Source organism: Streptosporangium sp. OZ121, from assembly GCF_051918885.1.
Taxonomy (GTDB): Bacteria; Actinomycetota; Actinomycetes; order Streptosporangiales; family Streptosporangiaceae; genus Streptosporangium.
Genome location: NZ_JBPXMC010000029.1, coordinates 1 through 113178, shown reverse-complemented (window position 1 = coordinate 113178; position 113178 = coordinate 1). Strand labels below are relative to the sequence as shown.

The 113178-nt window shown below is 68.3% G+C and carries 95 protein-coding genes and 3 pseudogenes; 57 read left to right on the top strand and 41 right to left on the bottom strand.

What is annotated here, in order from left to right:
- A partial coding sequence (locus tag ACTOQ1_RS35195) for a golvesin C-terminal-like domain-containing protein (RefSeq protein ID WP_440072298.1) occupies positions 1-1151 on the top strand: 1151 nt, incomplete at its 5' end.
- Positions 1152-1309: 158 nt separating this feature from the next.
- Positions 1310-2527, top strand: coding sequence for a GNAT family N-acetyltransferase (locus ACTOQ1_RS35190; RefSeq protein ID WP_440072297.1), 1218 nt, complete (start codon positions 1310-1312; stop codon positions 2525-2527).
- Between the two features lie 332 nt (positions 2528-2859).
- On the opposite strand, the gene ACTOQ1_RS35185 is transcribed toward ACTOQ1_RS35190, so the two are convergent.
- Positions 2860-3357 (bottom strand): hypothetical protein, encoded by a 498-nt coding sequence (locus tag ACTOQ1_RS35185; protein WP_440072296.1) that lies wholly within the window; start codon positions 3355-3357, stop codon positions 2860-2862.
- Positions 3358-3697: 340 nt separating this feature from the next.
- Between ACTOQ1_RS35185 and ACTOQ1_RS35180 the strand changes: the two are divergent.
- Positions 3698-3817 (top strand): annotated as a pseudogene (locus tag ACTOQ1_RS35180) (transposase); the annotation flags it as partial.
- A gap of 256 nt (positions 3818-4073) precedes the next feature.
- Here ACTOQ1_RS35180 and ACTOQ1_RS35175 read toward each other — a convergent pair.
- From ACTOQ1_RS35175 to ACTOQ1_RS35165, 3 genes are all read right to left on the bottom strand, one after another.
- Positions 4074-4514 (bottom strand): SRPBCC family protein, encoded by a 441-nt coding sequence (locus ACTOQ1_RS35175; RefSeq protein ID WP_440072295.1) that lies wholly within the window; start codon positions 4512-4514, stop codon positions 4074-4076.
- 68 nt (positions 4515-4582) lie between these two features.
- Entirely contained in the window at positions 4583-5170 is a 588-nt protein-coding gene (locus tag ACTOQ1_RS35170; RefSeq protein ID WP_440072294.1) for a TetR/AcrR family transcriptional regulator, read from the bottom strand.
- Positions 5163-5999, bottom strand: a complete 837-nt coding sequence (locus ACTOQ1_RS35165; RefSeq protein ID WP_440072293.1) for an alpha/beta fold hydrolase — start codon at positions 5997-5999, stop codon at positions 5163-5165. The genes ACTOQ1_RS35170 and ACTOQ1_RS35165 overlap by 8 nt, the downstream gene beginning before the upstream one ends.
- Positions 6000-6094: 95 nt before the next feature.
- Here ACTOQ1_RS35165 and ACTOQ1_RS35160 point away from each other — a divergent pair, with 95 nt between their 5' ends.
- The 4 genes from ACTOQ1_RS35160 (at position 6095) to ACTOQ1_RS35145 (ending at position 11077) form a co-directional block, all read left to right on the top strand.
- Positions 6095-6439 carry a RapZ C-terminal domain-containing protein gene (locus ACTOQ1_RS35160; protein WP_440072292.1) on the top strand — a complete coding sequence of 115 codons (345 nt, stop codon included), beginning with the start codon at positions 6095-6097 and terminating at the stop codon, positions 6437-6439.
- 30 nt (positions 6440-6469) lie between these two features.
- Positions 6470-7372 (top strand): HIT domain-containing protein, encoded by a 903-nt coding sequence (locus ACTOQ1_RS35155; RefSeq protein ID WP_440072291.1) that lies wholly within the window; start codon positions 6470-6472, stop codon positions 7370-7372.
- Positions 7373-7751: 379 nt separating this feature from the next.
- A complete protein-coding gene (locus ACTOQ1_RS35150) occupies positions 7752-10595 on the top strand; it encodes an NACHT domain-containing protein (RefSeq protein WP_440072290.1) in 2844 nt (947 codons plus the stop codon).
- Between the two features lie 152 nt (positions 10596-10747).
- Positions 10748-11077, top strand: coding sequence for a hypothetical protein (locus tag ACTOQ1_RS35145; protein WP_440072289.1), 330 nt, complete (start codon positions 10748-10750; stop codon positions 11075-11077).
- 119 nt (positions 11078-11196) lie between these two features.
- On the opposite strand, the pseudogene ACTOQ1_RS35140 reads toward ACTOQ1_RS35145, so the two are convergent.
- Both ACTOQ1_RS35140 and ACTOQ1_RS35135 read right to left on the bottom strand, forming a co-directional pair.
- Positions 11197-11487: pseudogene (locus ACTOQ1_RS35140) on the bottom strand (transposase); the annotation flags it as partial.
- 1 nt (position 11488) lies between these two features.
- Positions 11489-11901, bottom strand: a pseudogene (locus ACTOQ1_RS35135) (IS30 family transposase); the annotation flags it as partial.
- Positions 11902-12239: 338 nt separating this feature from the next.
- Between ACTOQ1_RS35135 and ACTOQ1_RS35130 the strand changes: the two are divergent.
- Both ACTOQ1_RS35130 and ACTOQ1_RS35125 read left to right on the top strand, forming a co-directional pair.
- Entirely contained in the window at positions 12240-12863 is a 624-nt protein-coding gene (locus ACTOQ1_RS35130; RefSeq protein WP_440072288.1) for an RICIN domain-containing protein, read from the top strand.
- A gap of 408 nt (positions 12864-13271) precedes the next feature.
- Entirely contained in the window at positions 13272-13439 is a 168-nt protein-coding gene (locus ACTOQ1_RS35125; RefSeq protein ID WP_440072287.1) for a hypothetical protein, read from the top strand.
- 50 nt (positions 13440-13489) lie between these two features.
- On the opposite strand, the gene ACTOQ1_RS35120 is transcribed toward ACTOQ1_RS35125, so the two are convergent.
- From ACTOQ1_RS35120 to ACTOQ1_RS35110, 3 genes are all read right to left on the bottom strand, one after another.
- Positions 13490-14311, bottom strand: coding sequence for an alpha/beta fold hydrolase (locus ACTOQ1_RS35120; protein ID WP_440072286.1), 822 nt, complete (start codon positions 14309-14311; stop codon positions 13490-13492).
- A gap of 19 nt (positions 14312-14330) precedes the next feature.
- Entirely contained in the window at positions 14331-14900 is a 570-nt protein-coding gene (locus ACTOQ1_RS35115) for a DJ-1/PfpI family protein (protein WP_440072285.1), read from the bottom strand.
- Positions 14901-14992: 92 nt separating this feature from the next.
- The gene (locus tag ACTOQ1_RS35110) at positions 14993-15736 is read right to left on the bottom strand and encodes a GntR family transcriptional regulator (protein ID WP_440072284.1); all 744 of its coding nucleotides are present in this window, start codon (positions 15734-15736) and stop codon (positions 14993-14995) included.
- A 441-nt stretch (positions 15737-16177) separates the two neighbouring features.
- On the opposite strand from ACTOQ1_RS35110, the gene ACTOQ1_RS35105 reads away from it, so the two are divergent.
- From ACTOQ1_RS35105 to ACTOQ1_RS35065, 9 genes are all read left to right on the top strand, one after another.
- On the top strand, positions 16178-17551 hold the full coding sequence (locus ACTOQ1_RS35105) for an extracellular solute-binding protein (RefSeq protein WP_440072283.1): 1374 nt from the start codon (positions 16178-16180) through the stop codon (positions 17549-17551).
- Entirely contained in the window at positions 17548-18498 is a 951-nt protein-coding gene (locus ACTOQ1_RS35100; RefSeq protein ID WP_440072282.1) for a carbohydrate ABC transporter permease, read from the top strand. Before ACTOQ1_RS35105 ends, ACTOQ1_RS35100 begins: the two co-directional genes overlap by 4 nt.
- A complete protein-coding gene (locus tag ACTOQ1_RS35095; RefSeq protein ID WP_440072281.1) occupies positions 18498-19409 on the top strand; it encodes a carbohydrate ABC transporter permease in 912 nt (303 codons plus the stop codon). The genes ACTOQ1_RS35100 and ACTOQ1_RS35095 overlap by 1 nt, the downstream gene beginning before the upstream one ends.
- The gene (locus tag ACTOQ1_RS35090; protein ID WP_440072280.1) at positions 19409-20476 is read left to right on the top strand and encodes an ABC transporter ATP-binding protein; all 1068 of its coding nucleotides are present in this window, start codon (positions 19409-19411) and stop codon (positions 20474-20476) included. The genes ACTOQ1_RS35095 and ACTOQ1_RS35090 overlap by 1 nt, the downstream gene beginning before the upstream one ends.
- A complete protein-coding gene (locus ACTOQ1_RS35085; protein WP_440072279.1) occupies positions 20476-21552 on the top strand; it encodes an ABC transporter ATP-binding protein in 1077 nt (358 codons plus the stop codon). The genes ACTOQ1_RS35090 and ACTOQ1_RS35085 overlap by 1 nt, the downstream gene beginning before the upstream one ends.
- 35 nt (positions 21553-21587) lie before the next feature.
- Complete coding sequence (locus ACTOQ1_RS35080) at positions 21588-21746, top strand: hypothetical protein (RefSeq protein ID WP_440072278.1); 159 nt, start codon at positions 21588-21590, stop codon at positions 21744-21746.
- A gap of 76 nt (positions 21747-21822) precedes the next feature.
- Positions 21823-23283 carry an NAD-dependent succinate-semialdehyde dehydrogenase gene (locus tag ACTOQ1_RS35075; RefSeq protein WP_440072277.1) on the top strand — a complete coding sequence of 487 codons (1461 nt, stop codon included), beginning with the start codon at positions 21823-21825 and terminating at the stop codon, positions 23281-23283.
- A complete protein-coding gene (locus ACTOQ1_RS35070) occupies positions 23280-23786 on the top strand; it encodes an Ldh family oxidoreductase (protein ID WP_440072276.1) in 507 nt (168 codons plus the stop codon). The genes ACTOQ1_RS35075 and ACTOQ1_RS35070 overlap by 4 nt, the downstream gene beginning before the upstream one ends.
- A complete protein-coding gene (locus ACTOQ1_RS35065) occupies positions 23779-25014 on the top strand; it encodes an iron-containing alcohol dehydrogenase (protein ID WP_440072275.1) in 1236 nt (411 codons plus the stop codon). Before ACTOQ1_RS35070 ends, ACTOQ1_RS35065 begins: the two co-directional genes overlap by 8 nt.
- A 423-nt stretch (positions 25015-25437) precedes the next feature.
- Here the strand turns inward: ACTOQ1_RS35065 and ACTOQ1_RS35060 are convergent, their stop codons facing one another.
- Positions 25438-27420 (bottom strand): hypothetical protein, encoded by a 1983-nt coding sequence (locus ACTOQ1_RS35060; protein ID WP_440072274.1) that lies wholly within the window; start codon positions 27418-27420, stop codon positions 25438-25440.
- 239 nt (positions 27421-27659) lie between these two features.
- Between ACTOQ1_RS35060 and ACTOQ1_RS35055 the strand changes: the two genes are divergently transcribed.
- Positions 27660-27860: a zinc finger domain-containing protein gene (locus ACTOQ1_RS35055; RefSeq protein WP_440072273.1), complete on the top strand. Its 201-nt coding sequence runs from the start codon at positions 27660-27662 to the stop codon at positions 27858-27860.
- Positions 27861-27950: 90 nt separating this feature from the next.
- A complete protein-coding gene (locus ACTOQ1_RS35050) occupies positions 27951-30872 on the top strand; it encodes a Tn3 family transposase (RefSeq protein WP_440072272.1) in 2922 nt (973 codons plus the stop codon).
- A gap of 19 nt (positions 30873-30891) precedes the next feature.
- Here the strand turns inward: ACTOQ1_RS35050 and ACTOQ1_RS35045 are convergent, their stop codons facing one another.
- Entirely contained in the window at positions 30892-31548 is a 657-nt protein-coding gene (locus ACTOQ1_RS35045) for a recombinase family protein (protein WP_440072271.1), read from the bottom strand.
- A 368-nt stretch (positions 31549-31916) separates the two neighbouring features.
- Here ACTOQ1_RS35045 and ACTOQ1_RS35040 point away from each other — a divergent pair, with 368 nt between their 5' ends.
- The 4 genes from ACTOQ1_RS35040 to ACTOQ1_RS35025 all read left to right on the top strand — a co-directional run bounded on the left by ACTOQ1_RS35040 (position 31917) and on the right by ACTOQ1_RS35025 (position 36122).
- On the top strand, positions 31917-32762 hold the full coding sequence (locus tag ACTOQ1_RS35040) for a phosphotransferase (RefSeq protein WP_440072270.1): 846 nt from the start codon (positions 31917-31919) through the stop codon (positions 32760-32762).
- Positions 32763-33819: 1057 nt separating this feature from the next.
- Entirely contained in the window at positions 33820-34629 is an 810-nt protein-coding gene (locus ACTOQ1_RS35035) for a hypothetical protein (RefSeq protein WP_440072269.1), read from the top strand.
- Positions 34630-34853: 224 nt separating this feature from the next.
- Positions 34854-35147 (top strand): hypothetical protein, encoded by a 294-nt coding sequence (locus ACTOQ1_RS35030; protein ID WP_440072268.1) that lies wholly within the window; start codon positions 34854-34856, stop codon positions 35145-35147.
- A gap of 702 nt (positions 35148-35849) precedes the next feature.
- The gene (locus tag ACTOQ1_RS35025) at positions 35850-36122 is read left to right on the top strand and encodes a hypothetical protein (RefSeq protein WP_440072267.1); all 273 of its coding nucleotides are present in this window, start codon (positions 35850-35852) and stop codon (positions 36120-36122) included.
- Positions 36123-36198: 76 nt separating this feature from the next.
- Here ACTOQ1_RS35025 and ACTOQ1_RS35020 read toward each other — a convergent pair whose 3' ends face one another.
- The gene (locus ACTOQ1_RS35020; protein WP_440072266.1) at positions 36199-36978 is read right to left on the bottom strand and encodes an NAD(P)H-dependent oxidoreductase; all 780 of its coding nucleotides are present in this window, start codon (positions 36976-36978) and stop codon (positions 36199-36201) included.
- 144 nt (positions 36979-37122) lie between these two features.
- Between ACTOQ1_RS35020 and ACTOQ1_RS35015 the strand changes: the two genes are divergently transcribed.
- Positions 37123-37965: a helix-turn-helix transcriptional regulator gene (locus ACTOQ1_RS35015; RefSeq protein ID WP_440072265.1), complete on the top strand. Its 843-nt coding sequence runs from the start codon at positions 37123-37125 to the stop codon at positions 37963-37965.
- Positions 37966-38328: 363 nt separating this feature from the next.
- On the opposite strand, the gene ACTOQ1_RS35010 is transcribed toward ACTOQ1_RS35015, so the two are convergent.
- Positions 38329-39063 carry a putative dsRNA-binding protein gene (locus ACTOQ1_RS35010; protein ID WP_440072264.1) on the bottom strand — a complete coding sequence of 245 codons (735 nt, stop codon included), beginning with the start codon at positions 39061-39063 and terminating at the stop codon, positions 38329-38331.
- Between the two features lie 896 nt (positions 39064-39959).
- Here ACTOQ1_RS35010 and ACTOQ1_RS35005 point away from each other — a divergent pair.
- The 11 genes from ACTOQ1_RS35005 to ACTOQ1_RS34955 all read left to right on the top strand — a co-directional run bounded on the left by ACTOQ1_RS35005 (position 39960) and on the right by ACTOQ1_RS34955 (position 51934).
- Positions 39960-40862 (top strand): hypothetical protein, encoded by a 903-nt coding sequence (locus ACTOQ1_RS35005; RefSeq protein WP_440072263.1) that lies wholly within the window; start codon positions 39960-39962, stop codon positions 40860-40862.
- Positions 40863-40988: 126 nt separating this feature from the next.
- Entirely contained in the window at positions 40989-41918 is a 930-nt protein-coding gene (locus ACTOQ1_RS35000) for a hypothetical protein (RefSeq protein WP_440072262.1), read from the top strand.
- Between the two features lie 818 nt (positions 41919-42736).
- A complete protein-coding gene (locus ACTOQ1_RS34995) occupies positions 42737-43495 on the top strand; it encodes an MBL fold metallo-hydrolase (protein ID WP_440072261.1) in 759 nt (252 codons plus the stop codon).
- Between the two features lie 142 nt (positions 43496-43637).
- Positions 43638-43790 (top strand): hypothetical protein, encoded by a 153-nt coding sequence (locus ACTOQ1_RS34990; RefSeq protein ID WP_440072260.1) that lies wholly within the window; start codon positions 43638-43640, stop codon positions 43788-43790.
- Positions 43791-44143: 353 nt separating this feature from the next.
- Positions 44144-44629, top strand: a complete 486-nt coding sequence (locus ACTOQ1_RS34985; protein ID WP_440072259.1) for a plasmid mobilization protein — start codon at positions 44144-44146, stop codon at positions 44627-44629.
- Entirely contained in the window at positions 44626-46527 is a 1902-nt protein-coding gene (locus tag ACTOQ1_RS34980; protein WP_440072258.1) for a relaxase/mobilization nuclease domain-containing protein, read from the top strand. Before ACTOQ1_RS34985 ends, ACTOQ1_RS34980 begins: the two co-directional genes overlap by 4 nt.
- 210 nt (positions 46528-46737) lie before the next feature.
- A complete protein-coding gene (locus ACTOQ1_RS34975) occupies positions 46738-47247 on the top strand; it encodes a hypothetical protein (RefSeq protein WP_440072257.1) in 510 nt (169 codons plus the stop codon).
- 107 nt (positions 47248-47354) lie between these two features.
- Positions 47355-47618 (top strand): DUF1883 domain-containing protein, encoded by a 264-nt coding sequence (locus ACTOQ1_RS34970; RefSeq protein WP_440072256.1) that lies wholly within the window; start codon positions 47355-47357, stop codon positions 47616-47618.
- A gap of 681 nt (positions 47619-48299) precedes the next feature.
- Entirely contained in the window at positions 48300-51002 is a 2703-nt protein-coding gene (locus ACTOQ1_RS34965; protein WP_440072255.1) for a hypothetical protein, read from the top strand.
- A 95-nt stretch (positions 51003-51097) separates the two neighbouring features.
- Positions 51098-51346 (top strand): recombinase family protein, encoded by a 249-nt coding sequence (locus ACTOQ1_RS34960; RefSeq protein WP_440072254.1) that lies wholly within the window; start codon positions 51098-51100, stop codon positions 51344-51346.
- 210 nt (positions 51347-51556) lie between these two features.
- The gene (locus tag ACTOQ1_RS34955; protein ID WP_440072253.1) at positions 51557-51934 is read left to right on the top strand and encodes a hypothetical protein; all 378 of its coding nucleotides are present in this window, start codon (positions 51557-51559) and stop codon (positions 51932-51934) included.
- Positions 51935-51938: 4 nt separating this feature from the next.
- On the opposite strand, the gene ACTOQ1_RS34950 is transcribed toward ACTOQ1_RS34955, so the two are convergent.
- On the bottom strand, positions 51939-53378 hold the full coding sequence (locus ACTOQ1_RS34950; protein WP_440072252.1) for a pentapeptide repeat-containing protein: 1440 nt from the start codon (positions 53376-53378) through the stop codon (positions 51939-51941).
- A 352-nt stretch (positions 53379-53730) separates the two neighbouring features.
- Between ACTOQ1_RS34950 and ACTOQ1_RS34945 the strand changes: the two genes are divergently transcribed.
- Positions 53731-54900 carry a recombinase family protein gene (locus tag ACTOQ1_RS34945; protein WP_440072251.1) on the top strand — a complete coding sequence of 390 codons (1170 nt, stop codon included), beginning with the start codon at positions 53731-53733 and terminating at the stop codon, positions 54898-54900.
- A 345-nt stretch (positions 54901-55245) separates the two neighbouring features.
- On the opposite strand, the gene ACTOQ1_RS34940 is transcribed toward ACTOQ1_RS34945, so the two are convergent.
- The 3 genes from ACTOQ1_RS34940 to ACTOQ1_RS34930 all read right to left on the bottom strand — a co-directional run bounded on the left by ACTOQ1_RS34940 (position 55246) and on the right by ACTOQ1_RS34930 (position 63622).
- Positions 55246-55533 carry a hypothetical protein gene (locus ACTOQ1_RS34940; RefSeq protein WP_440072250.1) on the bottom strand — a complete coding sequence of 96 codons (288 nt, stop codon included), beginning with the start codon at positions 55531-55533 and terminating at the stop codon, positions 55246-55248.
- Positions 55534-55689: 156 nt separating this feature from the next.
- Positions 55690-56052 carry a hypothetical protein gene (locus tag ACTOQ1_RS34935; protein ID WP_440072249.1) on the bottom strand — a complete coding sequence of 121 codons (363 nt, stop codon included), beginning with the start codon at positions 56050-56052 and terminating at the stop codon, positions 55690-55692.
- Between the two features lie 37 nt (positions 56053-56089).
- Positions 56090-63622, bottom strand: coding sequence for an RHS repeat-associated core domain-containing protein (locus ACTOQ1_RS34930; RefSeq protein ID WP_440072248.1), 7533 nt, complete (start codon positions 63620-63622; stop codon positions 56090-56092).
- Positions 63623-64215: 593 nt separating this feature from the next.
- Between ACTOQ1_RS34930 and ACTOQ1_RS34925 the strand changes: the two genes are divergently transcribed.
- On the top strand, positions 64216-65289 hold the full coding sequence (locus ACTOQ1_RS34925; RefSeq protein WP_440072247.1) for a tyrosine-type recombinase/integrase: 1074 nt from the start codon (positions 64216-64218) through the stop codon (positions 65287-65289).
- A 432-nt stretch (positions 65290-65721) separates the two neighbouring features.
- On the opposite strand, the gene ACTOQ1_RS34920 is transcribed toward ACTOQ1_RS34925, so the two are convergent.
- On the bottom strand, positions 65722-66696 hold the full coding sequence (locus tag ACTOQ1_RS34920) for a lysostaphin resistance A-like protein (protein WP_440072246.1): 975 nt from the start codon (positions 66694-66696) through the stop codon (positions 65722-65724).
- A 57-nt stretch (positions 66697-66753) separates the two neighbouring features.
- On the opposite strand from ACTOQ1_RS34920, the gene ACTOQ1_RS34915 reads away from it, so the two are divergent.
- The 3 genes from ACTOQ1_RS34915 to ACTOQ1_RS34905 are packed head-to-tail and all read left to right on the top strand — an operon-like array spanning position 66754 to position 68352.
- On the top strand, positions 66754-67155 hold the full coding sequence (locus ACTOQ1_RS34915; RefSeq protein WP_440072245.1) for a GntR family transcriptional regulator: 402 nt from the start codon (positions 66754-66756) through the stop codon (positions 67153-67155).
- On the top strand, positions 67152-68216 hold the full coding sequence (locus ACTOQ1_RS34910) for a DUF1648 domain-containing protein (protein ID WP_440072244.1): 1065 nt from the start codon (positions 67152-67154) through the stop codon (positions 68214-68216). The genes ACTOQ1_RS34915 and ACTOQ1_RS34910 overlap by 4 nt, the downstream gene beginning before the upstream one ends.
- 16 nt (positions 68217-68232) lie before the next feature.
- Positions 68233-68352, top strand: coding sequence for a Tn3 family transposase (locus ACTOQ1_RS34905; protein WP_440072299.1), 120 nt, complete (start codon positions 68233-68235; stop codon positions 68350-68352).
- A gap of 204 nt (positions 68353-68556) precedes the next feature.
- On the opposite strand, the gene ACTOQ1_RS34900 is transcribed toward ACTOQ1_RS34905, so the two are convergent.
- On the bottom strand, positions 68557-69195 hold the full coding sequence (locus tag ACTOQ1_RS34900; RefSeq protein ID WP_440072243.1) for a hypothetical protein: 639 nt from the start codon (positions 69193-69195) through the stop codon (positions 68557-68559).
- 25 nt (positions 69196-69220) lie between these two features.
- Between ACTOQ1_RS34900 and ACTOQ1_RS34895 the strand changes: the two genes are divergently transcribed.
- Together ACTOQ1_RS34895 and ACTOQ1_RS34890 are read left to right on the top strand one after the other, a co-directional pair.
- A complete protein-coding gene (locus ACTOQ1_RS34895; protein ID WP_440072242.1) occupies positions 69221-70144 on the top strand; it encodes an NAD(P)H-binding protein in 924 nt (307 codons plus the stop codon).
- Positions 70141-70989 carry an NAD(P)H-binding protein gene (locus tag ACTOQ1_RS34890; RefSeq protein WP_440072240.1) on the top strand — a complete coding sequence of 283 codons (849 nt, stop codon included), beginning with the start codon at positions 70141-70143 and terminating at the stop codon, positions 70987-70989. The genes ACTOQ1_RS34895 and ACTOQ1_RS34890 overlap by 4 nt, the downstream gene beginning before the upstream one ends.
- Here the strand turns inward: ACTOQ1_RS34890 and ACTOQ1_RS34885 are convergent.
- Positions 70970-71293, bottom strand: a complete 324-nt coding sequence (locus ACTOQ1_RS34885) for a hypothetical protein (protein WP_440072239.1) — start codon at positions 71291-71293, stop codon at positions 70970-70972. The genes ACTOQ1_RS34890 and ACTOQ1_RS34885 overlap by 20 nt on opposite strands.
- Before the next feature lie 278 nt (positions 71294-71571).
- On the opposite strand from ACTOQ1_RS34885, the gene ACTOQ1_RS34880 reads away from it, so the two are divergent.
- Together ACTOQ1_RS34880 and ACTOQ1_RS34875 are read left to right on the top strand one after the other, a co-directional pair.
- The gene (locus tag ACTOQ1_RS34880) at positions 71572-71805 is read left to right on the top strand and encodes a hypothetical protein (RefSeq protein WP_440072238.1); all 234 of its coding nucleotides are present in this window, start codon (positions 71572-71574) and stop codon (positions 71803-71805) included.
- A 70-nt stretch (positions 71806-71875) separates the two neighbouring features.
- Positions 71876-72799 carry a serine hydrolase domain-containing protein gene (locus ACTOQ1_RS34875; RefSeq protein ID WP_440072237.1) on the top strand — a complete coding sequence of 308 codons (924 nt, stop codon included), beginning with the start codon at positions 71876-71878 and terminating at the stop codon, positions 72797-72799.
- Between the two features lie 122 nt (positions 72800-72921).
- Here the strand turns inward: ACTOQ1_RS34875 and ACTOQ1_RS34870 are convergent, their stop codons facing one another.
- From ACTOQ1_RS34870 to ACTOQ1_RS34850, 5 genes are all read right to left on the bottom strand, one after another.
- Positions 72922-73584, bottom strand: coding sequence for a class I SAM-dependent methyltransferase (locus ACTOQ1_RS34870; protein WP_440072236.1), 663 nt, complete (start codon positions 73582-73584; stop codon positions 72922-72924).
- Positions 73585-73772: 188 nt separating this feature from the next.
- Positions 73773-74696, bottom strand: a complete 924-nt coding sequence (locus ACTOQ1_RS34865) for a recombinase family protein (RefSeq protein ID WP_440072235.1) — start codon at positions 74694-74696, stop codon at positions 73773-73775.
- 39 nt (positions 74697-74735) lie between these two features.
- A complete protein-coding gene (locus ACTOQ1_RS34860) occupies positions 74736-75113 on the bottom strand; it encodes a DUF6193 family natural product biosynthesis protein (RefSeq protein ID WP_440072234.1) in 378 nt (125 codons plus the stop codon).
- Positions 75082-78132 carry a Tn3 family transposase gene (locus ACTOQ1_RS34855; RefSeq protein ID WP_440072233.1) on the bottom strand — a complete coding sequence of 1017 codons (3051 nt, stop codon included), beginning with the start codon at positions 78130-78132 and terminating at the stop codon, positions 75082-75084. Before ACTOQ1_RS34855 ends, ACTOQ1_RS34860 begins: the two co-directional genes overlap by 32 nt.
- A 164-nt stretch (positions 78133-78296) precedes the next feature.
- Entirely contained in the window at positions 78297-79391 is a 1095-nt protein-coding gene (locus tag ACTOQ1_RS34850; protein ID WP_440072232.1) for a hypothetical protein, read from the bottom strand.
- Between the two features lie 99 nt (positions 79392-79490).
- On the opposite strand from ACTOQ1_RS34850, the gene ACTOQ1_RS34845 reads away from it, so the two are divergent.
- Positions 79491-80579, top strand: a complete 1089-nt coding sequence (locus ACTOQ1_RS34845; RefSeq protein WP_440072231.1) for a tyrosine-type recombinase/integrase — start codon at positions 79491-79493, stop codon at positions 80577-80579.
- 356 nt (positions 80580-80935) lie between these two features.
- On the opposite strand, the gene ACTOQ1_RS34840 is transcribed toward ACTOQ1_RS34845, so the two are convergent.
- From ACTOQ1_RS34840 to ACTOQ1_RS34825, 4 genes are all read right to left on the bottom strand, one after another.
- Positions 80936-82033: a helix-turn-helix domain-containing protein gene (locus ACTOQ1_RS34840; protein ID WP_440072230.1), complete on the bottom strand. Its 1098-nt coding sequence runs from the start codon at positions 82031-82033 to the stop codon at positions 80936-80938.
- A 1212-nt stretch (positions 82034-83245) separates the two neighbouring features.
- The gene (locus tag ACTOQ1_RS34835) at positions 83246-83608 is read right to left on the bottom strand and encodes a hypothetical protein (RefSeq protein ID WP_440072229.1); all 363 of its coding nucleotides are present in this window, start codon (positions 83606-83608) and stop codon (positions 83246-83248) included.
- A 936-nt stretch (positions 83609-84544) separates the two neighbouring features.
- Entirely contained in the window at positions 84545-85429 is an 885-nt protein-coding gene (locus tag ACTOQ1_RS34830; RefSeq protein WP_440072228.1) for a hypothetical protein, read from the bottom strand.
- A 245-nt stretch (positions 85430-85674) separates the two neighbouring features.
- Positions 85675-85815 (bottom strand): hypothetical protein, encoded by a 141-nt coding sequence (locus ACTOQ1_RS34825; protein ID WP_440072227.1) that lies wholly within the window; start codon positions 85813-85815, stop codon positions 85675-85677.
- Between the two features lie 758 nt (positions 85816-86573).
- Between ACTOQ1_RS34825 and ACTOQ1_RS34820 the strand changes: the two genes are divergently transcribed.
- On the top strand, positions 86574-86972 hold the full coding sequence (locus ACTOQ1_RS34820; protein WP_440072226.1) for a hypothetical protein: 399 nt from the start codon (positions 86574-86576) through the stop codon (positions 86970-86972).
- A gap of 269 nt (positions 86973-87241) precedes the next feature.
- On the top strand, positions 87242-87379 hold the full coding sequence (locus ACTOQ1_RS34815) for a hypothetical protein (protein ID WP_440072225.1): 138 nt from the start codon (positions 87242-87244) through the stop codon (positions 87377-87379).
- A 278-nt stretch (positions 87380-87657) separates the two neighbouring features.
- Here the strand turns inward: ACTOQ1_RS34815 and ACTOQ1_RS34810 are convergent, their stop codons facing one another.
- Both ACTOQ1_RS34810 and ACTOQ1_RS34805 read right to left on the bottom strand, forming a co-directional pair.
- Positions 87658-87912, bottom strand: coding sequence for a hypothetical protein (locus ACTOQ1_RS34810; protein ID WP_440072224.1), 255 nt, complete (start codon positions 87910-87912; stop codon positions 87658-87660).
- A gap of 1218 nt (positions 87913-89130) precedes the next feature.
- Entirely contained in the window at positions 89131-89667 is a 537-nt protein-coding gene (locus tag ACTOQ1_RS34805; RefSeq protein WP_440072223.1) for a hypothetical protein, read from the bottom strand.
- A 752-nt stretch (positions 89668-90419) separates the two neighbouring features.
- On the opposite strand from ACTOQ1_RS34805, the gene ACTOQ1_RS34800 reads away from it, so the two are divergent.
- Together ACTOQ1_RS34800 and ACTOQ1_RS34795 are read left to right on the top strand one after the other, a co-directional pair.
- Positions 90420-90842, top strand: coding sequence for a hypothetical protein (locus tag ACTOQ1_RS34800; RefSeq protein WP_440072222.1), 423 nt, complete (start codon positions 90420-90422; stop codon positions 90840-90842).
- A 126-nt stretch (positions 90843-90968) separates the two neighbouring features.
- On the top strand, positions 90969-91406 hold the full coding sequence (locus ACTOQ1_RS34795) for a hypothetical protein (protein WP_440072221.1): 438 nt from the start codon (positions 90969-90971) through the stop codon (positions 91404-91406).
- A gap of 151 nt (positions 91407-91557) precedes the next feature.
- Here the strand turns inward: ACTOQ1_RS34795 and ACTOQ1_RS34790 are convergent, their stop codons facing one another.
- The 7 genes from ACTOQ1_RS34790 to ACTOQ1_RS34760 form a co-directional block, all read right to left on the bottom strand.
- The gene (locus ACTOQ1_RS34790; protein WP_440072220.1) at positions 91558-94401 is read right to left on the bottom strand and encodes a type 2 lanthipeptide synthetase LanM family protein; all 2844 of its coding nucleotides are present in this window, start codon (positions 94399-94401) and stop codon (positions 91558-91560) included.
- 92 nt (positions 94402-94493) lie between these two features.
- On the bottom strand, positions 94494-94715 hold the full coding sequence (locus ACTOQ1_RS34785; RefSeq protein WP_440072219.1) for a hypothetical protein: 222 nt from the start codon (positions 94713-94715) through the stop codon (positions 94494-94496).
- Positions 94716-95086: 371 nt separating this feature from the next.
- Entirely contained in the window at positions 95087-95905 is an 819-nt protein-coding gene (locus ACTOQ1_RS34780; RefSeq protein ID WP_440072218.1) for a hypothetical protein, read from the bottom strand.
- A gap of 432 nt (positions 95906-96337) precedes the next feature.
- Positions 96338-97390 carry a class I SAM-dependent methyltransferase gene (locus ACTOQ1_RS34775; protein WP_440072217.1) on the bottom strand — a complete coding sequence of 351 codons (1053 nt, stop codon included), beginning with the start codon at positions 97388-97390 and terminating at the stop codon, positions 96338-96340.
- 140 nt (positions 97391-97530) lie between these two features.
- A complete protein-coding gene (locus ACTOQ1_RS34770) occupies positions 97531-98091 on the bottom strand; it encodes a hypothetical protein (protein WP_440072216.1) in 561 nt (186 codons plus the stop codon).
- A gap of 315 nt (positions 98092-98406) precedes the next feature.
- Positions 98407-99348, bottom strand: coding sequence for a tyrosine-type recombinase/integrase (locus ACTOQ1_RS34765; protein WP_440072215.1), 942 nt, complete (start codon positions 99346-99348; stop codon positions 98407-98409).
- 427 nt (positions 99349-99775) lie between these two features.
- Positions 99776-100669 carry a LysR family transcriptional regulator gene (locus tag ACTOQ1_RS34760; protein WP_440072214.1) on the bottom strand — a complete coding sequence of 298 codons (894 nt, stop codon included), beginning with the start codon at positions 100667-100669 and terminating at the stop codon, positions 99776-99778.
- A gap of 119 nt (positions 100670-100788) precedes the next feature.
- Between ACTOQ1_RS34760 and ACTOQ1_RS34755 the strand changes: the two genes are divergently transcribed.
- The 3 genes from ACTOQ1_RS34755 (at position 100789) to ACTOQ1_RS34745 (ending at position 105047) form a co-directional block, all read left to right on the top strand.
- Positions 100789-101925 (top strand): FAD-dependent monooxygenase, encoded by a 1137-nt coding sequence (locus ACTOQ1_RS34755; protein WP_440072213.1) that lies wholly within the window; start codon positions 100789-100791, stop codon positions 101923-101925.
- Between the two features lie 209 nt (positions 101926-102134).
- Complete coding sequence (locus tag ACTOQ1_RS34750; protein WP_440072212.1) at positions 102135-103652, top strand: serine hydrolase domain-containing protein; 1518 nt, start codon at positions 102135-102137, stop codon at positions 103650-103652.
- Positions 103653-103856: 204 nt separating this feature from the next.
- The gene (locus tag ACTOQ1_RS34745; protein ID WP_440072211.1) at positions 103857-105047 is read left to right on the top strand and encodes a serine hydrolase domain-containing protein; all 1191 of its coding nucleotides are present in this window, start codon (positions 103857-103859) and stop codon (positions 105045-105047) included.
- On the opposite strand, the gene ACTOQ1_RS34740 is transcribed toward ACTOQ1_RS34745, so the two are convergent.
- Positions 105041-105280: a hypothetical protein gene (locus ACTOQ1_RS34740; protein ID WP_440072210.1), complete on the bottom strand. Its 240-nt coding sequence runs from the start codon at positions 105278-105280 to the stop codon at positions 105041-105043. The two genes, ACTOQ1_RS34745 and ACTOQ1_RS34740, sit on opposite strands and share 7 nt — an antisense overlap.
- A 190-nt stretch (positions 105281-105470) precedes the next feature.
- Here ACTOQ1_RS34740 and ACTOQ1_RS34735 point away from each other — a divergent pair, with 190 nt between their 5' ends.
- The gene (locus ACTOQ1_RS34735) at positions 105471-105725 is read left to right on the top strand and encodes a hypothetical protein (RefSeq protein ID WP_440072209.1); all 255 of its coding nucleotides are present in this window, start codon (positions 105471-105473) and stop codon (positions 105723-105725) included.
- Here ACTOQ1_RS34735 and ACTOQ1_RS34730 read toward each other — a convergent pair.
- The gene (locus ACTOQ1_RS34730; RefSeq protein ID WP_440072208.1) at positions 105671-108595 is read right to left on the bottom strand and encodes a Tn3 family transposase; all 2925 of its coding nucleotides are present in this window, start codon (positions 108593-108595) and stop codon (positions 105671-105673) included. The genes ACTOQ1_RS34735 and ACTOQ1_RS34730 overlap by 55 nt on opposite strands.
- A 324-nt stretch (positions 108596-108919) precedes the next feature.
- On the opposite strand from ACTOQ1_RS34730, the gene ACTOQ1_RS34725 reads away from it, so the two are divergent.
- Positions 108920-109126: a hypothetical protein gene (locus ACTOQ1_RS34725; protein ID WP_440072207.1), complete on the top strand. Its 207-nt coding sequence runs from the start codon at positions 108920-108922 to the stop codon at positions 109124-109126.
- 5 nt (positions 109127-109131) lie between these two features.
- Here the strand turns inward: ACTOQ1_RS34725 and ACTOQ1_RS34720 are convergent, their stop codons facing one another.
- Positions 109132-111519: a BTAD domain-containing putative transcriptional regulator gene (locus tag ACTOQ1_RS34720; protein WP_440072206.1), complete on the bottom strand. Its 2388-nt coding sequence runs from the start codon at positions 111517-111519 to the stop codon at positions 109132-109134.
- Between the two features lie 729 nt (positions 111520-112248).
- On the opposite strand from ACTOQ1_RS34720, the gene ACTOQ1_RS34715 reads away from it, so the two are divergent.
- Both ACTOQ1_RS34715 and ACTOQ1_RS34710 read left to right on the top strand, forming a co-directional pair.
- On the top strand, positions 112249-112812 hold the full coding sequence (locus ACTOQ1_RS34715) for an RNA polymerase sigma factor (protein WP_440072205.1): 564 nt from the start codon (positions 112249-112251) through the stop codon (positions 112810-112812).
- A 153-nt stretch (positions 112813-112965) separates the two neighbouring features.
- The coding region (locus ACTOQ1_RS34710) for a hypothetical protein (protein ID WP_440072204.1) at positions 112966-113178 on the top strand (213 nt) is incomplete at its 3' end.

Below are 113178 nucleotides of genomic sequence, written 5' to 3'. Positions count from 1 at the left end.
CCGGCGCCCCCACCACCCACCCGGCCACCACCCCCGCCGCCCTGGCCTACCGCGCCGCCTACAACGTCAAAGACCTGACCCTCGGCCTCGGCCTCGGTGACCTGGACATCGACCTGGTCGCCGACGGCGTGGTCAGCAACTACAACCCGATAACTCGAACCATCAGTCTGGAATTCGCGGAGGCCGGCACCAGTACCGCCGAGCATGAGATCGGCCATGCCTTCATGCACGACGTCTACGGCGCCGATTTCATCAAGTTCGCCGATCCGAGCTGCCTGAATTCGCATTTCTTCGGGAGGCCTTCAGCGCCGAAGTGCGCCCTGCTGGAAGGTTTCGCGCACTGGATATCGGTGACCGCCGAGAACGGCCACGGCTCCAGCGCGCGTCCCTACCGGTACGGGTTGGAGGTATGGCAGAACATCGAGAACTGCACCTTCTCGGGGACGGAGGATATTCTCCGCTGCGATGACGGCCCACAGGTCGAAGGTCGAGTGGCGGGGGTGCTGTGGGACATGTACGACCTGTCACCCTCCGAGGCGCACGATGGGTTCGCCGACCGCTCGGTGTACTCCTTCGCCACCATCATCGACACCTTCCGCCGGAAAACTCCGGCCACTTTCGCTCAGTTCTGGACGGCGTGGTTGCAAAGACTCGGCGACCAGGACAAGAAACGTGACCAGGAGAGCGCCTTCCTCAACACCCTGGCTTACACGGCGGTCATCGACGCCAAGCACGCCGACGTCATCACCGGAAACTGGAGCGGCGTCCTCTGTGGAGACTGCGTCGGATCCAACCTTCTCAGGTCCTGGCACCTGACGGGAGAAAACGCTCCCGAGCTGGCGTGGAAGCTTGATGGAGCAGCTGTTCCCCAGCGAGGCATGTACGACATCTGGGTGCGTCTCCCCTCCGGTAAGCCCTCTTTCGATCGGCGTGCCACGTATAAGATCAACACGGCCTTCGGTGACGAGACGGCGATCGTCGACCAAGTCGCCGCCACCGACGGCTGGACCAACCTGGGCAAGTACGGGTTCGACCTCGATCCGACCCATCCGATACGGGTGCGCCTGACCAACGCGATCGCCACCCCCGATGATCCCACCCTGGAAAACCTCGTCGCCGACGCCATCGTCATCGCCCCCCACCAGGACTGATCCTCTCCACGGGGCCTCTCCGGGACGGGCCGTGTCCGGAGAGGCCCCCTACGTTTTACGATCCGCCGATCGGGTTGCTCGCGTACTGGAGAACACGAAGCTCGATCGAACCGAATCCGTCGTGGCCGCTCGAGAGGCTATGCGGACGCTCGTACGGAATGGATGTCAAGATGCACCGACCGACACTGGGGATACTGGCCGGGATGGGCCCCGCGTCAACCGGACCGTTCATCGAGCTGGTCGTAGCCGAGTGCCGCACTCAGTACGGAGCTCACGACGATGTCGATTTCCCGAAGATGGTGATCGTCTCCCAGCCCGCGCCGTTCTTCCACGACCGAGACGTCGACCACGATGCCGTCGAAGCCGCCACGATCGAGGGTCTGCGGCACCTGGAGAAGGCCGGAGCCGACGTGATCGCCATCGCCTGCAACTCGGTGCACATGTATTTTCCCCGCCTGACCAGATCGGTCAGTGTGCCGCTGCTCAACATCGTCGCTGAGGCCTTCGACGCGTTGCCTGCCGAAACCCGCACCGTGGCGATCGCCGCGTCGCGCCCCCTGGCCGAATCCGGCCTGTACCAGGACGCGGCGGCGCGACGCGGATTGAACGTCGTCGAGCCGAACTGGCAACCGCAGATCGACGCCCTCCAGGAGATGGTCAAAGCAGAGACCGATCCCGCCGCCTTCGCCGCCACGTGGACCCGGCTGTTCCGGTGCCTTGATGAGGTCGGTGAGGTGGACGCGGTCATCGTCGCCTGTCTGGACGTGTCAGGCGTCCTCCGTCACGCCGACCCTCACCTGCCCGTCGTGGACGCGGCTCGTGCGCTGGCGGCACGGCTGGTCAAGGACTGGCTCGATGGCCGTAAGGCGAGACAGACGTCGATCATGATTGACACCGGGCAGGGAAGGTTCGAGATATCGTCTGACGTTTCGCGTCTGGACATCGACGCCGTGCACGCGTTCCTCACCCGCTCCTACTGGGCGGAAGGCATTCCGCGTCACCTGGTGGCAGAATCGATCAGCCGCTCTCTGTGCTTCGGGCTGTATGACGAGGCCGGCGCGCAAGCCGGGTTCGCTCGGCTCATCACGGACCATGCCACTTTCGCCTATCTGGCCGATGTCTATGTTCTGGACGAGTACCGAGGCCAGGGCCTGGGGAAGGCACTCGTCGAGGCTGTCACCGCACATCCGGCGTTCACCACGGTTCGCCGGGCTTTGCTCGCCACTCGCGATGCGCACGGCCTCTATCTCTCACGGGGCTTCACGCCGTTGCGAGCACCGGAAACCTTCATGGAGATCAGCCGGCCCGGCATCTACCGAATCGGCCCCAGCCGGTCCGTATCAAGCAGCCCGAAGAGAAATAAATCTACAATGTAAAGACGGGCGGTTCGCAGAACTTCTCCATCACTGAACGAGCAAGGACACCGAACCGGCCGGGAGGGCCTCGTCAAGGCCCTCCCGGTCATGTGGCGTCGAGGCGTGGGAGGTCGCGTGGCTCAAGACGTGCGTGTGCCCGGTGGCCTGCCCGGTCCACAACTGACTCTTGAGCTACGGCCCGTCCCCGCGCGTGCCGGGACGGGCCGTAGCCGTTTCACCTGGAGGTGAACATCCGGGGCAGGCGGATGTGATGGTGGTCGACGCCGGCCGCGCGGACGCGATGGGCCAAGAGTTCCGCGCGAGCCGGACCCCTGAAGGGGGCCGGAAGGGGATCAGCGCTCGCAGCTCACCTTCGTGTCGGCCGCGTCGCCGACGCAGGTGTCGATGCCGCCGTTGCCATTGAGGACGTCGGATCCCTGCTGGCCGATGAGGGTGTCGGAGGCGGTGCCGCCGATGAGGGTGTCGGATCCGGTGCCGCCCCGCACGATGGTGTTCACGGCTTTCAGGGCGATGTGGTTGGTGAACTTGTCGTCGCCACCGCCCAGGTTGATCTGGACGGTGGTGACACCCGAGCAGATGACCTCGTTTTTCTTTTCCCCCACCTTCAGGCAGCCCCTGGTCGCCGCGACGACGTCGCCGGTGTCCTTGAGGATGATGTCGCCGTTGGCGTTGGAGTTGAGGGTGATGACGTTCGCGTTGGCGGAGGCGGAGACGATCAGGTTGCCGCCGGTCACGCCCGCCCGGGTGTCCGCGCTGGCGGGCACGGCCAGCGCCGCCTGCAGGCCGCCGGCGACCAGGGCCAAGGTGAGAATCGACCAGATCTTACGCATTGTGTACTCCTATGGTGAAGCTCTCCGACAGGCTCACCCCATCGGCTTTCACACATCGGTACGCCCCCCTGCCGACCTGGGGTTCCTCAACGGTCAAACGACACACAACACGAAGGCGGGCGACGTCGGCGAGGGGCCAGGGCGTCAGGGACGCGGTTTCAGCGGTGCCGGGGATGCTCGTCGAGCCGGTCGAGGATGCCCGTTCGCCCCCGTGACGACATCCGACAGCTGCCGGCGGACCTGAGAGGTCCACGTCGTCACGTCCGTCCAGGGGCCCTCACCCCGATGCGTGGACACCTTGAGTGCCGGATGATGGAAATCCGGAGACAAGGAGTTCCGCGTGGCGATGAAGTCGTATCCGCCGGAGTTCAAGGCGGACGCCGTCGCGTTGTACCTGTCCGATCCGGGACGGACGCTGGCCTCGGTGGCCGAGGACCTGGGAATCAGCCCGGCGACCGTCGCGGCCGAAGCCGTCATCGCGGGGGCGGCGGCCTGCTTGGCCGCTTCGGCGGACGTGCCGACCGCGGTGATCGCGGCGACGCTGGAAAAGGCCAGCAGTGCGGAGACGAATGCGGTCTTCTTCATCGGATTCTCCCTGAGGTCAGACTCGATCGGGCTGATCGTCCTGAGGTCAACGTTAGGAACCCGAGCACCCTGCGGTCGTCCCCGACGAGTACCCCCTCCAGGTCCCCCGTGAGAGGGATGGGAGGGGTACTTCAGGTGCGGTTCTGCCGCGTGGCGCGGTCTTCGACCTGTCGCTTGAGGCCGGCGTTGAAGGCGGTGTACCCGTTGTCTCCGCCCTGCTTCATGAAGCGCTGCATCAGGGTCGTCAGGCCGCCGGAGAATTCTTCGTGGTTGGTGAGGTGGGTGGTGCCGTCCGGATTGGCCAGGAGGATGAACGAATGCCGGCCGAGGAACAGCCGCTCGGAGATGAGCGTGCCGGACCACTGCAACCGCTCACCCGGTTCGGCGACCGTGACGGTGGGCCTGAAGGAGAAGCCGGGCATCTTCATCGAGAGCCTGTTTCCCACCTGGGCCGTTCCTTCGACACGGGAGAAGTTGCTCCACTCGCCGTAGCGGGGGAAGTCGACCAGGACGTCCCAGACCGCTTCCTTGCCGGCGTTGATGTCGACCTCGGTCTTGATGACGTAGCTCATGACTACCCTCCACAACGGTTCGACGGAACTCAACGGTGACGATGACTGAATGAGGACGAGTGAGCAGGTCAGTGGGCTGGAATCAGGTCGGGCCATTTCGCTTTGAGGCCCTGGTCGATGAAGCCGAGCATCCAGGTGAAGCTGTCGTCGACGTCGGTGTTGATCTGGAAACTGCCGATCGCTTCGAGGGATGAGAATCCGTGCAGGATGCTGCGTAGCATCCGCAGCGCGTGGATCTCCTGGTCGGGGTCCAGCCGGTACCCGTGCAGCATGGCCGTCCAGGAGGCGATGACGCGACCGATGGCCGGGACCAGGGGGTCATCGGGCCCGGTGACGATGGCGGCGTTGCCGGCGGCATACCGGCCGGGGTGCTCCAGCACGTACCTCCGCATCGCGTGCGCCCCGGCGACGAGGGCCTCTTTGCCGGAACGTCCCTGGGTGGCGTCGCGGATGGCGTCGGCGAGCTCGGTCATGGCCAGGACGGCGATCCGGTGGGCGAGGTCGGCCTGGCTCGCGACGTGCCTGTAGAGCGAGGGGGTCTTGACCCCGAGACGCTCGGCCAGCAGGCCCATACTGAGGTTCTCGAACCCGATCTCGTCGACCAGGGCGGCCCCGGCCTCGGTGACCGACGCCGGGCTCAGCCCGGCCCTAGGCATTGGCCAGGGTCTTGGCCAGGAACGGCAGGGCCAGTGCGAGGACCTCGTCGGGGGTCTGGGCGTGCGGGTAGTGACCGGCGCCCTCGATGACGGCCAGTTCCCCGAGGCCGGCGGGCAGATCAGCGATGATCTTCTCGCCCTCGGCGCGCGGGTCGGCCCAGTCGGGGTCGAGGCCGCCCTCGATGATCAGGACCGGGCAGGTGACGTTGGGCAACTGGGCGCCGGCGTCGGTCGGTGCGTTCTTGCACATGGCCTGCAGGACCTTCATCCGGCCGGGCTCGCTCATTTTGGCGTCGATTCGGCCCAGCTCGCCGGCCCAGTCGGCGGGCTTGGTGGGGTAGGCCAGGTCGAGATACTTCTTCCAGGCCGACAGGCTTCCCAGGAGCATGGTCATCCCGAGCTGGGTGGAGCCGGCCCGGTAGCGCTTGACCCGAAGCAGCCCGCCCAGAGGGACCGACTGCTTGCGGGTGAAGGGGGCCAGCTCGATGATCCCGGTGATCACGTCGGGCGCCGTGGCGGCCGCGATGGTCGCCGCACCGCCGCTGATCGATTGCCCGATGATCACTGCCGGCCCTCCGAGGTGGCGCACGACGGCGACCAGGTCACCGGCGATGTCGGTGCGGCTGTAGCCGTCCCAGTCGAGGCCGGAGTCACCACAGCCGCGGATGTCGACGTTCGCCACCCGGTACCCGGCCGCCACCAGGGCCGGAACGATGAAACGGTAGGAGTGCCGGCTGTCGCCCATGCCGTGCGCGAGGACGACCAGGGGCCCTTCTCCGGTCACGTCGTAGGCGATGGTATTGCCGGCGATGCTCAGGTACTCGGTCACGATGTCCTCCATGGATTTGCTAACTTCAGTAGCTAAAAGCTAGCGGCATTAGTTAAACGAGTCAATGTGATGGCCGTCACCTCTCAGGTGATGGGGTGCAGGGGACAACGCGAACGAGCGTTTCTGCCAATAACCCGCCGGAGGACCCCGAGGTACGCGAGCGGATGGTGCAGCTCACCGGACTGGACCCGGAAGTCCGCGCCTACGTGCTCGACACCCCCGGCGCCCTGGAGATCGTCAGCCGCACCGCCGACCAGCTGCGCACCCTCGTCGAGCACTGGGGCAACCCCACCAGGCGGATCGTGCACGCGCACGTCTACTGCAGGGAGGGCCGACACCGGTCGGTCGCCGTGGCCGAGGAGGTCGCCGTCTGGTTGCGCGAGGCCGGCTACGGCGTCGAGGTCGACCACCTCGACATCACCAACCCCGTCGTCGCGTAACCACGCCCTCAGGACCGAAGGAGCCTGACCATGACTGCCGAGTGCACCTTCTGCGAGATCGCCACAGGCCGAGCCCCCGCCCGCATCGTCGCCGACTGGGACGACGCGATCGCCTTCACCCCCCGCTCCGGTGGCGCCACCGCCGGGCACGTCGTCGTCATCCCGCGCACCCATGTCGCCGACGTCGGCGTGGACCCGGCCGTCACCGGCGCGGTGATGACGCGGGCCGCCGAGCTCGCCGCGGGGATGGACGACGTGAACGTGATCACGTCCAAGGGGGCGGCGGCGACGCAGACCGTGTTCCATCTGCACGTCCACGTCGTCCCCCGCCGCCAGGGCGACGAGCTGCCGCTGCCCTGGACGCCGCAGCACGAGGCGGCGGCACGCAAGGCCGCCGCCGAGGCCGCCGCGGCTCAACCGCATTGGACCCTCGGGGAGGTCCCGGCCAACATCCGGCTGGTGTGCGCCAGGGAACCCATCCCAGCCGGGCCCTCGGTGTTTCTCGCCGGGCCGACCCCCGACAAGGCCACCCCGGTCCCGTCCTGGCGACCGGACGCGATCACCGAGCTGGCCGCGCAGTGGGACGGAGACCAGCCGCTCACCGTCTTGTGCCCCGAGTCCCGAGGGCGTCGACGCGCCGAGCGCTACGAGCACCAGGTCGACTGGGAGTCAGCGGCCCGGGGCGCCGCCGACGCCATCTTGTTCTGGGTCCCCAGGGACATGAAGACCCTCCCGGGCATGACCACGAACGTCGAATGGGGCCTGGACGCCCCCACCGGCCGGGCCGTGCTCGGCGCGCCGAGCCAGTGCCCCTCCCCTGAGCGCAACCGATACCTGATCTACGTCGCCTACCGGTACGGCGCCCCGGTCGAGACGACCCTCGCGGCCACCGTCACCGCAGCCCTCGCGATCACGAAAAGACGACACCCGTGATCACGTATGTGAGCGTGTCCGGGGCCGTTCCTACTGGCCCCGGACACGCCTGGATCCTCTCACCCGCACCCCGGCACGAGACATAGGAGAACACCGGGTGAGGAACAGCGAGAAGAAGGACCCGGCCGCGTTACGGCGCCGGGCCGAGCAGTCCCGGACCACCGCCGACTGCCAGCGCGCTGGCCGCACCATGAAGTTCCTCGGTGAGGTAGGCCAGCGCAGTTTCGAACCAGTCGGTTTTCGCTTTTGCACGTTGTCGGTCATCGCACCCCGGTGGCCGTCTCCAGCGGCGGCGACGGCACGGTCCGCGTCTGGCGACTCTGATCACGATTGGTGTGCATCGGCTGACGGACAGCACCGGATTCGCGACGATATCGGAGTGAAAAGACCCAGGCCCGTCTGGCGGATCTCGATCGCCGTGCTGACCGTCCTCGCCATCGGCGCGTTGACGGTCGCGGTGGGGCGGGCCTGGGCGCTGATCCCCACCGCCGAGGTCAACCTCGCCGACGTCGTCACGGTCGTCTTCGCGGGCGCGACCGCGATCTGTGCGGTGGCGATCTGGGCCCGGCGCCGAGCGGTCCCGGGCACCACCGACCTCCCCGCCGCCGCCGGAGTGCTGGCCGGTCTGGTGGAGCGGCAGTGGCGGCTGGAAGCCCGGCACCGCCTGCTGGACGACCCCCAGCCGATCCCGGTGCACTGGCGGCTGACCACCGACGCGACGGTGATGAGCCTCCCCAGCCTCATCACCGACGACGGTGAACCGGCCCTAACCGGCCGAGGTGACGACATGGCCTGCCTGGGCGCCGCCTTTCGGGCGCTGAAGCGGCGGCGCCTGGTCATCACCGGTGGCGCGGGGATGGGCAAGACAACCCTGGCGATCCAACTGCTCCTGCAACTGCTGGCGAGCCGCGCGGCCGATAAGGAGAGAGCGGGAGAGGTCGTGCCGGTGCCGGTGCTGTTCCCGGTCTCCGGCTGGGACACCGACGCGCACCCCCGGGTGCACGACTGGATCGCGGTACGGCTGGTCCAGGACTACCCGGCCCTGGCCGCCGCCGACCTCGGCCCCGACGCCGCCGCTGCGCTCGCCGAGGGCGGTCACATCCTCCTCATCCTGGACGGCCTCGACGAGATCCCGGAAGCGGCCCGGGCTCGGGTCATCGAGGCGCTCAACGCCTCACTGACTGCCCGCGACCAGCTCATCCTCACCAGCCGCACCGCGGAGTTCGCGGCTGCGGTCCATGCGGCCGGACGGCCGTTGAACGCCGCCGCTGTCATCACCCCCACTCTCCTCACCCCTCAGGTCGCCGCCGGATACCTGGCCACCTGCTTTCCGGCCGCCCCTTCGGCCGCCTGGCAGGACGTCCTGACCGCCCTGCGCGGCCACGCCCTGCCCGGTCTGACCGAACTCGCCGCGACTCCGATGGGCGTGTGGCTGATCCGTACGGTCTACATCGCCCCCGGCGCCGACCCCGCCCCACTGACCGGCCCGCTCGGCCACGACCCTGACCGGCTGCGCGCCCATCTCCTGGACAGGCTGATCGGTACGGTGATCGCCGCCCGGCCACCCACGACCGACCCGGCCGAACCCTTCCGCCCCCGCCGCGCTTGGCATCCCGACCGCGCCCGCGACCACTTGGCTTTCCTGGCCCGGGTGCTGCACGCTCACGGCACCCGCGACCTGGCCTGGTGGATGCTGGCCCAGCAGGCGCAGACCCCGGCGGAGCGCTGGCGGACGGCCTTGCGGACCGGATTCGCCGGCGGCTTCGCGTTCGCCCTGCTGTCCGCGCTCGCGGCGGGCCTGGCACTCACCCTTCCGCCATTCCAGGATCCATTCACGGAGCCCACATCGCTCCTTTTCGGTGGGCTCGCGGGCTGGCTGGTGGCCACCTGCACGGCCGGGATGGCCGCCGGTCTCGCGGCCCGCCGATTCGTCCTTCGCGCCCTCACCGGTCGCATCGGAGCCGACCTCGTGTTCGGCCTGGTGTTCGGGCTGATTGCAGGAACGGGGTTCGGGGTCGCTTTCGCCTTCGCTGTCACACCGGTGAGCTCGGCGGACTCGTACCTGCTCATCTCGATGAGCGGGCTCGCGGGCTGGCTCGGGATCATGGCGGGAATCGCGATGAGACGATGGGCCACCTTCAGCGGGCAAACCGCCCGTCTCACCGTGCGTATCGGAACCGACCTGGCGTTCGGGCTCGTCCTCGGGTGCCTCATCGCCGTCGCGATCCAGCTGGGCCCCGCGCTGCCGCCTGAGGCATCCCTCGCCTCCCGGCTGGGAATCATGGTCGTGGCCGGGCTGGTGGCGCGGGTGAGCCTGGCCCGGATCCTCACCTTCGCCCTCGCCATCGGGATCGCCGACCCTTTGGTGGCGGCATTGGCCGGATCCCTCCCCAGAAGCTGGGCCATCTGGGATGTCGCGGAATATCTGGTGGTCTGGGCCGGGCTCTCCGGCTGGTTCGGCCTCGCGGCCGGGCTCGTCATCATGCTCGCGACCCGGCAGTGGTTCACCCAGGCACCCGGGTACGCGGATCTCAACGTGCGCGGACGCGTCGCGGGCCTCATCCGTGGCCTGGGCGGCAATCTGGGGTCGGGGCTCCTGGCGGGCCTTGTGATCGGCCCCGTGGCCGGCCTCGGCACGGCATACGTCTCCCCGCTGATGACCGACATATTGGTGAACGACCTCGTCGAACACCTGGCGTTCGGCCTCAGGTTCGGCCTCGTGTTCGGCCCGGCCGTCCTTCTCGTCTCCGGGCTGGTGACCTGGGCAGAACAGCCCGCGTCCGGCGCGGCGGCGGCGACGCCCCTGTCGAGCTGGCGGGCCGACAGGCGCCTTACCCTGCTGCGGGTCCTCTCCACCACCGTGGCGGTCGCGCTCGCGGGGTGGCTCGCGTTCGGCGTCGAGTTTGCCTTCGCGAGCATCATCCTCGGGCCGGTCGCCGGGCTTCTCGTCGGCCTCACGGCCGGGGACCACCACGCCTGGCTGGCGGAGAAAATCACCATCCGTCACCTGAAGCGGACGGGCAAGGTCCCCGCCGACCTGATCACGTTCCTCGACGACGCCCACCGGCTGGGACTCCTGCGCACCGTCGGCCCGGTCTACCAGTTCCGCCACGCAGCTCTGCACGATCACCTCGTACGGTTAGCTATGCCATTGGGAAGCGGCACCGTTTGTAGACGGGTTCGGGCACCAGTTGGTGATCGAGGGGCCCGGAAATGTCCATGAGTTCGGGCACCATGTCAGTCTGGTTCGGCGGGCGGGTGGGAACCGGTTACTGCGTCTCGCCGTACCTGACACAATCCCAGCGACCTGACGCGTCCAAAGATCGTCCCGCCGCCTCGTCGACGATCCCGTTGATCTTTAGGCACGATGAGAACATGGCCACCACCGTTGTCGAGATCCACGTCCCGCTGCGCGAAGCGCCGGGCCTTGCCAAAACCGAGTATCAGTTCCCGTGGATCGACGAGATCGAGGAGTTCTTGTTCGCGTTGGAGCAGCAAGGTGAGGTCGAGGTCTTCGACGATGGCGAATCGTTCGAAGACGTTTACGTCTTCTTCGTCACCGGGGCCGACGAAAGTGCCCTTTTGGCTGCTGCGTCTCGCGTGGCGACTCTTGATGGAGTTCCCGCAGGTGCCTTCGCCATGATCACTGACGATGAGGCGGAAGAGTTCGGGCTTGGACGCCGGGTCGACCTGCCGATGCCCTGATCAGTAGGTGGAGCGAGACGAAACGGAACAGGTGGGTTCAGCTCGCGTTGCGTTGGGCTCGTGCGCGGGTCTGGGCGAGGCGATAGGGGGGGCTCGCCCCGAAGTGTGGACACCGGTTGTCATGCGGCGAGCAGCACCCTATCGATGGTCTGCTGCTCGTAGTCGATGGGGCTGAGGTAGCCGATGGTGGAATGTCTCCTGCGGGTGTTGTAGCGAGTGATCCACTTGAAGACCGCCAGGCGTGCCTCACGCGCCGAGGACCAGCCTTTGGCGCCTTGCAGCGTCTCGCGTTTCAGGGTGGCGTTGAACGCCTCCGCTGCGGCGTTGTCGGCGCTCGAGCCGACCGCTCCCATGCACTGGCGCACGCCGAACTCGGCGCAGACTCTGGCGAACTCGGCCGAGGTGTACTGCTTAGGTCCAAGGGGTCGTCGCAACACTGCTGCTCAGCAGCGAGTTTAGATGATCGTTGAAGGCCTCGGCGGGGGTCCTCCAGCCGAGGCTCTTGCGGGGGCGGGCGTTGAGCGCCGCTGCGACAGCAGCGATGTCGTCGGCGCTCCAGCGGGACAAGTCGGTACCCTTCGGGAAGTACTGGCGCAGTAGGCCGTTCGTGTTCTCGTTCGTAGCGCGCTGCCAAGGGCTGTGAGGGTCGGCGAAGAAGACCGGGACGCCCGTCTCGATCGTGAACTGAGCATGTGCTGACAGCTCCTTCCTCGGTCCCAGGTCAGTGACCGGCGCAATTGCTCGGGCAGGGCGCCGATGGCGGCGGCGAGGGCGGTCTTCATCGTCTCGGCGCCATACCCGGCCAGCGGCGGCCCGTTCTTGGTCGGCCCTCCGCTCCCGAAGATGTCCCCAGCCCCAAAGTAGGACTGCTGGTAAGAATCGAGCCCCACGGCCCAAGGCGACGGTGCGTAACCGGGCGGCTTGACATAAAGCCGTTAGCGAGTAACGCGACCTGCGGAATCGCCCGATCCAGTGTTGTCGAGCGGTAGCGCGCCTGACTCGTCCCCGGACGCCCGGACCGAAAACCGGCCCTCACTGGGTGGCACAGTCGCACACCGTGACCTGCGGCGACGCCACTCGTTTGGGCCGTGTGGCGCGATTCTTACCGGCGGGCCAAATCCGAGTATGGGGTTACTCATGACCGATCGTGCCTGGGCCGGTGATGGTAAGGGAGTTCGGCCCGTGTCATCGAGGAAGCGCAGGAGAGGCCATGAGTGGTAGACGACTCGCCGTAGCCGTTGCGTCAGCCGGTCTGCTGGCGGGCACGCTCTGCGTGCCCGCCTCGGCGGTGACGTCAGCGTCGTCGGCCGGTCCGGTGTACTGGTACCAGGTCGTGGCTCAGCACAGCGGAAGGTGTCTGGACGTGGCGTACGCCAAAACTGGGCACGCCGCCAACGTCATCCAGGGCACCTGCGCTCCCCGCGGCAGCGGCTACAACCAGCAGTGGCGCATCACCGACCGCGACGCCTCCGGCAATCACATCCGCCTCATCGCCCGGCACAGCGGCCTGTGCCTCGATGTCGCCTATGCCAGCACCAAACACGGCGCGAACGTCATTCAAGGCGTCTGCGGCGGGCCGGCCGCCTACAACCAGCAATGGCGCATCGAGTACGTGAAGACCGACGGCACCGCCCGCATCCGCGCCCGTCACAGTGGAAAGTGTCTGGACGTGGCCAACGCTCGCCTTGAGCACGGCGCCAACGTCATTCAGGGCACCTGCGGCGGGCCCGGATCCGGCAATAACCAGCTGTGGCGCTTGCAGCAGGTCGGCGTTAGCTGGGAATAGCGACTCCGGGACTCTGCTGGCCGGTAGCTGCGCTAAGCACTGGACGTAGTGGTCTGGACGTGGTCGGGGTCATGGATCCCCGACCACGTCCAGACCACCAGGCTTTGACCAGGGTGGCGGGTGCGGGCATAGGCCGGATAGAGGCGAACGTCCCTATCCATCCTCCGGCCTAACACCGGCTTACGCGGCAGGCGGAACGGCGGAGCCTTTGATGTTCAGTGCAGGGCTTCCTGCCTGAGGCGCCCGCGGGGGTGTCGGGATTGGACGATTTCCCGACACCCCGCCGACCCGGCTCCCTGCGGCCCGGAAAATCAGACTTCGCGGCATAAGACACCGCTGCCAGCAGGTGTTTTCGAGCCCGAATCAACGACAGGATTTCCCGACGGACAGAAGGGGCTCCCGTCCCTCATGTCCAAGGAGCCGCCGGTGCGGATCGTCTACTCCCGCTCCTGCACCGCCACCCAGTCCCTGCTGCGGCAGCGGCACATCCTCACCGAGGCCGGACTGCCGGTGCGGACCGAAGGCGTCACCGAGGGGTTTCGCCCGGCCGAGGGCCCTGCCGAAGCGTCCAGCTAAGTTACTCGCGGGTACCGCCAACGGCTGTCCGCAGGTTCCTCAACCCCGAATCAGTGACCTCGTTCCCGGCCGAGGAAGCACGACAGGAGTCGCCTGAAGTCGTGCGGGTGCTCGAGCGCCGGCACGTGCCCGCATCGGCCGAGCACGTGCAGACGGACATCGGCCAGGTGTTCGAGCAGGGGCAGGGCTGCCGTCCCGAGCGGGGTGACCCGGTCCTCGGCGCCGTGGACGAGCAGCACGGGCGCGCGGACCCCTGCCAGCGTTCGCGCCGAGAGGGTGAGCTCGTCGGCCCAACGTGCCCTGGGTGGAGGGAACAACGACGCGAATGCGGCCGCCCCCGCTCGCATCGCAGCTGCACGGGCGGCGACGGCCGTCTCGGTCACCAGCGCCTGGTCGAGGACGAGGCGACTCAACATGTCTCGTGCCCCGAGCGGGCCGGCGGGGGCGGCCCAGACCGCGTCGAGCTCGGCGGACAGCGGCGCCCCGGGGGCGCCCATCGTCGAGACCGCCACGACACGGGTGACCTGCTGGGGACGCGCGGCCGCCAACGCCAGCGCCACGGCACCGCCCATGGAGTGGCCCACCACGGCGTAGTGCTCGACACCGAGAGCGTCCATCAGGCCCGCGGCCTGCTCCGTCCACAGCCGGAGCCCGCCCCTGGAGCCCGCCGGGATCGGTGTACGGCCGAACCCCGCCTGGTCGGGAGCCACCAGGTGCCAGGACGTGCCCAGCGCCTGTGCCGTCGCCGCCCAGGCGCCGGATCCGGTCGTACCGGGTCCGGAGCCGTGCAGCATCAGCACCGCTGGCCCGGTGCCGCTCTCCAGGACGTGGACGGGGGAGCCGTCGACTGTGACGGTCCGAAGTGCCGTCACCGAGACAGGTCCGGTGTGCTCATGCCGATGCGGAGTTGACGGACTTCGAGAAGAGCTCCATCATCGCCCTGCCGAATTGCGGCATGTCGGGCCACCCCCGGCAGGAGACGAGGTTGCCGTCCACGACGTCGGGAGCGTCGATGACCGTCGCGCCCGCGTTCTCCATGTCACCGGTGATGGGAGGGAAGCACGCCGTCTTCCGGCCCTTCAGCAGCCCGTACACGGCCGGCACCTGCGCGCCGTGGCACACCAGCGCGATCGGGAGGTCGCGTGCGAAGAAGTGCTCGGTGATGCGCCTGACGTCGGGGTCGACCCGGATCCACTCGGGGGCACGTCCCCCAGGGATGATGAGGGCGTCATAGCGCTCGACGTCGACCTCGGCCCAGGGCACGTCGACCGGCAGCTTTCGGCCGTTCTTCTCCACGTAGGCGTCGGAGTTGGGGTCGAACTCGTGGATGACCAGCTGAACGTCACGCATCGTCCGTGACGAGACGTCGACGTCCCAGCCGCCCTCCTGCACGCGATAGTAGGGATACATGGTGTCGAGCTCCTCGGCGGCGTCGCCGGTCAGGAGCAGCGCTCTGGGCACCTGCTTCTCCTCGCATCTGGGGCGGATGAAGTGGATCCAATCCGATCCGATCCGATCCGATTGAGTTAGCATTCCTCGGCCCAGCCCGCCCGTCAAGCCTCTACCGCCATTCCCTCCGCGCCCTGGGCCTCGTCGAACAATCGCCGGAACCGCTCGCCGGACAGCAGGATGTGCCGACGCATGGCGTAGGCGGCGGCGTCGGGGTCACGCGCGGCGATCGCGGCCAGAACTTCCTCGTGCTCGGCCATGGCCAGGTGAGTGACCTGGGTGTCGTGGAGAAGCCGGAACAGGTGCACGTGCGTGTGCAGGCGGGCGAGCGCTTCGCGGATGACCTGGTTCTCCGCGCTCAGGGCGACGAGATCGTGAAAAGCGGCGTCGCGCAGCCCGAAGGCGCCATAGGCCATGGGCCCGTCGCCCCCCTCCAGCTCCGCCATCTCCTCCAGCATTCGTCGCAGACCGGCCACCTGCTTCGAGGATGCGCGTTCGGCGGATCTGCGCGCCGCCGCCGGCTCGAGGAGCAGGCGGATCTCAAGCATGTCCTCGAATCGGTCACGGGTGATCTGGGGGGGGATGCGATAGCCGGCATGGGGCACACGCACGACCAGGCCCTCGGCCTCCATGCGGTTCAGAGCGTCTCGGATCGGCGTCTGCGAGACCCCCAGCTCTCGCGCCAGGACGTCGATCGTGACGCGGGAGCCAGGCTCGATCCGTAGCGACATCAGCTGTCCGAGCAGCGTGTCGTACACCTCGTCGGCAAGCCGGCCGCGAGATCTTCCCGGCGGCCTTCCGCCCGTCGTGGCCCCACGGCGCCGCGCGATCACCGCTTCGTCGTCCATCGTGACGTGAGGTCCTTTCTTGCGTCTTCGGGAACCTGTTGACATCGGTCGCAACGCTGCGGGATGTTGACGCCCCCACTCGGATCGTATAGGAAAGGTGGCGGATGCCAGCCATCCTTCATCCATCGGGGAACCGCCCGCCATCGCTCCGCTTCGATCAGTTGGAGCTCCCATGAGCATGCTCGACGTCCTACCCGGTTCGCCACCGGGCCCCACAAGGACCGAAGGACCTCTCGACTGCTTTAAGCCCCATCACGTCGCGGCGTACTCGTGACGCCGGTCTGCGGGTCAGCCCCTGCGACAGCCGGCAACACGCCTGAACAACCCGGCAACTGCTCGGCGAAGCACGCAGCAGGGCTCCAGAGGTCCACCCCCCAGAAAGCAGGCAAGAAGATGCGGTATCCACAGCGAGTAGGACGACTGTCCGTTCCCGGTCGAAAGGTGCGGCTGGCGACGGCGGCCATGTTGGTGGCCACGACCGTGGCGGCTTGCGGCGGCGGCCAGGACGAGGCGAGCGCCCCCAAGGCGCCGGCGGACATCCCGGAGCTCACCAAGGACCCGCTGACCCTCAGCTTCATCTGGTTCGAGTGGCCCCCCGCCAAAGCTCTGGAGGACTTCGCGAACGCGGAGTACACCAAGGAGCGGTCGAACGTGACCATCAAGGTCAACACCGTGCCGAACGCGAACTGGCACGACGCGATGTTCACCCAGTTCGCGGCACGCAAGACCGACTTCGACATCCCGATCCTGGACTCGCAGCACATCGGCGAGGCCGTGACGAACGGCAACATCCTCGACATCACCGACTTCGTCAAGAAGAACATCGACGTCAGCGCCTACAACCCGTACCTCCTGGCGGCCTACGGCCAGTACCCCCAGGCGGAGACCGGGCAGCGCGACGAGAACGCCAGCCTGTACGGACTGCCGCTGCTCGGCGACACCTGGACGATGATCTACCGCAAGGACCTGATCGGCGACAAGCCGCCGCAGACCTGGGACGAGATGATCGCAGCCGCCGAGAAGTGCCAGGCGGACAACCCCGGCGTCAGCGGGCTGGCCTTCCACCAGGCCAACGGCTCCGACGCCGCGGCCGTGACCTACAACACGGTCAACGGCGTCTACGGCGGCAAACTCTGGGACTCCAAGACGCGCAAGATCGAGGGCGTCATCAACGACGCCGCGGGCCAGGAGGCGATGGACGTCCTGGTCAACAAGATGAAGCCGCTGACCGCCGCGGGCTCCGGCAACTGGTTCATCGACGAGGTGAACGCGGCGGTCGCCCAGGGCAAGGCGTGCATCGCGTTCAACTGGATCGCCGCGAGCGGCGGCCTGCTCGACCCGAAGGAGTCGACGCTCGGCACCACGCGGGAGGAGATCCTCGAGAAGCTGGGCTTTGCCACCCTGCCGAAGCAGAAGACGGACCTGGTGCCGCTCGGCGGCATGGGGATGCACGTGTCGGCCTACTCCTCCGCGGAGAAGCAGGCGGAGGCCCTGAACTTCATGAAGTGGTTCGAGCAGGCTGACATCCAGAAGAAGTGGGCGGCCGCCGGTGGTGTGCCCGCGCGTACGGACGCCCTGGCGTCGCCCGAGTTCCTCAATGCCGGGCCGTTCAACCAGGTGTACGCCGACTCGGTTACCCGGATGCGGGACATGTGGAACGTGCCCGAGTACGCGCGCCTCATCGACATCGAGAACACCAACGTGAACGCGGCTCTCAACGGCGCGAAGAACCCGAAGGAGGCGCTCGACGACATCGCCAAGGAACAGCAGGGCGTGCTCGACTCCGCCGGCCGCAAGGGCGGCGGCGGACTGTGAGTGACCCCGTCTCTCTGACGACGGACCACCCGGTGCAGGAGGCGTCCGCGACGCCTCCTGCACCGGGGCGGTCCCGCCACCTGAGCGACCGCTGGCTCACGGTGGCCTTCATCTCCCCCGCGTTGCTGCTGTTGCTCGCGATGTCGGTGTTCCCGCTGCTGTGGGCGTTGTACCTGTCGTTCACCGACTACTCGGCCACCCGCGGGGGGCCCGCCACTTTCGTCTGGTTCGAGAACTTCACCGCCATCCTGACGTCGGCGCAGGTCCACCTGAGGGCCTTCACGACGTTGATCTACGTGGTCGGCGCGGTCACCCTGCAGACCGTGCTCGGTTTCTCCATCGCCTACCTGATCTCACGGCGCACGCACGGGCGAGGACTGCTGACCACGCTGTTCCTGGTTCCGATGATGCTGTCGCCGGTCGTGGTCGGGCTGTTCTGGCGATTCATGCTCGACGCGCAGTTCGGCGTGATCAACAGCATGCTCGGCTCGCTCGGCCTGGGGCAGGTGGAGTGGCTCACCCGGCAGAACACGGCGTTGATCTCCCTGATCGTGGTCGACACCTGGCAGTGGACGCCGTTCATCATGCTCATCGCACTCGCGGGCCTTACCGCGGTCCCCAAGTACCTGTACGAGGCCGCCTCGATCGACCGGGCGTCCGAGTGGTTCCGGTTCCGCACCATCACTCTTCCGCTGGTGTGGCCGCTGCTCCTCATCGCCGTGCTGTTCAGGGCCATCGAGGCCTTCCGGCTGTTCGACCTCGTCTACATCCTCACCAGCGGAGGTCCGGGGGTCTCCACCGAGACGTTGTCGTTCCACGTCTACAAGGTCGCGTTCCTGGGCTTCAACACCGGAACCGCCTCGGCGTACGGGATCCTCATGGTCCTCGTCGTCATCGTCCTCGCGCAGCTCTACATGCGCTACCTGAACAAGCTCAAGGAGGACTGATGGCCGTCTCCGTCGACGAGGCCGTGTCCCCAGGCCCTGTCCGGGATCACCGGCCCCCAGGGCGCCGCTTCGGCGGCCGGGGACGCGCCGTGCTGGAGGTCGCGCTGCTGGCCGTGCTGGCCGCCGTGATGCTCTTCCCGGTGCTGTGGATGATCGAGACGTCCATCAAGGAGAACCGGGACGTCTACGCCATCCCGGCCAAGTTCTTCGACTTCACGGTCACATTGGACCATTTCAAGGACGTGTTCGTCGCCTCCGGTGGCGGTCCCTCGACCTTGTCCGGCGCGTTCCTCAACTCCGTCGTGGTCGCCGGGGTCTCCACGGCGCTGGCCACCGTGCTGGGGGTCCCGGCGGCCTGGGCCTACTCACGCTTCGCCGTGAAGGCCAAGAAGGACCAGCTGTTCTTCATCCTGTCCACCCGGTTCATGCCGCCCGTGGTGGTCGTGATCCCGATCTTCCTCATGTACCGCCAGGTCGGACTCTTCGACACCAAGCTCGGCCTGATCCTCATCTACACCGCGTTCAACGTCCCGTTCACGATCTGGATGATGAAGGGGTTCGTCGACGAGGTGCCCGCGGAGTACGAGGACGCCGCCATGCTCGACGGCTACACCCGCCTGCAGGCGTTCTGGAAATTCACCCTTCCCCTGCTCCTGCCCGGCATCGCCGCGACGGCGGTCTTCGCCCTCATCTTCTCGTGGAACGAGTTCGTGTTCGCCATCTTCCTCACCTCCAGCGACGCCGTGCGGACGGCTCCACCCGCCATCGCCGGCCTCATCGGCGGAACCACTGTGGACTGGGGTCTCGTGGCCGCCGCCTCCATAGTGTTCGCCCTACCGGTGCTCGTCTTCGCCTACCTGGTGCGCAAGCACCTCGTCGCCGGTGTGACGCTCGGGGCGGTGCGACGCTGATGGCGGGCATCGAGGTGACCGCGCTGCACAAGCGCTACCCGGACGGGACGGTCGCGGTCGAGCACGTGGACCTGTCCATCGCCGACGGCGAGCTGTTCGTGATGCTCGGCCCTTCGGGCTGCGGCAAGACGACCACGCTGCGGGCCGTCGCCGGCCTGGAGAGGCAGACGACGGGCGACATCCGCATCGGCGACACGCTGGTCAACGACCTGCCGCCCGCCGAGCGCGACATCGCCATGGTGTTCCAGTTCTACGCTCTCTATCCCCATCTGAGAACCCGCGACAACCTGGCGTTTCCCCTGCGGGCCGAAGGACTGCCCAAGCAGGAGGTGCAGGAGCGGGTCGACGAGGCCGCCCGGCTGATGCGGCTCGGTCCGCTCCTGGACCGGCGACCGCACCGGCTGTCCGGCGGGGAGCAGCAGCGCGTCGCGCTCGCTCGCGCCCTGGTGCGACGACCGCGCGCGTTCCTCATGGACGAACCCCTCACCAACCTGGACGCGGAGCTGAGGGCGGACATGCGCACGGAGATCAAGCACCTGCAGGGGGAGCTGGGGACGACGATGGTCTACGTCACCCACGACCAGGTCGAGGCGATGTCGCTCGGTCACAGGATCGCCATCCTCAACAAGGGCCGCGTCGAGCAGATCGGCACGCCGCTGGAAGTCTACGACCGTCCGGCGAGTCTCTTCTGCGCCGCGTTCATCGGCTCCCCGCCGATGAACCTGATCGAGGTGGAGCTGGCCGACGGGCAACTGCGCAGTAAGAGCGGACTGGCCCTCACGCCACCGCCAGGCCTGCCGCGCGACCGTTCCCTGGTCGCAGGCGTCCGGCCGGAGGCGCTGGAAGTCACGGAACCGGGGGCGGAACGTTCGGTCCCGGCCCGCGTGGTCTCGGCGGAGTGGCTGGGCGACGAGATCATCTACGTGGTCGACCACGGCGACCGGCGCGACGTACGGGTTCGGATGCCACTGACTGTCCGTTTCGCTGCCGACGCGCCGGTCGGGCTGCGGCACACCGGCGGGCCCCCGCCCGTCTACGACGCGAGCACGGAAGAGCTGGTGGCCTGATGGGAACCGTGGCAGTGCACGGGCTGTCCAAGTCCTTCGGTAAAGTCCAGGCCCTCGACGGGGTGACGCTGGACGTGCCGGACGGCTCGTTCTTCGTCGTGCTCGGGCCCTCCGGGGCAGGCAAGACGACGACGCTGCGAGCGATCGCCGGCCTTGAGAAGCTCGACGCCGGGTCGGTGCACCTGGACGGGAGGGACGCGACCGGCGACACCCCGGCCGCACGCGACCTGGCCATGGTCTTCCAGAGCTACGCCCTCTACCCGCGACTCACGGCGTACGAGAACATCGCCTCGCCGCTGCGGGCACGCCGCTGGTCTTCCAGCGAGATCGCCGCCGCCGTCGAGAAGATGTCGAACCTGCTGCACATCGAACGCCTGCTGCAGCGTCGTCCCGCGCAGATGTCGGGCGGTGAGATGCAGCGTGTCGCCCTGGCCCGGGCACTGGTCCGTCGCCCGCGCGCGTTCCTCATGGACGAGCCGCTGACCAACCTCGACCTCAAGCTCCGCGTCGAGATGCGCACCGAGCTCACCCGCATCCACCGGAGCCTCGGAGGAACCTTCGTCTACGTGACCAACGACCAGGTCGAGGCCCTGTCCATGGCCGACCAGGTCGCGGTCCTCAAGGAGGGGAAGGTGCAACAGGTCGGAACGCCGGCCGAGGTGTACGAGCGGCCGGCCAACCAGTGGGTCGCGGGATTCGTCGGGAGCCCGCCGATCAGCCTGCTCGCCTGCCACGCCGAGGGGGATCTTCTGGTCGGTGCGGAAGGCTGGACGCTGCCGCGGCCCCGCTGGACCACGGCTGAGGACGGTCGTCCGCTGCTGCTGGGCCTGCGCGCGGAGGACCTGTCCGTCGAGCAGCGTGGGAACGCGTCGTTGCCGGGTGAGCTCTACGGCCTTGAGCCGCTCGGTGACCGAACGGTGGTCGACGTCCAAGTGGGGACGAAGATCCTCAAGGTCAAGGCACGACCCACCGTCACCGGTACGCCGGGCGAGCGGCTGCATGTCACGGTCGACCTGGACCGTGCGCACCTGTTCGACGCGGGCACCGGGCTGGCGCTGTCCGAGGCCGGGAGGTAACCGCGCAGGGCGGCGACGTCACCATGCGCCCGCACGTGGCGATCGAGCCTCGGCGGACCGTCACCGGTGAGCACGGCCTGACGACGCTGAAGCAGCCACGGCCCGAGAAGGCGATCGGTGGCGCGGGGCGTCACCCTGCAGCCAGGGCCACGTTCGACCCGCTCGGCAACCTCGACCCCGACGAGGTCGTGTGACCCGTTCGTCAACGCGCGTGGCGCGATCGCCGAGGTCACGCCGGACATCACCAAGAACATCACAGGAGGCGACGCGATGAGTGACCCGATGAACGTCCTGGCCCCCGAGCACCGGCGGCTCCGGATCGGCGACGCCTGGCGCGACGCCGCCGGCGGAGCCACCTTCGTCGTCGAGGACCCGGCCACCGGCAAGACCATCGCCGAGGTGGCGGACGCCGGCGTCGTTGACGGGCTCGCCGCTCTGGACGTGGCGAGCAAGGCGATGGCGGAGTGGGCGGCGACCCCGCCGCGAAAACGGTCGGAGTTGTTGACCGCGACGTACCGGGCACTGACCGAGCGATCCGAGGAGGTCGCCCGGCTGATAACGCTCGAGATGGGCAAGCCGCTCGCCGAGGCTCGGGGAGAGGTGGCCTACGGCGCCGAGTTCTTCCGCTGGTTCGCCGAGGAGGCGGTGCGCGTCGAGGGGCGCTACAACACCGCTCCCGCCGGTGGATATCGCATCCTCACGGTGCCGAAGCCGGTCGGACCGTGCGTCTTCGTGACGCCCTGGAACTTTCCGTTGGCCATGGGTGCCCGCAAGATCGCTCCTGCGCTGGCGGCGGGCTGCACGACGATCACCAAGCCGGCGGCCCAGACGCCACTCACCATGCTGTTCCTGGCCCGCATCATGGAGGAGGTCGGCGTTCCCCCGGGCGTCGTCAACGTCGTGACGACCAAGCGCGCCGGCGAGGTGGTCTCAGCACTGCTGGCCGACCGCCGGACCCGCAAGCTTTCGTTCACCGGGTCGACCGAGGTCGGGCGCGTGCTGCTACGACAGGCGGCGGACAACGTGCTGCGCACCTCCATGGAACTGGGCGGCAACGCGGCCTTGATCGTGTGTGCCGACGCGGACCTGGACGTCGCGCTCGACGGTGCCATGGTGGCCAAGATGCGCAACATCGGGGAGTCCTGCATCGCGGCCAACCGAATCTACGTCGAGGAGCCGGTGCGCGAGGAGTTCACGGCGCGCTTCGCCGAGCGGATGGGCGCGCTCTCGGTGGGCCATGGTCTCGACGACGGCGTGGACGTCGGGGCGTTGATCGACGAGGCCTCGGTCACCAAGATCGACGAGCTCGTCGCCGACGCGGTCAATCGCGGCGCCCGTGTCTTGGTGGGCGGCGAGCGCCCGGATGGGCCTGGCCACTTCTACCCGCCCACGGTCCTCGTCGACGTGCCCGAGGACGCGCGGATGCTGGAGGCGGAGATCTTCGGCCCGGTGGCGCCGATCATCTCGTTCACGTCCGACGACGAGGTGATGGCGAAGGCCAACGACACCGAGCACGGCCTGGCCGGATACGTCTTCACCCGTGACCTCCAGCGGGCGCTCCGGTTCACCGAGGGGCTGGAGACGGGGATGGTCGGCATCAACCGTGGCCTGATCTCGGACCCGTCGGCTCCGTTCGGAGGCGTGAAGCAGTCCGGGATCGGCAAGGAGGGGTCGCACGAGGGCATCCTTGAGTACCTCGACGTCACCTACGCGGCGATCGACCTACCGTGACCGGCCCGCTGCTCCGGGTGCCCGCCGAGGATCACCGCGCCCTGCGCACACATGACCTGACCGGCCTCCACCCGTGGGGCGGGACCCGGGCCGTGGCCGGCACGAATCCGCCGGCACCCGGGGACGCCGTCGACTCCGCCGGTGTGCGCGCCACAGACGCGGCCGCGGCGGTGGACGGGGCGATCGGCCCTTTCGGCGGTCCCGAAGGCCACGCCCTCGGGCTCATGATCGAGGTGCCGGTCGCGATTTTGACCCGACTGACTCGTACCGCCTTCGGCGACGATGTCCGCGGGACCCTCGACCCGACCGACCCGCCCACCAAGGGCGAGGTCTTCATCGCGATGGACCCGAGGGCGCCCGGGCACGACCGAGTCCGGGAGCCCGGCGCGCGCCTGCGCCACCCGGCAGCCAACCTTGCCGACGCCGTCCCGGTCTCGCAGGTGACCTGGACGTCCGCCCGGCAAATCACCGCCGACGTTCCAGAGGGGCACCGACATGCTTGAGACCGTCCGCGGACCACGCCAGCTGATAGTGGGCGAAGGGGTCGCGCAGAACATCCCACGAGTGGTGGCCGAGTGCGGCTCGCGAGTCCTCATCGTGACCGACCGGGTTCTTCTGGGGCAGCCGGGCGTGGCCGAGATCGTGGCCGCCGTGCGGGAGAAGGTCGAAGTCGTCGGGGTGTTCGCCGACGCGACTCCGGACGTGCCGCTCGCCGATGTCGCCCTGGCCGTCTCGGTCGCCGCAGAGGTGGACGCCGACGTGATCCTCGCCATCGGGGGTGGCACGGTGATCGACCTCGCCAAAATCGTCGGCGTCATCCGGTGCCACGGTGGGACGCCGCGCGACTTCTACGGCGAGTCGAAGGTGCCGGGGCCGACGATTCCTCTCGTCGCGGTCCCGACGACGTCAGGCACCGGCTCCGAGCTCACGCCCGTCTCGGTGTTGACCGACCCGGACCGCGAGCTGAAGGTGGGGGTCTCCAGCGTCCACATCGTGCCCGACTTCGCCATCGTCGACCCCGAGCTCACCTACACCTGCCCTGCGACCGTCACCGCCCACTCCGGCATCGACGCGTTTTGTCACGCGGTGGAGAGCTACACCGCGCGACCCCGGGCCCACGGACCGCGCGACCCGGTGGAGCAGGTCTTCCTCGGCCGCAACCCGATCACCGATCACTACGCGCTCCTGGCCGCGGAGCGGATCGCCCGCAGCTTGCCCCGTGTCGTCAGGGACGGAGGCGACAAGGACGCGCGCGCGGACATGTCCTACGGGTCCATGCTGGCCGGGCTCGCGTTCTCCCACGCGGGCAACGCGGCTCCGCACGCCCTCCAGTACCCCATCGGCGCAGCCACCCACACACCGCACGGCCTGGGCGTCGGGCTGCTGCTGCCCTACGCGCTGGACGCGGCCAGGGATGCCATCGGCGACCGGTTGGCCATCCTCGCCGGAGTGTGCGGGCTCGACGTGACCGACGCCTCGGACGCCGAGGCCGCAGATACGTTCCTCACCTGGCTCGACGGGCTCCTTGCCGACATCGGCATCCCCGCCACCTTGGCGGACATCGGCGTGGCACGCGCCGACCTCCCGCGCTTCGCGGAGATGGCCGGTGGCGTCACCCGCTTGATCCAGAACCATCCAGGCCCGACCGACACCGCCAGCCTGACCGCGATCCTCGAAGCGGCCTGGATCGGGGACCGGACCCGACACGTCCTGACTCCGGAGCAGAGATAGTGACGGGCCTTTCACATGACGACGAGGTCCCTGCCCCACCCTGGGCATCGGGATTGTCGGCTCCGCCTCAACACGCGCAACGGCCGGTACCCCGTGGGTCCGAGCTGGGCCGGCTCGCCTTCGATGTCGACCTCGATGGAACCGAAGAAGGTGATGTTCGGCCTCCGTGGAGGATCGGACCGGACTTTGGCGCTAAAGAGTCGATCTTGACGACGATTCGGTGACGACGGCTGTTTGCCATGGTTGAGGGCCATGACGTGCCTGCTCATGCGGCCTCCCACTCGGGTCCGCGTCACCCGGGGCGAAGTGACTCTGGGTGACGACGGAGACGAGGGTGCTGCGCTGACCGTGGCCCCAGCTCCTAGGTAGATCACCCTGTCAGTGGCTGCTGAGAGGGCGTCAAGGTGGCCGCTTCTGGTCGCGTTATTGGCGCGAGAGTGCGCGAGTGAGGCCTGCCAGGACGGTCGTTGCGAGGATCCACCCTGCAGTGATCATCGCCGCGGCGAGCCACTGTTGTGCGCCGCGCGGGCCGAAGGAGCTCTCCTGTCCGAAGCTGATGATCGGGAGGAGCAGGTCCAGGGTGTAGAGGAAGGCGTTGAAGGGGGGAGCCTCGCCTGGCTTGAAGGCCGGTGGCTGGTGGGCGGTGAAAACGACCGTGCCGATGAGGAGAAGGGCTGCGAGCCAGAGCGCAGCGCGGAAGGGCCGGTAGCCGTACCCGACGGTCCAGTCCTGCACATATCCCCACAGCCGCGCCCCGAGCCGCTGCCCCGAGCGGCGGCGACGCTGTTTGGCCAGCAGCACGTCGCGAGCAGCCTCATCGTGACCCTGCCGGCGGTAGACGGCGGCCAACTGCTCATAGGGTTGAGGCTGGTAGGCCTCCCTGGCCAGCCAGTCAAGTCGCTCCCGGACAGGCAGGGGCGCCTCCAGGCTGTCATAGGTGAAGCCGTTCATCAGGACGTGAGCAGGCCACCGGCTGGGAGCGTCATCGAGCACGCCGACCCGGCTGTGGCGAAGGTCGACGGCCCGCAGCAGTTTCGTCTGGGGCCCGATCTTCAGCGAAGCCGCATCTACACCACGAAGGTGAAGGTCACCGTCGATGGTGGTCTCCGCAAGGCACAGTGTGGCGGCGATCTGGGAGTTCCTGATCGAGACGTCTCCCGTGGCCGCGAAGCCTTCGCAGCAGTCGATGCCCCCGCCCGCGATCACCTCCCACAGGGACAGAACCCGCCCGCCGGGATTACCGAGGGCGGCACCGTGAAACTCCATGCTGCCCTCGATCCGGGCGTTGGTGAGCACGATCTCCCCGTCGGCACGGAAGCCTTCGCTGCAGCTGAGCCTGCCCGTGACCCCCAGCCGACGCAGGGAAAGCGCCGTCGCACCCGGGTTGGACAACATCCCGCCGTCGAGGTTGACCGATCCGCGGACCTGGGTGGAGTCCAGAAAGACCTCTCCGTTCGCCACAAAACCTGGTGTGAGCCGCAGTCCGCTGCCGATCTCCATCAGCGGCGCGTTCAGCGCGCGTCTTCCCGGATTGGCGAGGCGCGCCTGCGCGAAACGGAGCGAACCGGCCACACGGGCTCCGCGCAGAAGGACTTCACCTTCGGCCGAGAAGCCGTCATCGATGCGCAGTCCGCCCTCGACACCGAGCCTCTCCGCGTTCAGGGCGATGCCGTCCGGGTTGGACAGCTGGGCGCCGCTGAGGACGCACCGGCGCCCTATCCGGGCGTCCTGCACGCTCAGCTCCCCCCAGGAGCGGAAACCGCGGGCACACGACAACCCGCCGTCGATGACGACCCCCTCGGCGGTGAGGCTGAAGCCGCCTGACCGCCCGACCCGTGCGCCATCGAGGGTCATCGTCCCGCCTATCCTGGCGCCGACAACGCGTAACTCTCCGTCGATGACGGCGTTCGCGCACAGAAGATCACGGTCGACGATCAGGCCGTCGGCATGGACCGCCTGAAGTGCGTGGATCGCTGCGCCGCTGAGATTCAGTGTCCCGGACACATGGGCCCCGGCGAGCTGGATCGGGCCGGCCATCTCGCAGCCTTCCAGGCGCAGCGCCCCGCCGATCACAGCGTCTACGGCCTGCAGTCCGGGCGCCTGGGAGGCCGCGAGGTCCACCAGGCCGGTGCGGGCTCCGGTGAAGACCGGCGCTTCCTCGAACTCGCACTTGGTCAAGATCAGAGGGTGCTGTACCTCGGCGTACGACAGGTCCAATCGGCCCGCGATCCGGGCGCCGGACAGGTGCATGCCGGGCGTCTGCCCTGCAAGGCGTTCCCGGGCGCCGAGCAACATCCTTGCGATGATCGCAGCCCGAACGGGGGTGCCAGGAAGATCCACAGGACGCGCTGTGGGAAACGCCTCCCAGAGGGCGAGTTCCGGCTCGGACAGATCCTCGATGATCACAGGGCACTCCTGGAAGGTCGCACGCGTCGGTAAGGAGAGCCTCCAAGGTCACCACCTGTCTTGGCAACCTTCATGCCCGGCCCATCCCTTGGATCGCACAGCGCGCGATTCGCAGAAATGGAGGAGTTCTGACAGGCCGCGCCGACCCGCCGGATGGTGTCCGGTTTATCCCTGGTCGTCGTTCTCATAACCTCTCGCAAAACCGTGTTCTCACAACAGCGCGCGGCAGGTTTCGCGACATGAGCGATCTTGCCGATCCGGCGGCCGCGGTCGAGGGCTCCGACTGTCCGACGTGTAAGGCGCCGGCTGGGAGCGCCTGCCGTACGCGGGGCGGGAAGGTCACGCCGAAGTACCACACCCCGCGCTTCATGGCCCTCCGCTCCCGAACATGTCCCCAGCCGCCAGGTAGCGGAGTGAGGGGTCACGATTGCGGTTCGTGATCGTTGCGGAGCGGTGAATGTGGCTGGTTGGGTGGATTTTCCGCTTGATCGTGTTGGTGTCGGAGACGGTCGGGTGGAGGGCGGGTTCGGGTGCGACGGGAGTGGGAGCCGGAGGAGCTGATCGCGTCGTGGACGCTGCTGGACGGCGACTGGGAGCTAGTGGGGAACAAGACGGGGGCGACCCGTCTAGGGTTCGGCCTGATGCTGAAGTTCTTCGAGCAGGAGGGCCGGTTCCCACGGCACGTGGGTGAGCTGCCCAAGGCTGCGGTGGACTATGTGGCCGGCCAGGTGAAGGTCGAGTCGGCGTTGCTGGCGGAGTACGACTGGTCGGGCCGGTCGATCGAGCGACACCGGGCCCAGGTGCGGGACGCGCTGGGGTTCCGGGAGTCAACCCGAGCGGATGAGGATGTGCTGGCCGAGTGGCTGGCGGACAAGATCTGTCCGATGGTGTTCACGGACGAGGGGTTGCGGGCGGCACTACTGGCGCGCTGCCGGACGTTAAAGATCGAGCCGCCTGGCCGGGTGGAGCGGATCGTGGGTGCAGGCAGGGCGCGGTTCGAGCGGGAGTTCTGCCTGCATGTGCTGAACGGGTTATCGGCGGACTCGGCGCGGTCGCTGTGGGAGCTGGCCACGAGTGAGGATGGGTTCCTGTTGGAGCTGAAGTCCGACCCCGGGCGGCTGGGGCTGGAGACGCTGCTGGAGGAGATCGTCAAGCTGCGGCGGGCGAAGGCGCTGGGGCTGGCGGTGGATCTGTTCGGCGGGTATTCGGATCGACTGGTGGCCTCCTGGCGGGCACGGGCGATGGCCTCGCACCCGTCGGACTTCGCGGCGAACCAGCCGCCGGTTCGGTTGACGTTGGTGGCCGCGTTGGCGTGGTCGCGGACGACGGAGATCACGGACGCGCTGGTCGATCTGTTCATCGGCTTGGTGTCGAAGATCAACACTCGAGCGGAGCGAAAGGTCGAGCGGGCGATCGAGGCCGAGGCCAGGAAGGTGCACCGCAAGACCGAAAAGCTGTTCTCGATCGCCGAGGCGTCGCTGCGGGCACCGGAGGGTACGGTCCGGCAGGTGGTGTTCCCGGCGGTGCCGGGCGGGGAGAACACGCTGCGGGCGCTGGTGGCGGAGGCGAAGGCGGACGCCAGGGCCTACAAGGCCCGGGTCCGGACGGTGCTGACCAGTTCCTATACCTCCTACTACCGGCGGATGCTGCCCAAGCTGCTGGCCGCGATCGAGTTCAAGTGCAACAACACCGCCTACCGGCCGGTGATGGACGCCCTGGATCTGCTGCAGCGCTACGCCGACATCCGGAACACCACCCGCCACTACGACGCCTCGGAGAACGTCCCCATCCAAGGGGTAGTGCCGGACGGCTGGCTGGAAGCGGTCGTCGACAGCGACGGCATCATCGAGCGGGCCTCCTACGAGCTGTGCGTGATCGTGTCGTTGAAGGACGCGCTGCGCCGCCGCGAGATCTACGTCGCTGGCGCCCGCCGCTGGCGCAACCCCGAGGAGGACTTGCCGACCGATTTCGAGGACAACCGCGACGTCCATTACGAGACCCTGCGTCAACCGCTGGACAGCAGCGTGTTCATCGAAACGTTGAAGGAGGCGATGCGCGCCTCGATGGTGGCCTGCGGCCAGGCGGTGGCCAGGAACAAGTCCGGCGGCACGAAGGTGAAGACGCACCGCGGCGAGCCGCGCTGGCACATCCCCGACCTGGGAAAGCTGAAGGTCCCGGAGAACCTACGGGCGCTGCACACCGAGGTCGCCGCCCGTTGGGGGATCATCGACCTGCTGGACTTTTTGAAGGAGTCGGACTTCGTCACCGACTTCACCGACGCGTTCACCACGGTCGCCACCAGGGAGGCGACCCCGCGGGAAGTGATCCGCAAACGGCTGCTGCTGGTCCTGTACGCGCTCGGCACGAACGTGGGGATCAAACGGGTCGCCGACGGCGGCCGCCACGGCGAGACCGAGGCAGCGCTGCGCGCCACCAGGCACCTGTTCGTCAACCGCGACAACCTGCGAGCGGCGATCGCGACCCTGGTCAACGCCACCCTAAGGACGCGGGACCCGCTGTGGTGGGGCAACGGGACCGCGTGCGCGTCGGATTCGAAGAAGTTCGGGTCATGGTCGTCGAACATGATGACCGAGTACCACACCCGCTACGGCGGCCCCGGCGTCATGATCTATTGGCACGTGGACCGTAAATCGGTGTGCGTCTACTCCCAGCTTCGATCCTGCAACGCCTCCGAGGTCGCCGCGATGATGGAGGGCGTACTGCGGCACTGCACCGACGCCACCATCGACCGCCAGTACACCGACAGTCACGGCCAGTCCCTGGTGGGGTTCGCGTTCTCCTACTTGCTGGGGTTCAAGCTGCTGCCGCGAATGAAGAGGATCGCCCACCAGAAGCTGGTGAGGGCCGACGCCGATGACCAGGTCCCGTCCTGCCTGACCGGCATGGTGGCCGACAAGCCGGTTGACTGGGAGATCATCGCCCAGCAGTACGACCAGATGGTCAAGTACGCCACCGCGCTCAGGTTGGGCACGGCCGAGGCTGAGCAGGTGCTGCGCCGCTTCACCCGCGGCGGCCCCAAGCACCCCACCTACAAGGCCATCGAGGAACTCGGCAAGGCGGTCAAGAGCGTGTTCGTCGCCGAGTACGTCGCCGCCCAAGAGCTGCGCCGCGAGATCCACGAGGGTCTGCAGGTCGTGGAGAATTGGAACTCCGCCAACATCGACCTGTTCTACGGCAGCGCCGGCACCATCCCCGGCAGCGACAAGGAGCACCAGGAGGTCTCCATGCTCAGCCTGCACCTGCTGCAGTCCGCGCTGGTATTCATCAACACCCTGCTCGTCCAGTCCGTCCTCAAGGACCCCATCTGGCAGCAGCGGCTGACGGACGCCGACAAGCGCGGCCTATCGCCCCTGTTCTGGTCCAACGCCAACCTGTACGGCACGATCGACATCGACATGGGCCGCCGCCTCGACCTCGGCCTCGCTGCCTGACCGATCCCCGCTCCCGCGATCAGGGCGATCGCGGGAGCATCTGGTCAGGCAGCAGATCGGCCAGCGCGGTCCGGACGGCAGCGCGGCTCACCCCCTGCGCGCGTGCGAGTGCCGCGATCGAGGCGCCTTGGTCCTGGAACATTGACCGCACCTCCTCGAGCCGGACGCCGGTCAGCGCGGGCGGCCGACCGCGATAGCGGCCTTCGGCTTCCGCCGCGGCGACCCCCTCGGCCGTCAGCTCGTTCTGCAGGTCGCGCTGGAACTGCCCAACAGCAGTGATCACGTTGATGATCAGGGCAGTGGTCGCGTCATTGGCGGCCAGGTCGTGGAAGTTCGACAACGGCCCGGACAACACCCGCAGCACCACGCCGCGAGCCTGGCACCAGTCACGGACAGCGTGGATGTCGACCAGGTCGCGGCACAGCCGGAACAGCTCCGACACCGTGAGGATGTCGCCGGGATGCGCGGCGGCGGCGACCCTGGCGAACGCGGGCCGCTCCAGCGCGGGAATCTTGGAGGTCATCGCCGGGTCCTCGAACAGCCGCACCCCCGGAGCCGGGTGGAACCCCTCGGCGACCCCCTCGGTCCGGACCAGCAGCCCGGCCTCGGTGAGGATGTGCCGCTGCCGCAACAGGGACTGGGCCGCGGTGGACGAGCGGGAGTAGACGATCCGCACCGGCGCTCCTCAGTAAGGACGAAGCCTCGTTCTACCTGTCGGAAAATCTTGTCGTCAATCGGAACCCGAAAAGCCCCGCCAACCGTGGTGTTTTGTCCTTCTGTGCCCGTTTCTCGGGGCCAGGTGAGCGCCCTGTCGAGAAACCTTCTAACCCCGACACCTCTACGCAGGCACCGCAGCGCGATCGTGGTGCGTCGGAGTCTCGATGCCTTCATTAGGTTGTGGGGATGCGGAGGTTCGCGGAAATAGAAGACCTATCCGGGCTTGTGCGTGAGGTGTTGGGTTCGGGATGCCGTGTTGTCGGAGTGGACCGGTTGCGCGGGGGGAGCAAGAAGGGGGTGTACCGGGTCCGCGTTGATGGAGCTCCCGTGGCGAGTGTGGTCGTGTACAGCTGGGCCGAGTTGGAGAACTTCTGGCCTGCCGCGGAAGAGGCCAGTAGCGCCGATCTGCTCGCGCCAGCATCCGGGCTGGTACCTTTCCTGGCCGCGCAGCGGAGCCTGGACAGGCTGGGAGTGCGGGTTCCACGACTCCTCCTGGCCGACGACAGCCGACACCGCTATCGGGCCGATGTCGCCGTGGTCGAGGACGTCTGTGGCGGCCCGCTCGAGGGACTCTTCGAAGCTGATCCCGCGCGCGCGGCGGCTGCCCTGGGCGACCTCGCCGGGATGCTCAAGGCGATGCACCGCCACCACTTTCCCCGGTATGGCCGGGTAGACCTGCTGGAGCAGGGCGTCACAGCGGACGGCGCCTCGTGCGAGGCTCTGGTGCTCGAACGTGCGTTGCGGGATCTGGAGGAGGCAGCGGACCGGGACGGCAGGATCGCAGGAGCAGCCGGCGCGTTGGGCGACCGGTTGCGGGATCTGGCTGCGCGGGTGGCCCCGCGCGCGGAGTACGGGCTGATCCACGGAGAGCTGGGTCCTGACCACGTCCTGGTCGACGGTGACGGGCACGCCGTATTGATCGACATCGAGGGGCTGATGTACTTCGACGTGGAGTGGGAACATGTCTTCCTCCAGCTCCGCTTCGGCGAGCGATACGCGGCACTGTCCCAGCCCGGTCTTGATCCGCAACGCCTCGATCTGTTCATGCTCGCGATGCGCCTGTCTTTGGTGGCCGGTCCGCTGCGACTCCTCGACGGAGACTTCCCCGACCGGTCGTTCATGCAGTCGATCGCCGAGCACAACACCGAGGAGGCGCTGGCGCTCCTACCGTGAAACCGCCATGAGGCCTGCGAGGCACCACGGCGCAATCAAAGACCTGCTTTGGGGCTGGGGACGCCTTCGGGAGGAGGACGCCGTTTTGGATGGCGCCACTCCTGTTCGTCTTCGTCAATGCGAGCGTGCAGGAATGTGATCAAAGTGTCCATGATGTCCAAAGCGTTCACGGCGCCATCATCTCCGAGATGCCCCATCCTGCGCGCCGACCGCGCCGACCGCGCCGACCGCGCCGCGGGTACTTGTCGTCGGTGGGGCCAGAAGTCGCCGGTGCAACCAGTGGGGGTTTTCGTCGGGAGTTTCGGATTTCCCGTATTTGAGACAGACGGGATTTAACGGCACCCCCACCGATAGCATGGCGAGGGGACACGCCAGGTTATATGGCCTGATCAGCCACTTCGCGCGGCAAGGTCGTTTCAACTTGCGTTCATGGTCACGCACTTCTACCGTTATCCACAACATCTGGTAATCACTCCACAATGATATTCCACATGTTGTGTCTCCGTTGCTTTGGGCGCGAGCGACCGCTAGCCGAAAGCAGGCAGACGAAAGAGGGGCCCGAAACCACTGAAGATGGTTTCGGGCCCCTCAAGAGGTACCACCGGACCCGTGTCACCGAGTCCAAGCACTAAGTACCTGTTGCTTCACCTCAGCAGAGTATTCCAGTGCGTGTACACGGTGCAATCCAGTCCGGTGGGCGTGAACCATGTCCATCGAAGGCTAGGAGAGCAACATGAACGGCAACTCGCAGTAGTGCGTCGCGTCCCTCGCGATCCCCGAGAGCTGGGGGGCTCACCTCCGCAACGGGGTGATTGCGATCCTGGTGATCATCCTCATCATGTCCGGTGTCGACGCGACGAACCTGCCGCTCTTCGGCCGCCTCTAATCACCGTGACAAGCCGCCCTTGGTAGATCCAACGGCCCTCTGGGGCTAGAGGTTGACCCCTCTAGCCCCAGAGGGTGGCCTAGACCCTGAGGGGCCGGTTCACCCGTGGGACCGGCCCTGTGAGCACGGTGCTGCGGCCTACCTCATCCTTCGACTCGCAGGAGCATCAGCGTGGACGTGCAGCAGATACGGGACAAGGCCGCAAAAGCACTCGCGCACGTCGGGTTCACTGTCCGGGAGACCGATGATGAGCCCGCAGCCAAAGATCCCCAGCCTGGTGCATGTCTGTTCGTCCAGCAGGGCAAGGCTCGTCTATATCTGACGCCCGCCGAGCCGAGCTGGGAAGCGGCAGACGTTGCGGCGCGAACTCTTGCTGGCGCGAACCTGTGCGTCGTTCCGGTTGGCGCAGATCCCGCCGAGTCGGAGGTGAGGTCCGCGTACGTGCTGCTCGCAGGCACCGGGGAGATCGTCGAAGGTCACGAGCCTCGCCTTGGGCCGCTTGGTGAGGGCTGGCGGGATCAGCATCAGCGGATGCTGCGCAGCCACGTCCGCCTCATGGAGGCCGCCTCGGGAGCCATGAGCGGAGGATCTAACGAAGCCCGTGACCGTCTGCTCCACTTCTTCCAGGACGCCTACCACCTCAAGGACTGGCTGAAGAACGACGACGATCCGCGCATCCCGCCCAACAGCGACGTTGAGGCGCTCTTCACCAACCCGCAGCGGAGTGTCCCGGTTCTTCGCCTGGCCGCCGACCTCTGTAATGGCGTCAAGCACCGCAGGCTGAAGGCCGGAACCAGCAAGACCGGCGATGACAGCACCAGGATCAGCAACCAGAGCGTCTCGATCTTTCTCGGCTCCCCCGTTATCGCGGAACACCAGTGGCATGTGACCTCCGGGGGGCAAAAGTACGACGTCATCGAGTTGGCCGACGACATCGTGGAGGCATGGAACGCCTGGTTGACGGCACGGAATCTGCTGTGAGCGGGTACCCAGTGAATCGGCGGAAGAGCGGTTTCCGACTCCGGCCGATCAACTCGCTGGCGCACGTGATGAACAACTGACTCGCACGAGCGTCAGGCGGCTGGGAATCTGAAGAGATGACGTTGAAGGCATGGCGCTGGGTCCTGTTCCCCCGCCTCCACTGGCGTACATACAGACTGCTATCGGCCTGCGGGACGACCATGGACTATCGCACAGCGTGGGGCTTGATCCTGCTCAGCACAGGGAAGCATCCGGCGGGCCGCTTCGCCTGGGTCAGCGACGAACAGGCCGCAGCCGCCGGCGTCGTCACCGACGACTGGAACGCGATCTCGCACTCCGAGAAGTGGTGGCGGGTGGCGTGGCTCGCGCGCGAAGGCGGCAAGACCCCAATTCGGCTCCTTGGCGTCAGCGAGCAGGACATCAAAACTGCTGGCTTGCGAGTTATCGACTGGGACGTACCGACGCCGCTGCCAACGCTTCCCGGACCCCGGCCGCGGCGTCGCCGACGGCCGTCGTAGCCAAGAAGGGGTGTCGGTAAGACTGATGCAACCAGGTACATGCGTTGGCGTTATGCCTGCTCAGTGCCTCGTCAGTGAAGGGCGCCGACCTACAGAAGGCACGTTCTGTTCTATGAACTCAGCCCGGCTGAGCTGAACGAACGTGCTCGTTTGGGCCTGGTGACACGATTCTTACCGACACCCCGTCACCCGGCGGGAATGGCTGACCGGCATCACCGACGACGAACGCGAACAGCTACGCCGCCAGCTCGACGACGAAGAGTTCTGACCATGGCGCGTCCCCGGTCACAGGCCCCACAGTCCTTTGCCCAGTGTGGTGCGGGTCCAGCCGAGATACGGGTGAAACCGGCCATCAGTCGATCATGTTCGTAATCTCGGAAGTGAACCGGAGCGTCTCCGTGACTCTGGGGTGCGGAATCTCGGAAGCGCGGCATGGAGTCGACTTCCGAGATTGGCTCATCTCGGAAGTGGAAGTGGAGCTCAGCCGTACTGGCGATTCGCACTTTGCTCAGGTCCGGGGCTTCAAGATCAACCCATGGCCGGTTCTGGCCGTACCTCGGCTGGACCCGGACTGGGGCCCGCCGTAAGGAGCTCGCCGGGACGATGCTGTCGAACTACGACGCTGGCGCTTGCTCGCTGCGGATCCGCGGGAAGGGCAACAAGGAGAGGATCGTCTAACTGACGGTGGAGGCCAATCGGCGGATGCTGGCGTGGCTGGAGGTACGCGGCCGGGCGCCGGGTGGGTTGTTCGCGCCGTTCCGGAGGGGCGGGCATATCTGGATGAACGGCGGCCGGGTCCGGCACCTGACCGGCCAGGCCATCCGTAAGGCCCTGAACCGGCGGCTGCAGGAGGCGGAAGTGAAAGCGGCGCCGACGCCGCACGACTTCCGGCGCACGTTCATCGGGGAGCTGCTCGACGCCGGGGTGGACCTGGCCACGGGGGTTGAGCAGCAACCGAACGGCCAGTGGCGTTAGCGAGCCGTCGGAGCTCGGGTTATCGTCACTGACCGTTCTGATGCGGGTGGTCGCTCGTCCTGTCTCTCGCCGGCGGCTAACCCCGCACGTGCAGGCTGAAACCCTTGCGGCCCGGCACTTCCAGGCCCTCCTTCAACCGCAGTGACGGGATCTCGTAGTCACCGAAGTTCTGGCGCCGGAACGCGATCGGCTCGGTCGACTCCAGGGTGAGCAGGCGCTGCTTCCATGCCTTGGCGACGTCCGGGTAGTCCTGGTCGCTTATCCGGTCGGTGCCGTACAGCACGAACGGCGGCAGCACCTCCACGCCCGGGTAGTACAGGATCCCGTGGTGGATCGGGAACAGCAGGTCCTCGATCGGGCCGTTGATCCCGCGATCGGTGTAGTGGGACTCCGGGCCCCCGACGGTCACCGACAGGATCGCCCGCCGTCCCTGCAGCGTCCCCTCACCGAAACGCTCGCCGTACCGGGTCTCGTCGTGCACTCCGACGCCGTACGCGAAGTGGAAGGAGAACACCCGGTCCACCCAGCCTTTGAGGATCGCCGGCATCGTGTACCACCACATCGGGAACTGGAAGACCACCGTGTCGGCCCACAGGAGCTTCTCCTGCTCGGCCGCCACGTCGGGCGTGAGCGCGCCGGCGTCGTAGGCCCCGGCCGAACTCGGTATCACCTGCAGCGGGCTCGTGGCGTGCTCGCCGAAGTCCGCCGCGTCCACCACGGCCTTCCAGTTCATCGCGTACAGGTCGCTCACCCGCACCTCGTGCCCGGCGGCTTCGAGAGTGGACACGGCGAGGTCCTTCAAAGAGCCGTTCAGCGAACGCGGCTCGGGGTGGGCGTAGACAATGAGCGTCTTCATGGCTGTTCCCTTCAAAGAGGTGTGTCGCCATAGATGCTCGGGCCGCCGAGGCCTCGTCATTCAGGGGCGCCTCTTCCATCGGACGGGACTTCCTGGTAACAGCAGGACCACCTTCACGTGCGTTACCGGAGCCATACTGGGGGCATGGACGATCTCGCGGGCTTCCTGCGCACCCGGCGCTCCCGGGTCGACCCAGCGGCCGTCGGCATCCCCACCGACAGCCGCCGCCGCGTCGAAGGGCTGCGCCGCGAAGAGGTCGCGCACCTGTCCGGAGTCAGCGTCGACTACTACGTACGCCTGGAGCAGGGCCGCGCCACCCAGCCCTCCGAACAGGTCCTCGACGCGCTCGCCCGCGTCCTCGGCCTCGACGAGACCGAACGCGGGCACCTGTACCGGCTCGCCCGGCAGCGCCGTCGCCGCGCCAAGTCGCCCAGCGGGCGCCTGCGGCCGGAGCTGCTTCGCGTACTCGACCTGGTCACCGACGCGCCCGCCCTGATCATGGACCACCGGCTGGACGTGGCCGCCGGGAACCGCCTCGCCGGGCTCCTCTACGGTCGGGAGATGCCGGGCTTGAACACCGCCCGGCACATCTTCCTCGATGAGGACGAGCGCGGCCTGTATGCCGACTGGGAGAAATGCACCCTAGACGTGGTCGGGCACCTGCGCCTGGCGGCCGGGAAGTACCCCGACGACCCGGGCCTGGCCTCGCTTATCGGCGAGCTGGCGATGGGCAGCAAGCGCTTCCGCCGCCTCTGGGCCCGCGCGGACGTGCGCTCCCGCACATATGGACGCAAGGCGTACCGGCACCCGCTGGTCGGACTGCTGGAACTGCACCAGGAGAACTTCGCGCTGCCGGATGAATCGGGCATGGAGCTGCTGGTGCTGTCCGCGGCACCCGGGAGCCCCACCGAGGACGGGCTGCGCCTGCTGGGCGCGCTCAGTGGTGATGGACATCCCACAGTGAAAGGCCTGCCGGTAACGAAATAAGTCCGTTGCGGTCAGCAGAGGCGGTTGGCGGGTCGTCTTCGCGAGTGATGCGTTCGGCTGTGTCTGCGCCGAGGCGTAGTGGCCGAGGGTGGCGAGGTAGGCGTGCCCGGGATTTCGCCTGGGGTTCGGACGCGGAGTGACGTCCGGGCATCGGGAAGGGGAGCCCTCCCGCTCCTTGTCAGTCAGCTCCTCCCAGGTCGGGGCGAGCGCCCGTCGTGGGGCGAGCTGCTGGTGAGCCTTGGCCAGGCCCAGGATACGCGGGTCGTCGAGCGGGATCTGGGGCAGCGGCAGGGCGCTCTCCTCAAGGGGTCGGGGCAGCTGACCGCCTGCCTCCCGTGCCGGTCCGTGCTGGCCTCTGGAGGCTTATAGAGCATTGAGGCGGGTCAGCAGCACGGCGGCGGCTGCCGACCGGGCGGCCGCCTTACTCGCCCCGCTCCCCTCACCGCGGACCGGCGTGTTCGTGGCGAGCAAGCGGGTGGCGGCGGCCGCGGTGAAAGCCGGGGCGTGCGACGGGCCGGTTGACTCCACCGTCCAGGTGACCGTCTCGATGCGGCCCTGCTGGGTCAGCTCGTTCAACACGCTCACCGGATGACGCTCCCCCGACCCCACCCCGCCCGACGACTCTGCTGACCTCGCCGTTACGGGCGCGGCCGGGCTGATCTGGATGCCGGCTTCCTTCAGCCACGTCTTCAGGGTGAAGGTCTCCACGTTCAAGCTCTCGGCGGCCTGGCGGATCGTCAGCCCGCCCGACAGCAGTGTCTGGGCGATGTCGGTGACGCGGGCGCGTTCGCGGCGCCGGTCTTCTTCGGTGGGCAGGTCCATCCGGGCGGCGTGTTCGGCCGCCCCGGCCTCCAGCATCTCCCCGGCGCGCACCAGGCAGGCGACGCTGCAGTACAAGCCCAGACGGATGTGGCGGCCCTTGCCGCCCGGTGCGCGCTCGAGGAGATACCACCCCGCCGGCACCCACACCCCGCGCTCGGCGCGCTGGCAGATCCGGCAGAAGAACGACCGCTCATTCTCCTGGTGGCCACCGCGGGTGGCCACCAGGCCGCCGCGGCGACGCGAGGCCGGAACCAGATGCTGCTCATCGGTACTCACGACAGCCCACCCTGCCAGAGCAGCCTCACCGCCGAGAGCTGCAGAGCCAGCGAGCGGCACAGCGGAGGCGGCCCTTCCGACATACGCGAGAGGGGCTTACCCCTCCCATCCGCCTCGCTCCTCATAGCCGTCTCGGCGGCCGCACGGGTTGCCGTTCCGGGGCAAAGATCGCATCGAGGAGAGGGCCCAGGCCGTCGATTTCGTGTTGTCGCTGCAGCCGCGGTGAGCCCGGCAGCGAGACGGCCAGGTCCTCAGCGACCGGGAGGTGGCCGAGGTGTCGCATCTGGTGGCGTTGCTGCTGCGGCACATGCCCGAGTCCGAGGCCACCGAGCTGTTGTGCGAGCAGGTAGCCAGCGCTTCTGACCTGGCCGGGGTGTTGCGCTGGCGGATCGGCAAGGCGTTGCCGGGCCCGGCGCGCTGCCCGCCGCCTGGCCACCCTGGCCGTCGACGACGACGGCGCGGCGCACGCCGCGTGGCTGGCCGCCAACGCCGAGCGCAACGCCGCGCGCCGGGCCGCGCTGGTCGACCAAGCCCGCCGCTACGCCCAGGAACTGCGCGGCCGGGGTCACCACGACGCGCCGCCCCGCCCGCACTCCTCGGATCCGGCCCGCTCAGAACGTCGTGGGGCACTTGTAGCGACGGGTGGGGCAGCTGAATTCCGGGCGCCCAGATCGCCGCTCAACGGCCCGCTCAGGCGCCGTCGCCCGTGCTGGTCGAGCCGGAGGAGATCTTCCGGCGCGAGGTCCTGGACCGCCACGCCCTGCTTGTCCCGGCTTGGCCGCGCTGGGTCAGCGAGCCCGAGCCCGAGCACCTGCCCGACATCGACTACGCCGCCGAGCGCGCCCGGCTGGTCGAGCTGATGGCCGCCCGACACCGCCACGAGGAGACCCCGACCCATGACCACCCCCATCCCCGGTGCGGGCCGGGCCGCGCGTTTCGTCGCCCACCGCGGTGCAGGCCTTCGCGCGACGCAACCTCAGCGTCCCCGGCGGTGCGCGGTGAGCGCGGCCGAGCCGGGGCCGGCCTGCCCGGTGTGTGGGAGTCCGATTGCTGCGGCGCGGGCCGGTCGACCGGCCCGCTACTGCGGGACGTCGTGTCGTCAGGCCGCGCATTGGGCCAAGCGCCGCGCTGAGGCCGCCCTGCCGCAGGCCATCTGGCAGCGCCGGCAGCTGACGCGCACCGTCGAGCGCCTGGTAGTGGTGGCCGCCGAGCTGGTGGAGGCCGAGCACCGCCTCCTTGGCGTCGACCAGGGCGACGGCGAGGACGTCGGCCAGGCGGCCGCAGATCCGGTGACCGGGTGGGAGGCGCACCTGGCCGAGCTGGCCACCACCCTCGCGCGCCTGGCTTCCAGCGCGGCCGGCACCGCCCGGGGCCACGCCGCCACCGCCGCGGACTACCGCCAGGCCGCAGCGCTGGCCGGTCGGGTTCAGCAGCACGACCAGGACGTCCCGGACGTCCGGCAAGACGTCCCCGCAGATGGCCAAGACGTCCTGGACGTCCGTGAGGACGTCCCCGCTGGGGAAGACGTCCCGGTCGGGCGGGAGGGGAGCGAGACCGACGTCTGCCTGGTGCGCGTCGAGGGCCGCTGGCACCTGTACGGGCCCGACGGCGACTTGGACGTCCTGGAGTTCGGCCTGTTCGGCAACGGCATCGCGACCCGCGACCAGGCCGGGGCCCAGGAAGCGGCGGTCGCCGTCGTCACCGCACTGACCGGCCGGACGGTGACCGGCTGGGACCGCGACGCCTGGAGCCGCTCGATCTACGGCGGGTCGACCTGGTATGCCTGCCTGACCGACTGATCAGGTTCCCTGACTGACGCTTCACCTTCCAACGATTGTGACGCTACGTAAAAAGATCACCACGAATTGTCAGTGTCGTTCGCTACCTTCCTCCGATGTGACACATCCGCTGGATAGGAGGGGCATGTGGAGTTGAAGACCGCCACGGACGAGCTGTCGCTGCTCGCCGAGCGCGCCGTCGACCTGGCAGGCGACCGGGGGGTGAGGGTGGTGCCGGTCGCGCCGATCACACGGCAGAGCGCCTACCTCTGCCTGGATCCCGAGGACATGAACCTGGAGGACTTCCTCGATCTGGTCGTGGCCGCGCAGCAAAAGCTCGCCTACATCGAACCCGCACCGTTCGACGTTGACGACCTCGTCGAGCTCGCCGAGGACGACGTCCTGGGCGAAGAGCTCGATCCGGTGCTGCGTGCTCAAAGGGCCAAGCTGCGCCAGAGCGCGGCCCGGTTCAACGGCTGGACGACCAGCCTGGAGGTGGCGTTCGTGTACCAGGGCGTCGTGCACCGCTGGGTCGCCGACGCCTCCTGGTACGAGCGGCTGCGCACCGAGGTGGACGCCCTCGTGCCGCCGGAGGACGAAGACGACGACGAGCCGCAGTTGTCCGAGGCCGACCGGGTGGCCCTCGTCGAGCGGCTGACCCAGGAGTTGCTGGCCAAAGCGGAGTTTCGCGCCAGCACCGAGACCGGCCGCCGGCGGGTGGCGCGGATCTATCTCGCCTCCCCCGAGTGTGATGCGGGTCCCTTCGATGAGCTCCCCACCTTCGTTACCTCTGCCGCGATCCGCCAGGCCACGGACCGGGCGGTGATCGCCGAACAGCGCCACTACGCCGAGGTCGAACCGCGGATCCCTGAAGTTGCACAACAGATCGCCGCCGATCCGGCTTACCGGGCCGCGCGCACCGCCGCGGCTCGCAAGCACCGGGCCCGCGACCACCTCATCGCCCAGGCCGGTGGCTACCCGCCGCCTACCCGTGTTCTTGACCTGCTGCTCGACGCTCTGGCTACCGGCCGCGCGAGTGGGTCGGTGGGGTCGATGCTCCCCTTCGCCTCCGACTAAGCGCGGCCTCTACCAGCCCGTTTCCCATAAATCTACGTAGTAAAGGGTCCCGGGTCGCACACCTTACCGCCCGGGGCTCGCCGCGCGGATACCGCGAGCGTTCTTGTTGAGGGGTTTCAAGAGGTGTCACCAGAGTACGGCTGGTACGGGCCATCGAGCGGTGCGGGAGGTTCGGGTGCACTGATGCTGGTTTCATACAGTGCATGCCTCTTTGCGAGGTAAATCCGAGAATGTCAATTCTCAGAAGTAATCCGCCCCGGCTGTCGAGGGCCGCCTCGCCCCCGGCCGACAGTGTGGCCGACGCTTGCCGCCAGTCAAGTCCTCTCCCCTCGCTGCGCTCGGTCGGGACTGGACAGTCGGCCGCGCGCCGGCCGGAAGGGCCGTGGGGGACGGGCCGGGGAGCGGGGTGTTGTGCGCGGAGAAACTGTCATAGGCGTCTACCTTGAGCTCGGCGAAGTCGGCCCGTGCTTGGGACGCCTCGCGGCCCCGGAACCCACCGCCGGGAGGTACGGCGGTCATCGCGCCTGCCCACAGCACTGCCAAGATCGTGCGGAGCGCTCCTCGACCGTCCTCACGCTGCCGCCCGTCCCGTGCCGAGCGCTCCCCGCAGAGTTCTCATCCACCTCTGCCGCGGCCGGGTGCGAACTCCACGGTTTCGCCACAGCCGAGCCAGGTGTAGTCATTTGACTGATGACGTCTCACCGGTGATCCGCGCATGCTGATGCCCGTTGACGAACGTTCTGACCGCTCTCCGCCGGGCGGCATGTCCGGTGCTCCAGTCCCGGTATTCGGCCGGCCACCCCTTCCAGGGAGAACCCATGAAGACGACCCTCACCTACATCGGAACCGCGACCGTCCTCCTCCAAGCGGGCGGCCTGAACCTGCTGACCGACCCCGCCTTCGACCCCGCCCCCACCGAGTACCCCACAGGGCCCGTCACCCTGCGCAGCCTTCTCGGCCCCGCGGTCGAGCCCGGTGATCTGCCCGTCCTTGACGCGATCCTCCTCAGCCACGACGAGCACCCCGACAACCTCGACGCCGCCGGCCGGGCGCTGCTGGAGGGCCGGACCGTGCTGACGACCGTCAGCGGCGCCAGGCGGCTCGGCGACGGCGCGGTCGGCCTCGCCCCCTGGGAGAGCCACGAACTCACCGGCGAGCACGGGACGCTGCTCGTCACCGCCACCCCAGGACGCCACGCCGGCGACGTCATCGGCTTCCTGCTCCGCGTCCCCGGCGAAGACGAGGCCCTCTACATCTCCGGCGACACCGTCTACTACGACGAGCTCGACGAGATCGGCCGCCGCTATACCGTCGGCGCCGCCGTCCTCCACTTCGGAGCCGCGGTCGTGCCGTACTTCGGCAACGACTACATCACCATGGACGGCGAGCAAGGGGCGCGCCTCACACAGTCACTGGGCGCGGGAACGGTCGTGCCCGTGCACTACGACGCCTGGGAGCACTTCACCCAGGGACGCGACGGCATCACCGACGCCTTCGCGCGGGCCGGCCTGGACGACCGCCTGCACTGGGCGGAACGCGGCCTCGCCACCGTCATCGACACCACGCCCTCGTCCTAGATCCTCCTCACGCACCGTCCGGGACCGCGACGCGGGCCCGGACGCCGACGGACTCGGCGCAAGGCCAGCCTGGAAGACGATCCCCTCCCGGTACCTCACCCCGAACCAGGACAAGCCCATCCCGCCCGCCACCCAGCGGTTCATGGCCAAAACACGCCCGCAGCCGCGTCACCGAGATCCACTCCCCGCACATCGTCTTGACGCCCTCACCGGCCGGTCCCACCTCATGCCCGCCCAGCAGAGCTGGGAGGAGATCGCCGGCCACGCCCTGAACCAGGCCCTCGACCACTCCTGATCGGCGCCGGCCTTCCCGGGCCACCCAGTCCTGCGCATGCTCGGGCTGCGTCCGGCGCCCCGCCCCACCAGGCACCGCGAGAGCTTGGATTTTCGGCCAGGACCCCAGGGACCCCGGAAGGGCCGTGGGGGACGAGCCGGGGAGCGGGGAGGGAAGGGAGAAGACCTCCCCGTCGACGCGCGGGCCCAGCGGAGTCGGTGCCGGTTTCCTGCGTGAGCAAGATGAAGAACAGACGCCTGTTCGCCGCTGGCCCGTTCGGGGCTTTCGCCCGCGTTGGTCCCCCGCCTACCGTCGTAGGTGATCTGTCCCCGCCCGGGGGGGCGGGGTCGCTTCGCTGGGAAAGGTGGAGGCCGGTGGTCGACGTCGAGGACGCCTCACCGCCCGAGCCTCGCCCCGGAGGCGGGCCGGGCGGGCGCCGGCGGCGGGTGGCCGGTGGGCGCCCCAACCGCAACACGGTGCGCTTCACCGACGCCGAACAGCGCCTGGTCGACCAGGCGGCCGCGGCCGCCGGGATGAGCGTGCCGAACCTGCTCGCCGAGACGATGCTCACCTCCCTGTCCGGAGGGGAGCGGTTGATGGCGGTGGCCGAGCGCCGGGCGCTGGCCCGGGAGGTGGCGGCCGCGCGGCGGGTGCTGAGCGCGATCGGCGGCAACGTCAACCAGCTGGCGGCCAGGGCCAACAGCGGCCAGGCCCCGGCGGCCGCCGAGACGGAGGCGACGATGCGCGTGGTGGGCCAGGCCGCCCACCGCCTCGAACTCGCCCTGACCCAGCTGGCCCCCGAACCGCCCGTCGATGAGGACCAGGACGAGGGCCAGGAACAGGGCGGGGACGAGCGGTGATCAACAAGATCGCCGCCCAGCACGGCCGCGACGTCGGCGGCCTGCTGCGTTACCTGTTCGGGCCGGGCCGGGCCAACGAGCACCGCGACCAGCGGGTGATCGCAGCCGATCACGTCCTGGAGGTCGTCGACGGCGCCCGCCTGGACGCACCCCAGCACTGGGATCAGGTCCTGGAGCTGGGGCACGCGCTGGATGACCACCGCGTCATTGCCGGGATCGCCCCGGAGCAGGGCTGGGTGTGGCACTGCGCCATTTCCCTGCCCGCCGGCGAGGTCCTGGCCGATGAGCAGTGGGCGGTCGTGGCCCGCGCGGCCGTGGAGCGGCTGGGCTTCGACGACTCCACCGGGAAGGCGCCGTGCCGGTGGATCGCCGTCCATCACGGTCCCTCGGCCGGAGGCAACGATCACATTCACCTGGCGGTCAACCTGGTGCGCGAGGACGGCACCTTGGCCGCGCCGGGCCGTGACCGGCGGGTCATGTCGGCGCTGTGCGCGGACATGGAGCGCCGCTTCGGCCTGTACGTGGTCGAGGGACGTCCCGGGCGAGGCCTGCCCGGCTACAGCCGCGCCGAGGCCGAACGCGCCCAGCGCCTCCAGCGTGCCCAGCCTGCCCGGGTGCGCGGTGCCGGCACCGGTCCGCCCTCGAGGAGCCCGGCCGCCGAGCCAGGCCCAGGAGGCGGGGACCCGGACCGCCAGCGCCTGGCCCGCCTGATCCGGTCGGCGGCCGCGAGCTCGGCCAGTGAAGCCGAGTTCGTCCGCCAGGCCAAGGACTGCGGGGTGTGGGTGCGGCCCCGGTTCGCCACCGGCGGCCAAGAGCGCGTGGTCGGCTACTCGGCCGCGCTGCGCCCCGTCGACGGGCGAACAGCGGTCTGGTTCGGCGGCGGCAAACTCGCCGCGGACCTGACCCTGCCCCGGCTGCGCGAGCACTGGGACGTCGACGGCGGCGAGCACCAGGCGCTCGCCGAGTGGCGACGCTCCCCGGCGGCGGCCGCGAGCCCGCCCGGTCCCGGCGAGCAGGCCGCCGTCGACGTCGCGCAGTGGAAGCGCGCCGCGCAGCTGGTCGACGCCGTCCACGAGCGGCTGCGCCACACCCCGCCCGGCGACGTGGTGGCCTGGCGGATCGGGTGCCGGGGCGCGGCCGCGATGCTGGCCGCGCTCGCCGAGCGCGTCGAAGGACGCGGGGGCGGGCCGGGACCGATCGCGGCGCTGGCCGATCGCCTGGCCTGGTCGGCCCAGGCCCCCCGCAGCGAAGCGCGCAGCCGTACGCCGGTCGGGGGCGAGGTGCGGGCTGTTGCCCGGATCATCCGTCAGGCCGTCCGCGAGGGTCCGGCGACCGCGACGTGGATGGTGGTGGCGGCCGCGCTGGTGGTGCTGGTGGCCACCATCGCCGCCTGGCACACCCAGCACCGGCAGCTGCGCCAGGCCGCCTCCCTCACCACGCACGCCGAGGCCTTGGCCCGCGATCTGCACCGGCGCCGCGCCGAGCATGCCCCGGCCTGGACGCAGCGCCGCTACGGCGCCATCTCCGACGCCCGCCTGGCGCAGCTGGCCGTCGTGGCAGCCGACGATCTGGCCCGGCTCAGCAACCCACCGCCCGCCGCTCCGCCTCCCCCGGCCCGGCCCGTTGACCAGGAGGCGCACGGCGCGGCGGCGGCCGCGCTGGCCTTCCCCGGCCGACGTCGCCCGGCCACCGTCGCCGAGGCTCGCCGGCAGTTGGCCGCCATCACCGAGGAGATCGGCCTGCGCGCCGCGATGCCCGCCGAGCGCGTCGCCCAGGAGCGCACCGAACGCGCCCAGGCCGCCCAGGCCCAGCAGGCCCAGCGCGCCCAGGCCCAGCGGACCACCCGGCCGACGCCACGGCGCGGCCCCTCACCGGGACGAGGCGGACGAGGCAGATAGCCACCACAGCCGCCAGAGCCAAGACAAGACGAAGCACGGACAGGCCAGCACCACACAGCAGAGATCACGAAGACCAGACAGCCACAGAGCCAGAGACAGCCAGACAAGCCACACCAAGCAGCAGCACAGAGAACCAGATCACCACACAGTGCTAAGGTATGGCCATTTTTCGTGCCGATACGTCCGGGATGAAAAGAGGAGGGAGGGCGGATGTCTGCCGAGCCCGACCCGTTACCGAGTCCCTCGCTGCGCAGGCGCCTGCATATGCGCGTCGAGGAGCGCCTGGAGGGCCGTTCGTGCGGCTGGTGCAGCGTGTTCGTGGCCTACTCCGGGCGCGGCCGCCCGCCGTCCTACTGCTCGAAGTCGTGCCGCAACCGCGCCTGGGAAGTGCGTACGGCCGAGGCCCGGCTGCAGCGCGACATCGTCGCCGGCACCGCGCGCAGCGAGCCGGTACGCGAGGTGATCCGCCAGACCGTCGTGCAGACCCGCCCGGCTCCCCCGCCTGCCGAACAGAGCGCACCGGCCGTCTCGACTGCGGCCGGGTGGATGACGCTGCTGCAGGAGCTCACCGAGCAGCTGCGCGAAGGCGAACTGGGCCGCCAGCACTGGCACCACGAGAAGCTGTACCGGCGCCTGACCGAGGTCGCGGCCACGCTCGGCGAGGCCTACCCCGGCGGCATGGGGCACCTGCAGCGCAACGCTGGCCGCCGCTCGCGATGACCGCGCCGCTCCCCGGTGCCCCGTGCGGTCGACGAGGCCCCAGCTGGACAGAGAGCCATCCCCGGGGACGGCTTCCCGCTCCTCGCGCGAGCGGCTACTAATGGCGTGTGGACCATCTCTACTGGGACATCGGATCGTGCGCGGGCGGCGCCTGCTTCGAGGTGGAACTGCGCGGCTCGGCCGCCCGGGTGTGCCTCATGGACGCCGACGAGTACCAGGCGTATCTCGACGGGGATGAGTACGAGTTCCATGGCGGCTTCTTCAACGTCAGCCCCGTCGTCCTGGAAGTCCCCTACGACGACAGCTGGTACCTCGTCGTCGACAGTAACGCCCACCGGATCAAGGTCCAGGTCACCGAGATCTTCGACTGACGGCGTGATCCCGGCCGGGCGAACTAGGGGTGCCGTTAACGAAGCTGTCACCAGCCGCCATTTAGGTGCTCACCTGCGGAATCTCAGACGCGGAGTCTGTCTCTGCCGGCCGGTACGCGGCGGGAAGAACCATTCCCGTGAGCCGGGAACCTGCTCGTGACGTGTGCTTATCCCGGAAGATCAACTTTTGGGCACTCGGGGACACGTTCGTTAACGGCATCCCAAGTGGCCCCGCCCTGTGGCTTGGGCTCTGAAGGTGGTCGCAACACCTGACCCTGAGGGATGTTTCCTGACCGAGGCGCGTCGGACATGTAAGAAGCCTGGACCGCTGCACTGGTGGCCGGATGAGGCCACGGGATGGCGATGTTTACGGCGGTCTTCTTCCGAGGCTGACGGGGCGGGTGTGGCAGAGCCGATGTGATCTACCCCTTGCGGCCAGGTCCAGGCCTGGGCGCTTTCGACCCGGGACCTGCGGTTTCGCGCCGAGGCAGAGAGGCGGCGCGGGCGCTGCTGGTCGTGGCCGAGTGAGAAATCGAGGAGTAAGGGGCGATCCGCAATGAAATGAGGTACCTGTTCACTTTGTTTCGGTCCAACCTGACATGTTGTGATCATTGTGGGTATCGGTGCGCTCTCTTAGCGTCAGCGGCGTGGGCCCGCAGGGTCCGGCCAGGAGGCGTAACGATGGGGTTCGTACGGGTGAAGACGACCGGATTCAACGCGGTCCTTCCGACGCGGGACGATCCGTGGAGAGCGCTGGTCCTGCGGGAGGACCGAGCCGCCTTCATCAACCAGGACAACCTGCTGTCGGAGGGACCGCTGTCACAGGCCTTTTTCGGGGAACTGGCCGGGATGCCCGAGCCGTTCGCCAGTTGCAGTGACGCGGCGTTCGAGGTCATGGTGACCGAGTACCCCCGCCGGTCGATCTTCATCGTCGGCGACGAGTGCCTGGACTGGGTCTGGAACCAACACGGCGCCAAGTATCAGGGGCCGATCATCGGCCATCCGAGCTTCGGCAAGTTCATCCCGCCCGGCTACCGCAGCGACATCGACACCGTCATGCAACTGCCGAACCACCGCACCATGCTGTTCAAGGGGAACCGGTGCGCGATCATCGAGTGGAGCCCCCAGGGCAGCCGGGGCTGCTACCACGAAGGGCCGTTGACCGACGTCAGCGAGGGGTGGAAGAGGCTGCCCGCGGACATGAGCGGCGACTTCGACCACGCCGCGTTCCTCCCAGGAGGAGGCGCCTTCTACCGGACCCTGCTGATCAAGGGCGACCGGGCGATGTACCTCGATTGGAACACAGGCCCCGTGGTCGTCGGCAGCTACGCCCAGGTGTCGGCCGGGCTCGGCGCCGTGCCCGCCGAGTACCACAAACCCCGGCTGCCGGCCGCCGGGCGTTTCTCCGGCACGGCCGACGGCGAGCGGATCGATCTCCGCGTCGATCTGACGGGCCCGCTGCCGGTGATCTCCGGGGACACCTTCACCGACCCCGGCGACAAGTACCTCAACTCCTTCGTCCTGGAGGGCAGCCAGCCCGTCACGCTGCCGGCCACCATCACCGGCACCGCGAAGTTCGCCCACGACACCCAGATGCCGAAGATTTCGGTGGTCGTGGACAAGCTCGCTCCCGGCGGCACCTTCACCCTCACCCGCAGCGAGGCCGACGGAAACTCGCCCATCGAGTTCACCTGCGCCTACGTCTCCCGGTTCCTGCGCACCATCGACTGGGAGATCGACGCCATGGCGGGCACCACACCGGCCCCCCAGTACGCCACCACCGCCGATCCCCGCCCATCTGGCCTGGGCAAAAAGCTGATCACCGTCCAGTCGGTCTACGCCGAGGCCGGGATCGAGCTGCGCACGGCCGGCACCGTCGTCAACGAGATCGGCGTCGCCCAGGCGGGCGCGGACCTGAGGTGGTCCAACGCCGAGCTGCATGCCGCGATGGTCAGCAACTTCAGCAGCCATCGCGACGCCCGGCAGTGGAAGCTGTGGAGCTTCATCGCCACTCACCACGCCGAGGACGACGGCAAGGTGTCCGACACCCTGGGCATCATGTTCGACCGCCAAGGATCTCCACGCCAAGGGATGGCTGTGTTCCACAACGCGCTGGCCGAGGCGCAGATGCTCGGAGGACGCGGGGATATCCACACCTGGGTGCACGAGATCGGCCACGCCCTCAACCTGGTGCACAGCTGGCAGAAGAACCTCGCCGATCCCCCGCAGCCGCTCGGGCCGCGTCAAGGGTACGGCGATCTGTCGTGGATGAACTACGAGGCCAAGTACCAGGGTCCGAACGGGGAGAAGGGCGAGGACGCCTTCTGGGCGGCCTTCACCTATCAGTTCACCCCCAACGAAGTGCGGCACCTGCGCCACGGCTTCTACGACAACGTCGTCATGGGCGGCTTGGGTTTGGAGGCCGGTGTCGGTGCCGCCTATCGTCGCGATCTGAAGGAGTTCGTCCTGCCACCGGCCGGCCGGTCAGGGTTGCGGCTGGAGTTGTACGGGCGCGCCGCCTTCTCCCACGGGGAACCCGTCGTCACCGAGATCAAGCTGTCCCTGGACGGCAGCACCCCCCGCGCCGAGGCATTCCCCAGCCTCAGCCCCCGCCACGACAACCTGACGATCCTGGTCACCGACCCGGCCGGCGCCATCCGTCCCTTCCTGCCCATGGCCCGCCACTGCGGCAGCGGCCACCGCCGCGTCACCCTCGACGCCGAAACCCCCGCCCTCTACGACAGCGCCTACCTCGGCTACGGCGCCGACGGCCTCACCTTCGCCCAGCCCGGCAGCTACCGGCTGCGCGCCCTCTACAGAGCCCCCGACGGCTCCACCGTCACCTCACCCGAGCACGTCGTAGAGGTCAGCCCGCCACAGAACGAACAGGACAAGCAGGCGGGCGACCTGTTGATGGGCTCACAGCAGGGCACGTTGCTGGCCCTGCTGGGCTCCGACGCCCCGCAACTGGCCGAAGGCAACGCCGCGCTGGACCAGCTCATCGCCAACCACCCCGACCACCCGCTCGCGGTCTACGCGCACATGGTCAAAGGCACCAACGCCGGACGTCACTTCCTGACCGTCGGCGACGACGGCATCGGCGTCCGGCCCGCCGACACCACCACCAGCATCGAGGAACTCGGCGCGGTCGTGGAGACCACCCTGGACACCGGCACCGACGCCGGGGTCGACAACATCACCCTCAACGAAACCATGCGCCGCCTGGCCCGCTCGCACGCCCGCGCCCACGACCTTAAACAGGCCGACGCCGTCCTCGACCAGATGGTGGAGACCTTCCGCGACAAGCACGTGCCGCCGCCGGTCCTGGCCACCATCGCCGACCAGGCCGAAGCCACTCGCACCGAGCTCCACGACCAGGCCTGACACCACGCCCCCGGCCACCGCGTCGCCCGGCTTGAGCGTTACTGCGGATAGTGAGTGATTTATCCGCGGTAACGCTCCAAGCGGGCGATCATGGGATGCCGTTAACGAACGTGTCCCCGAGTGCCCAAAAGTTGATCTTCCGGGATCGCACCCAGGGGTTCAGCCTCATGGAGATCGGTGAGGTGTTGAACGCCGAGGGCGTGCCGACTCCGGCAGGCAGGGCCCGATGGGCCAAGTCCTACGTCGACCGGCTCTTGCACACCCGGCACGTCCAGCAGGAGATCGCAAGACAGCACCCGGACACGGAGAAGGCGTCGAGGCGCGCTGCCGAATTGTTCTCATAGGAGTTCACCACGAACGCCCTGCCCCGGCGCGAGTCGTGCGGCGGGGCGTTCGTCACCTCCGGAGGCCAGAAGCGGGAATTCTCGTCACAGCCTCATACGTCTTCGACGCCAACAGGCCAGTGTTGGCCCGCGCCGGCCGGGGTCGTCTCTCGCGCGGTTTCGATCTCACACAATGCTATTTATGTGAGACCGGGTGAGATCACTGACGACGTGACCGAGATCGTTCCCACCGCCATCATCCGGCCCGCCTCCGCCGTCCTGGCCGCCTCGCCCACCGGGGCGCTCGCGCTGCCCATCCCGATGGTGGCCACCGTCGGCGACATCCCTGGCCTGCGCCCCCGCCGGGCCTGCGGCGACGGTGGCGAAGTGCCGACGGCCAACGTCGACCTCGTCGACGCGCTTCCTCCTGCGGAATGGTCGACGGTCGCGGCCTGGCTGCGCGCGGGCAAGGCCGTCGCCACCCGACGCGCCCGCCTGAATGACACCGCCGCCTTCCTGTGCTGGCTGAAGGTCGAGCTGCCGGACGTCGGCCTGCTGCAGGTGACCGAGGACCACCTGACGCACTACCTCCAGGGGGTTGCAAGTTAGGAGATTAGGACTCGGCCGCCCCCTCTGCGCTCGCTTCCAGCATTGAGATACTAAGCCGATCGGGAAGCAGTACACCGGTCGGCACCGGGTTCGGCAACCCCGGCGGATGCGACCAATCGCGTACCTTGCGGAAATCGACCATGCCGCCAGAGAACTTCGCGTAGTCGAAGATGATCATGCCGCCGGAAAACCGTGCGTCACCGAAGGTGACTGTGCCGCCGGAGAAGTGTGCACTGTCGAAGCCGATCTTTCCACCGGAAAACTTCGCGTAGTCGAAGGTGACTGTGCCGCCGGAAAACTGCGCATCACCGAAGTCGATCGTGCTGCTGGAGAACTTCGCTTCGCGGAAGTCGATCGTCCCGCCGGAGAACTCTGCATGGTTGAAGGTGACTGTGCCGCCGGAGAACTTCGCACCGTTGAAGTCGATCTCTCCGCCAGAGAACTTCGCGTCGTTAAAGCTGACCGCGCTGCGGAGGAACATCGCACGGTTGAAGCCGACTGCGCTGCCAGAGAACACCGCATCATCGAAGATGACCGTCCCGCCGGAGAACTTCGCGTAGTCGAAGATGACCATGCCGCCGGAAAACCGCGCGTCACCGAAGGTGACCGCGCCGTCAGAGAACACCGCGTTACCGAAGTCGATCGTGCTGCCGGAGAACTCCGCACCGGTGAAGTCGCCGCCGTCGAAGACGACTCCGGTGAAGTCGAAGTTGTGGCGTTGCCAGGAGGTGGCGGCCTCCTTGCGGAGGTGGGTGGTGATGACGCGGATGATGGTGTGGCGGACCTCGCGCAGGCCAGCGAAGGCTAAGCGTTCGGCCGGGTTGCCATGGTCGCCGGGGTCGGGGGCGTAGGGCATGCGCAGGTAGGCGCATAAGACGTCGATCATGGTCTGGCGTAGCTCTCGGGTGGGCGCGTCGTCGGCCAGGCCGGCGAGGGCGTGTACGCCAGCGAGGCGTACGGCTGGGGAGTCGTGGCCTAGATGGTTGGCGGCGGTAGCGAAGCGCTCGTTGAACAGTTTGGTGGCCTCGCGCTGGTGGGCTTCGTCGGCGCGCAGCTCGGCGGCCTGCTGGCGGCGCTCGGCGGCTTCGGTGACCTTCTGCTTGCGGTAGGCGACGACCAGGGCGATGACGCCGCCGACCCCGGCGACCACCGCGAAGGAGAGCTTGAGCAGATCCAGTAGTCGAGTCAGCGAGAGACCCTGTTGTCCGACGGGGGTGAGCGCGGGGAAGCCGAGCAGCCATAGGGCGCCGACGAACAGGCTGGCGCTGAGCAGGGTCGAGACCGTCAGGGCGAGGGCGAGAGTCGGCCCGATCTGGGCGAGCCGTAGGCCTTGGCCGGGGGCGGCTTTCCTGGGGATTTTTCCTGGCGGGATGGGAGTCGGTTCGTCTGGATTGGCCACGAGATCAACAGTGAAGGAGGTAGAGCGGGTTATCAGCCGCTTCACACAGAAGGTCCTTCGGGAGTCGTCGGTCAGTGCGGAGGGGGTTCCGGGGGTGTGATGTGCGGCGCGTCGACTCTGGGCCCGACATGGTCGACGCAGCCTGCCATTGCTCTATCCGGTCTGACCAAGCTGTGGGCCAAGCAGGAGGCGAAGGGGTCGGCCGCCGCCGTGGTGATCGGATCCGCCCCACCCTCCTTCTTTGACAAATGATGGTCCCGAAAATGATCGTTTCCGGGACGGCGACACGAGCATGGTCGCCGAGACGCATTCGCCCAGGAACGAGCGTCCCGAAACTCGTCCCGAAACAGTACGTCCAGGAATTGAGTTACGGGACGGTTTTCGGGACGATGGAAGGGTGAACACCCACACCGAAGCGGCCGCCGTGCCGTCGAACGCGATCCGCATCGGCTACGCCCGCGTCTCCACCCGCGCCCAAGACCACCTGTCCCAGATGGAGGCGCTGAGCACCGCGCACTGCCGCGAGGTCGTCGAGGAGACCGCCAGCACCCGCACCGAGCGGCCCAAGCTGGCCGCGACCGTGGCGCGGATGCACGCCGGCGACACCCTGGTCATCTACAAACCCGACCGAATCGCCCGCAGCGTGAAAGAGCTGCTGGTCTTCTTGGAAGACCAGCTCGCCCCGCGCGGCATCAACTTGGAGATCCTGTCGGGCATCTGCGCGGGCCTGCACCGGCCGAGCGGCCAATCCATGGCCGACAAGCTGTTGTTCATGGTCGCGGCGATGGCCGCGGAGATGGAACGCGAGATGATCCGCGAACGCACCCTGGACGGCCTGGCCGCGGCCACCGCCCAGGGCCGCAAAGGCGGCCGGCCCCCCGCCCTGGACACCGACACCCTGGCCATCGCCCGCGCCCGCCGCCAGCGCGGCGAATCCATCACCGCCATCGCCAAACACCTCGGGGTGGGCCGCTCCACGCTGTACCGGGCCCTGGAAGGCGACGAGCGGACCATGGCTGGCCCGGCCCCGGCCGAACTCTCTGTCGCCACCGAGTCCATACCGGCCGCCGCACCCCGTGAGAGCACCCTGCCCAAGACGCGCCTTCTGGCCGCCGAGGAGGAGGCACCGGCAGGGTCGCGCCGTCCGTCCTCGGCCCGACCGACAACCAAGCCCGTCACCGAGGCCGTCAAATCCACCGAGGTCGCCCAGGTCACCGAGGTCACCGAGCCGACGCTGTGGGAGCGCTACGGGGATCCAGCCACACGCCGCCGCTGGTACACCGACGCCGAACTCGCCGCCGTCCAGCTCCTGGCCACCGGCGACGTCGACAGCTCGCAATGGGTCATCGTCGCCGGCGACATCCTCGGCACCGTCCGGCCCAACCTGTCGGCTCGCGGCACCCGATCAGGATGGCAGGCCCGCCACCGCGGCGGCGGCCCCGTCTACCACCTGAGCGGCAAAGGCCGCGGCGCCCACCCGGCCACCCGGGACAAAGCGGTCGCCGAGCTGGTGGCCGATGTTCGGCACCGGTGGACCGAACAGCGCCGCCGGGAACGCGAGGCCTGACCGGCACCGAACCGAGAACGAGCGCACGTGAAGAACGCCGACGACGAGCAGCCCTACATGGGGTGTCGTTAAGAAACGCATCACCAGCTCCAAACGGGCGAGAAGACGCAGGCTAGCGCCTCGCATCTGAGGGGCACGAAGGTCCTGGAGGGGCGATACCTCTACGGAAGACCCCTTTCCTGACCTGCGGAGACGTTGCCGTTTGGGGCTGGTGATGCGTTTCTTAACGACACCCCATGTCGGGCCCAGCGTCGACACGCCGCACATCACACACCCCCAGAACCCCCGCCGCACTGGCCGATGACTCCCGAAGGACCTTCTGTGTGAAGCGGCTGATAACCCGCTCTACCTCCTTCGCTGTTGATCTCGTGGTACCACGTTGGGATTCTTGGTGGCTTCACGGAACTCGTCGTGGTTCTCCTGGCCCATGCTCTGCGGGGCGCCGTGATACCAACTGTCGGGGTCGGCGTTGATGATGAGTTCGGGGATGTCCGCCCTGTGCGAAGAAGAATCAGAGCAGCTGGCCATCGTTGCCGAGGCTCGCGTCCAGTTGGCCGCTATTACCGAGGAGATCGGCCCCGCGCCGCGATGCCCGACGAGCGCGTCGCCCAGGAGCACAATGAGCAGGTCCAAGCCAGCGTGCCTGGGCGACGCCGCGACGCGGCCCTTCGCAGGGGCGGAGCGGCCGAGGCCGATAGCCACCAGACAGTAAAAAGAAAGAATCAGTCAGAGATCATCGAGAACAGGTGAGCAGTATCAAAAATCAGAGATAGTCCGAGAAGTGATATGTCACGAGTCGGGGTCAAATCTAATAATGACCTCTGATGCATATTCTTCATTGTCGACTTCGATAGACAGTCGGCTGATCCCCTTATCTATATGAAAGATGGCGGATATGTCTCCAACGGTGTCGCGAGCAACGAACTGGCCAGACCTAAATTCCATATCACCGTTGTATATAGATGTGAGGTCTCTTCTAGGCTTGCCCCCGCTAACAATTTTTACGTTAACTATTCCGTCAACGTAATTAAGGACGGGCAGGTAAACCGAATCTTTTTCAATGTCGATCCCCGCTTCACTGGGGTTCCAGTGGTCGTGTGTTTCTGTGCTTTCTAGGTCCTGAAGGATCAGCAGTCCGTGAGAAAAGGGCATGGAGAATTCCCCCATAATTTCTGGGGAGTCATCTTGGTTAGGGGACAAATTTGTAATCTCCTCTGTTTATTCCACTTACTAAGCCGCCTTGCAGTAGACGGCAGGCGTTGCAGTGAGGGTAGCCAGTCCATGGTCCGTTGGGAGCCATGGATCCGGGAGGTTGGTGGTCGCCTATCCAGTTACCTGTCGTCGTTCCTGGACTTGTTGCTCCACACGTATGACATCCGTACTTGTTTCCGCTCTCGTTGATGAGGGGTTGTTCAGTATGGCGATTAACCCTATCACCTCGCTCTAGGGATGTTCCCTGACGGGCAAAGGGTCCTGGACCTAGAGTCTGATCGGTTACTTGACGCTCTCGAACTGCGGGAGGAACTTTCCCCCTCCCTGGACCGGCAACCCTTCCAATCCCGCCAGGCCCCACTGTGAGGATTCCCATGCATGTCGAATATGCGTCAACATTGTTTGCGTAAGCTTCACACGGATCTTTAGTTGCAGCTGCGTAGCCGTCCTTAAATGCTTGAGTGTTTGGGTCTCCGAACCGCGGTTCGCAAAGTGCGGGAAAAATGTGGCCGTTCCACTTGCAATCCCATGAGGATTTGGCGCCGCCACCAAGCCCATCGAGGAAACCGCCGAGCCCGTCCCAAAAATCTCCCTCAGGGATGCTTGGAGGTAACGGGGGGTTTACGGGAGGCGGAGGGGTCGTGGAGATGGGTGGGGTGTAGTCGACCGGTTCGGTGTTGCGGCCTGGTCCGGAGTCTGGGGGTTTGTTCCAGCTGCCTCCGCCTCCGCCTCCGCCGCTGTCGACCGTGTTGACGACGATGGTTGTGGGGCCACTATTTTTCGGAAAGCCGAGCTTTTCGTATATGTCTTTCTTGGGAAGTTTCGGCTTCGGTTCGGGGGACTTCTTTGGGGGCGGCTTAGTGTCTTTCTGTTTTTTATCCTTATCGTTGTTTGGCGGCTGGGGAGGGTTTGGCGGCTTGGGCGGGGACGGCGTATTGTTGTTGCTTTTTCCTGACTTGGGAGGGTCGGACTTCCCGTTGTTTTTTCCGTTGTTTCCGCCCGAGCTGCCTGAGTTGCCTGATCCGCCGCTTTCCCAGCAGCCAGTTGCTGTGCCGACAGGGCCAGGTACACGAGCCAGCGATTTCGCGGAGTTAGCGGCGTCTTGGGCGTCCCAGTCGTCGTCGCAGTGGATGTCTGGCGGGTCTTGGCCGCTGGGGTCGTCGTAGACCAGGGGGCTGGCGTTGGCGTAGGTGTAGCGGTTGGCCTTGATGGAGGGATCGGGGTGCAGGGTGGGGGTGTCGCGGGAGATGAAGGCGCCGGTGCCGGGCTGGTACCAGCGGGCGTGCATGTTGACCTTGCCGGTGTCGGGGTCGGTGTATTCGCCCTGGTAGCCGAGGGTGCGTTGGGTGCCGGTGTGGTGGGTGGGTTTGCCGAAGGGGTCGTAGGCGACCGAGTCGACCAGCGCGGTGGCCGAAAAGGTGGCGACCAGGTCGCCGTGCTGGTCGCTCATGGTGGCCAGCGCCGGCCCGGTGCCCTCTTGGAGGCTGAGCAGGCCGCCGGAGGGGGCGCGGCCGTATTTGGCCAGGGTGGTGTTGGCGCCGTCGGCGATGGTGGCGATGTCGTTGCTCAGCCCTGAGTAGACGAAGCGTCGCTGATCGGCGCCCTTGGTGCGGGAGGTCACCCGGCCCAGCGCGTCGTAGCCGTAGCTGGCTTCGCCGTCGGAGATGAGCCGGTCGAAGGCGTCGAAGGCCAGGGTGCGGGTGGTGCCGGCTTTGGTTTCGGTGGCGGTGGTGCCGCGGGGGGTGTAGGTGTAGTCGGTTCCGGCGCCGGAGATCAGCCGGTTGCGCTGGTCGTAGACGAAGGTGTCGCTGCCGGCGCCGGTGCGGTTACCTGAGTCGTCCCAGGCATAAGCGGTGGTCGCGCCGCCGGGCGCGGTCCAGGAGGTCAGCCGCCCGGCGTGGTCGTAGCCGTAGGTATTGGTCCCGGCGCCGGCGGTGCCGGTAGTGGTCTTGCTGGTGAGGTTGTCGTCCTTGTCCCACCCGTAGACGATTTTCGCCAGTTCGACACCGGAGCTGTTCTTCACCGTCTGGGAGGCAGGCCGGTCAAGGGCGTCGTAGCCGTAGGTCTGCGTGCCGGCCGGGTTGGCGGAGGTTTTGCTGGTGAGCCGGTCGGCGTTGTCGTAGCCGTAGGTCCAGGTGCGCCCGGTCACCGGGTCGGTGGCGGTTTTGAGCCGGTCGGCGACATCCCAGGTGTAGGCCGCGGTGCCGGTCGGGTCGACGCGCTGGGTGGGGTTGCCTGAGGCGTCGTAGGCGTAGGTGGCGACCTGGGTGGTGGCCTTGGACACCTTGGTCAGCAGGCTGCGGTCGTTGTACTCCAGGCTGTAGTCGCCGATCGCGGTGACCCGGTCAGCGCTGTCGTAGGTGAAGGTGCGCTCAGGCGTGGCGACCGAGGCGCCGCTGCCGGTTTGTGTAGTGAGCCGGCCCAGGTGGTCGAAGGTGCGGTCGATGCGCACCCCGCCGGGCTGCAGGGTCGCGGTGGTGTTGCCGGCGGCGTCGTAAACGCTGGTCCAGGTCCGATCGGCCGCGTTCGGGTGGGCGCTGGTGGAGGGTTCGATGACGGATTCGACCAGGCCGAGACTGTTGTAGGTGGTCCAGGTGGCGTTGCCGCGGCCGTCGGTGGTGCGGGTGCGCGCGCCGGTGGCGTCGTAGCCGAACGTCGAGGTGATCGAGGTGCCGGCCGCGACCGGCTCGATCAAGGAGGTCATCCGGTGTGCGGCGTCGAAGGTGCGGCGGGTGATGCGCCCCTCACCGGAGGTGGTGCTGGTCGCGTTACCGGCCAGGTCGTAGCCGAACCCGAAGGTGCGCACCACCGTGTCGATCGTATTGATTTTGGTGAGGTCTTTGGCGGCGATCTGGCGGCCGGCCAGGTCGTATTCGGCCTCGGTGGCGTTGTTCAGCGGGTCGGTAACCCTCACCGTGCGGCCCAGGATGTCGTAGCTGAAGGTGGAGGCATGCGTCAGCGGGTCGGTGATCGAGGTGGGCTGCCCGGCGGCGTTGACCACGTAATCGGTGGTCTTGGTAGTGGAGCCGGGGCCGGGGGCGACGGTCTTGGTGAGGTTGCCGGCGGTGTCGTAGGTCAGCTTGGTGGTGTACGCCGCGGTGGTGGGTGTGCGTTCGATCTGCGTCGCGGTGATCTGACGGCCCAGATCGTCATAGGTCGCCTCCGTGCGGGCGCCGGTGGGATCGACCGCGGCCAGCTGCTCGCCCCGCAGGTTGTATTCCGCCGTCCAGGCGCCGCCGGGCCCCGACGGGCCCGGATCGGTCACCTTGACCGCGCGGCCCAGCGCGTCGTAGGTGGTGGAGGTGACGTAGGTGCGCTCGTCGGTGACGCTGGTCAGCTGACCGGCCGCGTCGTAGCCGTAGCTGATCTTCGGGATCAGCGCGGCCCCGCCCGGCGGGGTGTAGGAGGGCGACGTGGTCGAGGTCAGCCGGCCGGCCTTGTCGAAGGCAGCGGTGAGGGTGCGGCCCTCCCCGTCGACGGCGTGGGTGGCCAGGCCGGCGCTGTTGTAGCCGTAGCGCACCGTGGGCCGCCCAGCGACCGCTGTCGCGTTCTTCTCGATCGTCACCTGCGGCGCCTTGGCCTCCACCAATCGCCCGGCCAGGTCATAGCGCATCGTGGTGGTGAAATCCGCCGCCGTGGCGCCGGAGGCGTTACCGCGCGGGTCGGTCGTCGCGGTCAGCAAGCCCCGGTCGTCGTAGGTGCGGGTGGTGACCAGGTCATCGGCGCCGTTCTCCACGGTTTGCCGGTCCACCAGGCTCAGCGCGTTGTAGGTGTAGGTGGTGGACTCGGTGCGGGCACTGCCCGCCCCGGTGAAGGTCTCCTTGGTGATGTTGCCGACCGCGTCGTAGGTGTAGGCGGTCTTGCGGCCGAGCGCGGCGGGATCGAACGTGGTGGAGGTCAGGCGACCGGCCGCGTCGTAGACGTAATCGGTGGTGGCCTTGTTGCCGCCGGTGACCTGTTTGGTGAGGTTACCGGCCGCATCATAGGTGTTGGCCTGCAACACCACATCCGTCGCAGTCGTCGACTCATTAAGCCGCACATCATCGCCGACGACCTCCGACAAGCGGTTGTCGGCGAAGTAGGTGTAGCGGGTTTTACGGCCCATCGCATCCACCCGCCCGCCCAGACGCCCTCCATCGTCGTAGGAACGCGCCTCCAGCACCACGTCCTGGGCCGGTTTCGGGGCCAGCGGGCTACCGGTCCAGTTCTTGAGCGTCGTCGAGGCCAGCTCACCACGCTTGGTGTAGCCGTAGGCGAAGACGGTGCCCAGCTGATCGGTCGCCGATACCCGCGCTCCTGTGTTGTCCCACGTGGAGCGCGTCACCCCGCCCTCGGGGTCGGTGACCGTCTCCACCCGGCCCTTGGCGTCATAGGTGTAGCTGATCGTTCGCGCCGCATCGCCGCCGGTCAGATCGGCCACCGTCTCCGTCAGCGGGTCGCCGTCGGCGTTGTAGGTGTAGGTGGCCTTGGCGGTGTGGGTGACGTTGGTGACCTCGTTCTTCACCCCCGGCGCGGTCTGCGTCACCAACCGCCCGGCCCCGTCGTAGGTGAACGTCGAGGTCACCCCGGCAGGGTGGGCCGCCGACACCTCGGTACGCGAGGTCACCCGCCCTACCGCGTCATAGCCGAACTTCACCACCAGCCCCGATGGGCTGGTCTGCTCGGCCAGGTCCCCAGCCGCGTTGTAGCGGTAGGTGATCTCCTTGTCCCTGGCGTCCTTGGTCGACTCCACCAACCCCGCCGGAGTGAGACCACCACCGATCGCGGGCTCGGTGCCGTCGGTGTAGGTGGTGGTGGTTGAGCGACCGGCGGGGAAGTCAGGGGTGGCCGGGGTGGTGTGCTTGGCCACCTCACCGTGGGCGGTGTACTCCCACTTGGTGGCGTAGGTGGTGTCGTAGGAGTAGGCGGAGCGGGCGTCGCCGCTGAAGGTTACCTGGTCATTGCGCGGGTCGAACTCATCGCTGGTGTTGCGGTAGAACTCCCGGTAGGTGCTCTGACAGTTCCCCGTTGCCCGGCAGGTCTTAACCTGGATGGGGTTGCCCTTCTCGTCGTTGAGTTGCTCGGTGACAACACCGTTGGGGTCGGTGACCTTGGTGGTGAAGCCGCCGGTGTCGTAGACGATCTTGGTGACCTTCTGCAGCTGGTCCGTTCGGCTGACCGGGCGGTGGTTGCGCCAGCCGTCGTGGACATATTTAAGGGTGTTGTTGTTGGGGTCGGTCACCGAGACCGTCATCAGCTCAGTGAAGTCGACGGAATCGTAGGAGTAGACCGGTTCGCCGAGTTTCCAGGTGCCGCCGTGCTGGTCGACATGGGTGGCGACTCGGTCGTTGGCCGGGTTGTAAGTGGTGGCCATCCATTGGCGCCCAGAAGGCAGCGTGATCGTGTTCAGCTTGAACGGTGCTTCGGCGCGGGCGGCGTAGTGGGCGCTGACCTGGGCGGGGCTGAGTACCTGGTCGTAGACGGCGACCTCGTCGATGGTCCCCTTGAAGCCGAACTCCGTGAGATTAGGGCGGCCCGCCGGGGAGCCGGGCAGGGTGGAGTCGGCGGCGCCGCTGCCGATGACGGTGCTGCCCATCCAGCTCATCGACTCCACTCCCACGTTGACCGAGCCGGCGGCGGCTCCGTCGACGTACAGTTTCGTCACCCCGGAATCGGCGGTGATCACCGCGTGGTGCCATTGGCCGTCGTTGACCACCTGAGATGAGGTGACGGGGGTAGGGGTGCCCTCCATCATCGAATTCAGCAGCCCGCGCAGTTTGCCGTCGGTGCCCACATACAGGCCAGGAACCCCGTACCACAGCAAGGAAGGGTTCCAGCTGCCGCCGGCCCAGAAGATGAAGCCCGAGTTGGTGGTCTTGAACCACGACTCCACCGACATGCTCTTGCCCAGCTTGGGAAACAGCCCCCACTCCTCGATGCCCGAGTTGGTGCCGCTGCCTTGGAAGTTGGCCGAGGCGTTTGTGGTCCCGCTCAGCGCGCCCGGCTTGCCGGTCTGCACCCCTGAAGGCAGCGGGTTGCAGCCGTTTTGTCCGCTCTCATCGGGAAAACACGTGTAGGTGCCGAATTCGGGATCACTAACAGTACGGACCTCGCCCATCCGCCAGTACCCCAGCGGGCGGTCATCGAGCACCACACCCCGATATCGTGATCCGCTGGTGTAGCCGTAAGTGGTGCAGTTGGGCGCCGCCACCGGCGCACAGGCCTGGCTCAGACGCTGGGCGTCGTAGGTGTAGGTCCACGTCAGCGGCTGGCCGTTGACCGGGGCGGTGGACACGGCCGTGACGCGATCCCCGGTCCAGGTGAAAGCCAGGGAACGGCCGCCGGTCGCGGTGACCGTGGCCAGCTTGCCACCCGCGTCATAAACCAGGCTTTGTGCCCGGCCCCGGCTGTCGGTCACCGTGCTCAAACGCCCCTGGGCATCGAAGACATACGAGGTCGACGCGGTGTCCTTCAGCCGCCACCCGCCGCCGGCGACGGTGGCCAACGTGGCGTTGACACCCGGCGGAGACTGAAAGGAGGTGATGCCCCCGAAGGTGCGTTTATGCCCGAAGCGCAGCACGCGGCCATCGGGGTAGGTCACCAGCAGCGACTGCGGTGTACCGGCCTCAGGCCGGATCTTCATGTCGAACCGGGTCGACCAGCCGGCCCCGAACATCCCATCGGTGCGCGCGTCGAGACTGTTGTAGGAGCGCACCACCGACAGCGGCGGGCCCGCGGTGGGGATGGAGGCGTCGGTGAAGGTGGTGGTGTAGTTACCCGCCAGCTGGTGAAACTCCTGGCCGTTGGCGCCGCGGGTGGCCAGCTGGGAGCTCACCACGGGCTGGCGCACCGCGGTCAGGAAACTCAGATTCGACAGGGTGCCGGTCTCCTGGGTGGTGGTGTCGCGAATTGTCACCTCCCACACATATGTCTTGCCCCACTTCAGCACCCCCGCCGGCACCTTCCATCCGGCTTCGGTCCAGTACCGCCATTCCGACAGCGTGCAGGTGGTGGCGTTGCCGTTCTCCAGCAGGCAGACCTTGTAGCGGTACTCGTAATACGGCCCTCCCAGGCCGCCGTTGTAGCCGTCGGCACGCAACTCCGGAGTAAGGGTGTCCACCGTGGATCGATCATCGGGGTAGTAGCTCGCGATCGTCATGCCCATCAGCGACGCGCTGTCACGAGCCTGCGGTGACAACACCCCCGCACCCGGCTTGTTCGGGGAGGAGCGGGTGAACTTCTTAGCGGGCACAGCGTCTTTGGCGTCAACCGACAATGCCCCCGCAGGCCTCTTCCCCTCCTTGGCGGTGCCACCGGAGGAGGAGCCCTCGTCTACTTTCGCTGTCGTCGCCGTGGCCGCCGAGTCGACCAGCGACGGAAAGCCTGCTGCTGAGCCCGTCAGTTGCTTAGGGGTGACCGGTTCGCCGTCAACAAGTACGACGGGCTTCCCCGCAGCCGAAGCCGAGGCTGAAGCCGGGAGTGCTTGAAACAGCAGCAGGCCCGGCGTCACGGCAGTGATAACTGCGGCCACTTGCCAAGCTCTCCGGCCGATCGGACGCGGTCGCGACAGACTGCGGCGCATACGCCGTCACCCTCCGAACAAGTCAGCGCGAGAGCCAACCGCTCCCGCGTTACCCCAGCCCGCTACCAGGCCCGAAGTGGGGCCGGGGTCGTCGGTTCGGAGCGCGCTATAAGCAAACGATCAGAAATTACCCATAGATCACTTAAGTGCGCAAGATCTACATAAGGAGGAAATAAAGGCTGTAAAGCCACGTTTGAGATGAAGTCATCCTGTATGCGTGCATGTCCGACCCCTCTGGGTGATCAAGTGGGAGCACCTCAACACGACACAGAGGCGGCGTGAGGTGACGTTCCGCTCAAACGGTGAGGTCTCCGGCCCGCTCGAGCGAGCTTGCTTCCGGGCCGTGTTCGACGGGTCCCATTTCCCGCGGGTCGCGACATGTCCGGATGTGGACGCGGGTGAGAACCTCGCGCGAGCCGCGACTCCCTGGATAAGTGACATTATCCGGGGAGTCTCGATATGATCTCCCCGGATAACCACCGGGCGCAGGCCGGGCTAACGCCGGAAAAACTCCCCGGATAATAAAGAGAGGGGTTTCCCGGATGGCCGCGAGCACCGACAGTAAGATCAACAATGGTGGCGACGGAAAGACCGGCAACCGGGTTGACGATCGCGATGGCGGGCGAGACGGTGGCCGAGTCGACAACCGTATTGCCGATCAGGGTGGGTCCAGGGCGGGCAACGTGGTGGTGCTTCGGCCCGGTCGGGAGGCGGGGTCGGTGGCGGCCGCCGCGGAGGCGGCGTTGGCCGCGTTCGGCACGCATCTGGATCGGTGCGCGCTCGCGGCGAACACGGTGACCGCGTACCGCCGCCAGGCGCTGGCCTACCAGGAGTGGTTGCTCGCGCGGGCGGCCGAGCACGCGGACGCGTTCGTCGACCTGGTCGGCGCCGAAGCCGCCGTCACCGCCTGGCGCCGGCACCTGCTCGCCGCCGGGGCGTCGCCGGCGACGGTGAACCAGGCGCTGGCCGCGGTGACGCTGCTGTATGAGCACGGGCCCAGCTTGCGGCTGGCGGTCAAGCGCGCCCGGGTGCCCAAGCCCGGTGCCCCGGATGCGTTGTCGCGGGCGCAGGAGAACGCGGTCCGCCGCGCCGCCGACCGCCGCGGACCCCGCGACGCAGCCCTCATTGCTCTCCTGCTCGGCACCGGCGCCCGCGCCGAGGAATGCCAGCGCCTGCGCGTCGGCGACGTGCCGATCACTCCCCGCAGCGGCACTGCCCGCCTACACGGCAAAGGAGATGAGGTGCGTACCGTCCCGCTACCGGTCCCGGCCCGCGAACGGCTCACCACCTGGCTGCAGATGCGCGCCGAACTGCTGGCCGCGCGACCCGCCCTGGCGGACGCGGTCGGTGAAGGACTGTGGGTCGGCCAGCGCGGGCGACTGTCGGTCGACGGCGTCACCGACGTGGTCCGCGCGGTCGGCAAGGACGCCGGCCTGCCGGGCCTGCGCCCGCATCGGCTGCGCCACACCTACGCCACCCGGCTGCGCGAAGCCGGCGCCGACCACGCCCAGATCCAAGCCCTCCTCGGGCATACCTCAATCGAGACCACCGCTCGCTACTTCCGCGCCTCCCCCACCGAGGTCGCCGATCTGGTTGACCGCGCTCTGGACTACTGACGGCGAAACGGTGGCAACGGTTGCGTTGAGTCGGCGATCGATGCGGAGCTCAAGAACGCCGTGTGATCGCCTCTGCTACCTGGCCGTCTATACGAGTCCTGCCTGCTCCTGCCAGTACGCCAGGTTGCTTCGGGTGGTCAGGGTGTTGGGGTGTCATCGCTGATCGGCCAGCGGCCGTGCTGCTGGCTGTCCACGCCCGTCCCTTTCCGTGAATGCCGTCTGTGGCTTCAGCTGGCTTCACCGACATGGCGTCACACCCCTCACCGATATTGCCGTCGACGCGTGAGCCGCGCGTCCGCGCTAAGCCGGGCCGTCCTGCCGCTGCGAGGCAGGGTGCCCTTGGGCTGGTGCGGTGAGGGTGCCGGAACGGGATGGGGGCGAGGTCGGGGTGCTGTCGGCGGCAGCCAGGGCCGATCGCGGGTGAGAGGGACTTCAGTGGCCCGGTCCGGTCTGTCGTGCCGGGCCGGACCGGGTCGTGGAGGAACCCGATGTCCGGGGGGCCGGGAGTGAGTCGAGGCCGGGGGTCTCGTCCGTCTTCTGCGGGGCGCGGCGTGCATGGACCGCGAGGACGGCGACGGCGGCGAGCATGAGCAGCCAGCCGGGCCAGCCGCTGAGCCCGACGGTCCAGGGGTTGGCCAGCGCCACGGGGTCGTCGTCGGCGAGTACGACGTTGACGAAGCCGGTGATCAGCGTGTTGTTGGCCGCGTGGGCGAGCACCCCTGGCCAGATGAGGCCGGAGGCCAGCCGCAGCCAGCCGAGCAGGACGCCGTAGAAGATCGCGGTGATCAGGAAGGGAAGCAGCCCGGAACCGCCCTGCGGCCCCACGTAGCCGGGCAGATGCCACAGTCCCCAGATCAGGCCGCTGAGCAGGAGCGCCGGCCACAGGCCGAGCGGGCGCAGCGCGGGCAGCAGGTAGCCGCGCCAGGCCCATTCCTCGCAGAAGGCCAGGGGCAGCAGGAGGGCGAACAGGCCGAGGTTGACGGCCAGGGCGTACAGGATCAGGCCGACCGGAACGCCGTGCTCGCCGAGCGTGGCGGGGGCGTACACGCTACGCAGCCCGGAGAAGCCGGTCAGGTCCAGCGGGTAGACGCCCGCCAGCGCGCCGATGCCGATCGCGGCGAACGCGAACACGAGCGGGAGCAGCAGCCCGACCAGGCAGAAACGCAGCAGCCTGCGGGCCGGGCCCAGCGGCGCCAGGGCGGTCTCACGCCGGGCGTCGCGAGAGCGGCGCACCCAGCGGACGGTGACGAAGGTGGCCAGACCCGCCGCGAGCATGCCGCCGGCCGCGATCAGGTCGACGCCGGTCAGGAGCCGCACCACCCAAAGCAGCCAGGGGATCCCGAAGGCGAGTGCCAGGAAGACCGCGAGGTCGCGGCGGCGAGATCGGACGGTCGTCGCAGGGAACATGAGTAAGCCCCTCTCTTTTATCTGTTCTATTACATCTATATCAGATAGAGTTAGGGTGTGCTTCTGACGATCGATATCGACAGCGACGTGCCGATCTACCAGCAGATCCGTGACCGGGTGGTCGAGGCCGTCGCCGACGGCGAACTGGCCGCGGGATCGGCACTGCCCTCCACCCGCCAGCTCGCCGCCGACCTGGCGATCAACTTCCACACCGTGAACAAGGCCTACGACCTGCTACGACGCCAGGGCGTCATCCGGATCAACCGCAAGAGCGGGGCCGTGGTACGCCGCGACGCCACCTCCGGCCCTCCCGAGCCAGGCTTCGCCGAGGAGTGGGAACCCCGGCTGCGCACGCTGATCGCCGAGGCCGCCGTGCACGGGATGGACCCGCGAGAGGTGCTGCGGCGCAGCGCCGGAGTGCTCGACTCGTTCGCCGCCAGGCAGGAGGCCTCCACATGATCACCGACCTGCCGCTGGTCGCGCTGGTCACGGTCGCGGCCTGGGCGCCGCCGGTGCTGGGCCGCCCGACGCTGCCCTTCGGCGTGCGGGTGCCCGGCGATCGGGTGAGCGAACCGGCGATCACCGCGCAGCGCCGCCGCTACACCCGAGGGGTGCTCGTCCTCGGCGTGATCGCGGCCCTCGTCGTGGCGTTCGGTGTCCCCTCCGGCGCCGTCCTGATCCTGGGCGCGGCCGACATGGCGCTCTACTACGCCGCCCACCGTGCGATCGCGGCGGCCAAGCGGCACGACGCCTGGTACGCCGGCACCAGGCAGGCCACCGGTACCGACACCACGTTCCGCACCGATCCGGTGCGCCCGCCGTGGCCGCTGCTGCTTTCTCCGCCGCTCCTGGTGGTCGTCACCGCCGCGATCGGGATCGGCCGCTACGGTGAGCTGCCCGCCACCCTGGCGACCCTGCGCGGCATCGGCGTCGACACCGCCGTCCGGGTGCCCACTACACCCGCCACCGCCTTCGCGGCCGTCGCCGCCCAGGCGGCCATCGCGCTGCTCGTGCCGATCCTGATCTTCGCGCTGCTGCGGGCCAGGCCCGAGCTCGACGCCGCGCACCCGAAGACCTCCGCCCGCCGCTACCGCCTCTACCTGAGCGGCACGGTATGCCTGCTGCTGGTGGGCGCGGGCTGCGCCAACCTGACCCTGCTCTTGTTGGCCCTGCGGCAGTGGGAGATTCTGGCGCCGTCGGTGGCCCTGACCGCCGTCACCTGGCTGCCGCCGATCGCCGCGGGGATCGCCCTTCTCGTCTTCGGCGTCCGGGTCGGTGAGGCGGGGCACCGGCTTCCCGCCGACGGGCGGGAAGCCGACTCCGGCCACGTCCAGCGCGACGACGACCGTCACTGGCATCTCGCCGGAATGGTCTACGTCAACCGGTGCGATCCCGTGGTCATGGTCCACCAGCGGGTCGGCGGCCGCTGGACGCTCAACTTCGGCAACCCGGTCGTCTTGATGGGCATCGCCACAGCGGCGCTCCTCGCCGGACTGGCCATGGCACTGCGGCCTTGGTGATACCCGGTCCGCGTACCTGCCGACCGCGCTCGATCGGCTGCGCGCCCCAGGCGTCCTGATCACGGACGAGGACGCCGCCCGGCTGTCCCCGCTCGGCCACGCCCACCTCAACGTCCTGGGCCGCTACCTTCGGTGAGCGGCTGGGATCCGGGCGCGGCCCATCCGCCGGGGCGCGCTCACCTGCCGACGCTGCCTGAAGCTGACGCTGCAGGAGCCCGCCGACGAGGAGTTGGAGTTGTTCGGCGTGGCCACCGGCGTGCCAGAGCGCGCAGCCCCTGCTCAAGATCGGTACGGGCGATGCCGAGTAGCGCGCATTCCTGGCGGGCTTGACCTCTGCCGGTCACGTCCCCGCTTGCGAAGGTGGTGGCCGCCTGATCCTTCGGCTCAGGGCCGTGCGGGGGTAGGGCAGGTTCAGCGCGGCCGCGGGCGGGTCGTTGAGGTAGTCGCCCCACGGGCAGCCGGCCACATGCGGGCATCCCTCCAGCCAGGTGTTGCAGTGCCGGCACAGCAGGCCGCGCACGAGCATGGTGTCCGGGTCGTGGTCAATGAAGACGCCGAGCGCTCCAGGGGTGCCACCGGAATACGGCAGAAACGGGCCGCGGGTTGGGGTGCCAGTAAGACTCGCGCCACAGGTACACGTGATCGTATTGAGCCTGTTCGTCGGCTTCTGCTGCTGACCGGATCGATCCGGCAGGGTGCGCGCGTTGGCCGGTATCGCCCTGGCCTCCACCTGCACCAACGCAATCGCGTGTACCTGTGGCACGAGTATTACCGACACTCCGACATGGTGCGGGTGGGAAGTCGCTGCCAGGTTCAACCGGGCGACGAGCCGGAACGCCTGCCGCTGCCGGTCACCATCGAAAGCGATGCAAAGCACCCTTGGAACGATCCATATGCGGCTACTCAGAAACCGACCTAGCATCCCGGAAACGACCGCCGCCGCGAAGGGCCACAACGCGACGGCGGTCTGTTGTGCCATCCAGTCAGGTAACCGAAGGAGCAACGTGACGATTCTAGTGACAGGTGCGACCGGGAACATCGGTCGCCGTGTAGTGGATCGGCTGGTGGGTGCCGGTCAGCGGGTGCGGGCCATGACCCGCGATCCGCGGGCTGCGCGCCTCACCGACGGGGTCGAGGTGGTGTACGGGGATTTCGAGCGGCCTGAGACCTGGCCGGACGTGCTGGACGAAATCGAGCGCGTCTACCTGTTCCCCTTCCCCTATGTCGCCTCGGAGCCCGGGGCCGGGTTCGTCGAACAGGCGGCGAAGGCGGGTATTCGCAGGTTCGTGGTGCACTCCGCCGCGGCTGCCGGATTCGCCCCCGGTGACGAGCCGGGTGACCGGAGCCTCAGCCCGCTCCGGCGCCACCTCGCCGAGGAACGGCAGGCTCATCGGGAGCTGGAGCTGATGGTGGAGGCCACCGATGCCGAATGGACCCATGTGCGACCGGGGCTGCTCGCGGTCAACGCCCTGGGATGGGCGGAGCGGATCCGTGCCGAGCGGGTGGTGCGTGAGCCGTACGGCACCGCCGGATATCCGCTGGTCCACGAGGCCGACATCGCCGAGGTGGCGGTCGCGGCGCTGCTGAGCGACTCCCACGTCGGCGCCGCGTACACGATCACCGGTCCGGCGAAGATCTCGCAGGCTGAGCAGGTGAAGGCGATCGGCAGGGCGATCGGGGAAGAGATCCGCTTCGAGGAACTGACACCGGAGCAAGCCCGCGAGCAGTGGCTTCAGGACGGTTACCCGCCGGAGATGGCCGACTGGCGGATCGAGTTGCTGGCCGCGGCAGTCGACGGGCCGGGATCGCTCCCGCCGACCACCACCTTCCAGCAGATCACCGGACGCCCCGCGCGTACCTTCGCGCGGTGGGCCCTCGACCACACGGCGGACTTCCGTCCGGCCGGACGCACGGAGGAGGCGGCATGACGATCCTGGTGACCGGAGCGACCGGCCTGGTGGGCCGGGAGGTTGTCGGCCAACTACTGAAGACGGGCCACGATGTGCGCGCACTCACCCGCCGGCCCGCGGTCGCCGGGCTGCCCGAAGGGGTCACCGTGGTCGAGGGCGACCTGGAGCGGCCCGAGTCACTGCGGGCCGCCCTGCGAGGCGTCGAGCGGATGTACTTGTTCCCCGTTCCGCACGCGGTCTCCGACGTCGTCGCGATGGCGAAGCGGGCCGGCGTCCGGCAGGTGGTGGTCCTGTCCGGAGCGGAGGCCGACAACGACGCGTTCGGGAGTGGCTACCAGGTCGTCGAACGGGCAGTGGAGGAGTCCGGGCTGGAGTGGACGCACCTGCGGCCAGGTGAGTTCGCGGGCAACTGGCTGGACTGGGCGGAGAGGGTGCGTACCGAGCGGGTGGTACGCCGGCCCTACGGCGGCGCGGTGACCCAGCCCACCCACGAGGCTGACGTCGCCGCGGTGGCCGCCACGGTCCTGGCCGAGGACGGCCACGCGGGCATGACGTACACCTTCGCCGGACCCGAAGCACTCACCGTGGCCGAGCAGGTGAAGGCGATCGGGGTGGCGATCGGTCAGGAGATCCGATTCGAGGAGCAGGATCCGACACAGGCCCGCGACGAGTGGATTCAGGATGGCTATCCGGCGGAGGTCGTCGACTGGCTGTTCGGAATGTGGGCGGAGTCCGCACGCGACCCCGCGCCCGTCGACGAGGAGCGAGCCGCCATCGTACAGCGTCTCACCGGCCGTCCCGGTCGCACCTTCGCGCGGTGGGCGGCGGATCATGCGGCGGACTTCAAACAACCCATCTCATAGAAAGGGCCGTTTCTAAGCCGATCTGAAGAGAGCCGATGAGATCCCGTCCGATCACCTCGATCGGACGGGATCGATCTCGTCTGTGCTCGGCGACCGCTGCAGGCACGTCGGCCAGCTTCGAAAAGTACCCCAGCCGCTGGTAGGTCTTCAACCACACCAGCAAGGACATCAGGTACTGATCATCCTGTGTCTCGCCGCGGGCCCACTTCACCTCGTCAGTCGACGAAGTGAAAACCTCCGCCAGTTCCCGCGCCAACACAGCCCGTGTGAACCTCGGATACACCGTCCGGTCGATCGACGCCACCCGAACTCCCGTCAATCACCACCAACCAGCGCGAACCTCAGGATTCCAACGATCGCTGATCAAGCGCGTGGCCCGTTTCTGCCGTATTCCGGTGGCACCCCTAGCTCCCCGCGCCCGCGGGGATGGTCCCCCCGACGGGGTTCCGCAGTCCGTTCAGACCGTGTGCTCCCCGCACCCCCGCAATTATCTTGGGTTCTTGTCCCCTTCTCGCAGGTCAGAGCGCGATGATCTTGTCAGGCGCGTAAGGCACGCTGGTCTACCCGGAAGTGGTACACCAGTTGCTCACGCGCACCATCCACGCCCACCCGCTGACCCAGCTAACGTCGGCGAACGCCAGGTGCTGGAATCCATGGCGCAGGGCCCTGACCAACGCCTCGATCGCGCAATCCCTGCACGTGTCGCAGAGCGCGGTGGAAAAGCACGTCAACGCCCTGTTCGACAAGCTCGCCCTGTCGCACACCACCGGCTACAGCTGCCAGGTCCCGGCGGTGCTGCGCTACCTCGGCTCCTGAGGTTTTCCGCAGGAAGAGTGGGCGGGGCACCGCATTCTGCCGCGAAGTCGATCTCCGTAGCGTCGTAACCATGATGCAGACGATGATGAACGTGCTGGTGGCGGCGGTGGTGGCGGCGGGTGGCTCCGGCACGGACGTACGCCCCGGCATGGAGAAGATTGTGACGGGCAACGGCGCCACGGCGATCCTGGCACGGGTCTCCGACGCCGACCGCACCTGGTCGGGCGCCGTGGGCGTACGCGACATCGAGCGTGGCGGACGGCCTTCTCCCAACGGCTACTTCCGGATCGGCAGCGTCACCAAGACCTTCGTCGCGACCGTGGTGCTCCAGCTCGTGGACGAGAACAAGATGGACCTCGACGACCCCATCGAGCAGCACCTGCCCGGTCTCGTGCCCGGCGGCTCACAGATCACCGTCCGCGAGCTCCTCAACCACACCAGCCACCTGTACGACTACATGAGCGAGCCCGGCTACTCCACCAACCGCTGGCGCGGTGAGGCCAGGTTCCGCTCGTACCAGCCGCGGGAGCTGCTCAAGGTCGCCTTCACCAAGCAACTCCCCGACGACGGGAAGTGGCACTACTCCAACACCAACTACGCGGTGCTCGGGCTCCTGGTGGAGAAGCTGACCGGCAACCCGTACGGCGAGGAGGTCGAGCGCCGCATCCTGCGCCCGCTGAAGCTGCGCCACACGGTGGTGCCGGGGAACAGGGCAGGAGTGCCGTCGCCGCACGCCAAGGGATACGAGCCGCTGCCCGGCCTGGTGGACTCGACTCGGATGAACCCCTCGCTGGACTGGGCCGCCGGGGAGATGATCTCGACCACCGACGACCTGGAGACGTTCATGTCGGCGCTGCTCGGCGGCAAGCTCATCAGCAAGCCGTCCCTGGAGGCAATGCGCACGACGGTCGAGACCGGGGCCGGCTTCGGCTACGGGCTCGGGCTGCAGGCGTACACGGGGCATGACGAGCATCGGAACGAAAAGTCCCGTTAGCAGAGCAGCGTTGAGCGGCTTACCGTGACTTTCCGTTCGGATGCGTCTCACGAGAGCGTTTTCGCAGGTCACGACTTGCGGGTAAGCCAGTGGGGGTCGGCCACCCACTGAGGGCGATCACGTCAGTTTCGGTGGAACGCCCTTACCGCCAGCACCGATGGAACGGGGTGCTCACGTGGCTCAGAAAGCCAATCGATACTCAGTCCCGCGTCGATGAACGCGTTGATCAGGTCGGGCAGCGGCACGTGGCTCATGCCGACCCGGTCTCGGACCCCGCCTTCGCGCCACCACGGCGAGCGCTTGTGCCAGCCCTTGAGCCGGTAGGTGGGGTGGATGACCACCGCTCCGTCCAGGCGGAGCTCGATGTGCGGACCGTTGAAACAGGGGTGCACCCCGTAGAACAGCAGCAGCCCGCCCGGAAGCAGCACCCGGGCCGCCTCCTTGATCAGCCCGGCGAAGTCGCCGATATCGGTGGAGACCCAGAGCGCGGTGACGGTGCCGAAGGTGTCCGCGGCAAAGGGGAGCGTCGTCGCGTCACCCTGGAGGAGCGGGGCGCCGTCCCTGCGCCGGGCCAGACGCAACTGGTCGGCCGAGCGGTCGAGGCCCACGACGGTTCGACCAGTGGATCGGATGGCATCGAGGTAGAGGCCGGTGCCGCAGCCGACGTCCAGACACAAGCCTTCACCGGGGCCCAGAAGATCGGCTATGTCGGCGATGTTGGCGGTAGCACCGGGCCCGATGTAGTCGTCGTACCACTCAGCTTGGCCGTCATATCTCGCGGTCATGACTCATTCAAACATCAAGTCCACACGGCTCCTGACATCATCTCCGCGCGCAACAGCTGTGATGCGCGACTTGGGTGGAGTGAGTCCAACGCGACGCACGGCGACCTCGCCAGCCCTGGACTGCGGCCGGTGGGGGTCTCCGTAGCAACAGCGAAAATCCAACGGATATAGCTCTGAAATGCGGGTTCTTAGAGTTCGTTGCAGGCAGATGTGACGCGGGTGGTGTACGTCCGGTGCGCCTTGCGCGCGGCTGATCCGGCGGCTTGCTTGGCCAGGGCTGCGCTCTGCTGTAGCGCCGCTCGGTGCAGTGTGAGTGGTGCGGTGACGCGGACCGAGTAGCCCTGGCCGCGGCGGATGGTCTGCCCTGCGGCGATGGCTTGGTGGACGGCGTCGTCGCCAGCGGTGCGCAGGTAGTCAGCGAGCAGGCCGGGCAGGTCGAGGGTGATCTCCGGGTCTGGCTTGGACTGCCGGTGCTGCTGTTGGTCGGCCTCGGCAGGCAGGACGTCGAGTTGCCCGGGCAGGTCTCGCACGCCGACGGCGTCCAGGATCCGGCGAATCGTCTTGGGAGCGACCTGGTGGCGGCGGGCCAGCGCCTTGATGGCGGCGCCTTCGCCGAATGCTTTGACCACTTTCGCGGCCTGGGCCTGGTCGAGTGCGGAGGGGCGGCCGAGGGTCTTGCCTGCGGCCTCGGCGGCGGCGACGCCTTCGCGGGTGTTCTCGCTGATCATGTCGCGCTGGAACTCCAGCACTGCGGCAAGGACCGAGACCATCATCTTGGTGCCGGGGTCGTCGCTGGCCAGGTCGATCCCCGATAGGAGCCCGGATTCGACCCGCAGGTGCAGGCCGCGGCGGATGAGCACGGGGCGCAGGGCGAGGATGTCGGCGACGGAGCGGAACAGGCGGGCGGCATCGGCGATACGGATGGTGTCGCCGACGGCGGCCTCCTGCAGGAGCCGGGTGAATCCCGCGCGCTCCAGGGAGAGCCGGCGGCTGGAGGTGGCGGGGTCCTCATAGATGGGGGCGCCGGCGGCCAGCAACGCGGCCAGGGCGTGCCGTTGGCGGGCGTCGGTCTGCTTGTCGGTGGAATGCCGAAGGTAGATGCGGTCGGCCATGCCCGATCGTGTCCCTTCCCAGGTCGCCCGGTGTTGATTTCAGGAATCCTGTGCAGGGCTCTCAGAAGGTGTCTGCAGGAGGTCTGCGGGGATTCGGTCGATGGCGATGGCGATCGCTTCGGCGGCTGTGGTGACGTGGTGCAGGACGGCGCTGTTCCGCCCCTCCCTGAGGGTGTAGTCGCCGGTTTCCCGTGGTGATTCGATTCTTCTGCCCGTGCAGCGTGCTGTGGCGGCCATCGTAGGAGGCGAAAAGGGGAGGCGGAAGTGGACATCGGACCTGATTGGATCGGCGGCTCGTTCCAGCAGGTCGGGAATGGCGTTCTGATTGGATCCGTTGCGGGGGCGGAGTCGGTCGATTCCGCCCCCTGATGTTGATCGCCGCCATCTACACGATGTCGTCCTCCCAGTCCGGCTCATCGGGGTTGCGCAGCAGCCGGATGCCGGCAGGACCGAGGTCGGGCTGAGCGAAGGAGTAGGTGCCGATCACGTTGATGTGCCGGCGGACGAAGGGCGACAGGCGCGCGACATCTTCCTCGGCCAGGGGGTAGCCCTCGGCCTTGAGCTGATCGAGAGCCTGGTCCATGTAGAAGGTGTTCCACAGCGTGACGCAGTTGAGCACCAGGCCGAGCGCGCCGAGCTGGTCCTCCATACCCTTGTGGTAGCGCTGGTACAGCTCGCCCTTCTTGCCGTGGAAGACCTTGGCGGCCAGGGCGTGACGGGATTCTTGAAGGTTGCGCACGCCCTTGATGTCGCGCCGGTAGGGCTCTTCGACCGCGTAGGTAAGGATGTGCAGGGTCTTGAAGATGCGCCCGTAGTGAGCGATAGCCTCTCCGAGCGGGGTGGGGTTGCCATCCCGTTGGATCATGCGCATCAGGTCGTAGGCGCGGACCTCGCCGGTGTAGATCGACACCACGACGCGCAGGATGTCGCCCCAGTGCCGCCTGATCTTGTCCAGGTCGATCTTCCCGCGCGCGAACCGGGACAGGCTGCCGTAGTCGGCGTCCTGGATGCGCCACCCTTTCTGGTCGGGGATGTCGGCCAGCGCGGGCCGGTACTGCATGCCCAGCAGGTGGACCAAGCCGAAGACGACGTCGCTGTAGGAGCCGGTGTCGGTCACCAGGACCTCCGGGCGCGGCCCGCCGTCGCGCCGGAACGCCACGTCGATCATGTGGAGGGAGTCGCGCACCGTGCCGGTGACGACCTTCGCCCCGAGCCCCACTCCACGGTCATTGATCATGTTGAGCCAGGTGACCCCGCGCGAGCGGCCGAAGTACTTCTTGTTCGGGCGGGTGTAGATGGAGGGCACCGGGACCACGAACCGCATCCCGTCGATCGCCGCGACCAGCCCGCCGCCAAGTGCATGGGCGAAAGCGATCTGCCCCTGCTCGTCGATGAGCGGGCCGTTGGCCAGGGTGTAGGTTTCGGCCGACAGGTAGTTCTGCGCCACGTGCGACAGCCGTCCGCGCTCCAGCGCGGGTGTTCCCGCTTTCACCACCGGCGCATACCCGATGTTCAGCGCCTGGGCGGTCAGGCAGGCCGCGACCGAGATGGGGAAGTCGGCCAGCTTGCTCACTCCGCCGGCGACCGAGGTGAACGCCGCTTCGAACATCGGAACCCGGCCCATCACCTCCAGCAGCAGTTCCGGCAGGTCAACCCGCGGCAGCATCGCCAGGACACGCTTGCGCAGGTCAATCAGGGACGGCGGTTCCGGCAGGGCACCCAGCTTGGCCACGTGCAACCGTCCCTGCGCATCCACGCTCACATCCACCCCCTCGCGCCCGGCCTGCCCGGCAACGTTCTTGAGCGCCAGGTGCAGCACCAGCGCGTGCTCGGCGAGCAGCTGCCCAGGATCCTCAGGCAGCTGCAGGTCCACCAGCGCCGGCCCCTTGGCCGCCTCCCACCGCACGCCGTCCAGCAGCTGCCCACGGGGATCCCGCCAGCGAGCCGAGGCCTCGGCGTAGACGTCGCGGCGCTTGAGGTGGCGGTGGAACTGGGTGAGCACGCACATGGTGTAGGCGTTCTTATCCACCGTGCTGCCGTTCGGCAGGTTCTTGAACACCAACCGCTTCCAGGACCCGGTCACCAGCGCGGGGTCGATGTCGGCCTCGGTAACCTTCTTCTTACGGCCGTCCAGCAGCCGGGGCAGCTGCTTCATCGCCGCCAGCGCCCGCGCCCCCTCGGCGTTGGACCCGAACTCGATCACCGTGGTCAGCATCTTGAGGAACCCCGACACAGTCGCGATGCGGGAGGCCAGTAGCGCCCGCATTTCGCCATCGGCATCGGCCTCGGGCGGCGGCACCATCTCGGTCACCGCCGCGACAGCCTCGCGCAGCTCCCGCCGCGGCACGATGGCGTCGATCGCCTCCCACACCTGATCCAGCCGAAGCTCCTCGCCGTACTCGGTGACCTCCAGCAGCATCTCCACCGCCGCGGCGAGCGTGGCCGAGTGCTTGGCCAGCTTGGGATGCTGGCGGGCCCGTTCCTTACCCGCCGCGGTCTCGGCCTTGCCAAGCAGTTCGGTGCTGACCAGCAGATCCAGCATCTCCAGGCAGTCGTCGACCGCCTTGCCCTCCAGGTAGATCCCCGTGGCCAGCAGTGTGGCGAGCTGACGTGAGGGGCCGTGGTGGCGCAGGGTGGTCGCGGTGGCCTGCATGCCGTAACGGGCCAGGTCCACCATCCGCCGGTGCGGCACCTGCGGTGGCAGCGGCATGATCCCCAGCCCCACCCCGAGGATCTCCGCCGCGCGCTCCAGCGCCTTCTCCAGGTTCTTACCCGAGGTCGCCGCCGGGCTCTTGCGCCAGCGTTCCAAGTCTGAGGCGCGCCTGCCGTCGGGCACCTCCAGCAGCATCTCCAAGATCACCCGCTGGCGTGGGGACAGCACCTCATACAGGGTGTCGTAGAGCCGGTCGGTGGCCTCATCACGGACCCGGGCGACCAGCCGGGCCAGCGTGGTCACCCCGGGCAGCAGGACCTTGTTGGTGCGTAGCCACGTCACCCCGTCATAGAAGATCGTCTTCTTGCCGTCGCCGGTGTTCCATGCCCGCGCATCAGCCCAGGCAACGAAGTCCGCCTCTGCGTGGGAGAACTCCTTCAATGCGTAAGCGTCCCGGATCACCTCTTGGTGTTCGAACGACGTGTTGCGCCGCTCGGTGTAACGGTCGATCTGCGCGACGTCCTCGATCCCGAGCTGGTCGGCGAGATACTGCACCACCTCCTCGGGCGCGTCCAGCGGGTCGGTCAGGAAGCGTCCGATGAACCGAGCGGTGGTCAGCTGCAGGGCAAAGCCCAGACGGTGGTGTACCCCGCGCCGCTCGGTGACCAGCGCTCGGTCCGCGTCGTCCAGGAAGAAGAATCGCTCCAGCTCCGCCTGGGACGGAGCCCCCGAGAACCGGCCGTATGCGGTCGCCTCATCATCACTTAAGAACTTAACTGGCATAGCCGCCGAAAGTAGGGCAGCCCCAGCAGCCAGGGCGAGCAGAAGATCAAATAGTTAGCTGGGGCGGCTGCTAACGGGACTTTTCGTTCCGATGCTCGTCATGCCCCTAGACCAAAGGATCAGCGCCTGCGCATCCCCGCCTCACACCATGATCATTATCAGCGTCAACCGCTGTTCCTGAATTCCTCAGCCCCGTGCTCGGCTGGACGCTCGGCGAGCAGCCGGGCCACGGCCTGCTGGACCGCGCGCTCGATCTCCCCGCTGGCCTGTTGCCGGCTCTCGTGCGCGTCGCGCAGCCGGGTCTCGGCGATGGCGGTCGCGGTGCGCGCCTGCTGCAGTGCGCGCTGCCCGGTAGTGATCTCCTCGCGCAGCCGGGTGATCTGCGCGGTGAGGTCCGCGCGGACCTGCTCGGTGCCGGCGAGCAGGTGCTCGCGCACCCGGGTGGTCTCGGCACGGGCCTCCTCGGCGGCGGCCAGCGCGGACGCGCGGCCGGCCTCGGCTGCGCTCGCCCGAGCTTCTGCGCTCTTCAGCCGGTCGGTGAGGGCGTCCGCTGCGGCGCTTCCGGCGGCCAGGGCGTCCCGCAGCTCGGTGAGGCGGGCCTGCAGGCCCGCCCGCTCGGCGGCGGCCCGCTCGCGCTCGGCGGCCACGATCGTGGCCTGCTCGCTCAAGGCTTTCTCGGCCCGGTCCCGGGCCTCCAGGGCGGCGGTGACGCGGCCTTCGGCCTGGCCCCGGGCGTGTTCGTGCGCGGCGATCCGGCTCTGCGCGTCTCGCCCGGCCTGTTCGGCGGCCCGCTCGGCCGCGGCGCGGGCCGCCTGATCGGCGGTGGCCCGCGTCCGCGCGGCCCGCATCGCCTGCTCGGCGTCGCGTGCCCGCTGGTCGGCGGCCTCGGCCCGGGCCTCGGCCTGCTCGGCCTCGCGCTCCAGGTCGGTGTTGCGTTGCAGCAGGCCGGAGCGCAGTTCGGTGAGCAGCCGCAACTGTTCGGTGCCCGCGGCGATCTGCGCGCGCAGCGCGGGGGCCTGGCGGTCGGCCAGCTCGGCCAGTCGGCTCAATCGCTCGTCGACGGCGCGGTGGCCGGCCAGCCGGCGGGCGGTCTTGGCCTCGGTGGCGCAGGAGGTGTCCGGGCAGTACTCCGGGCGCCGTCCCGTGGCCTTCGGCCGGGCGAAGGCGGTGCCGCAGTGCCGGCAGGCGATCATCTCGGCGGCGCCGGACGCGGCAGGGGCCTCGGGCACGGTCGGCGGGGCATCCGGGATCGAGGTCATGGTGATCAGCGTAACACCCCTCCCTTTTCCGGAAACCGGAAATGTTTTAGTTTCCGGATTCAAGAATGCATGGCCTCCATAATTAGTATTATGGAGGCCATGACGAAGATCGTTGACCTGCGAGCGGGGGGCGTCGCGACGCCACCCACCGGGGTCCGGCGGTGGCTGTCCGACACCGAGCGCGCCGGGCTCACCGAGGCGGGCGCGGCCCGGCTGTCGCTGGCCCGCGCCATCGGCCAGGACTCCCCGGCGGCCGGGCCGGTGGAGACCTGGCTCAACACCATCGATGCCGACAACACCCGCGCCGCTTACGCCACCGACGTGCGTGCGTTCGTCGAGTGGCTACGTGAGCGCCACCACGTCGAGGCCGATGACGCGCCGGTGAACCTGCTCGCGGTCGGTATGGACGTGGTGGCGGCCTACGCCGACGCCATGCGCGACATGATCGGCCGGTACCGCAAGCCCCTGTCGCCCGCGAGCCGGGCCCGCCGGCTGGCGTCGCTGTCGGCCCTCTACAAACACCTCGCCGCCCGCCAGGTGGTCGCGGCCAACCCGGTGCGCGAGCTCGAGCGCCCGAAGGTCAGCACCGAGGGCGTCACCCCGGCCCGGCGGAACGAGGAGATCGGGAAGATGATCCAGGCCGCCGGAGGCGACCTCCGCGACCTCGCCCTGGTGCTGCTGTTGTACGTCTCGGCGTTCCGCGTCACCGAGGTCTGCCGGGCCCGCGTTGACCAGCTCCACCGCGAGGGCGGCCGCACCCTGCTCGCGGTCCCGATCAAGGGCGGCAAGACCCGTACCGAACCGCTGGACCCGGGCGTGATCGAGATCCTGGACAGGTATCTTCGCGGCCGCACCACCGGACCGCTGCTGCTCGCCGACAACGGTCACGCCCTGGTGCGCCACCACGTCCCACCGATCCTGCGCCGCCTGGCCCGCGCGGCCGGGCTGCACGACCCGGCGGCGATCAGCCCGCATGTCGTCCGCACCTCGGCCATCACCGCATGGCTGGAGGCCGGCCACCCGTTGCAGCGGGTCCAGCACAAGGTCCGGCACGCCTCGGCGACCACGACCCAGCGCTATCACCGCCGCACGCGCGGGATCGAGGAGGACGCCGCCCTGTCGGCCGCCCTCGTCGCCGAGTTGCCCCTGGGCGAGGTTCTGAAGCGACTGCGCGAAGAGGGTGGATGAGCTCCCTCTCCGGTCAGATCTGCTGTTCTTCGGCTTGATTCTCTCGCAACCCGGCTACTTTACATTGTAGATTCAAAGCCTTTGGCGCGGACGACTTCGGCCTTGGGGAACATCGGTACAGCCGTTGGCGCTGAGATTGATCATGGTCCGCTGGCACACCGTTCGGCCACCCGGGACAAGGCGATCGCCGAGCTGGTGGCCGACGTTCGCCGTCGATGGGCCGAGCAGCGCCGGCGGTGACGTGACGGCTGAACCGTATCGGCGGATGGACAACCTGATGTTCATGGTCGCGGAGATGGAGCGCCGCGTACGTGGGCAGGCCGGTCGGTGCCGGAGGCCGATCGGCCGGTGGCGGTTCAGCCCTGACGGTCGGCCCAGCAGCTGCCACATTCGTCGCCTCGGCGGCGGGCTCCGGGGTGCCGCGGGCAGGCGGGGCTGTTCCGCGGCGGGGCGGGCAGATCGTTCAGGCGGTGCAGCAGGACCCGGCCGTGGTCGCGGATGCCGCCGGGATTCCGGGTCAGATGCTCGCGCAACGCCATGGTCGTCCATCCGTCCGCCAGGGCGGCCGCCACGGCAGGGGTGGCCTTGACGACAACGGAGGCGGCGAGCCGCCAGGGAGCGGGCAGGGTCCGCAGGAACGTCGTCGCGGCCTCGCTCGGGACGGTCTGCGCCGGAGTGTCACCCGGCGCCTTGGCGGGAAAGTGGGTGCCGAGCGCCGCGTCCTGCCCGGTGGCTGGAGACTCCTGTCCTTCCTCCCCTTTCGGGGGCACACCGTCGGGGAGGGCGGCGGAGGAGGGGGCGGAGGAGGTCTTCGTATCGCTCTTCTTGGTCTTCTTCATCTTCGTCTGGTTCGTGTGCGCCCCAGCGCACGACCCGGATGCGCTGGGGCGCACAACCGGGATGCGCTGGGGCGCACCACGTTGTGCGCTGGAGCGCACAACGGAGTGTGCTGCGTCTTTGCCGGCCTTTTCGGCGGCCAGGCGTGCCTTGCGTGCCTGGTGGAAGTCGGCTGAGGAGATGAGCCCGGCGTAGCCGGGAGGCGGGGTCTGGTGGATCTCGTACACGTGGCGGCCACGCAGCCCGCCGCTGACGCGTTGTTCGTAGACGTCGATCGCACCGAGCTCCACCAGCTGGTCGATGTAGCGGTCGACGGACTGGGGGCGGCTGTAGCCGAGGATCTCGGCCAGGGCCTCGCGCGAGGGCCAGACGGTGAAGTCGCCGCGCTGCTGATTGACGTGCATCGCCAGTGCCCAGTACAGGGCCTTGGCCTGGCAGTCGATGTCGCCGAGCACCACCCAGTCGCCGAGCTGGGTGAACGGGGCGCGCCGCCCGGCGGTGACGATGATCTGCTCGCCGAGGTCCGCCGCCCCACCTGGAACCGTGCCCGCCCGGGTGGCCGCGGCGTTTCCCTCACCTCGCGACCGGGGCGTCGGGGGCTGGCCGGGCGCGCTCATACCGCCTCCGCCCTATCTTGGCAGAGCCGGGCGTTGACCTCGGAGCTGTGCGGCACTCTGAGTGTTACGAGAAAAATGGAACGCTCCATTCGGGTTTGCCTGGTCTGCCCCTGTACGGGAGGGGGAGAGTGCCCAAGAGGGTCACGAGACGGTGCCGGCCGCGGGAGAGCGGCTGGCCGTCCGGGGCGGCTTTCCCGGGGCCGCCTTCGGGCACCTCGGCGAAGTGGTCGAAGCACGACCGTGCTCCCGTCGCCGGTCGCCGGCCTCTCCGGGCCGGACCGCGCTCCAGGACTCGCCGCGAATCACGGCCTCCCCCACGCCCTGCCCGTTGTCGCCGGGCGGCCTCCACCTCCCGGGCCTGGGCGGGTCGCGGACGGCCGCCGCATGCGGGTCCGCTCCGGTTCCGGCCCTCGTCGTCTGGTCGACGCCCTGTGCGCGGCATCTCGCGGGAGGGGCTCCTTCCGTCCGGTCCGTAAGGGCGGGCCACCCCGGTGACAGCACGTCGCCGGTGTCACACCGTTTGAAAATTCAATGGACATGTACGCAAAGTAGGATTCACATCAACACAGAGTAATAAGGTTTATCGAAATGGTACAGAATGATTGCTCAGGGTAATGAGCCGAGATCGATCCTGAGGTGAGTGCGACCGAGGCGGACGGGTGATCGCCCGTCGGACGGGATCCTCATGAAACCGCGTCCGTGAACCATGGCTGAACCCGCCGGATAGGTTCGGTCGGTGCGTCCGCCCTGTCGCGCTCCGCTCTCGGATCGCGGTGGCCTGGCCGGTCGTGACTCGGTCGTGGCCGCGTCGCCCGGTGGCGGCCCGCGGCACCGGCGGTTCGCTGTTGAACGTGGGGGCACTCATCGGAGTCCTTGCGGTGCAGGCCCCCACGGGCGCCCGCGGGACGCCCGGATTGTCGAACACGGCCACGACGGGTTCGAGGGGCGCGACGGCTCCGGCTCAGCGGCAGCCCCTCGCCGATCACGAGCCGTTGCCAGGCGGTCAGGAGGATCCGGCGGGTTCGCTTGAACCACCCGGCAAGGCCGGCGGAGCGCGGACGGACGTCAGCGGCGCCGACGCGCCCCCCGCGCCTGTCTCGACCGGTCGGGATCACTTCTCCGGTGCCGGCGCTCATGGCTCAGACCTTCCGTTCTGCCGCGGCCGATGGGCGCGGTCCGGCGAACTGCGACGGGGTGTGCCGATCGCCGTCGTTACGGTGTGTCCGACGGGCGACGATCATCCTTGTGCTCGCCGATGACGACATTGGTCATACGGCCGTACTGCCAGTACCACTCCCGGACGCCGTGCAGCACGCAGACATAGACGGAGCCGATCTCCGTGGAACGCTTCACGGCCTGCGCGGCGACCTGGTCCCAGGTGGCTGTGATCAGTGTGGTGGTGCACCGTTCGGCGCCGACACTGACGAGTGTGTACACCTCGATCTTGTCGAACATGGTCTCGACGCCATCGAGCAGCTGAGGCCGGTGCCAGAACAGGAAGGTCAGCCAGGCGGGCCAGGCCAGCCCCGCGAGCGGTATCAGCAATGTCCCGGTAATCCACAGGTGCGCGTTCATCGCGACTCCCTTCATCGCAGCCCTGTTCCGGCGACCCGCCGCCGGCGCAGGAGGCTCGCTCTTGGCACCGGCGTCCTGGGGGGTCGCTCGGGCACATGGAGAGATTGGCCGAATCGTGACGGCTCGCCGGGCGACAGGCTGGGCATGACCCCCGGAGTCGCCCCAAACGACTCCGGGGTGTCGCCCTCCCCCGCTTCTCGGCGGCCGCGACCTCCACCGGCGTCACCGGTGATGTTCCGGGTATGCCGGGGACGCCACTGCCCGATCGCGAGGAGTTCGGCCGGCGTCGAGGCCGGAGCCACCCTCGGCACCGAGGGGCTCGACACCGCCGTTTCGGCGGCTCCGCCTCGAAACGGCCGGTGCCGTGTGGTGTTGGTCCCCCCGACCTGCACCACGCACCAGACCGTCACCGCCTGCTCCGGCGAGTCGCCGGTCCCCGCCCGAGAGCGGCACTCCCTTGAGCACCACCTGATCGGTCGTGGTCACGGCGCCTTCCCATCGGCGGCGTCGGCGTCGCCGTGGCCGAGCAGGCGTTCGCCGCCGGTCACCATGCCGCCGTTGTCCTCCGATGACGGCGGCGACCTGTTCGTGGTTCCCCACCGGTTCCCAGGCCATCTTGCCGCCGTTCATCGAGGTCCCGGCCGTGACCGGAAACGATCGCCTGGCGGTCGGCGCCTCCGCCCCCTACCGCCAGGTTCGCCGTGGAGGACAACCCGTCACGGGTTCGGCCGAAGACGCGTGCCGAGCACCCGGGCATTTCCGTCAATCTCGCGGAACGGGCTTCCTTCGTGCCTGTACGGGCTCTGTCGCCGCTCGCGTCCCGGGTGCGTACGAGCGTTCACCGCTCGTCCGCGCGGGCACTGGAACATCCGGGTGTCCGGGCGTCCGGGTGTTCGGGCGTCCGGCAGCGATGTCACCAGTTGCCGCAGGCCCGTGTCAGCGGTGCTGGCCGCCGCCACCGGGCTGGCCGCCACCGCCACCGCCGGGCTGACCCCCGCCGCCGGGCTGACCCCCGCCGGGCTGGCCGCCACCGCCGGGCTGACCCCCACCGCCGGGCTGGCCGCCGCCGCCACCGCCGGGCTGGCCGCCGCCACCATGCTGGCCGCCACCGGGCTGACCGCCCCAACCGCCGTGCTGACCACCGCCACCGCCGTGCCAGCCGGGGTGACCGTAGCCGCGGCCGGGCAGGCCGTACCAGCGGCCGGGCAGGCCGACGGGCTCGTCGCACCAGTCACCCGGCAGGGCGTACTGGCGGCCGCTCACGATGTAGACCGGGCGGCGCTGGCCCGGTCCGCAGCTGGGCGTGACGTACACGCCGCCGTTCATGACGTACTGGCAGCTGGGGAGGGTGTACTGGCGGCCGTTCAGAATGTAGACGCGGCCGTCGCCGGCGCCGTACTCCTGACCGGGCAGGCCGTACCAGCGGCCGGGCAGGCCGACGGACTCGGCGTCCCAGGCGCCCGGCAGGGCGTACTGGCGGCCGTCCACGATGTAGACCGGGCGGCGCTGGCCCGGTCCGCAGCTGGGGGTGATGTACACGCCGCCGTTCACGACGGACTGGCAGCTGGGCAGGGTGTACTGGCGGCCGTCCAGAACGTAGACGCGACCGCCGCGCTGGCTGTATCCATGACTGTTCGAACCGTACCCGCGGTAACCGCCTCCCCGGCTCCACGAGTTGCCGGGGTACGGGGTGGTGGCCGCCTGCGCGGCCGCCGTGGTGGTCGCGGTCGCCGCGCTCGCGGAGATGTCGGCCAGCGCCGCTGGAGTGACCAGCGCGGCCGCGGTGAGAGCACCGGCGACGAGAGCTTTTTTCATCGTCAAGGGACGACTCCTTTTCGTGAGGTTTACCGGCGGGGGCGAGCCCCGTCCAGGCCGGCGGAATGACGAGTGCGCATTCGGGGAGCCAGCGGAGAACGACGCGACAGAACATCGTTTTTCGGTCGAGACGGTCTGGGCCGAGCTCTTGGTGGGATCGCCACCTGAAGATCAAGGGCGCGGACACTTCAGATCGGGCACCGCACAGCGAGCGTTGCCGGCCCCTGATTGTCAGCAGATTTTGCTGACAATCAGGGGCCGAACAGGTCGGCGACGCACACGCCCGCCACCGACCTGGCGGCGTTCGCTCCGGTGCGGCGGAACGCGCCTTCCTTGACCGGACCGCCGGCACGCTGCTCGGTGAGAGCCACGTGGCGAACGAATTCAGCCACACCGCGACTGCTTCCAGGTGTCAGGCCGCTCATGAGCACTGTGCTTCGCGAGTGCATTTGTGGCTTTCCCACCATCGCAGTCCCTTTCGACGTATTGCGCGTCATCAGATTTTGCTGACAGCCCGACTGCAGGTGGGACTGTAATGCGAATCGCTCGGCGAGCGCAGGTGAACCCGGAAGGTCTGACATACCTGTTCTCAAGATGAGTGCGTTCTGTGATTCACCCCATTGACGGAACCGCTATCGGTTTTCTCAGAGGATTTTTGCCAATTGTCGGAATTCAGCAGGCATAATGATGGCGATCATGGCGAGAAAAAGGTGAGGAAACGACAACCGAATGCCGTCATGGCGCATGGCGGCGGAGCCGTCACCCGTCCCGCCGGGCGGCCGCATCCGCGATCACATCGAGGACGGGACCCCAGGTCATTCGGTGGCGCCCTCACCGGCCGGCACCTCACCCCCGGGAGAAGGAGGGAATCGCCGATTTCCGGACGGGTGGGGGTGAGAGGCTGATCTTTCGCGTGCCCGGGGACTACACCCCCGAGCAGTACACACGCCTGGCCAACGAGCTCCAACGAGCGATCGACGCCACGCGACCAGACCCCGGCGGTAAAGAGCGGCACCGACCATGAGGAATAGGAGCTTTCCTCATACGCCATCGTTACCGGGGTCAGATACGCCAAACTCTCCAGGCATCCGAGCGATCTGCACACCGTACAAACGCTCAGGAAACAGCTTGGGCAGAAAGGCCTCGGTGCGTGATCAACCCGTCATCGTCGTCCCGGCCATCGGCACGGTTCCACCGCACCCCCCTGGCATTCGGCTGCCCCGGGGTCATCCGCCTGCTCCCCGGCCACCAGATCATCGTCCATGTCAACGAGATGCAGTTCAGCCCTGAACTGACCACCCCGATGGACACGATCAGCGCCACCGTGCTCAACCTGCTGCACCCCGTGGACGAAACACTCCCCACACCGGCCCTGCGCATCCGGTTCCGCCGCAGCGCCGACCTCGCCGACCAACTCGCCATCGTGGAGATCACCCCCCACGAGATGACCATCGGCATCGACAAGACCCTCATCTCCGAGGACCTGGCACACTTCCTCGGCGAAGCCGGCACCCAGGTCACCCGCGACTTCATCCGCCGCACCACCTAACCCCCCACGAACCCACCCGCGACCTGACCCACCGAGACCGCACACCGGACCGGAACAAAACAACCGCGCCCACGACGGCCGCCTTGCGCCGAGCCCTGCTCGCCGCCCATCCCGGCCCCGGCGTGTCGGCGCCGGGGCCGGGAATCGCGGCGGCATCGCAGACTCGCCGACCGGCTCGACGCCACGACCAGACCAGCGAGGTCCAGGCCGGCTGGTCACCGTGACCCCATGCCCGGGGCGTCGCCGGCGAGTGCCGCCGTCGGCCATCGGTGGCACGTCGCTTCACCGGCGCGCTCACCGTCCCGCGCCCGCGAGGGCTCCGTTACGAGGAGGCGCGTGGGGTGGACGCCGTACTCGCCACCGGGGCCGGCCTGGAATCGCCGGGCGTGGCCGCCGGCACGCCCTGAAGCGGCTCGATCGTCCCGGCGTGTACCTGGGAGGGTTTTCCCCCAGGGAGGGCCGCCAGGCGGTCCGGCAGGCCGGTCACACGCCCCGCCGCCTTCCCGCCTTCATGCCTTCGGTGCGTCGTGCCGACCGGCCTGATGATCGCAGGCTCGTAAGCCGTGGCCGGGGACACACGCGACGAAGGTCACACTCCCTGTTGTCAGCGGAATTCGCTGACAACAGGGAGTGAAAATTGTCATGGGCAACCGTTAAACCCGGTCACCTATGAAGAAGCGGCGGATCAGTAGCAGACAGGGGCGCAGACGGGGCCGCAGATGGGGGCGTACTGGACGCCACAGCCACCGCCGACGACCGTCACGCCACCTCCCACGAAGCCGGCGTTCACGAAGCCCCCGCCCACGAAGCCGCCCCAGGGAAGGCCCCCGAAACCGCCCCAGGGAAGGCCCCCGAAACCGCCCCACGGACGACCGCCCCAGTGGCCGCCCCACGGACGACCGCCCCAGTGGCCGCCGCCCCAGTTCCCGCCGTGGGCCATGGTGGTGGCCTGCGTGACTTTGAGCGGCTGGTACGAAGTGGACGCAGAGGCCGAGGCGGCACCAGGAGCCGCGACAGCCAGAGCAGCACAAGCGGAACCGACCAGAAGCAGTCGGCGAATCATTGTCATGTGACCTCCCGTTCGATTTCGATCACTCATCGTGACCACTATTACGCTATCCAGCTTCTGATCATGGTTCTGGACGCGGGCAGGTCAATGGACGGCAATCAAGTGACGCGGGTGGCGGGCGGTGCCACGTTCTGGGTAAATCGTCCGGCAGGTCCGGGCGCTGTGCGCGCCCCGTTTCCCAGGCCCGGCCCGGTGCCCGCCGCGGTGTTCCGCGAACGTGACGGGCACCGGGCCGGGCGATCATCCGCGCCTGTGCGTGGCCCGGCGGTCCGCACGTCTTCTCCCGTGGGGCGCCGCCGGTGCCGGGAGACGCCCGGCCGCCTGGTGGGCGCCGTCCCCTGGCATCGGGCGGCCTGCGAACGGAGACGGGGGTGACGTCCGCGGAACGCCTCGCGGCGTGCGCGTCTGGTCCCAGATATCCATGATCGGCGTGGCGGAGCGCCATCTGACACCGCTGAGGGCGTACGGCTGGACGTCGTCGGGCGCGACCTCGGCGAGATCGTCGAACAGCCGAGGCCGGACCAGGGCGGCCCGGCACGGGCGCCAGGCCGCCGCCACGAGCAGCGCCGGGAGCACCGTCCCGCTAACCCACCAGTACACATTCATATTCATAGCGACTCCTTCGTCGCCGACGCGTCCGAGGGTCCGTCGCCGGCGGATGAGGTTGTTGTCGTCGATTGCCTCGGATGTCCAGGGGGTACCGAGGTGAGGGGATTGACGACGACCAAGACCCTGGACGTGGGAAGAAGGAGTTCGGCGGCATCTTCTGATCAACGTGATCGCCCCAGGTCAAGACCGCTTGAGAATCCGCGTTGTGGTTGAGACCCCCTCGCGGGGCTGGGCGGTGCCGTCACAGCCGACGGCCGGCGTTCCGGAGGGCGAAGGACACCGCGGTGCGCTCGTCCCCGGCGCTACGGCGGCGGCGCCACAGCCGGGCCGTCACCTGGATCCGGTAGGGACGGCCAGGCCGAGAGGCCGTCCGGAGACGCTGACCTGACGTCTCCGGACGGCTGAACGTGGTCCGGCTGAGTCATCGTCCGGACTCCACGGGGCCGCGCACGTCCGGGCAGCCGGTGAGCACACCGCTTGTCAGCGCCGTGTCACGCGGTCCCGGACACCGTCCCGCCCGTCTGCGCCGTCCCAGGCCGAGCCGTGGCGGTGACCGGGCCGGCCGTCCCAGAGGCCGGGGCCGATGGGCCGGCTGAACCCGTGGCCGGGGCCACCGGCGCGGCCGTACCAGTGGCCGGAGCCGAAGGACCGGCCGTGCCAGCCGCCGGGCAGGGCGTAGTGGCGGCCGCTCACGATGTAGACCGGGCGGCGCTGGCCCGGTCCGCAGCTGGGCGTGACGTACACGCCGCCGTTCACGACGTACTGGCAGCTGGGCAGGATGTAGGTGCGCCCTCCCAGCACGTACCTGTGGACGCGCGGGCCGTACCGGTCCCAGGGAAGGTCGCCCCTCCTGAAGCCGGCGAAACCGCCCGGGCCCCACCCGCTCCCCGGGGAGGGACTTGCGGCCGCCTGGGCGGTCGTGGCCGCCACGCCGGTCAGCGGGGCGGCCTGCGCCGCGGGAGCGGCCACCACGATCGCGGATGTGGCCAGGACACCGGTGATGAGTACTCTTTTCATCGTCAACAGACGACTCCTCTCGCGAGATCTATGGGAGCCTGTGGGCTCCCGCCGAGGCTGAGGTGGTGCCGGATACGCGTTCCCGGAGCCGTCGACGACGACGTGCCGGGACGCGTCCTTTCGTCGAGGCGGCGCGTGTGCCCGGGCCCTCGCGGCGAGAGCCGCTCCGACGATCGAGAGCATGGGGTCACCCGGTCAGGTGCGTACACGACGAAGATCACAGAGCTTCTGTGTCAGCAGATTTTGCTGACAACAGAGGGTCGAACAGGTCGAGGGTGGGCACGCCCGCCGCCGACGCGACGGCGTCCGCGGTGGTGCGGCGGCACGTGCCTCGTTTGAGCAGGCTGTTAATACACTGCCTGGTGAGGGACGCACGGTGTGCGAACGCGGTAACACTGCCAGCCGTTTCGCCGGATATGAGTACACGCAAGAGCGCCGCGCTCCGCAGGTGCATTTGCGGCTTTCCCGCCATCGCCAACCTCTCCGATGGGTTGCTCTGTCATCAGATTTTGCTGACAACTCAACTGCGTGTCGCACTGTAATGCGAATGGGCAGGCGATACCGGGGAACTCGAAAGGTTTCGCGTCCGAGCTTTCCGCCGCGGGAGCCACAGCGCCATCCATCTTGTTGACAACGGCGGTTCCCGGGGTTTGCAGAGGATCGTTGCGCGCTGTCAGGATCCAGCAGGCATCATGATGGCGATCACGGCGAGAAAAAGTTGAGGAGCTGACAACCAAATGCCGTCATGGCGCGTGACAGCAGATCCATCCCCCACCCCGCTGAGCGACCACATCCGCGATTACGTCAAGGTAAAAGACCTCAGTATTCGCACGCTCGCCCTGCTGTCGGTGGACCCGGTGACCGGCCAGCACCTCACCGCCCAGTGGATAACCGACGTGCTGAGCGGCCGGGTGCCCCGCATGCCCGACGTATGGCGCCTGAACGCTCTGGCGGTAGGACTCGGCCTTGACCCCGACAGCGTGAAGGCGATGGCCATCACCCAGTGGATGGGGTGGGAGATCGCCGATATCCGGACGGGTGGGGGTGAGAGGCTGATCTTTCGCGTGCCCGGGGACTACACCCCCGAGCAGTACACACGCCTGGCCAACGAGCTCCAACGAGCGATCGACGCCACGCGACCAGACCCCGGCGGTAAAGAGCGGCACCGACCATGAGGAATAGGAGCTTTCCTCATACGCCATCGTTACCGGGGTCAGATACGCCAAACTCTCCAGGCATCCGAGCGATCTGCACACCGTACAAACGCTCAGGAAACAGCTTGGGCAGAAAGGCCTCGGTGCGTGATCAACCCGTCATCGTCGTCCCGGCCATCGGCACGGTTCCACCGCACCCCCCTGGCATTCGGCTGCCCCGGGGTCATCCGCCTGCTCCCCGGCCACCAGATCATCGTCCATGTCAACGAGATGCAGTTCAGCCCTGAACTGACCACCCCGATGGACACGATCAGCGCCACCGTGCTCAACCTGCTGCACCCCGTGGACGAAACACTCCCCACACCGGCCCTGCGCATCCGGTTCCGCCGCAGCGCCGACCTCGCCGACCAACTCGCCATCGTGGAGATCACCCCCCACGAGATGACCATCGGCATCGACAAGACCCTCATCTCCGAGGACCTGGCACACTTCCTCGGCGAAGCCGGCACCCAGGTCACCCGCGACTTCATCCGCCGCACCACCCACTCCGGCCTTGGGGAACATCGGTACAGCCGTTGGCACTGAGATTGATCATGGCTCTAGCTGCGGATCTCCGTGTTCGGGTGAGGCCGGGCCTGGAGGCGTTCACTGGACAGACCCGGGTGGGGCTCGCCGTAGCCATAGGAGGTCCAGGCCGACGAGCGCGCATGCGGCTGGAGCCCTCGAACCCCGATCGTCAGGCTCCCATGACCAGCACGGAGGGCAGGCGCAGGCCCGGACGCATGCGCAAGAGCTGATAGAGCAGGCCCGAGGTGCCGGTCATCAGAGCGGGCGTCGCGGCATCGGCGGCGATCCCGGTCCTCGGGCCGTCCTCGCCCACGCTCGTGATCACGTGAGCGGTCCAGGGGCGATGATGGGTCCGGTGAGCGCGTACGCCCTCCAGCAGCTCCCACGCGCCCAGGTCACCGTGGCACAGGTCATGGCGGCCTGATGCCCCGGCCGCGGCGACGTGGTCGGCGGCGCGCAGCGCCGGCTCCAGATGCGGAACGCGGCCGGTACGCCGGTAGAGGTCCAGGTGGGCCAGGCCGATGCCGACGCTGCCCCGGCACCAGGTGTGCGGGTACGTGGGGACACCCAGCTGGAGGTCACGCCATCCGCGGGCCGGATCGTAGCTTTTCTGGTCGAAGGCCAAGGCGCGCTCGGCCAGCCGGACCCAGTCCTCCTGCCCGGTCTTCAGGCCCAGACGGGCCAGCGCCCAGCCGATCCCGGTGGCTCCGTGGGCGAGCCCGCCGGAACCGCCGGCACTCCTGAGGCCGGTGTCGTCGGAGCCGGGCCAGCTGACGGTGCCGTCGTCGTGGTGCCGGGCGCGCGCGGCCAGTTCGGTGGCCATGCGGACGGCGGTCCCCAGGTGGACCGGATCGCCGGTGTGCTCGCTCAGCGCGATCAGCGGGGCGATCGCACCGGCCAGCCCGGACAGGACGTCGTTGTCCTCAGGGCCGAGATCGCGCTGAGCGAGCAGGTTTCCGGCGGTGCGTGCGTGGTCCGCGGCATGCCCGAGACCGGTCAGCCGGTCCAGCAGCATCCACGACCAGATGCCGGCGCCCAGACCGATGTAGGCGCCGGCCGGTATGTGGGAGGCCCAGTGGTTCTCCATCGCCCGCAACGTGCGCGCGGCCGCCGCCAAGGTCTCCGGCAGATCGTCGACGGGGACGGCCTCCCCACGGTCGACGGCGTGCTGGTAGGCGGCCAGCGCCACGGCGACGCCTGCCTGGCCGCCGTACAGGTCTTCGGCCAGCGGGGCGACGTGGGCGGCCTGGTCCTCCAGGAGGACGCCGATCCAGGTGACGGTGCCGTCCTGGCCCCAGATCGCCGTCCGGCACAACCTCGTGGCCAGGTCGGTCACCAGGTCGAGGTGTCGCGTCTGATGGTCCGGCCCGCGACCGGTGCCGTTACCTGACGCCCGGGCCGCGAAGGCCGGGCCGGAAGCGTGCAGGACAGGGTTGTCGAGGTAGGCGTTGACCATCGACGTCGTGATGACGGAGCGCTCGAGGGCTGGATCCAGCGCACGCCAGGAGCTCATGGCGGTGTCGATGAGGTTCCCGTGTTCACCGGCCGCGACCCCGCCGGGGCCGGTGACGTGCCCGGTCTCCGGGGTGAGGGTGAACATGGGGACGTCCCCGACGAGCAGGTCTCCGATCTCGGCGGCCACCACGTCCTGCCCGAGGTCGGGGCCCGCCCCGCTTTCAGGCGTGGTCAGCAAGTGAGTGACCCGCTGGACGGCCGATGGCTGGTCGCGCAGCGAGGCCGGGTGCCACAGGGCGCGGGCCAGTTCGGTGTAGCGGGCGGTGGCGCGTGGCACCAGCCGAACCTGACAGCCGGCGAACCGTTCCAGCGCGGCGCGCAGGCGTCCGTCGCGGTCGAGCCGGTCGATCCGGGACACCCCTTCGGAGAATCCGGCCAGCAACTGGCCGACGTGACGTTCGGGGGCCGGATTCGCCGTGGGATGGCTGGATTGACCCGCGCTCACCGCGTCGAGATGCTTGAGGACCAGGCGAGGCTGGTCGGTACCGGCGCCCTCCAGCAGGGGCAGGGGCACCCGCGGTTGCTGGCCGGCCAGCGTCCCCAGCGCCGACATGTCCAGTCCGCCCATCGGCGAGCCGGTCGCACGGCTGGGCAGCAGCAGGCTGCCCGCCACGGTGCGGGCGACGCGATCCCGCGCCCGCGCGGTGGCCTGCCCGAGCGGCGTCGAAGGGGCGGGAGGAATCGGGGTGAACAGCGTCTCGCAGTCCACCACCACGGGCATCGGCCCATGCGCGATGACGTTCTCCGCGTGCAGGTCGGAGCCCGCCAGCAGTCGAGAGAGCGCCAGCCACCAGCCCATCCCACGATAGAAACGCCGCACCTGCGCTTCGTCCTCGCAGTAGCGGTGCTCGACGAAACGGGCCCACCCGTATCCCCGGCCGGTCACCACCCGCGGCACGCCGATCCACGGCGCCCCGTCGTCTTGAAGCTCGTCCAGCAGCGCCGCCAGTGCCGCGTCCACCTCCAGCGGGCGCGGCTTGTACATCACCGTGCCGTGCTCGAATCGCAGCCGCGCCACCGTACGGCCGCCCTGATGGCTGTCTCCCGCCCCGAACTCCACCTGGCGCAGCGACCCGTCACCCCCCAGCGACGCCAGCCGGTCCCGATCGGCGACAAGGCGCTCCGCCGATTCCGCCGCCGCTCTCACCCGCCCGGTCACCAATGATTCGAGCCGCGCTCGCAACGCCGGGTAGGTGAGGTGCAGGTGCGCCCAGAACGTCTCCGTGGCGGCCATCCGCTCGAATTCCCGCCATCGAGCCGCGCTGTCGGACGCGGTCAGCCGGCCCGTGAGCCGCGCCGCGTGCAGTTCCACGACCAGTACTCGGTTGAGCCGCAGCCGTACGGTGTCCAGCAGCCACCGGCGCGTCGCGCGCGCGAACACCTCCCGCTCCGAGGGCTGGAGCCCGCAGCGCGCCAGCCGATCGGTCAGATCCCGCATCGCCGGATCCATCACCGGGTCCAGGGCTCGCGTGAAACCCCGCGCGCCGGGATCCGTCATGACCTCACCACCGGTTGCCCCTTCCCGCTCCGATCGGCGAGACCGCGCCGGGAAAGACCTGAACGGGCTCCCGGCGCGGCCGTGAGGATTCCCTACGCGCCGAGCGGCATCCCCTGCTGCGCCATGGTGGTGGTGCAGGTCGTGGTCCACTCCGCCGTGGCGCGCAGTTGCGGCCGGCCGTGGCTCGCCCTCATGGGAGCGGGGGGCGGGAACTGCTCCCCTGCCGGGCTGGCGGGCATGTCCGGAGCGGACACCCCATCCCGCCAGGCTTCGATCAGCTTGGAGACGTTGGAGACGGGGACCATGGTCGTCATAGTTTCCACCCTTCTCGGATGAAACAGACGCCCCTGCCCTTCAGAGGCAACGGGCGCGGGTCCCGAAACCCGGAACCCTAGCCTCACGTACGGATCTTCTCCCTCGATCGGTTCCCGGCCCTCTGCCGTCGAGAACCGGAACCCGGGGCGGACCCGCCGCCGGTGGGACAGAAAGGCCGGGCCGTTGAACGGGCCTGCCGGTCGTGGGCGGCGGGCGGTCCGGGTCTCTCCGGGGATCGGTCGGCGATCCGGCCGTCACCGGGGTGGCGGGACCAGGCGGTCCCACCACCCCGGGTGCCGGTTTCGTCCGCCGGCTCACCGCCGGCGTCGTCCACGGCCGATGCGGGAGACGAAGGCCGGCCGCTTCGCGATCACTGAGGGAGGCGGATCTCGCAGGTGGTGGCGGGGTCCTCCTTGGCGGAGTCGAAGCGGACCAGGTCGTCGCCGGCGCCGCAGTCGAGGGTGCCGTCCACGATGCCGTCGTTGGCGAGGATCCGGTCGGCTCCGCCTCGGCTGTCGATGGTGTCACGGCCGAGGCCGCCGACCAGCACGTTGCTCTGGTCGTTGCCGGTCAGGGCGTCGTCGTGGGCACTGCCCTCGACGCCCTCGACGTCGTCGCTCACATTGTCGCCGTCGAGTCCGGCGCGGCCGTCGTTGCCGATTCCGTCCAGCGTGACGGCCACTCCCAGCCCGGCGCGGCTGTAGGAGACGACATCGTGGCCCTCGGAGTCGGCGCCGCCGCTGTAGGTGATGCCGCTGGCGGCGGTCTTCGCGGCGCCGGCGGCGAAGTGGTCGCTGCCGCCCTCACCCAGGACCTGCCCGCCGAGCCCGACCTCGGTGGTGAAACGGTCGTCGCCGTCTCCCAGAGAGGCGACGATTCCGGTGATCGCGCCGCTGTTGACCGTGCAATCCGCGAAGTCGTGGTAGCCGGGGCCGCCCGGCACGAGGTAACAGCCACCGCTCGGCGCGATGTCGCCGTTCTTGTCCTGCACCCTCACCCTGGTGCCCCACCCCTTGGTGATCTTCACGTCGTTGTCGGCGGCGGTCCCCGTGAAGACGATAGTGGAGCCCTCCATGCGGACCGTGCTCTTCACGGTGGCCTGGCTCGGCGTGGCCAGTCCACCGATCATCGTGGCCGACATCGCGGCCAGGACCGACATCCGCAGCAGCTTCTTCGTGGCGGTACGCACCGTGTGCTCCTCGTGGGCGATGAGTTTCCCGACGGAGATGATCTCCCATCGGCTTTCACAGAGCAGTACGCCCGCCGCTGACCTGCAGTTCTCTAGCGGTCAAAGTACGCACAACGCCTCTTGGCCGCCTTTCGCCGCCGTGGTCGGAGGCGCTCGATGACGGTGACGTTGACCTGGCCGCCCCCTCGCACATGGTCTGCAGGCCGTACCTTCCGCCGGTGCGTTCCCACCGCGGATCGCAGGCGGACATCCTGATCGTCTCAGTCAGAGCGATGGCCGAGACGTGATCGCGCGTGACGAGAGGCAAGGGGGCCTGGGAACCGGGGGCCGGCTTGGGCCGGCCCTGAGCGCACCCCGTCCGCTCAGGGCCGCGACCGCCCGAACGCACCTCATCCGCTCAGGGCCGCGACCGCCCGAACGCACCTCATCCGCTCAGGGCCGCAGCCGGTAGAACCGCCAGAAGCCGAATCCCTCGATGGGCAGCACCTCGACACCGCCGAAACCGGCCTGCGCGGCGTAGCCGCGCAGCGTTCCGGGCCGCATCACGGTTCCCGTCCCCGCCGACGACGGCTCCGACATCCCGTCGGGCAGGCAGACGAGCAGGCTGAAGCCGTACATCAGCCGCTCGGTCTCGTCACCGGGCGCGGTGAAGGTCTCACCGACGGCCTCGTCCATGACGACGACCTGCCCATCCGGCCGGAGCGAGCGGCGCATCGCCTTCAGCGTGTCCACCGGACGCGGCATGTCGTGCAGGCACTCGAAGGCGAAGACCGCGTCATAACGGCCGGTCTCCAGCGTGGCGGCGTCGTGCGCGGCGAAGGAGACCCGCTCCCCCAGGCCGGCCGCGGCGGCGTTGCCCGCGGCCAGCTCCACCGACGGGCCGTCCACGTCGACGCCCTCGACGAGGGCCCGCGGGTAGGCCCGGGCCAGCGCGATGGACGACCAGCCCGCACCGCAGCCGACGTCGGCGATCCGGGCGCCCGGCCGGCGCAGCACCGCGTCCAGGTCGGTGACCGACGCCAGCGCGGCGGGCAGCTCCCGCTCGAACCAGGGCCGGTTCATGTCGGCCTGCGACTCGCGCATATCGGTGCCGAACTGTGCCCAGCCGACGCCGCCGCCCGTGCGGTAGGCCTCCAGCAGCGCCGGCAGCTGAACGGCCGCTCCGGCCAGCATCCGCGCCAGCGGTGCCAGATAGGACAGGCTGCCGGTGTCGGTCAGCACCTCGGCGGCGGCGGCCGGCAGTCCGAAACGCCCGTCGCTCTCGAGGGTCAAGATCGCCGATGACGCCTGCTGCTCCAGCCACTCGCGGGTGTAACGCTCGGCGCAGCCGGTACGGGCCGCGAGCTCGGCGGGCGTGGCCGGGCCGTGCTCGGCGAGCGCCCGGTACCAGCCCAGCCGATCGCCCACGTGGACCGACAGCACCTCGATCGTTCCCAGTGCCGAGCCGAACAGCCGCTCGGCAAACTCCTCCGTTGTCTTCTCCACGTTCTCCTCCTCAGGTCGGCGTCATGGGTTTTCGTCTTCGGTGAACGCCTCGTCCTGACGCAGGTGGACCGGGACGAGCAGGGGCTGATGCCGGGAGCGAGGCGGCGCCACGTCGAATCGGTCGTCCGGCCGCGATGACGTTATCGCCCTGTCCGCATCCGCTTACGCGCCTTGGCGTAGCGGTTCACGGACGGCAGCCACCAGGTGAACGCCGCCACGAGCGTGCCCAGCAGGATGACGATCCCCAGCATGCCGAGAAGGGGCGACACCATGTCGGCCGTGTCCCGGAGACCCATGAACATGGCGCCGAGGCCCAGAAGCGTCAGGAGGACACGCGCCCAGGTGCTCCCCTTCCGGATGGGAAGCAACAGGGCCAGGAAGGCCACCGCGAAGAAGATCCAGACGTAGGCCCGGGTCTGGAGAGCCCCGAAGGCCTCGTCGACGACGATGTCGAGCAGCGTGCCACTGGAGTCCAGCCCGGAATTCAGCTCGGAATCCAGCAGTCCCTGAGCGTACGCGCGCAGTGACTCCTTGCCGGTCGTCAGCGCGACGACCGCTGACAGCAGAGCGGACACCGCTACCAGCACGATGCAGACCGTGGCCACCAGCAGCGCCTTCGGCGGCGCAGGGGGGGCGATCTGTCCCGCGGGCCTCGTTTCCTGGCTGAAGTCGTTGCCGGGGAACGAATTATGGATGCTCACGTACATTCCTCTCATCACAGGGCACCGGCTACGCCGGAGCTCATCAGTAGTACGTCCTTTACGTAACAGCGGTTCCGTCGTTTTCCGGATATGTACGGAAAGACAAGTACGCGAGAGACGAACGACCGGCCGCGCAGGTCACGAGGCTGCTCGGCGTGACATCAGGGGCACGCGTGGCCGGCCTGCTTCGGACCGTTCGACTCCCGAACGCGCCATCGTCGGCGCCCTCTTGATCACTCTCTTCGGGAGCACGGCACCAGGCCGTTCGGGAAGGCCCAGAACTCCTGAAGCTCCGGCGAGCCGCCACTCAGTTGATCAGTGGGTACGGCGGCGGGGCGCCAACACCTCGGTGACCTTGGCGATGGCCTCGGCGCCGGGTTTGACGTAGCCCAGGGCGGTGCGGGGGTTCTTGTGGCGGGTCTTGCCCATGATGAGCTGCAGCGGGATCTCGGCTTCGCCGAGGTGGGTGGCGGCGCTGTGGCGCAGCTGGTGCAGATCGAGGCCGGCGTACTTGTCCAGCAGGACGCGGGCGCGGTCGTAGCCGAGACGGGCGCGGCCGGTGTGCGGGCAAATATCGCCGGCGGCGGGGCGGCGCGCTGGGACAGGGCGCCGGTCGGACAGGAACAGCGGACCGTGCGTGCGCGTGCTGCCGTCCGGGAGCCGCAAAAGCCGGGGCAGCAGATGGGCGGTGCCACGGTCCCAATACACCCACTCGACGGCGCCGCCCTTGGACCGGACCGGGGCGCGGCGATGCTCCAGGTCGAGGTCCTCGACGTTCAGCGCCAGGATCTCGGCTGCTCTGGCGGCCGTTTCATAGAGCATCCGCCACAGGGTTTTCTCGCGCAGCGGGATGTCGCGGCGCGACAGCAGTCGGTGGATGGTGGTCTTGGCGAGCGCGCGGGTCTCGTCGGGGCTTTCCTTGCGGCGTTCGGCCTCAGCGGGGACCGACGGGGCGGCCCAGTGCTTCCTGGTCTGGCACCAGGTCAGCCAGGAGGTGAGGGCGGCGCGGTTGCGGTTCCAGGTGGCCGGCGCGCATCGGCCCCACAGCTCGGTGAGCGCGGTGCCGATCTCGGCGTCGGTGACGTCGGCGAGCGGCCGGTCGCGCCCGAGCCGCTCGATGGTGCGGTCGATGGCCGAGGCGTAGGCGCGGTGGGTGTTGGGGTTGGCGGTGCGCGGGGTGGCCAGGAAGGCGTCGGCGGCCGCGGCGAGCGTGACGTGTCCGCCGCGAAGGGCGGTGACCTTCGGCGCGGCGGTCATGCCGGACGGCGGGCAGCAGTCGCCGTGCCCGTCCGAATGATGTACCGGATAACGTTCCGGAGTCGCGCACCGTCCCGGCAAGGGGTTGTCCTGGTCGCCGCGCCGCCGTGATCGCTCATGTACGTGATAATAGGCTGTTATCGCGTACATCGTCGCGTCCTTGCCAGCGATGTCAGCGCCGACAGTCCAGACATGGGGCGGAGCCCTCCCCGGGCGGTCCGCCCGCAATGTGAGTGACATGTGCGAGCGGCCCGTAGCCCGGCTACGCCAACGGCGCGTACCCGTGCTCCGTTCGCTCGGACGACGCCGCCTCGCCGGTCCCCCTGCCGTCGATTGGCTGAAATGGCTGAGGCTCTTCCAAGGGGTGCTGAACCTGATGACGTCTGGTCTGGCGAGGCGTTTCCGGGTTCACCGTGTTGTTCGGCGATCAGGTCTCCGGCGTGAGGGGGCCGAGGTCGCGGACGATCTGGGCCAGGGCGCGGATGGGCTCGTTCTCCGCCTCGGCGCGCCATACCAGCGCGTACGGCAGCGGTCCCATGTCGGTGACGGGCAGGTAGGTGATGTCGGGCCGTGCCCAGTAGCGGGTCATGTGGGAGGGGAAGAGCACGACGATCTCGGCCATGCTGGCGAGGGTGATGGCTTCTTCGGTGTTCTGCACCACGGGGCCGCGCTCGATCGTGCGGCCGCGGCGGGTCTCGCGGGGAATGTAGGCGTCGTACCAGTAGTGGGGCTGGGTGTCCGACTGCGGGTGCTGGAAGTCGGCGGCAATCTCCAGGGAGACCGAGGTACGGCGGGTCAGCTCGTGGTCGGTGGAGACGGCCAGCACCCGGGGTTCGGCGGACAGGACCGGTCCCACCGTGAGGTCGGGTTCGTCGACGGGCAGCCAGGTGATCAGGACGTCGATGTCACCGCGGCGCAGCGTGGCGAAGGCGTCGCTGAACTGGGCTTTCTGGACGCGCAGCTTCCACTGCGGGTGCCGGAGGCGGAAGACGTCCCAGTAGGCGCGCAGGTCGTAGGCGTTGGCGGGCAGCATGCCGACACGCAGGATGCCGGTGATGCCCTGGCCGGCGAGCTGGGCGCGCTCCACGCTGTGCTTCAGCCCGGCGTAGAGAGGCCGCAGGTCGTCGCGGAACTGCTGCCCGACGGGCGTCAGCCGTACCGTGCGGTTGGTGCGCTCGAACAGCGGCGCGCCGATCTGCCGCTCCTGCTTCTGGATCGCCTGGGTGACGCGAGCGGGTGACAGGCACAGCCGGGCGGCGGTGCGGCCGAAGTGCAGTTCCTCGGCCAGGGTCAGGAAGATCTCGATGTCGCGCAGTTCCACGCCTGACCTGCTCCGTTCACTCCCACTGAAGGTGATCTTTCGGGATTTATCGTTGTTCCGGGTGCTCACCGTACTTGATCCTCGAATTGCACGATTCGTTGATTCGATGGAGCAGGTGGATGGACGTCCTCATTTCCGGCGCCGGCGTCGCCGGGACCGCTCTGGCGTACTGGCTGCGCCACCACGGTTTCACCCCCACCGTGCTTGAGCGGGCCCCTCGGATGCGTGCGGGCGGGGGCGTGGTGGGCTTGCGCGGCGAGGCGCTGGACGTGCTGGACCGCATGGCCCTGCTGGAGCAGGTCAAGGCGCTGCACACGCACCTGGGCGGCGCGCCGCCAGACGGTGACGGTGACCTGCCCGCGGTGGTTTTCGCGGGCGACCTGGAGATCCTCAGAGGTGACCTGGTCGGCCTGCTTCATGAGGCCACCCGCCAGGAGGTGGAGTACGTCTTCGGTGACTCGATCACCGCGTTGGAGCAGGACGCCGATGGTGTACGGGTCACCTTCGAACGTGGCCGGTCGCGCCGCTTCGCGCTGATGGCCGGCGCCGACGGGCTGCACTCGCACACCCGCTCGCTGGCCTTCGGGCCGCGCGAGCGGTTCATCCGGCACCTGGGCATCTACACGGCGGCCTTCAGCCTGCCCGGCCACCTCGGCCTGTCCGGCTCCGACCGGCTTGCCGGCATGCCGGGCAAGGCGGCCGACATCCTCAGCATCCGCGACGACACTGAGGCGTACGCGGCGCTGCACTTTGCCTCTGGACCGCTGGCCTACGACCGTGACGACGTCGCGCAGCATAAGCGCATCGTGGCCGGGCAGTTCGCCGGCGAAGGCGGGCCCATCCCGCTCCTGCTGGCGGAGATGAGCAGGGCACAGGACTTCTTCTTCGACGCCAACGCCCAGGTGGAGATGTCCCACTGGTCCTCGGGCCGGGTGGTGCTGATCGGGGACACCGGCTACTGCGCGGCGCAGACCTCGGGCCTGGGCGCCTCCCAGGCGCTGATCGGCGCCTACATCCTGGCCGGCGAACTGGCCGTCGCCGGCGGCGAGCACCCGGCGGCGTTCGCCGCCTACGAGCGGGAGATGCGCGGCTTCGTCGCCGAACACCAGCAGATAGGACGCGAAGAGGCCGACCGGTTCTTCATGGGCACGCCCCTTCAGGAAGGGGTTGGCATGGTCGCCGCCAACGTACCGGGGGTTGCCTGCGGCCAGATCGTCAGGCTGAAGGACTACGCGCCCAGCTTCGCAGCGACGTGACCGTGACCGATGCAAACCATGGAGGCTCGATCTCCACCGGCCCTCACGCTAACCGCCACAAGGCGGTGTCTTGTCAGCGGTCGCGTCAGGACGACGACGGCTTGGTGTCAGCGCGGTCGGCGATTGTGGATGCCATGAACGATCCGGCGAAGGCGCGTCCGCCCGATCACGTGATTTTTCGTAACGAATATGAAGGAGAGCACATAGCCATGTCGATCACCCTTTCCGAGCAGAACCAGCTCACCTTGCGGACCGCCGCGTGGGGCGCCGTGTCGCTGATGTCGGCCGCCGGTGCCGCCGGTTCGGCGCACAAGGCCGCCATCGAGGGCTCCATCGCCCTGACCTCCGCGACCGGCCTGGTCGGGCACATACTTGCCAAGGCCCCCAAGGGCGTGAAGTACGGCAAGACCGTGGCCGAACTCGCCGACCAGGTACTGCCCGCCCTAACGCAGTCCATGAGCCTGCTCCAGCAGCGGGACCCGGCCGAGGCCGCCGACTTCCGCCGCACCGTCCTGGTCGCTGTCGAAGCGTCCACCCGGGATGAGGCCGGCCCCGCCATGGCGGAGATGGCCCGCAAGATCACCGCGGCCCTCGACGCCGCCACCGCCTCACCCGGCACGGTTGCCGCGGACAGCGTCCCGGCCGTGCCGGAGGCCGGCCAGGACCGCCCGGAGCTGGACAAGGTCCTCCAGGAGATGGTCGATGCCGGTTTCGTCGGAGTGTCGCTGCGGGTGCACGATGAGCGTGGCGAGTGGACGGGCAGCGCCGGAACGGCCGAGCTCGGCGGCACCGAGGCGGTGCCGGTGGACGGGCACGTGCGGATCGGCAGCAACACCAAGACCTTCACCGCCACCGTGGTGCTGCAACTCGTCGCCGAGGGCCGGATCGCCCTGGGCTCCCCCGTGGACGACTACCTGCCCGAGTTCGGGCTGGACCGGCGCATCACCGTGCGGATGCTGCTGCAGCACACCAGCGGGATCTTCAACTTCACCGGCGACTTCGACCCCGACGGTACGTTCGCGCCGGGTATCCCCGCCACGCCTGCGGGCAAGGAGTGGGTGGACAACCGATTCACGACCTACCGGCCCGAAGAGCTGGTGCGGCTGGCGTTGTCGAAGCCGGCCCGGTTCGAGCCGGGCACCGACTGGAGCTACGCCAACACCAACTACGTGCTGGCCCGCCTGCTGATCGAGAAGGTGACCGGCCGCCCGGTCGCCGAGGAGATGCAGCGGCTGATCCTGGAACCGCTCGGCCTGACCGGCACCCTCCAGCCGACCGCAGAGACCGACATCCCCGCCCCGCACGCGCACGCCTACTACCGCTACGAGCAGGACGGCCAGCAGAAGACGGTCGACACCACCCGGCACAACCCGTCCTGGATCTCCAGCGGCGGCGACATGATCTCCACCACCCGCGACCTGCACACCTTCATGTCCGCCCTGCTGGGCGGCAAGCTGCTGCCGGCCGAGCTGCTGGCCGAGATGTGCACCCCGGAGACCAAGGCCGGCTACGGGCTAGGCGTGTTCGTGCAGGAGGCGCCCGGCGGCAGCACCGTCATCACCCACAACGGCGGCATGGCCGGCCACGCCGCGCTCATGTACAGCACCCCCGACGGCAGCAAGACCCTGACCGCCGCGCTCAACTACGTCGACGACGCCGCGCTGTCCCTGGGAGCAGCCTTCCAGCAGGCGACCCAGCGCCTCGTCGCGGAAGTCTTCGGCAACTAGCAGACCGGACCGGCTCATTAGCCAGACCTGAGCACCAGACACGCCGGGGACATGTCGGCAGGCGAGCCGGCGAGCGCGCGGCCGCCTACCGGCACCCGGCCTCCCCACCCCCGCATTGCCCGGCGAACGGTTCGCTGAGCACGACATTGAAGACGAGGAACCATGAGAACCCAACGCCCACCCGCGACCAAAGCCCTGCGGCGCATGGCAGTCACAGCGCTGGCCGCCGCGCTGCTGGCCGGGACGGCCACCCCCGGGCCAGCCACCGCGGACAGCAGCGTGACCGTGTCGGCGACCTCCGGGCAGGACCGCCCGGAGCTGCAGAAGGCCATGCAGGCGTTCGTCGATGCCGGCTTCACCGGAGTGCAGCTGCGCGTGCACGACGAGCGGGGCGAGTGGGCCGGCAGCGCCGGAGTGCGCAAGCTGGGTGCGACCGCGAAGCCGCCCACGAACGGGCGGTTCTGGACGGGCAGCATCATCAAGCCCTTCACCGCGACCCTGGTGCTGCAACTGGTGGCCGAGGGCAGGATCGCCCTGGACACCCCGGTGGACGACTATCTGCCCGAGCTCGGGCTGGACCGGCGAATCACGGCGCGGATGCTGCTGCGGCACACCAGCGGCCTGTTCAACTACACCGGCGACTTCGACCCCGACGGGACGTTCGTGCCGGGCATCTCCGCCAACGGCGACGCCTGGCTGCCCGACCGCTTCCGCTCCTACCGGCCGGAGGAACTGATCAGGGTGGCACTGTCCAAGCCGCTACGGTTCGAGCCGGGCAGCGACCAGCAGTACACCAACACCAACTACACCCTGGCCCTGCTGCTGATCGAGAAGGTCGCCGGCCGCTCATACGCCGAGGAACTGCGGCGGCGCATCCTGCGGCCGCTCGGCCTGAAGGACACTTCGGTGCCGGGTGACCGGACGCGACTGCCCGGGCCGCACGCCCACGGCTACTACCGGTATGAGGACGCCGCCGGCCAGGTGCAGGTGGTCGACATCAGCCGGCAGAACCTGTCCCTGCTGGCCGGCGCCGGTGACCTGATCTCCACCACCCAGGACCTGCACACCTTCATCTCCGCGCTGAACGGCGGCAAGCTCCTGCCCGCCCCGCTGCTCGCCGAGATGCGCACGCCGCACCCCAAGATGGGCTACGGCCTCGGACTGTTCGTCCAGGACCTGGGCCCGGGCTGCGGCAACGTCTACCAGCACATGGGCAGCCCTCCGCACGGTTACGGGGCGCTGATGTACAGCTCGCCCGACGGCAAGACGACCGTGACCGGCTCAGTGACCTGGGTGGACGAGGCCACCAGAGGACCGGCGAAGGACTTCCAGAAGCTGGTGGACGCGCTCGTGGAACAGGTCTTCTGCCCCGGACAGGCCGGGCCGTCTCAGTAGGCGCAGCCGAGCACCGCGGGTACGCCTTCGAGGACGCTGTCGGAGACCCCGCCGAGATTGCCGCGCTCCAGCCGCGTGTAGTACTCGACGCTCACCCCGGCCAGCATCACCACCTCGTTGCGGCGCAGCCCGAACACCCGCTGCTGCCCGTAGGAGGGCAGCCCCGCCTGCTCGGGCGTGATCTTGTCCCGGCGCGACCTCAAGAACGCGCGGACTTCGTCCCGGTTGTCCATAAGCCCAGGTTAAGCACCCGATCGGCAGGCTGGGGGACCTTGTCAATACCCCCGCAGTCCCCGCCTCCCGCCTGCGGCACGACCGGTACGCACCCGACCACATCCGGCCCGGACACGGCGACCGGCTGTCACGGCAGCACCCCTCCGGGCCTCCGCCGTGATGAGCACCATCAACAGGGAAGCATCCACCATGAGCACTAAACCACCCGCCCGGCGTCAGGGGAGCGCCGTGGTCGCCGACGCGTCCCTCGCGGGCCTGATGACCGGCCTGGCCCTGGCCCGCATCAGCGTCGAGGCCACGATGCTGGAGCGGCTCTCGGCGGAGTCAATGAGCACCTGCTGGAACGCCTCACCGGCCGAACAAGAACCCGACCGCCCGTGGGTGCTCGCTCAGGCCGCGGTGAGGTCGAGCCGGGTGTCCATGTCCAGCCGGAACCGGCCGTAGGGGTTCACGTGAGCCCAGAACAGCGGGCTGAGCGCACGCCGATCCTCCTCCGTCAGCTTGCCGGCCCACTGCGGATCTCGCAGAACGGCCTGAAGGAGCTGGGTATTAATGAACACCAATGCCGACTGCAGCAGGTGCAGAGTGAGCATGGACACCTCGGCATGCTCACGGTCGGCCCCGGTCAGAACGCCTTCGCGCCCGTAGAAGATCTTGTCGTTGGCGCTGTTCCAGTTCTCCACGACCTGCAGGCCGCTGTTGATCTCCCGGCGTAGCTGCTCATCGGCGAGATAGTCGCAAGCGAAGATCGTCCGCACGACCCGGCCGAGTTCTCCCAGGGCCAGGTAGACCGGGTGCTTGGGCCCGTTGCCCTTCATGAAACGGCGCAGCACCTGCTCGGTCTCGGCCGTCCGCAGCCGCAGCGCCGTTGCGTACTTGATCATCTGGTCGTAGTTGCGGGCGATGAGCTCCCAGTCGATCGGCCGCTTTTTGAGGATCTTGTCCACCTTCGGCCAGGCGGTCTGGACGGCGTCGGGGCTGTACAGCTCGATCGCGCCGATGTTCTTCAGCCGGGGCAGCAGCTTGAAACCCAGCAACTCGGTGAAGGCGAACCCGACCGTGGTCGCGCCGTGGGTGTCGGTGTAGTTCGCCTCGACCTCGGCGTTGGTGCAGTGCCGTAGCAGGCCCTCGATCATCGCGGCGACCTCGGAGGAGGAACACGACTTGAGCTGGGAATAGATGCACAGGCGGCTCTTGTCGACGTGCCAGTAGATCATTACGCCGTAACCGCCGTACCGGGCGTGGAACTCGGTCATCAGATTGGAGTCCCAGGAGGCGAACCGCTTGGAGTCTGAGGCGGTGCTGGTCGCCTCACCCCACCACGCAGGATCGCGGGCCTCCAGAGTGGCGTTGACCACCGCCACGATCGCCGCCCGCAGGTTCTCCCGGATGACATAGGTCGCGCGCACGTGCCGCAGCGCGGCCTCGTCCTGGCCGTGATCGCCGGTCGCGGTCATCTGCCGGATCCCCATGTTCGTGCCCAACGCGAACAGCACCAGCAGCAGCCGACGATTCAGGGTCTGCCGGTCCAGCACCTCGCGGGTGGCCACCGAGGTGAAGGCGTCGGTGAAGTCGGTGAGGAAGGCGGTGTCCTTGAGGATGTCGAGCAGGTCGATGGTGCCCCACCGGCGCTGGACCTCGGCCTTGAGCTTGCCGAGGTTCCTCGGCTCGGGCAGCTTGTCGAGCTTGGGGACGCTCACCCACGGCTTGCCGGCCCGCGTGATGATCCGCACCCCGCCGGTACTGCCGGCGGTCAGGCCGGTGTTCAGCTTGTCCAGGGCGGCCCGCATCCGCGTCTTCAGGCCGGCGATGAACTCCGTGGCATCCAGCGGTTTGGCCAGCGCCGCGTAGTGCACGTCCCGGTTGTCCTCGAAGTCGCCGGGCAGGTCCTCATCGGGGTCGCGCCAGCGGCCGGCGCCCTCGACATAGATCTCGCGGCGGCGCAGCGCGTCCTTCAGCGCGATCAGCACGCACAGCTCGTACGGGATCCGCTCCACCCGGCCGCCGTCGTCCACGACGCCGTCCAGCCAGGCCTTGGGCACCACTCCGTCGATCGGGACCGTCTCCGCCGTCGCGTAGTGCCGCTGGTCGGAGTCGACGCCCGCATAGCGGGCCAGCAGTTCGATCGCGTCCATCACCGGCCGGTAGGCGGTGTTGTGGCACTTGAACTCCAGCGCAGCCAGCAGCGGCGCCAGCATCCGCCGGTAGTAGTACGAGTAGGAACCGCGCAACTGGTAGCGGATCCGCTCGGCGACCACACGCTCGGTGGCCATCAGCTCCTTGGCCAGCGCCCGCAGCGTCTTCTCCCCACCCGGCACCGCGGGGAAGACCACCTGCCGGACTGTCTCATCGGGCTTGCTCAGTGCGGCGTTCACCATCTTGGTGAAGATGCCGCGCTTGCCGGGGACCGCGGCGAGCTGACCGATCAGCTCTTTCTCCACCCGCCGCTCGGCGCGGGCGTTGATCCGGTGGATCAGCCCGATCAACAGTTCCACCAGCCCGTCCACGAGTTCGGCCTGCCGCGTCCAGCACAGCGCCGCCAGCAGCGTGTAGCGGACCGGCGGCGAGCAAGCCGCGAAATCCGAGGGATACATCCGCATCGCCCGGCCCCGCCACGCCGCCACGATCTGATCGGAGATCTCGGCGAACACCGCCTCGCCCAGTCCCAGGGAGCGAGCGGTCGCCAGCTTGCCGATCTCCACCAGCAGGGTGTCCAGCCCCAGCGGCCCAGGGTCGGCCTTCAACTCGGCCAGCACGTGCGGCCGCCCCAGCAACTCCTCCAGCCGAGCGCACACGGCCGGCCCGAGCCGCGCCATCACCTGCTCGGCGAAGGCCTCCTCGAAACGGCGGCACCCGGAGTTGACCACCCGTTCCACCTGGCCACCACTCGGCGGTTCGATCCTGACACTCCGGCACCGCTCGCGCACCGCCTCGGCCAGGCGATCACGGTTCGTCTCGATCGGGCACACCTTGTCGGCCAGCCACTGCGCCAGCCGCTCCTCATCGTCTTCGGTCGCCGGGCGGGTGCCGAATTTCTTGCGGATCTGTGCCCGGTGACGCTCGATGGTCCGGCCCCGCCAGGAGTACTTCGCCAGCAGCTCCGGCTCGACCTCCACCAGCGATGCCACGTACTGCACCGCGGCCGCCGGTATCTCCTCGGGATAGGCGGGAAACCGCCCCTCGATCTCGTAGAACTTCAAGATCAAGGCGAAACCGAGCCTGCTGGCCCCTGCCTTTTCCCCGACCAGGTCCCAATCACCCTCCACCAGCGTCCACGCGCTGATCAGCTCATCCTGTTCCCAGTCGGTACGCACCTCGGAGCTCCTCTCCAGACCGGCGCTATCAGCGGCCCGACCACCATTGAGAAGCTCGAAGGGGTTACCGGAAGGTATGCACTACCTGAGATAACTACGTGCTGAAATCGATAACTAACTCTTCGCATATTCCTCATTGACCCTCAGGACTGGCCGGGGTGGCGGCTTGCCGTAGCTATAGGAGGTCCAGGCCGGGAAGCGGGGAGAAACCGGCCCTGTCGGTTCACCAGGCCCGCTCTGCGAGGACTCCGGGGAACCGCCGCAGGATCGTTTTCGTACTGGAACAGGAGCCGAACACGAAATTCGCATCAGGAAGACATCGACATGCCGGCAAAAATCCACTCTCCCTCAGAATGGCTTGAAGAACTGTTCGAACGCCAGATTCCGCTTCGCAAAAAGGCCGCCATCGAGTCATGGCAGGGAACAACCTCGCTGTCCCCTTCGGAATGGGCGATCCTGCGCTTCACTCCTGGCCAGCAGCTCCATCTGGACCTCATCGAGCTCATGGCACTGGCCGGGACGGAGAGCTGACGCTTTCATCCGAAATCGAAGCGGAAAAGGGTCAGCGGCGGCCTGTTTATTTGCGGAACGACTCCGGCGACATTGAATCCGATGGGCTTTAAAAGCCGAGAGTAGAGAGTCGTGTCCTGCAGGCTTATGTAGACGTGGCGGAACCCGGGTTTCGATCTCAAGAGCATCAGCACTATCTCTATGCAGAGTACGGCCATCTGCGGAGAGGGCAGCTCGGCCGTGTCGAGAGCCAGCAGACGCCGGACGAGGAGAATGTCGGCGTCGGGACCGGGTGGATCCCGGCGCAGGTCGTCGTGGACTCCCGCGACGACGGGGTCACCGGTGAGACCGGCCCGCATGATGTCCCTCCAGCGGGACACGATCCCCAAGGCGGCCAGGTCGCCGTTCGGGCCTCGGCTGACGAGCACCGCCCCGGGGTCTCTCTCCCTCCACCGGTTGATCAGGCCCTCTTCGAGGTAGGTGACGTGTTCGGTCAGCAGTAGCTTGATCGCCGTCTCGTCGTGATCCCGCATTCGGTCGACGGTGTGGAGGTTGCCCGCCGGAGGGAAGAACGCCGACCGGGTGACCGGATCGCCGAGAAGGAAGAACAGCTCGACCGCCTGGTCCCGGGCCGTATGCCCGGAGGCGATCTCCCGGGCGAGGTAGGCGAACGCCCGTCGCCGGTACGAGGCCGAGCGTCGCGGATCCCGGGAACCGAGTACGTGCGCCACGCTGTCCCTGACCATGTCGTGAAGCCGGATGCCGTCATGGCTCACGGAAACGAACGGCAGCTCGCACAGGAAGTCCCACATCTGGCCCGCGTCCAGCCCTTCGCCTTCCAGCAGCGCGTGCAGAAGGGGAAGGGTGATCCTCCGCACCACGGACACCACCTCAAGTCCATGACGCTGCTCGGCCGAGAGCCCGTCACGAGTGAGGCTCACCAGTCGTTCCGCCACGGACAGCAGCGACTGTTGCGAGTCGGAGTAAGCTTGATCGTCGAGTGCCACGGTCGCCCCCAGAGCCAGGGCGATGGGATAGCCACCGCACAGTGCCCGGATCGGCGCGACCCGGGCGGGGCTGACACCGAGCCTTTGCAGCAGAAGCGTGGACTCGGCCTCCTCGAACGGTGCCAGCTGGATCTCTCGCATCAGGCCCCACCACTCCGGCGACGTACGCCAGGCGTGATCCGGGCGGTTGCGGCCGGAGATGACCACGGTCCACTCGGCGGGCAGCATCGGCAAAAGCTCCAACCGCAACCACGCGTCCATCGCCTGCATTCGCTCGATGCCGTCGATGGCCAGTACGCCCGAGCCGTATCCCGCCAGCTCGTCGGCGATGGCGACGAGCTGGGGGCGGCATCCGATCCGTCCCGCGAGTATCGCCAGGAATCGCTCCGGCGCGGGATCGATGTCGGCACCGTCGATCACCAGCCAGTTCAGCTCGGCCGTACGACGGCGCGCCTCGGCCAGCAGTGTGCTTTTCCCGATTCCTCCTGGCCCGTGAAGGTAGACCACCGCCGTGGAGTCGTCAGGTGCGAGAGCTTCCACGAGCACGCCGACCTCCCGTTTCCTGCCGACGAACAACCGCTCGGCCGACGCCGACATTCGCTGGGAGATTCGACGGTAGGCAGGAGGACCCGCCACCGGGACCGGCGCCTGGTCGACGGCGCTCATCTCATGCCTGAGCAGGGCGAGTTCGAGATCGCGCAGCACCGCCGACGGCTCCAGACCGAGCTCGTCCATCAGCCGGCGACGGTAACCGCGCAAGTGCGCGAGCGCGTCGGTCTGCCTGCCGGACCGGTAGAGTGCCTCGGCGAGCGTGCGCTGAGCCTGCTCACGAAAAGCGTTCTCTCGTAAGAAGGGTTCCAGAACCTCGATCGTCTCCTCGTACTTTCCCGCTGCTGTCAGCGCGGCGCCGAAGGACTCGATCGCCCTGTACCGCAAATGCTCCAGGCGGACGGCCTCCATGCTCACCTCGGGCAACTCGGCCACTCCGGTGAAGGCTTCACCGCGCCACAGTTCCAGGGCCCGCCTCAACAGCACGACCTGATCTTCCGTCGAGACTCCGGGTTTACTCGCCTGGTTGACCAGGGACTCGAACATCATCGAGTCGAGCGTGTCCTCGTCGGCGTTGAGCACGTAGCCCATGGGGTGTGTCTCCAGTAGATGGCACCTCTCGGGGGCGATCTCGCCGAGCACGTACCGGAGACGTGAAATCAGGTTGTACAGGGCGGGCAGCGGACGCCGGGGCGGGTGCTTCTCCCAGAGCTGCGCCACCAGCGCCGCGCTCGAAACCGGGCGTCCCGGGGACGCCGCCAACGCGGCCAGCAACTTACGCTGGGTTCCGCCGATCACCTGGCGGCTTCGACCCGTGGTGTCGATGAGCTGGATGATCCCGAGGACCTGGATGGGCATTGCGTTACCTCTTGAATCAGGCGGCGGAAGGCCGGATCGGATACCGGCCGGGTGCTTGCCACAGCCACCTCCCGCTCGCCCCCTGGAAGGTGATCAACGACCCGGCAGGGTGCGGGGCTTCCGCTCGGTGGCTTTCCATCTGCGTATTGGTCTTGATGTGTGTCGCGAACGGACGGGATTCACAATCGTTCTCTCGCGATCCGGCCGGTGGAGATCACTTGAGCCGTGAAATCCTCCGTCTGGGGACACGGACGCCGACAGGAGATGCCTCACGCCTCACCTCTCCATGCCTCGCGGATCCGGCATGGTGATTCTCTTCGCGGAACGAGCCGGTTTTCCCTCAGCCGATCGAACCGGCAAAAGACCCGCACATGTGCGCCCGGCACTTGAGGCGTCTTCGGCTCGCTTGCCACGATCCTGCACTCCCGCTCTCTCGTCCGGCTGACATCCCGCTTTCGCGACCGGCGGGATCGCTCGCACGACCGACGGCGGCCTTTCGCCTCTCGTTCACGTGTCACGCGTCCTTACCTTCGTCACGTGCTTCATCAGGCGGTACGGCCTACCATCGGACATACGTTCCATAAACGGTAAAAATGCTCATAAGCTCGCCTAACTCTTGACAGCTCGTTGACAGCCTGACGGGAGAGTTCCGAGAGCCGATCCAGGTTGAGTGGTCCAGTTAGATCGCCCCGCTTTGACGGGATGCCACATGCATGACTGGAGCACCTGGTGCTGGATACGGGAGGGGATTCGTCTCTCGCGGAGCGTTTCCGCAAGGGCGATCCGCATGCGTTGACCGAGATGTACGAGAGGTTCGCCGCGCCGATGTTCGCGACCGCGCTGAATCTGCTGGGCGATCGTGAGCTCGCCGCCGACGCGGTGCAGCTGGCCTTCGTCCAGGCCTGGAAGGCGGCCGGGTCGTTCGACGCCGAACGTGAGCTGCGTCCGTGGTTGTACGCGATCGTCCGCCGGACGGCGGTGGATGTGTACCGCCGCGAGCGCCGGTACACCAACACCGTGCCCATCGACGTGCTGGAGCGCGAGACGCCCGTCATGAGCGATACGAGCATGGAGACGGCCTGGAACGCCTGGCGCGTACGAGAAGCGCTCGACAGCATGTCGCCCGAGGATCGGACCGTGCTCTACCTGGCGTACTTCGAGTCGCTGAGTCAGAGCGAGATCGCCGGGTGTCTGGCGATCCCGATCGGCACGGTGAAGAGCCGGACATCACGTGCTCATAAGCGTCTTGCGAGTCTTCTCGCGCCGATATTTCTCACCGAGAGGAAACGATGAAGCTCGAATGAAACTGAACGGGCCGGAAATCACGTACTAACAGTGTGACGATCGAATATTCGCGAAGGATCACCTGTCGTGGGGGACGCCGTGCGCGATGACAACAGGGCTCGAGACAGTCTTGACACCTTGGAGCCTCGGATTCACTCGGCGTTGGCCGATACCGCGGTGTGGGCGGCGCTTCCGGCCGGCTTCCAGGAACGCGTGATGAACACGACATACGGTTCGTTCTCTGCGAACCTCACCGACTTGGCCGGCGTGCGACGGAAGCGGCGTGGTGGTTTTTGGACGTTGGTGGGGGTGGTCGCGGTGGTGGCGGTGGTGGTGGGTTTTGTGGTGGGGGTGTCGGTGGCGGATCGTTCGGGG

What these genes read in the sequence shown, in the direction of transcription:
- ACTOQ1_RS35190 (WP_440072297.1), top strand. Translation starts at nt 1,310, where the DNA reads ATGGATGTCAAGATGCACCGACCGACACTGGGGATACTGGCCGGGATG.
- ACTOQ1_RS35185 (WP_440072296.1), bottom strand. Translation starts at nt 3,357, where the DNA reads ATGCGTAAGATCTGGTCGATTCTCACCTTGGCCCTGGTCGCCGGCGGC.
- ACTOQ1_RS35175 (WP_440072295.1), bottom strand. Translation starts at nt 4,514, where the DNA reads ATGAGCTACGTCATCAAGACCGAGGTCGACATCAACGCCGGCAAGGAA.
- ACTOQ1_RS35170 (WP_440072294.1), bottom strand. Translation starts at nt 5,170, where the DNA reads ATGCCTAGGGCCGGGCTGAGCCCGGCGTCGGTCACCGAGGCCGGGGCC.
- ACTOQ1_RS35155 (WP_440072291.1), top strand. Translation starts at nt 6,470, where the DNA reads ATGACTGCCGAGTGCACCTTCTGCGAGATCGCCACAGGCCGAGCCCCC.
- ACTOQ1_RS35145 (WP_440072289.1), top strand. Translation starts at nt 10,748, where the DNA reads ATGGCCACCACCGTTGTCGAGATCCACGTCCCGCTGCGCGAAGCGCCG.
- ACTOQ1_RS35130 (WP_440072288.1), top strand. Translation starts at nt 12,240, where the DNA reads ATGGTAAGGGAGTTCGGCCCGTGTCATCGAGGAAGCGCAGGAGAGGCC.
- ACTOQ1_RS35125 (WP_440072287.1), top strand. Translation starts at nt 13,272, where the DNA reads ATGTCCAAGGAGCCGCCGGTGCGGATCGTCTACTCCCGCTCCTGCACC.
- ACTOQ1_RS35110 (WP_440072284.1), bottom strand. Translation starts at nt 15,736, where the DNA reads ATGGACGACGAAGCGGTGATCGCGCGGCGCCGTGGGGCCACGACGGGC.
- ACTOQ1_RS35095 (WP_440072281.1), top strand. Translation starts at nt 18,498, where the DNA reads ATGGCCGTCTCCGTCGACGAGGCCGTGTCCCCAGGCCCTGTCCGGGAT.
- ACTOQ1_RS35090 (WP_440072280.1), top strand. Translation starts at nt 19,409, where the DNA reads ATGGCGGGCATCGAGGTGACCGCGCTGCACAAGCGCTACCCGGACGGG.
- ACTOQ1_RS35085 (WP_440072279.1), top strand. Translation starts at nt 20,476, where the DNA reads ATGGGAACCGTGGCAGTGCACGGGCTGTCCAAGTCCTTCGGTAAAGTC.
- ACTOQ1_RS35075 (WP_440072277.1), top strand. Translation starts at nt 21,823, where the DNA reads ATGAGTGACCCGATGAACGTCCTGGCCCCCGAGCACCGGCGGCTCCGG.
- ACTOQ1_RS35065 (WP_440072275.1), top strand. Translation starts at nt 23,779, where the DNA reads ATGCTTGAGACCGTCCGCGGACCACGCCAGCTGATAGTGGGCGAAGGG.
- ACTOQ1_RS35055 (WP_440072273.1), top strand. Translation starts at nt 27,660, where the DNA reads ATGAGCGATCTTGCCGATCCGGCGGCCGCGGTCGAGGGCTCCGACTGT.
- ACTOQ1_RS35025 (WP_440072267.1), top strand. Translation starts at nt 35,850, where the DNA reads ATGCTGGCGTGGCTGGAGGTACGCGGCCGGGCGCCGGGTGGGTTGTTC.
- ACTOQ1_RS35020 (WP_440072266.1), bottom strand. Translation starts at nt 36,978, where the DNA reads ATGAAGACGCTCATTGTCTACGCCCACCCCGAGCCGCGTTCGCTGAAC.
- ACTOQ1_RS35015 (WP_440072265.1), top strand. Translation starts at nt 37,123, where the DNA reads ATGGACGATCTCGCGGGCTTCCTGCGCACCCGGCGCTCCCGGGTCGAC.
- ACTOQ1_RS35005 (WP_440072263.1), top strand. Translation starts at nt 39,960, where the DNA reads ATGACCACCCCCATCCCCGGTGCGGGCCGGGCCGCGCGTTTCGTCGCC.
- ACTOQ1_RS34995 (WP_440072261.1), top strand. Translation starts at nt 42,737, where the DNA reads ATGAAGACGACCCTCACCTACATCGGAACCGCGACCGTCCTCCTCCAA.
- ACTOQ1_RS34990 (WP_440072260.1), top strand. Translation starts at nt 43,638, where the DNA reads ATGGCCAAAACACGCCCGCAGCCGCGTCACCGAGATCCACTCCCCGCA.
- ACTOQ1_RS34975 (WP_440072257.1), top strand. Translation starts at nt 46,738, where the DNA reads ATGTCTGCCGAGCCCGACCCGTTACCGAGTCCCTCGCTGCGCAGGCGC.
- ACTOQ1_RS34965 (WP_440072255.1), top strand. Translation starts at nt 48,300, where the DNA reads ATGGGGTTCGTACGGGTGAAGACGACCGGATTCAACGCGGTCCTTCCG.
- ACTOQ1_RS34960 (WP_440072254.1), top strand. Translation starts at nt 51,098, where the DNA reads ATGCCGTTAACGAACGTGTCCCCGAGTGCCCAAAAGTTGATCTTCCGG.
- ACTOQ1_RS34935 (WP_440072249.1), bottom strand. Translation starts at nt 56,052, where the DNA reads ATGCCCTTTTCTCACGGACTGCTGATCCTTCAGGACCTAGAAAGCACA.
- ACTOQ1_RS34925 (WP_440072247.1), top strand. Translation starts at nt 64,216, where the DNA reads ATGGCCGCGAGCACCGACAGTAAGATCAACAATGGTGGCGACGGAAAG.
- ACTOQ1_RS34920 (WP_440072246.1), bottom strand. Translation starts at nt 66,696, where the DNA reads ATGTTCCCTGCGACGACCGTCCGATCTCGCCGCCGCGACCTCGCGGTC.
- ACTOQ1_RS34910 (WP_440072244.1), top strand. Translation starts at nt 67,152, where the DNA reads ATGATCACCGACCTGCCGCTGGTCGCGCTGGTCACGGTCGCGGCCTGG.
- ACTOQ1_RS34900 (WP_440072243.1), bottom strand. Translation starts at nt 69,195, where the DNA reads ATGGCACAACAGACCGCCGTCGCGTTGTGGCCCTTCGCGGCGGCGGTC.
- ACTOQ1_RS34890 (WP_440072240.1), top strand. Translation starts at nt 70,141, where the DNA reads ATGACGATCCTGGTGACCGGAGCGACCGGCCTGGTGGGCCGGGAGGTT.
- ACTOQ1_RS34875 (WP_440072237.1), top strand. Translation starts at nt 71,876, where the DNA reads ATGATGCAGACGATGATGAACGTGCTGGTGGCGGCGGTGGTGGCGGCG.
- ACTOQ1_RS34870 (WP_440072236.1), bottom strand. Translation starts at nt 73,584, where the DNA reads ATGACCGCGAGATATGACGGCCAAGCTGAGTGGTACGACGACTACATC.
- ACTOQ1_RS34865 (WP_440072235.1), bottom strand. Translation starts at nt 74,696, where the DNA reads ATGGCCGACCGCATCTACCTTCGGCATTCCACCGACAAGCAGACCGAC.
- ACTOQ1_RS34860 (WP_440072234.1), bottom strand. Translation starts at nt 75,113, where the DNA reads ATGAGCCGGACTGGGAGGACGACATCGTGTAGATGGCGGCGATCAACA.
- ACTOQ1_RS34855 (WP_440072233.1), bottom strand. Translation starts at nt 78,132, where the DNA reads ATGCCAGTTAAGTTCTTAAGTGATGATGAGGCGACCGCATACGGCCGG.
- ACTOQ1_RS34850 (WP_440072232.1), bottom strand. Translation starts at nt 79,391, where the DNA reads ATGACCTCGATCCCGGATGCCCCGCCGACCGTGCCCGAGGCCCCTGCC.
- ACTOQ1_RS34845 (WP_440072231.1), top strand. Translation starts at nt 79,491, where the DNA reads ATGACGAAGATCGTTGACCTGCGAGCGGGGGGCGTCGCGACGCCACCC.
- ACTOQ1_RS34840 (WP_440072230.1), bottom strand. Translation starts at nt 82,033, where the DNA reads ATGAGCGCGCCCGGCCAGCCCCCGACGCCCCGGTCGCGAGGTGAGGGA.
- ACTOQ1_RS34835 (WP_440072229.1), bottom strand. Translation starts at nt 83,608, where the DNA reads ATGAACGCGCACCTGTGGATTACCGGGACATTGCTGATACCGCTCGCG.
- ACTOQ1_RS34810 (WP_440072224.1), bottom strand. Translation starts at nt 87,912, where the DNA reads ATGGCCCACGGCGGGAACTGGGGCGGCGGCCACTGGGGCGGTCGTCCG.
- ACTOQ1_RS34805 (WP_440072223.1), bottom strand. Translation starts at nt 89,667, where the DNA reads ATGAAAAGAGTACTCATCACCGGTGTCCTGGCCACATCCGCGATCGTG.
- ACTOQ1_RS34790 (WP_440072220.1), bottom strand. Translation starts at nt 94,401, where the DNA reads ATGACGGATCCCGGCGCGCGGGGTTTCACGCGAGCCCTGGACCCGGTG.
- ACTOQ1_RS34785 (WP_440072219.1), bottom strand. Translation starts at nt 94,715, where the DNA reads ATGACGACCATGGTCCCCGTCTCCAACGTCTCCAAGCTGATCGAAGCC.
- ACTOQ1_RS34765 (WP_440072215.1), bottom strand. Translation starts at nt 99,348, where the DNA reads ATGACCGCCGCGCCGAAGGTCACCGCCCTTCGCGGCGGACACGTCACG.
- ACTOQ1_RS34755 (WP_440072213.1), top strand. Translation starts at nt 100,789, where the DNA reads ATGGACGTCCTCATTTCCGGCGCCGGCGTCGCCGGGACCGCTCTGGCG.
- ACTOQ1_RS34750 (WP_440072212.1), top strand. Translation starts at nt 102,135, where the DNA reads ATGTCGATCACCCTTTCCGAGCAGAACCAGCTCACCTTGCGGACCGCC.
- ACTOQ1_RS34745 (WP_440072211.1), top strand. Translation starts at nt 103,857, where the DNA reads ATGGCAGTCACAGCGCTGGCCGCCGCGCTGCTGGCCGGGACGGCCACC.
- ACTOQ1_RS34740 (WP_440072210.1), bottom strand. Translation starts at nt 105,280, where the DNA reads ATGGACAACCGGGACGAAGTCCGCGCGTTCTTGAGGTCGCGCCGGGAC.
- ACTOQ1_RS34735 (WP_440072209.1), top strand. Translation starts at nt 105,471, where the DNA reads ATGAGCACTAAACCACCCGCCCGGCGTCAGGGGAGCGCCGTGGTCGCC.
- ACTOQ1_RS34725 (WP_440072207.1), top strand. Translation starts at nt 108,920, where the DNA reads ATGCCGGCAAAAATCCACTCTCCCTCAGAATGGCTTGAAGAACTGTTC.
- ACTOQ1_RS34720 (WP_440072206.1), bottom strand. Translation starts at nt 111,519, where the DNA reads ATGCCCATCCAGGTCCTCGGGATCATCCAGCTCATCGACACCACGGGT.